This window comes from Ureibacillus chungkukjangi (assembly GCF_044795995.1).
Taxonomy (GTDB): domain Bacteria; phylum Bacillota; class Bacilli; order Bacillales_A; family Planococcaceae; genus Ureibacillus; species Ureibacillus chungkukjangi.
The window spans coordinates 303014-418356 of the sequence record NZ_CP085009.1 but is presented as its reverse complement, the minus strand read 5'-3'; the positions used below and the strand labels follow the sequence as shown (position 1 = coordinate 418356).

Sequence of the window (115343 nt, the reverse complement as noted above, 5' to 3'; positions counted from 1 at the left end):
TTTTTTTCATTTAGTCCTCCCTGTTTTAAATGTTTTAAATTTCCAATTATCTAATATACGAATGGAATCCTTATTAGATACAAAAAAGCTGGTGTTGTATTAAAGAAAATAAAGTTGTTGCACTAACGGGGGCGATAGTTCAACAAAGGAACTTAAAGCAGTATAATTCAAATAAATGGTAATTATAACTGGAGGTAGATTATGAGGAAGAATGGATTTTTCGTTTACCATATTGTTACACGGCAGGAAATGAATCTCGGACAAGTACTTCACTTTGACAAGAAGCAACACAACACCCTCTATCATTTCTTTTTCGAGGGAGAACAATTGAATACTAAAGAAGAAGATTTCTTTCAAATTTTAAAGACTCATTATACAAACGAGGGGCTAAACTTGAATAAAGAAGATGCCGATTTAGCTATGAATTACTCCGGCAAAACAATTCGAGCGATAAGAGAATTAATCTTGGAAATGGTAAGACTCGAAGAATATCCTGAGTATCCTTCAAGACTCTCTTGCTTATATGCAGCTAAAACGTACGAAGATGCACTGCAATGGAAAGAGATATTCACCTCTTATAATCGTAAGGTCTTACAAATTGTTAAACTACAAGTTTTTGGAGATCCTTTTGAAGGCGACGGAAACCTTTTACCAAAGGAAGATGGTGCGCCATTCGCAAAAAAATTTGAACAAGCTAGAGCTTATTGGAATGGAAATATTCAAAATGAACTCCCCGAACTATTGATTAACGGAAAAATTGAAGTGGTAGAAATTATTGATCAATTCAATTAAGGAATTTCAGAGGGAAATGGGGTTAATATTCTACTGAAGGCTGATACTTTCTTATTAAAATATATTTTCTTAAGCAATTTTCAAGTCACACCTTTTCAGCCTCGATATTATAACTCCATCCCTCGAAATCTTTGTCAACCTGGTTCACGAAATTGGTATCTTTCTATAACTTATGCCGATCCTTCCCCCTAGTTGCAACTCCATATTCATAGATACTTTCTTACTAAACTATATTTTCATATACGATTTCCAAACCACACCTTTTCAGCCTTGATATTATCACTCCACCCTGCGAAATTTTTGTCAACCTAGTTCACGAAATCGGTATCTTTCTATAGCTTTTCCCGGCCTTTACCACCTAAATTACTCTCTCCTAGGGGCTGGCATTAAACCACTTGACTCTAATTCCTATTTCTTCACCCTTTTAAAACCGATTGACATTTAATATCAATTTATATAAAAATTAATCCTAGTGAAGTAATCCTCCTAGATTAGTAATTTCATAGAAAACTTTCACATTCTAAATAGGACGGTACTCTAAATGACAAACACTATAGTGGTTGCACTTAAAGGTTTCATTCTCAATAACGGTAGGGCTTTGTTTGTTCAGCGGGCTGCAGACGATGAAATTGGGGCTGGAAGCTGGGAATGTGTTGGGGGACAAATCGAATTTGGGGAAGATTTAGAAACTGCACTTTTACGTGAGATTCATGAAGAGGTTGGTCTTCTTGTTACAATAGAGCAGCTTTTATACGCAACGACTTTCCAAACTACTCCAACAAGACAGGTTGTAATTATCACTTATCTTTGCAGTAGCAGCAATCAAAATGTTGTTTTATCAAATGAGCACTCAAATTATATTTGGGCTAATAAGGACCAAGCGAGATTCTTATTGCCTCAAGACATTATTCGAGATTTCGAGAAAAATAATGTTTTTGCTTTAGAAGCTTTAAAATAACCCAAAGAAACACCTGGATTTAATATTATCCAAGTGTTTCAATTCTCTTTATATTAATTCCTTTGCTAACAAACGATAGACGTTCAATCGTGCATCCTGTGAATGCGGAATTGAACAAATCATCGCTTCATCAAATCCATATTCTTCTTGTTCAGCTAGTAGTAAATCTGCTACTTCTTTAGGAGTCCCAACGAAATGCTGGCTTCTATTTTCTTCAATCCATATGCGATCCATTTCTGTTAATGGGTAATCCTTTGCTTCCTCTGGTGTCATTCGAAGCAAATCTACCTGTCCTCTATTAAATAAAAGACGTGCGATATCAGCTGGTTTTGCTTGATATTCAGCCTCTTCCTTACTTTCGGCAACCGTTACAAAATAGGAAATCATTATCTCAGGCTTCTCCATAAATGGCGAAGGAATAAAGTTCGACCGATAAGCATCAAAGACCTTTTTATTCATATAGCCATTGAAGAATTGAGCATAGGAATAACCCATTCCCATCTTACCTGCCTGTACAGCACTATTGCCACTCGAGCCAAGCAGCCAGCTTTGTGGAAGAGCTATATCATATGGTGAGGCAATTACTCTTTGGTAGTACGGATTTTGAGGTGCTTGCTCATTCATGAAATCCAGTGTCCATTGCAGCTTCTCATACAAATTATTCACTTGGGGTTGCCGTCCCTCAGATAAAGCATACATGGCATAATTATCACCACCAGGAGCTCTTCCAGCACCAAAATCTATTCTTCCAGGCGCTAATGCACTTAAAGTTTTAAACACCTCAGCTATTTTGTAGGGTGAATAGTGCATAATCATCGTCCCGCCCGTTCCTACACGGATTCGATTTGTTTTTGCCGCAATATAGGAAGCTGTTATTTCAGGGGCTGAGCTTGCAAACCCCTTTGTGTTATGATGTTCAGCCATCCAAATTCGTTCATATCCCAGCTCTTCAGCCAAAACTGCTAATTCAACAGCTTTTCGCAAAGCATCTGGAGCAGTATTTCCCTCTGTAATCGGCGCTTGATCTAATACACTTAACTTCATTTTTGAAGACTCCCTTCTTCTCTATAAGCATCCCCAATTATGATTGATTCATAAAACATATCAAGGTTATCGGAATTAGTTATATTTTATAGAACGAAGACCAATAAATCTAATTTCATGCCTAAGCTATACAATCAATTTAAATGTCGAATTGTTCTTAATAACTTGATTTCCAATAGAAATAACCATTTCAAATGACACTGAACGACACACTACTATGACCTATATACTTTTTTCGTGAACCAGGTTGACAAAAATTTCGGTACCTCAGGTTATATTACCAATCCCAAATGAGACTGTTTTGAATTTCACATTTCAATTTTTATTATGCTAATAAATTAATAAATCCATTTCCTTTTCTCGACAATTTCATTTTCTAATATAGCCGAAACGTCAACCAAGGTTGACAAAGATTTCGGCACCTCCCCTGATTAGAAAAACGCTAATTAGCCTTGATTTGAAAAAGGACTATTTCAAATAGCTATAGTAGGAGACTTTTTACACCTCCTCCTTAAATCGACATCTATATTTTTATGAAATAGCTATATCGTCAACCATGGTTGACATAAATTCCAGACCCTCGTGCTTTAATAAATATACTTGAGGATAGCTCATTTGAATTTTCTTTATTTCAAATTACTTTCTCAATAAAATATCAAATTCCATTAATCTTCTCGACAAATAACGATCTGCTTACTCGCCTAATCGTCAACCTAGGTTGACAAAGATTTGGGTACCTCGGGTTATAGCACCAACCTCTATTCGTCCTCAAAAATTCAGCAAGGTAAATTACTAGCCTTTATTTGCAGCATTTTAAATACCTATCATATATCAACTAAAATCGACAATTACATAAGCTTAACCACTTTATAGCAGTCCGAATTAGTTTATTTATTGGTATTAAATATATAAAATTAAACTTGTAATCTCTCACTCTACTTCCATGACCTACTTGATGATAAAAACTTTTAGAAAGAAGGATGCCATCTTGTTAAACAAAGTTCAGCTTGGAAAATCAGAGCTCCATGTTAACCCTATTGGTTTAGGAGCAAATGCTGTTGGAGGACATAATTTATATCCTAATTTAAATGAAGAGGTAGGCAAGGATTTGGTTCGTACAGCCATTGATAATGGAATGAACTTTATCGATACAGCTTTTAGTTATGGTCCTGAACGTTCAGAGGAATTGATTGCCGAGGTTTTGAAGGAAAATGGAAGAAGAAATGACGTTATTATAGGAACTAAGATTGCACAAAAGTTTGTGGATGGAAAAACAATTATCGATAACTCTCCCTCCTTTTTACGTAGCGAGGTCGAGAAAAGCTTAAAACGGCTTCAAACTGATTATATCGATTTATTGTATATTCATTACCCTGACAAAGCTACACCTAAGGATGAAGCAATTGGAGCTCTTAAACAATTGAAGGATGAGGGGAAAATCCGTGCTATAGGGGTTTCGAATTTCACGCCTGAGCAGTTAAAAGAAGCAAATAGGGATGGATATGTGGATGTAGTACAAGGAGAATATAATTTATTTAGTCGAGCAGCTGAATCAACGTACTTCCCTTATACAACACAAAATAATATTTCTTTCATTCCCTACTTCCCATTAGCTTCAGGTCTGCTAACCGGAAAGTATACTAAGGAATCTACCTTCAATGATTTCCGTACAAGACTTCCCTATTTCCAGGAAGAAGTTTTTGCAGCTAATTTAGAAAAGGTAGAACAGCTGCGAGCTATTGCCAATGCAAAGGACGTTGACGTTGCTCATGTTGTTTTAGCATGGTACCTGACACACGAAGCTGTAACGGCTGTCATTCCAGGTGCTAAAAACGGCGAGCAGGTGCTAAACAATTTAAAAACTCTTGATGTACAACTTACAAATGATGAAATTCTAGCAATTGATCAGCTATTTAAGGCTTAAATTAAAAAGGGTGACCCTAACTTTTTGTTAAGGTTACCCTTTATCTATTAATCTAATGGCTCTAATCTATTTTCGATTTCCTGTCTTCGCTCCTCTAAAAATGGAGGTAAATCCAGCTTTTCACCTAACGTTTTTACATCTGCATCAACCGTAAATCCTGGACCATCTGTGGCAATTTCAAATAGAATGCCATTTGATTCTCTGAAATATAAACTCTTAAAGTAAAAGCGATCGACAACTCCAGAAGAATGGAATCCACGCTGTTTCACTTGTTCATCCCAATAGGCTAATTCCTCGTCGTCTTTTGCGCGTAACGCTAGATGGTGTATGCTTCCACGACCTGGCTTTTCACTTGGTCCATCTAATTCCTTTACTAAGATCTCACCAAACCCTTGCCCTTCGATTGATTGTAGAAGAATTTGTTCCTCATTGCGTTCCCTCACAACAAAACCAAAAATCTCCGTTAATGTTTTCACAAGCTTCCCAGCATTTTTCACCGTTATTTCAATGGTACCCATCCCTAAAATCTGATGTTCAATAGGTACATTGGAGTTATCCCAAGTCGTCCAAAAGTTTGGAACCTCTTCCCCATCGCTGTTTAATAGAATCATTCGCAGCCCCTCTGGATCCTCGAAGGCAAGTGCCTCTCTACCTGCGTAACGCGAGATTTCATTATGCTTTACGTTCAATTCTTCAAAACGATTTTTCCAGTAAACTAAACTATCAACCGATGGCACAAAAAGTCCGATAAGAGTTATTGCATTCGTTCCTCTATGAGTTCTTCCCACCATTGGGATTTCAAAGAATGTTAACCCTGTTCCAGGACTTCCGACTAAGTCTCCAAAGAACAGATGGTACATCGAAGGATCATCCTGATTGACCGACTTCTTAACTCTGCGTAACCCTAGTGTTTCTCTATAAAACTCATCATTTTTCTTGGCGTTTTTTGAAATCATAGAAATATGATGATGACCTAAAATAGTTGCCATTTCCCTTCCCCCGTTTCTGATTATCTTGCTATCATTTTATCTCGAATTCGAGATAAAATCAATCTATTGATAAATGTGATGCTGTTATTGTGAGCATTTCCCTTTCTTCTATACTTAAAAACGCCTCCCCACATTCGTAGAGAGACGTTTGTTTTAAAACAAATAGCTTATTAACAACCCAATTGATAATAAAAATGAGAAAAGTGTATTGGTGATTGCCGTTGATTTCATAGCAATTCGCATAAATTGCGGCTCTTTTTCACCCTTTTTAAATCCTTGAATTGCGGAAATCGGTTTTTTCACACTTAGTAATACAACTAATGCCCAAGGACTAACAATGCCAGCGAACACTAGAACAATTATCCATAGATATGAGATAACAAAGGCAATTGCTAGAGAAAGTACAGCTTTATCTCGCCCAAGAAGAATCGCTAATGTTTTGCGTCCACCCTTCGTATCCTCTTCAATATCACGGATATTATTGGCCATATTGATGCCGCCAACTAAAATCCCCACTGGAATAGAAATTAACAATGCAGTTAGTGATACATCGCCAGCTTGAATAAAGTAAGCAATTAACACAAAGCCTGTCCCCATTAACGCTCCAGCAAATAATTCTCCAAATGGTGTATAAGCAATCGGCATCGGTCCGCCTGTGTAGAAATAACCTACTGCCATACCGAATAATCCAATCACCACTAACCACCAGCTACTACTTGAGCAAATATATACACCGATAATAGCAGCTAAAATGTACAGGAGAATCGCTACACTTAGTACATTTTTAGGCTTTAAGCCATGACGCACGATTCCTCCACCAATTCCAACTGAATCAGCAGTGTCTAAGCCGCGCTTGAAATCGTAATATTCATTAAATAAATTTGTCGCAATTTGTAGCGCTAAACATGCTACCATCATAGCGATAAATAATAGCCAATGAATTTGAGTATCGAATAAAGCGATTACTGTTCCTAAAATTACAGGAGCAAACGTCGCCGTTAATGTATGTGGTCGAGTCATTTTCCACATTAATTTTGCGGGACTCATATTTTTTTCATTTTCCATGAATCTATTCAACTAACCTCTCTGTTATAGTTTTTCACATTCCTTCATTATATCAAATTCACGAGAATGCTCAATGACGACTTGTTGGGAGAGTGGCTTCGAATTAAATGTAGATTGATAATTTTGATGATTTATGGTGCACATTAAATTTTACCAGACAATTTTTCTAATTTACCAGACACATTCACGCAAATACCGGACACTCTACCTTACTCCCCCAACTCTAACAAAAAAAAACACCCACAAATCACTTAAGATTTATGGGTATCCCCTATTTACTGACCTGTATAAATAAAGTAATCTACTTGCATTGATTTGATAAATCCAGCTTTTTCATAAACTGCTAGTGCTCGCTCGTTTTCTAGCTCGACGTCTAGCATGACATTTGTATCGCCATTTCGCATAGCAAAATCTTTTATCCACTTTAACAGAGCCGTTCCAATACCTAGACCTTGTTTATCTGGATGAACGGCTAATGCCGAAATAGATTGGGCGTTTCCATCCTTAGAGGAGGTTACTGTCCCAACGATTTCTCCATCCAATTCAGCAACCCATAATACTCTACCTTCTGACATCGTATTATAGTGAATTAGCTCAATAGATTCTTCACGTAAATCACCAAATGCGTTGCTGAAAATTTCAATCAACGCCTCCTGATCTGTACCCTCTAAATAAGGACGAATGTGAATAGACTCAAGTGATTCCATTTCTTCTGGCTGAGCTTCTAATGTTGCTTCTGAAAAACTATAGGAATAACCATACTTCTCTACAAATTTGCGGCGAGATGTATCATTTTCGATTACTAATGCCAGTTCTCCCTCAGCGCCTCTTTGATGCAAGCCATCACCAATCACCTTCAATAATGCTTCATCTAAGCCAATATCGCGGTACATTGGAGATACTAAAATGGCCCATTCATACGTATTTAACGCTATTTGGTCAGTAGCACTCGCTACGCCTACCAACTCATCCTGCTCATTATCATAGGCAAGGACGAAAAAGCCTTTAACATTAAAATTAAGAGAATCCTGTAAATTTAAAACAGAACTATAATTGTAATTATCTGATAGCAATGCAGCTTCACATAATGATTTGATCTCACTATAAGTTTCCGGATCAATCGGAAACGACTGTGTAATAATTGAAAGGTTCATTTATAAAACTCTCCGATTCTTAAAACTTATGCTTTTCATTTTAGATGAACCCTCATACAGTCGCAAGGTCATTTCAGGAATTACATGTAATTACCTAGTACAATCATTTAATACCAGATTGACTAAGCATATTAGCATAAATACCATTGTGCTCCATTAATTCCTTTTGAGTTCCCGATTCCATTACTTCCCCTTGCTGCATAACAAATACAACATTGGCATTGCGAATCGTATTTAGACGATGGGCGATTACGAAGCTCGTTCTTCCCTTCATCAATTCCTCAAGAGCTTGTTGGATCTTCACCTCTGTAACTGTATCGATACTACTTGTAGCCTCATCTAGTAATAAAATGACCGGATCTGCTACAAAGGCTCTCGCAATGGAAAGCAGCTGCTTTTGTCCTTGAGAGATCTCACTTCCGTCAGCAGTTAAAATCGTTTCATAGCCATTCGGTAGCTTCATAATAAAGTCATGGGCATTGGCCTTCTTACAAGCCTCTATAATCTCTCCATTTGTGGCATCTAGTCTGCCATATCGAATATTTTCATAGACACTTGCCTCGAACAGGAACGAATCCTGTAAAACAAAAGCCATTTGGTTTCTTAATGTTTGCCTTTTAATGTCCTTTATATTTACACCATCAAAAAGCACTTCGCCACTTTCCACATCGTAAAATCGAGAAATCAGTTGCATAATCGTTGTTTTCCCAGCACCCGTAGCTCCTATTAAAGCTGCCGTTTGACCTGGCTTTACACTAAAGCTTACATTTTTTAAAGTGTAAGCTTCTTCGGCAGATTCATATTTGAATGAAACATCACAGAATTCAACTTCACCCGAAAGCTTATGCTCACCAGCTACTTTCCCTTCGTCCTCTTCCTTCGTTTCATCCATGATTGAAAATACACGCTCTGCCCCTGCAATAGCTGATAAAACGGTATTCATCTGGTTTGCTAAATCATTTAATGGACGCGTAAATTGGCGAGAGTACTCCGTAAAAATAACGATGGTTCCTATCGATACATGACCGTTAAAGGCTAGAATTCCACCGATACCTGCAATAATCGCAAAGCTGATATTATTTAATAGGTTCATAACTTTAGGGATGAACCCTGAATAAGTAAATGCCCAAAATCCAGTTCTGCGATATCTCGCACTTTTTTCACGGAATTCGTCCTTTACTCGTTCCTCCTGAGAAAAGGCTTTTACAACCCGTTGACCAGAAATTGTTTCCTCAATCATTCCATTTAAAGCACCAATCGCAGCCTGCTGTTCCTTAAATAGCTTTCCTGTTCGTTTTGTAATCCAACGAGTTGCCATAAGCATTAAAGGAATAATCAGCATCGTCAGCAATGTTAATAACGGGCTTAATGTTAGCATTACAATGACTGTACCTGTTAACGTCAATATGCTTGAAAACACTTGAATAAAGGAAGTATTTAAAGTAGCACTAACCGTTTCGATATCATTTGTTGCCCGACTCATTAATTCACCGTGTTGTCGCTTATCGAAAAAGGTAACTGGAAGGTGTAACAAATGATGAAACACTCCCGTACGCATATGATAGATAGTTTCTTGAGCAATCCCGATCATCCAGAAGTTTTGGAAGAAGAGCGATAGAGCCAATGCAACATAGATAAATACTAACCCAATAATCATCGGAAGCATGCCATCAAACTGCTGCTTTAATACATATTCATCAATCATATGACCAATTAGATATGGACCTAAAAGTGCCATTGCCGAACTTACAACAACCAAAAGTAAAACAGCAATTAGTAAAGCTCTTCTTTCATCAACAATTTTCCAAATTCGCAGCAATGTATTTTTCCAATTGCTCGCTCGAGGTCCCTTCTCCTTTTTAATAGCAGGACCCTTCAGATCTTCCTTTGTTAAAACTGGTTCATAGCCAAACGGTTTTCGTATGAATTTCATCACGCTTCACCCTCTTGCTCTTGTTGTGACATAACAATCTGATTATAACGAGCATTTGTCTCAAGAAGTTCTTCGTGTGTTCCATAACCAATCATCTGTCCTTCATCTAGCAGTAGAATTCGATCAGCACCCTTTGCCGTTCGAATCTTTTGAGTTACCACAAGCATTGTCGCGCGCTCCTGCTCAATTGCATCCCAGAAGGCAGTTTCTGTTTTTACATCCAATGCACTTGTACTATCATCTAATATAAGGATGGAGGCGTTTCTTATTAAAGCTCTCGCTATACTTAAACGCTGCTTCTGCCCACCCGAAAGATTAACTCCTTTTTGGCCAACTCTTGTTTCATAGCTGTTTGGGAAGCTCTCTACTGTTTGGTGAATTTGAGCGTTTGTGGTTGCTAGCACAACTTCATTCATTGATGCATCCTGTTTACCCCAGCTTACATTTTCATAGATAGTGCCTGTAAATAACATGGAGCTTTGAGGAACATAACCCATAATTGCTCTTAGCTCTTCTAAGGACCAATCCTGAATAGCGCGTCCATTGACATAGATAGTACCCTTAGTCGTGTCATAAAGTCTCGGCAGTAAGTTTAGAAGTGACGACTTACCTGCTCCCGTTGCTCCCATAATCGCTAGTTTTTCACCTGGTTCAACCGAGAAGGAAATATCCTGGAGAACACTCTTTTTCGTATTTGGATATTGGAAACTTACATTTTCAAAGCGAATTGCTTCATTATTAACTGAATTTAAGTTAAACGGACGAGAAGAAGGCTCATACGTCTCTGTCCCCTTTTCAATAAGTAAGATTTCCTCCATTCGTTCTGAGGAAGCCTTTGCACGTGAAAGAGCAATGATGATAAAGGCAAACATTGAGAAGGAGCCAGTCATTCTTAAGGCATAGTTGACAACTGCTACTAGTTCTCCAACCTGTGCATCCCCGTTTCGAACATCCATTGAGCCATACCATAGTGCCGCTAATAAACTAAGATTCATGACAAATAATAGTACCGGTTGAATAAGCTCCATAATTCGAAGGGCCTTCACCGTATCAAGCTGCAAATTGGTTGACACCTTTTCAAAACGCTCTGTTTCATATTTTCCACGCATATAGGCTTTTACTAAACGAATCGCTTGTAAATTTTCCTGAAGTACACGGTTTACACGATCGAGTCTACTTTGAACCTCACTAAATAGATGGACACCTTTTTTCGCTATGAACACTAAAAAGACAATTAAAATTGGTGTACCAATTAGTAAAAACATCGCCATTTTAGGATTAACGATAAATGCCATCACCAAGCTCCCAAGTGCAGATAGTGGAGCACGCAGCATTATTCGCAAGCTCATAAATAAGACTGATTGTACCTGCTGTACATCACTAGTAAGTCTAGTAATCAGACCCGATGTAGGGAAGCGCAAATAAGTTGCCATTGTAAAGGATTGAATTTTACTAAACAAAGCATTTCGCAAATCAAAGGCAAAGCTTTGTGCAACATGTGCCGCAAAATAGGAATTTATAATACCACTAGCAAAAGCAGCGAAGGCTAATACTAGCAGGATAATTCCCCAATAGCCAATTATCCCGATATCCCTTGTTACAATCCCATTATCAATAATTTTGGCAATGATTAGTGGCTGAATAAGCTCCACAACTAACTCGGTTAACATTAAAAATAATGCAAATAATGCCGGCCATTTGTACGGCTTTACATAGGAAAAAACTGTTTTCAAAACCTACACCCCTAACCCGCATTCCATTATGAACAAAACCAAAATCTAGATGCCATTCTTGTTTGTTAAAGCGATCACAATGTCAATTCTCACTTTTATTTCGTAATCCGTAATATATATAAGAATAACTCAAACCCTAAATTTTGCCAACCTCCTAAAGTCGTAAGTGAATCAAACAAATTAGAAAAACAGCATTTATAAGCCTTAAGTCTCAACGGTTTTTAATTAAACATATATAAACCATTTATATCATCTAAAAACAATACGATTCGTCCACAAATTTCATTACATTACATATTTTATCTTTTTAACATTACTTTTTACCCTCATATTTTATAAACAAAAACTTCCCAATACTTTAATAGTGACTATTTGCCATAAAATCTTTATAATAAATAGTATGAATTTACGGCTATTTAGGAGTGAGAAATAAATGAACCAAGAGAAAACAAACATGGTTGTCGATGAGACACTGGTGAATTTGTCTCCTTTCCCTTCTTTTGTACTAAATCGAGATGGACAAGTAATTATATGGAACGATTTAAGCAAGAGATATTTTGGTTATGAGATGGAGGACTTTTTGATTACGCCCTCAGCTATTAAGACTGGGTTACTATCTTCACTATCAACAGAGGCATACCAAAACATCCTACTAGGAAAAGAGTCTTTGCTTTTTGAAAAAGCACAACTTTTAACAAAAGTAGATACAATGATTGATTCAACAATTATCACATCTAATGTCACTATAAATAATGAACCCGCTACTTTAGTTACCTGCATCTTAGAGAATTCCTATACTCGAATGGATGATTCCATGCAGGGATTAAAGGATTTAATGAACGGCCTATACTCTTCATATATGGTAGTAACAGTGGATGCAGAGGGACTAATTATCAATTGTAACCCGAACTTCTTAGCAATTAGTCACTGGACTCCTAAACGCGTTTTAGGAAAAACATTCTGGCAGCTGTTCCCTGATAATGAAAGCAACATGAAAGTAACGGATACTATCTGGAAAACCATCAACTCAGGTCAAATTTGGGAAGGTGAGGTAGAAAAGATTACAAAGGATGGCTCTCCATATTGGGTGTATTTAACTGCTATTCCGACGTACTCACCAGCTACGAAAAACTATGAATTCGTTCTTTTTGAAAAAGATATTACAAACGAAAGAAAAATGAAGCATCAGCTTGAGAAAATTGCTTACATCGACCCTGAAACCGGCCTTATGAACGCTCACCGTCTAGAGCAGGTAGTGAATGATATGATCGAAGAAAAGCGTCACTTCTCTTTCGTATATATTAGTATCGATAAATATTACACAATCAAAGAACTGCACAATAGTCAAAGAGAAGATAATTTAATTACCGAATTTACAAAGCGTATGAAGATTTACTTCCAGGACAGTGAAATGGCCCGCATCAACGAGCATGAATTTGTGGTTATTACACCTCTTGGGGAATGGTTTACTCAAGGCTTCTTAACTTATCTAAAACAAAATCCAATTTACTCCGGCAATGTGGCAGTACCAATTTCCATTAGTGGAGGCATTACCCGCTCTCCTCAGGATCAATCCACATTCCCTCACCTTATGAAGGCATCCCTTGCTACAATTGCCAACGTTCGTGAAGCCGGTGGAGATAATATTGTGTCGTTATCAAATGCAACTCATAAAGCGATTAATCGTAAATCGATTATCGAAAAACGCTTATTGCTTGCCCTTGACCAACAGAATCTAAAAGTATTTTACCAACCACAAGTGGATATTCACACAGGAAAGTTTTTAGCAGTTGAAGCATTAGTACGTTGGGAAGACGATGAAATCGGCGTAGTAAAGCCGGAAGAATTGATTCCTATCGCTGAGGAAACTGGGCTAATCAATAACATCGGTTCCTTCGTGATTGAAGAAGCCTGTAAGCAAGCTGTGAAATGGCATAAAGCAGGTCTTGATTTAAAGGTTACGATTAACTTATCTGTTCGCGAGTTCCGTGACAAAAATATGGCCAAATCCATATTATCGACTTTAGAAAGCACAAACTGTCCAGCTAACTTAATACAAATTGAAATTACAGAGAAATTTGCATTAGAGGCAGAAGCAGAAACGTCGATTATTAAACAAATGCGCCAGCTAGAGGAAGAAGGAATTGTCTTTATCCTTGATGACTTCGGTACAGGCTATGCATCCTTCCGTTACATGCAGCTTTTACCTATTGAAACTTTAAAAATTGACCAAACGTTTATTCACTCTCTTCTTCAGTCTGAAAAAACACAACGATTGATTCACGGTATGGTTCAATTCGGTAAATCCATGAACTTAAATGTACTTGCTGAGGGTGTAGAAACGAAGGAGCAGCAAAAGCTTCTACAGGAATATGGCTGCGATGCTATTCAAGGCTATTTAATCAGCAAGCCAGTATCCGAAAAAATAATAACTCAGCTAGCATTAAATTCAATTAAATAAACCTATATAAAAAGGCTACTCGGCGAAGAGTAGCCTTTCTTTTGTATATCGAGAGATCTATTTCAATCTCCTCTTTGCACGGGCAAAGGATTGCATCGAGGTTAAACCGGTTTTAAAAAACTTCATCATTAATTGAATAATAACCTCGGCAAACACGAGTCCCATCGCGATGGCACCAGAAATCATGAAGGCTCTCATCCCATTTTGAATGCCCATAGTATAGTCTAGCTCCACAATATTGCGCATAGTATTATAAGCGATTCCACCTGGAACCAACGGAATAATCCCCGACACATTAAATATAATCATCGGCATTTTAAAACGGCGGGCAAAAATTTGTGCGACAATCGCTACAACAAAGGCCCCTATAAAGGATGCCTGCACTTCTGTTACATTGATTTGTATAAGCATATAATAGATAATCCATCCAATAGCACCTACAAAACCACAATAAGGTATTGCTTTTGTCGGTGCATTGAAAATTATGCCAAAGCAAGCTGTAAATATAAAACTAAAGATTAATTGTATGATTAACTCCATATCCACTCTCCTAAAAGGCGACAATAACTGCAATGCCAGCACCAATTGCAAAGGCTGTTAAAAATGCTTCAGCCCCTTTTGCAATGCCGGCTGTAAAGTGTCCCGCCATTAAATCTCGAACTGCATTTGTAATGATTAACCCAGGAACAAGTGGCATTACTGCACCAACAATTATTTTATCCATTTCAATCCCTAAACCAAAATGAACTGCAAGAGAAGCAATTAGCCCTACTACTAACGCAGCAAGAAATTCTGAGAAAAATTTTACCCTCGTCATTTCTTGTGTAATTGTTACCACAGCAAACCCCACTCCCCCTGCTACAAAGGCAGCAGGCATATCGGACCAATACCCATTAAACAAAACTAAAAAGCAACTACTAGCAACAGAGGCGGCTAACAATTGTATGTGAATAGGTAAGAAATAATTTGTCTTTTGTATTCTCTTTAACTCTTCATAGGCTTCTTCTAATGTAATCATTTGTCCTGAAAGCTTACGAGAGACGCTATTGACTTTAGCAATCTTATGCAAATCAGTAATCCTTGCTGGAATTGAAGATATTTTAGTAATTTGTCTTTTACCTAGTGAAAGGATAATCCCCGTTGGTGTCACATAGCTTTGTGCATCTTCAATATTTTGTGACCTAGCCATACGAAGCATCGTATCCTCTACACGATAGGTTTCGGCTCCACTTTCCATCATGAGCTGACCAGCTAATAATAAGCAATCAAGAGCTAATTCATATTGTTGTTCATTATTCATAAATTTTTCGTTATTCTCCTTTTTTCTCCATGCTCATATTATCGAACAGTTTCATTAATCTCAATACATATTTTTGTTTATTTTTAATTAACTAGGATAATTTTGTAAACTATTTCGTTTGAAACAACCCTAAAACGAAAAATAGCGATGAAAAATAACCCTTTTTCATCGCCTTAGTTTTATTTTATTTTATTTTTACACTACTTATTTCTTTAAAGCTATGCAAATCATAGCTCTTCACTTCTTCTCTGGACACCGTGTAAAGGGTATCATCGATATAAAGTAAACGTGAAATTAGCGCATCCCAATCCTCGTATTGCTCACCTTCTTTAGCAGGGACTACTAAATCACTTTTTAATTTAATGCCATTTTCTGCTGTAATTTCATATACAACTGCACCTGAGCCTTTGTATTCTACGTCATACTCACCCTTCCCTTCATAAACAATGATAGGGAAACCAAAATAGCTATTTTGTTCATTTCTGAATAAGGCTTTATGGTTATATTCAACCTCTGAATGAGTACCGCGTCCCCCAATGACAACCGTATCTTGTTCCTTTGGATTAGCGTAGTCTGTTATATCAAACAAGGAAATTTTAATGCCCGTAGTTGTTGTAAACGGCTCTTTTGTGATATCATCTACTCGATTTTCTGTATCATATCCAATCCCTATTAAATGATTTTCATCTAAAGGATGCAGATAATTACTAAAGCCAGGAATTTTCAATTCGCCTAGTACTACCGGCTTTTCTGGATTTTTTAGGTCGATTACAAATAAAGGATCGACCTGTTTAAAGGTTACGATATAGGCTTTATCCCCCATAAACCTTGCAGAATAGATTTTTTCTCCCTTCGCAAGATCTGTTACCTCGCCTACTTTTTCCAGGTTTTCATTATAGATAAACAAATGGTTTTTAGTCGGTTCATCTCCTTCTAAAAAAGCATTTCCCTCTGTTGTGGCTACACGGAAATAACCATTATGCTCATCCATCGAAAATTGGTTCAGTATGGAGCCCTTAATGGAGGTAGTCGCTTTAAATTCTACATCGGTACCATCTATAGCAAATTTATAAATGTCAGTATCAGTTGCACTTATAGGCATTATCGCCATGTCTGCAGCGATTTTCGTTGAAGCATTCCCTTCAAATGTTGTGATTGGCAAATAATTCACAGCTGTTAAATATAATGCCTCTTGTGACATATAAAGAGCCGTACTCCCACCTAAGAACCCCTTCGTTTCTACTTTAGAGCTTTCAAAATTAGCTAAATCAATAGCTGTAATAATTGTATAGTTTGGTTCGCTTGAGCCCGGCAGAATCGTCAGCTTATCAATTTCCATCGGCTCAAGCTCCTCGCCCTCTTCACTATCATAAGTGAATGGTCGAAGCTCTACATCTGTCTGCTCTGCTAGTAACCAGTAATCCGGCGTTTTGTTTGTCACGATTATATCCCCAATTCCATGCGAATAAATGGATAATTATAAAATCAGAGTAAAAAAGGCTCTATATAAACATTTATAACCTTCCCCATTTTGACAAACTTTACAAAAGTTGTGTGGAAATAATTCCCTACACAGTTTATAATTAGATGTATATTTGTTGTATAATTTTTACTTTAAACTTTTATTAGATCTCTAATACAACATCTAAATATTGTTTGTTGTTTTAGACCAAAGGTGGAATGTATAATGGATTACTTTCTCTTTGTTAAAGAGGTAGCAGAAAACTACAAAAAGTGATGAAACTATCGGACGATGGCTTCCAACGGGAAAATTACTAACGCTCTCAAAAAGAATGACAACAAGGATGGAAAATTCCTCATCAAGACCTTCAAAATTTATCTTTACACACTCAACCTCAAAACCGATTCACCAAATACTTCACTCCATGATGATAACATCAAAAAATTATTGACTTTGCTGATCTGGCAGTCACATTGACTTCACTTACAAATAAAATTCTTAATTTATTGAGTTATGTTGGCATTAATCGGGATTTGATTAAATTTTCCTTATTATATAACAATTAACAAAGTGGTTAAAAAAACAGAAGGATTTTTAAAAACAGCAATTTCTGGGGATTGGATCCCTACTACATTACCAATCAAAAAGAATGGAATGTCAGAATTTTCAAACCCCATATCGACATATCAACAACGAACAACGAACTGTACCCTTCTACAATATGCCTGAGGAGGATTAAAATGAATTTCCAATTTATAGTAAGACAGTTGAAAATACAGGAAGTAAAATCGGGAGAACCTTATGAATCAATTAAAACCTTTCTATGCATTCAAGATAAAATAACTGGCATTATATACCCTCACCCACTAACTAACTTTATAAAAGGGAATTTTATAAATAAACCTACTGCCCTCACTACACAAAATAGATATACCGGGGATATTTGTAAGTTTCTTAATTTCATATTGGATAATATCAATGAAGAAGATGAAGAGTTTTTACCGTTAGAGAAGAATGGATTAAAAGAATTAAAATTAATTCACGGTGCTAAATATCTAAACTTTCTTAAAGATAGAGTAGATTTAGGAGAATTAAAACCTAACTACATATATGATATAGAACGTTTACTGACAAAGTTTTATGTGTGGCTAATTGAAAGTAATATCATACATGAAAAGACAAACGTTATTTATGATAAAAAGAAAATTAAAGGTAAAGAAATATACGTTGCTCGTTCCCTTTTTAAACAAATAGATCTTGGTGTTGAATTTCCTGCTTCAGAAAGTGAGGAAGCCATTAAAGCAAGAAAACTCCATGATTTCGGTAACGGAAGATTAGACTTAGTTAACAACTTCCTTAGAGTGGCAGAACTTATAGCCCCAGAAATAGCATTAGGAATAGCCTTTCAATTCTATGGAGGATTAAGAAGAGGCGATGTTGTCAATTTGACGAAAAGCAGTATAAAGAGACCTAAAAAAGATGGTTCTGGTGCGCTTATCCTTGATATAACAGATAACTGGAGGAGACTCTTCCCTAACAAGTTAATTTCACTCTCGGAACAAGTTAAAAAGCCAAGAACACAAGCAGTTTTCAAAACTGATATAGTTATGGAACTTTTAAAAAATCACGATGAAAGGCTTCATCGCTTAGAGAAACTAGGAAAACTAAAGAATGAACAGGCCTATTTCGTATCAAACAATGGGAACCCCATTTCAGGTAAAGAATATTGGAAACGATTTACAAAGGTACGAGAGAAATTTTTAGAAATAATAAGTGTCCATAATGATGATGATTATCTGTTTATCACCTCAAAACCTTGGTCTACCCATATAGGAAGAGGTGTTTACACCAATATGCTTACGTTTTTGCTTGGATGGAGTGCCGAAGAAGTCGCTATTGCAAGAGGAGATAATCAAATCGAATCAGCAAAAAGATATATCGAACAAATAAATGTAATAAAAAAGACAGAAGAATCATTGGAATTACTTGGACAAGCCGCCTTTGAAGCTGAAAGAAAAAGCAAAATAACGATTGAAGATTTGAGGGGGATAAATTGATAGGCTACGTAACATATCATGAACTAAACCAACTCTATGATTTAAAAAAATATGGATTATTTAGAAATAATGACAAACTCCGTAAACTTCTAGACGTTGGTGAGTTTGATGGAATCATTCAAGACAATGTAATACTAATTTCAATCGACTCATTTGAGAAATATATTAATAAAATAGATATAATCTATAAGGATTATATCGCTATTCACGATTTCCTTAAAGATCTTGCTGGAATTGATTATAAATCGGCTAGGCTATATCTTAAACACACCAAACAATTGGTCAATAATACTTGTTTAGAGTTAATAGAATTAAAAGTTCCCATTAATGTAGATAAAAAATATTTTATCAATAAAGAAAGTTACAATAAATTTAAGAAGGATTACATATCCATTTCAGAAGCATACAAAAAAACCCACTATAAATCAGCACCAGTCTTTCTAAAAGTGTTAAGACAAAGGAAAGAGGAAATTATAACATTCATACAAAAACATGAGTTTATGTATATCGAAAAAGAAAAATTAAAGCTTTTTGATGAAATAAACAATGGTATTAATGTAAATGACGCTATGGTTCAGTTAGAACTTAAAAATGATTTGTTTTATAAAGTCCTAGAAGAATACAATATTAAATCTTGGACTGGTGACGCTTATTTTCGTTTTTTGTTAAGAGAAGATTTCGAAACTCTCATCTCTAAACAAAGGGAAATCTATGAAGAACTTGATAGAGATTATTACACATTACAAGAAATACAAGATATAAATAACAGAATTGGGAATATTAGTTTAAATACTCAATTAAAATCTCGAAGGTGGAAAAAGCACAAGGGTATTCCTACTATTGTACGAAAAGGTAAATTTAAAGGAAAGCAAACGCTATATTTAAAATCCGAAGTGGATTCTTATTACTCTAGCTTCGAATTGGATAAAGAAAGAATTTTACTATACGATAGGACTACTTCTAATTATTACGGTTTATACGAACAAGTCCTGCAAATTGAAAATATCCATTTTTCACAAAATGCTAAAAAAACAAAAGAGTTATGGTTTCAGTTTGTAAAAATAAAATTGGCAAAGCAATATGGGTCACATGTTACCCGAACCTCAAGAATCACACAATACAAAAAAGTTACCTGTTTATTAGTAAATACAACGATGGAAAAGGAGATTTTTGAATTTAAGGAGAAAGAATTAAATCTCATTTTTTTTAACAATTCCGTCCCCAAGATACACCAAAGAGAGATTTATTCTTTTCTCTATAACATAAATCAGTCCTTTGAAACCTATGGAAAAAAAATATTTGATTTTAAAAAACTGGACTGTAATCCTTATGAACAGGGTCAACCTAAAGAGAAGGAAATATACTCAATTGATGAATATTTATCATTACACAACTTTGTTGGCGACTTTGAAAAACATAAAAGATTGGCAATTGAAGATGTAAAAATAGCACTTAAAAATAAATCTAAATCTAAGAAATACGACTCAATGTGGTTATATGTTCTATTTCATATGAATAACGGATGGAGGAAGTCAGATATAATTGCATTTCCAAGATATCTTTCTAATATATTTGACAAGTACAATTTAAACAGTATTGATTCACTAATTAATCTACAACTAACCTATAATGAAGCTAATAAAATTGTGAATCATTATAAACTCCAATGGTTTAAACACAATAAAAATAATGAAAAAGCCTTTTTTTATTGTTCAAGCCATTTAACTCTACCAATGGCATATGCCTTACTAATCTGTGAGTTTAGATGCCGAATGCTACATCCGCACGATGAAGGCAATTTAATTCATTTTTACACAAAACGAAATACCATAGGTATGTCTACACACGATACTTTCTTTAATTGCTTTATGGATGGGTTTAAATTTGAATCAAGGAAAATGAATCGTACGGTTCTCTCCCTTACCTCTTCAGTTACTAATCAAGATATTGGCGATCCTATTGAAATTGCTCGCCATTTAAGAGGACATGCATCAAGTGAGACCTCAAACATATACATTCATATACCACAAGAGCATTTAGATTTTATAACAAGGAACTTATTTGACACAGGATTTTTCGGCTACATTTATGACCAATTAGGAAAATCTTTATTAGGAGAGCCTCCTGAAGTTCGATTAGTTCGAACGGATAGATCAATCAAAATCAGAGAGCTATTGGGAGATATTGTGAAGTTAGAGGATACTGCTATCTACCTGAAACAATTGTCACAAGAACGCGAAGATTTAGGGAAATTATTGGAGGATATTCCAAAGGAAGAGTTACAGAGAAAAATGAATTTAATTCAATTGGGGCTTTCCCCTGGTAAAGAAGAAAATTATCAATGTTTCTTTTCAGATTGCATCGCAAAAACTATGGGTTGTGAAAATTGTCCGTTCTCAATACCTCACTTTTACGCTTTATCTTCTATTTGTAATCGCATATTACGAACATTATCAAAGTATCAAGTGGCAATAAAAAATAAAAATGTACCCGAAGGATATATATCTAAACTTATCCAACTATTTTTATATGATTATGACAAAATCCTCGGGGCAATCAACACCTTTGGAGAAGATATAGTGGAAATGTTCATGGAAATGGAATATCAAGAGTTCGATGTCATGATAAATCTATTAACCGAACCACAAACAGTAGGAATTGGAGGGGAATTATAGTGTTTGATAATTTAGCTGAAGAATTTTTAATTGATTTGGAAGAGTTCAGTGAATCAATGTTTGATTTAGAGAATTCAGTTGAAGAAGCTAAAAATATCCTCCAAGAAAAAATGAACGAGTCACCTATAAATCAATGTAATTTTGAAGATAATATATGGTATTTGCATTATAAAACTACAAGTAATCGAAGAATTATTAACTTTGATCAAATAAAAGAACTGTCTGTATTTAATACTGAATTAAGAGATATGGAGTTTCTTACTATTATAAAATGTTGGGTATCAAACTTGCTCAATTCCTATTCAGTTCCTTTAGTCTCGACCTATACACTGGGAATAATGAAGTTCTTAAAAATCACAAAGGGATTAACAAATATAAATATAGAAGATATTTCAGATGACTTCTCAACGTTAAATGAAGGAACTAAGGCGGTCATTGTTCTTTCATCATTAAATCTATTAGACTATTTTTCCGATTTGGAAAAATATGAAGAGATTTTGTCACTGCTATATGAACTAAAAAAACAATATAACATTGAAAAAAAGGTTCGTATTTTACCATCTTCAAGAGATATATTAGTTTTCTCTCGAATAGTGGAAGATTTCTTTTCTAAAGAACTGACAGAGAAACAATATTTAAGATGGTTTCCTATTTGGTTCTGGTGGAAAGTAACCAATCTAATACCAATGAGACCAAGTGAGTTTTGTAACATCTCACGGGACTCTCTTAAAGAATTAAACGGAAACTACTACATTCAGTTACCAAGAATAAAACAAAAAAAGGTAAATTCCAATAGAATTCAAATTGTTGATAAAGTTTATATTCCCCACGATTTTTATCAAAAATTAGAAGAATACAAACAGATTACGGAAAAATTCGGATTCACAGATACGTTTATCACTTACGAATCCATACCTCTAAACAGTAATAATAAATACAATAAAATAGATAGAACAAAGTTTAGCTACGCTATACTTAATTATACTTTAGCTTCCTTTTATGAACATATAGTTTTCGGAGAATATCATATTCAATTTAATCCAAATAACTCAGAGGAAACAGAATTTCAGTATATCACTCGTAAATTGCGATTAAATGATACCCGCCATCTTGCCTTCATCAATATGAAAAGACAAGGGTATCATCCTGTTGAAATTGCACGTATGGGCGGTCATACATCAATACGTTCACAAGAACATTACTTTAACCATATCCAAAATTACGTTGATTTAGAAATACTAGAGCTTATTACAAATACAGATTTGGACAGTTACTCAAACCTTATAAAGGATAAATCAATTTCACTGGGAATGGACTTTATTAATAAATACGTTCTTAGACCCACTAACACAGGTTTCCAAAGAATCATGACTGAAGGGTATTGTACAGACAAAGAACAAAGATGTATGGATGAAGACTGTTGGGGGTGTGATCATTGGAGAATTTCAATGGAGGAATTCATCCAAAAGCAACATATCTTAGAGCAAAAAATGAAAGAAAGGAAATCCTACCTCAATGAAACCATTGATAATTTAAAAAAACTATACAAGGCTATTTATGAGAATATAGGTAAGGATGAATATTATACCTCTGAGAATGTAGAAATTAAAAAACAACTAATTAATCATTCTAAGTATATTGAAAAAGCAGTTCATAAGTATATCAATCTATACAAGGTAAAAGAGAGGATAGATAACAGTGGAGACAAGGGGTCGAAAACCAAAAATCTTCCCACAGGAAGAAATTAATAAAATTATTTATCAGTTTACTCAAGAAGAAAAAGTGTCAGGATGGCTAAAATATTCAGAAGTCTATCGTTATTCTAAAAAGCTTTATGAGAACGAGACAATTCCCTACCAATTAAGTGAAGACTATTGGAGAAGAGATGGAAGACAAGGAAAAGAAACAATTGATAAGATAAATAAGGCTTATGAAGCTGCCCTCGTCAACAAAAAGACCACTGAATCTGATGTTTACATAGATACCCAAGAATGTGTAGATAAATTTTTTACAGGCAAACCTTCCGACAAAAGAAGGCTTATTGAAGCACTAAAATTAAACGAAAAGAAAGCAAAAAACTACAATGAACTCTTAGGAAAGATGAATACCTTAAAAGGTACAATGAAGGCTTTAAAACAAGAAAATAAGGAATTGGAAGAATTACTTCAACAATATCAAACAGTTTTGTTTTCATGGTTCAATGCCAGTATCAAGTCAGATGTTCCATTAATTAATTTAATGGCAACAGGAAAAACCAGGCACCCAATTGTGGATTTCTTTTTTGATACAAGCTTTTCTAACCCAACAGAAGGATACGAAAAATTTGAGGAGTTTAGAAAGAGACTCAAAGGGGTACATGAGGAACCAACAATAAACAACAATGTTTTGCCACTATCACAAGGTATTGAATCCCTTAGGCAAAAGCATAAAAAAGAATAATTTAATTGGCATTAACGGGGTCCCTTTGAGGTGGAAAATATACGTTTTGTACATATATTTCAAAATGGAACCCGTTATATTTTCTATAATGAATTGAGTTAAGTAAAGAAAATGAACTCCTACTATCCTTAGTTACATTGTTCAGTTAAATTGCAAAATGTTACAACTTCTTTTACGTTACATACATTCATTACAAGCTCTAAATACAAAACAGAATATTCCTTCGGTAAGTTTCCACCTTTATTAACAATAATCGTTATTCTCCACAACATTTAGCGGTACACGAATGCGCCTTTTAATAGAATTCTAAATTTCAAAGTGATCAAAAATATTTATTCTATCTGTTTATTTTCATGACAATGAGTTCTTAAATTTAGAATAATCTATTCAATCGCTCCTTTTGTCTAATTTTCATACGGTTTATTTAATTTATTTTTAATATAGACGGTAAATAGACAAAAATAAAACGTTGGATTAGAAGTTAGGACTATGCTTATACTTCGATTAAATCTACTGCTAGTAGTCTAGCGGCTTCTTTGAACCATTTTTCTATTTCATTATAGCAATCACTATTTTTTAATTGTTTTTCAGAAACCTCAAAAATTAATTCATTGTTAATTCTATTCTTAGCATTTCCCTTTTTATTCTTTTTCTTTTCATCTTTTAATTCTTCCCAGCTTTTACTACTACTAGGATCCGATTCGTGAGTTATTTTAGCAATCAACTCTGGAATATCTAATGTCGTCCAATCTGTGGTACTTTTATCAAAGCATTTTGGATATTTTTCTAATACGTATTCCGGTGTTAAGTAATTTTCAAATTCCCTCATTGACGTTTCAAATCCAATGCTATTTGCCCGAGTATTAATAATATCAATATACTTTTTATATTTATGAGGAACATTAGATCCAACATCACTATCATAGATATGCAATTGAGCTAATTTAAGTTTTTCAAGGTAATTATCATTTACCCAAAATTGTAAAGTACTACCACCCATAGGTATTATTATTATTTGTGGGTCATTTAAATCAATAATTTTTTTAAATGAAAGAATATTATTATTTATGTTTCTTAAAAAATTAATATCATTTTTTCCTTCTACACAAATGGCGAGTTTAACTCGATTGACATTATCCAACTCAATATTTGGTAAAATACCTAAGTTATCAGCGATATCTGATAACATATCATCACTAGTTTCTCTGATTATTGTATCTCCTGCATAATTTTTAGTAATCAGTCTTAACGATTCAATTGGTAACATCTTTGCTATAGCTGGGCTATGTGTAGTTAAAATAACTTGGTTAACATCCGAATTGGCTAAGTCCTTAAATGCTTCAATTAACATTTTTGGATGATTAGGATGCTGTGAAGTTTCAGGCTCTTCAAATGCATAGATAACATTTGGAACATTACGTTCATTTCGCCTTCTTTCTGCCTCTGCTCTAAAAAAGTTAAGTAAAATTAATCTTCTAACCCCACTCCCCCTTTTATTAACAGCTATACCTTGATCAGTTTCTAAGGTAAATTTGAATACTTTTTCCCAGGCAGGATCTTCAAAATTGGCAGATAACTCTTTTGCGATGTCAGGGTTCATTTCAGAAAGTTTTTCAATAGTTTGTTCAGCTAATTTCTTGGACTCCTTTACAATTTTTTCATAAACTTGCTGTAAAGGTTCTAATATAGTTTCATCTCTCATTAATTCTTTAATAAGTAATTTCATGGGGTTTTGTATTTCACTATCTTGATCCTGATTTTTCCTATCTGATTGAAAAAGTTCATAAAGTGGTATGTAGTCTTTTAAACCATTCCAAATTTGCTTTGCTCCTTCTTGGTCAACCGGTATTCGTATCTCTTCTAAAACCGGGTTCTTAATTGAATTTAAAATTGCTTTCCTAAACAAAGATGATTTTCTTTTATCATCTATTGTTAGTCCTAATTTTTCCGCCGTTATTTTTAATTCGGGTGTTTTTCTGATATGTAAATCTTTACATATTTCTGAATTGGGGAAATTAGCGATTAAAAATGTTTCTTTAAGAGAGCCATTTTTATAAACTTTATGTATTTCTAATTCAAGATTTTGATTTAACAAATACTCATCTTTTAAGGAAGTAGGAACACTACTATCAACAATTATTTCCTCAGGATAACCTATGAAACTTACACCGATTACAGTTTCTATTGAATCAGAGTCAACATTTATATCTGACTTTTCCATTTTAACGATGTTCTTCCCATCATTAAAAAATATGTCTAGAGCTTCAAGTAATGTTGATTTTCCAGCATCATTTTGTCCTACAAAAGCTGTTAAATTGTTTAAGGTAGTTTTTGTTTCTTGTTTATAGCCACGGAAATTTTTAATATAAATACTACTAATTTGCAATTCAATCACTCCTTTATTATAAAATAATTATACATTATTGGGCATAACTTACATTATACTATCAACATTTTACTATTATGGGTTTCGTCGGCATTTTGACAATTCACATGTTAATGGTACAAACATTGTTATATCAAGGTTTAGGAGGGTCTTATCAATAGAGCCTCAATCTATAGATATTGGAGTTAATAATTGTAGCTTTGAAATAAAGTTTGTTCAAAATATCCAACAAATCAGCATTTAACGGTAAATAAAAAGAATCCATTTTGAAAAAAAGATTGATCAAAATGGATTCCTTTTCAGCAGATTTAAGTTTTGTTTTTATAAAATGTTTGATTATCTTCTAACTACTATGATCTTCAATAATAGCGCCCGATAGTGGAAAATCGGAATAATTAAAGATAGTCAATATATCTTCCAGTTTCAACATAGCCATAAACTCTAATTACATTATCAAAAACCTCTCCAGGAACGTGAATTTTATTAAGTATTTTTAATACATCATTCCTTATCTCATCGGTTTCTGCTTTAATCTCCAACCATTCAATTGTTTCAAATTCGCCCAACTTAAAATGATAATACCATTCCCCATCCCATGGGCAAATGTAGCCTGTTTCAATGTCTTTTGTTCTCCATAGTTGATCGATTGGATAATTAAACATAGCTTCCCTAATTTCTTCCCACTTTGTATTAGTCATTACTTGCAGGTATTGATTATATTGCATTCATTTAACCTCACTACTTTAAACAATTTTATAATTTATTATAGGTATTCTTCTTCCAATAAACCGCTTTGATTGTATTATTTCATTAAATGAACCTTTAAAAAAAGAAGGAGCACAATTCTTGCTGCAGAATTGCGCCCGATTACTGAATAACGATCAATTCTGTTCCCATCTTAAATAGGCCCAAAACTGTAACATTTCCATTTTTAAAGGGTGTCTATAATTTAAATATTCCTCTTTAACGTCCTTAATTATGGGAAAATCAGCTATTACTTCAGTACAGGCAACGTTTAATATTTCTTTTTCTTCCTCAGTTGGTTCACCATCAAAATAGCATTTCCAATACAACGTTTCGTTTTCTAATTTTACTGTTAATCCTCTTAATTTGTTTGGTATAGAACCTAAAAGGGAGTAATGAGAACTAATAATCAATTCATTCAAAGTTGGAACCATATTAACACCTCTATTTATCCATTCATGAAGAAAAAGTACCAATTCTGCTGCGGAAATGCGCCCAATTGTTGAAGACTATTAATTTAACCTTATTAGAAAAGCACATAATAGTACAATTAAAAATCTATTTAAAAACCAAATAATCTCCATTATCTTGTTTGGCTAAAACAATATCTGGATTCCCTTCTACTGAATAAATTTCAGTTCCATAATCTAAAAAATTTGAAGTAAGTTCAACAGTTGGTCGCTTTTCTACATCTGTTTTCTCTTTGACTGTACCAATGAGTTCTCCAACTTCAAGCCCCAATTCATTAGCTATTTCAAAACCAGTGTTCAACACCTCACCGCTAACAAATATTTTTGCAACATATGAACTGTTTGAACTCGTTTTTACGGCCGTTGTATGATTATTACTATTCGTTTCTGTTGAACAACCAGTTATTAAAAGTAGAATAAAAAACACTAAAGTAGCTTTTATCATTTTTATTTAAAACCCTCCTTTTAGTTGAATTTATCTTGAATTTTTTAGTAATACTACTTTTAAATTAGTCTGATAAAATGTAAAAATGTTACAGTTTTTCTTAAACATCTGACCCTTTCAAGTAAAAAAGCGCAAATCCATCTTCATTGCTATCAGATTAATAAATTCAAAGTGTAATAGACAAGTCCTTTTTTAGAGTTTAGCCAAAGTTTTCTACTAGAACAAAGCATTTCTCTTAAATATCTAATGCCTTTAAGTTGTTGATTAGAGAACATCCCAAGTGAAAATTTAATTACACCAAACATTTATATATTGATCTACAACTCTTGCGTTTACGATACGGTAACGATTTTTGATGTGAATTTTTTTATATTTCCGTTTAGTTAAATGTTGTTAATTCCTCTGAAACTGAATTTAAAAAATCTTTTTCAAACTTAATAAAGTAAGCCCCATTTATACTTATGTCTTTCCCTCCATCGATTAATGATACCGATTGGATCAATTGAATTTCCATTTTATTTTCTAACAAATTTTCAATTGGAAGATTTCCTTCTATTTTAGTAGTAAATTGTTTTAATTGTTTTTGTGGTAATACGTTTATTGCTTGGTCTATAACTGCATTAATGAGGTTTACTTGATCTTCTCCATCCAAGCTTCTTCCATATGTAGCATCCATCATTAATGCCAGAACCTCTTCTCCATTCAAACGATTCTTCCCCTTTTTGAATTCAAATGCCACTTGAGATATAGCCCTTACTTGAATATCTTCTTCCAAGTCGTATTCTATACCATTCACTGAATCAATCATTGTTGAAAAGGTATCTAAATCAATGGCTGCATAATAATCAATTGGTAAATCAAATAGCTTAGAAACTGTTGCTCTTACACTTTCACCTCCAGCTCCTCCCGAACCGTAAACATAAGCATGTGTCAACTTATCATATGAAGTAGTTCCATCATTAACCAATATCGGTGCATACGTATCACGAGGAATCGATAGAACTTTCATCATCTTTTTATCTTTACTATAAGTAAGTAAAAGGTTAATAGGTATTCTATTATTCTCATCTTTCACCGTAAATAGAGTGGTAAAATATTCGTCTTCTTGAGATACTACTTCACTAGCATTACTTTCGTTGTTTCCGTTATTAGAATTACCATGAAGAATCGAGGGAATAAACAAAAATATACACAAGCCAACCACTGCTAAAGAAGCTGTAAGAATGGAGAATTGTTTTGAAATAGAAAAAGGAGATTTCTTTTGTGCATGATGATTATTCTCCAAATTATTAATTTGTTCAAACACTTCATTACGGTCTTCTTTCGTAAATCTTAATTCTTGTTTAGACATGTTATTAAATTGATCTTTTATCCGTTTATCTTCCATTAAACTCCGCCTCCTTTATCATCGACTCCAATCTTTGTTTTGCTCTTCTTAATCGAGTTTTCACTGTATTAACTGGAATATCTAAAACGTTAGCAATTTCCTCAGTATTTAATGAATCATAGTAGTATAGATAAATCACTTCCCGATACACTTTCGGAAGAGAAAAGATATTCTCTTTCATTTCTTCGTTAGTATATTTATCGATAACTGTTTTTTCTGTTGATGGTAATATTGACCTTGCTGTTTCACTTATAAAACTTCTAACTTGTACCTTTTTATAATTCCAACTTTTCAAATAATCTTTACATTCGTTAATGGTTATACGGTAGAGCCATGTTTTTATTTGTGCATCAAATCGAAACGTATCCAGGTTTTTATAGCATTTGATAAACGTATTTTGAACCATATCCTTAGCAATTCCTGCATCTTTCACATAAGTAAATGCCAATCGTACTAACTCATTACCATATTCGATCATTATTTTTTCTAATATAAAATCTTTTTCTTCTCTGTCCAATCTACTACCCTCCCTTTCAATCAACTTCAAATTCTGCTATTAGACGATTATCAGTTCATACTAGGTTCAATTTTAAAAAATTTTATTTTAATAAAGATTCTCTTCTAATCGGCACTTAACATTTAATTGATTTTTATTAATAGCTCGTATAAATGCATCCATACAATTATAATTGAAATACAAAACCTGTATCTTAGATTATTAATTAATCATAGATACAGGTTATTGTTTAATAATTATTCCTTTTTCCGCTAAAATGACCCTACTATACAGTATTGACTTTCTACCATAACCAACAGTTAGCAAAGATACTAAAAGTTCCAGTTTTATTCTTAGTAGAAGTATTAAATACAGGTAATCGTTATCTACCGTTACATAGAACAATGATAAAAGGTTAAATACATCAATGTTTTATTGCTGATACTGTACACAAGCCCCGTTACTCAATCTTTTTTCAAAGTGGAGGGATGTCACTTAATAAAATCTGCTTTTAATAGATATACAACGTCATATTTCTCTAATTCATTAATATGACCATCAACATCTTGATAAAAATCGGCGGTAAGCGAATTCATAATTCCATCTTTCGAATAACAAATACTTCCTAATACTACTTCTCCTTCAATAAAAGTGTTCTCTCTTTGAAAGGGAGCCCACACACTTGACATATCATCTAAATCTAAACCATTTAAGTTTGGATCAAAGGCACTTTCCGAACTAACGCCCCCCTTACTGCTAATTGCAATATTAAATGTAGGTTGCTTTTGGATATAGTTTGTTTTGGAAGTGGTAAAGATAATAGAGCCATCTCCCTCTACCTGCATCGTTAAATCGCTTATTTTATCCTCAACCAAATTTCCTAATTCATATTTTTCTATCCATACAGTTACTTCTTCGTATTCTTTGTCTATATTGAAATCAAATACAAATGATCCGCCTGAACTACTCGAAAGAATTGCATTTTCTCTGTCTGTTAATTCAGCAACAGAAATTGTATTTGAATTATTACCTTCACAAGCACTTAAAATAAATAACAACAGAGCAGATATTAGTATTGTAAGTGTTCTTTTCATTTATATTCCCCCCTAGTTGCTTTTTAACATTCCTTATTAATCTTTTTATATTTTAACATAAATATCCAATTCCCTTTATAGGTTGCTCCACAATATGACCCGATTGCGAAATATTATCACTTTTGTTTGTCCTAAAGGTCTGCTAACAAGCACATCGATGCTGAAGCATCGTGTCATTGTTGCATCTCGCTTCCCTCTAAATTCCAAGCGAACGATAGTATTCTATTAAACCTATTAAAATATAAAAATATCTACATATTGTATATGCAAAAAATCTACCCACAATATGTTGTGTTATTTATTTATAGGCTTTATAATGAAATCAGGGGAATTTTTACTAGAAAAATATAATAGAAAGGAGAGCTGTGTATGGTGAAAGGTTTTAGTAAAGCAAAATTAAATAGTGAAATTCGTCGTGCCGAGAATAAAATGAAAACAGAATTAAATAAGGCACAACGTGAAATCAATAGAGAAATTAATAAGTTCGAAAGACAAATAAAAAAGGGATTCTAATGTGCAGCAACACATAGAACCCCAAGAAATTATTGTATGACTTTATCATAACCGTATTCAATTTGAAATAATAGAGTATATATGTTCTAATTTCCCCTAATAGTGAAATGGAGTGAGGTTAAATGGCTAAATCTAGTTCTCGTAAAACTTCAAGTGCAAAACTAGCTACAAAAGCTTCTAAAGTACTTCAAAGTAAAAGCTCCAGTAAAGTAGCAAGATCTTTAGCTGGTAGTGTATTAGCACAAGCAAAATCCAAATAAGAAGTTTAGTATTTAACAAAAAAGTATGTTTTGATATTCAAAACATACTTTTTTACCGCATCCTCTGATATCAAACTTGCACTTTCTGAAGTTCTTGTACTCTGTTTACCATTTCCAGAGTTATAGTAATAGACAACATATTTCTCTTGATTGTGTTTAAAAGTTTCTTTTTCTTTAACTACTACATAGTAAGAATACTGTGTACGTGTAGAATCATAATACCCATTTAAAGAAGTTGTTAATAATGCATTATAAACACCTACACCTAGAGAAGTTAATAATACTCCAACTGCTACGATAGGCGCTCCCCATACCATAGTCAAAAGTATTTACTATAAAAATCCTGTCTTAGTTTTCCGCTTAGTTGAGCATATATTTTTGTCGTCTCACTCTTTTCATGACCCAGTAAACTTTGGATCACATCAATAGGCGCACCGTTATTAATCATTTGAGTTGCATAACTATGTCGTAATTGATGGGGATGTATACTCTTTTTTATCCCTGCTCGATTTGAAATGCGTTTTATAATGTATCTTAGATTATCAATACTCATACGCCTTTTCGGCCTTCTGTCCGTAATAAATAAGTAAGGATCTTTATCATCTCGTTCGTCTAAATACCTTTTTAACCAAATTGAACAACGAGTATTAAAGTAAACTTCTCTTTCTTTATCACCTTTTCCATGTACAATAACTGAATTCGTTCGAAAATCAATATCATCGCGATTTAATTTTGCAACTTCCCCAATACGGCAGCCAGTCGAATACATAAACTCAAATAGCGCATTCTCCATTGTTGTTTGACAAGCTTCCCTTAGATGTTCTATCTCTAATTCTGAGAGAAACTTTGGAATCCTTTTACCTAATTTTGGCTCTTTCAATTTAGCTGCAGGATTTTTTAGAATATAACCCTCTTCATGTGACCATCTAAATAGTGATTTTACACAACGGATCCTGTGGCCTAAACTGGAAGGCTTTAAATGAACTCCTGACTGTATTAAATATTCTTTTAATTTCTCCGTAGTAAATGCGTTCATATCAATATCCCCAAAAAAGCGCAATAAGAGATTATATTGAAAACGATATGTTTTTAATGTAAGTGATGAATATCCCTCGATTTTTTTATCTAGTTGATATTTTTTCCACGCTTCAGATAATAACATACGACTATCACTCTCCTATTATTTAAATCTATTAATCTAAATTCTATTATGTTCAAGGATAGTCTTTTTCATACGAAGTTATATTCAATAATCTAAGATATTAATAAGTTTCTGAACTCTAAGTAACCCTAAAACATTAGAAAAAAAGCCCTTTCCTTGTTTCCTGAAAAGCGCCCTTTTGTTGAGTAATGGTAATAATTCTTATGAAGATAAATGTTTGTAATCTAAAATTTTAATTTCAAATTGATGATTACATTTCTGCTTATTAATCTTCTCACTATCACAGGATGGCGATATTCTTACCTTAACTAAATCTTCTTTGACATCATCATTAAGGTTTTTCGGAGGGATCTCAATTCTTACAATCACATCATAGGAATGATTGTCATTGTAAGTAATACCAATAATCCTTTTCCATTGCCAGTCAAAAAGATTCTCTCCGCCATACTCTTTGATTACTCTTTTATCAATAGTTGGGAATATGATGTCTAAGATAATGTCCTCTGCTGTGACATACATATCTTCTGCTTCTGGATTAGTTTCTGATTTAACAATTTGCGTAGGAATAAGAATAATAAATACAAATCCTAGTAAGACTAAGTATTGCTTAATCATCGAGTTTCACCTCAGAATTTTGTTTAATTCTTATTCTTTGCATATTGTAATTTTTTATTAATTTAACTTTGTCCTTTAATGAAACCAGACGTATTTCTTAGAGAAACGCGCCCGATTGTAGTTTAACTAAAATAGTGTCTCAGTCTTTAAAATTAATTTATTCTTCTTTCACTAAAGCACCAGTGGAAACAACTATAAGTGGCAGTCTGTTGATTTATACAAAATTAAAAATAGAATTTGTTCTATGAGGTAGAACAAATTTGGGCTTCAACTATTTCAACTTTCCCTTCTTTATTAACGCTATCTTTCCCACGTTCACAGTTATCTTTTATTTCCCATTCTATGTAGTATTTATTATTCTTCAATTCAACTGAAAGTATTTCGGTTTTACCATTATGGCTATAATGATTATCTAACACAATTTGTTTTGCTTCATCTTCTGAAATTACATTTCGAATATTAGTACAGGCTCCTAATAATATGACCGAGATTATGACAAATACTCTAAAATACACTCCAACACCTCTACGATTCTGCCTCATTACTTCAACTCTTGATTCCATATTCCATTAGGCTTTGAACACCCGAATACTTTCTGTTTCAGTTTCCACATAAACTCACTTAAATTTTAACAAAAATATCCCGATTCCTTTATTGATCGTTATTCAAGATAATGATCCTTAAAAGCCAAAAGAACGCTGATTCCTCAAGAATCGCGCCCGATCGTATTATAAGGTCAGCCAGAAAATATTTCTGGTTGACCATTTTTTATATCGATATATGATAACTGTAGCCGGGGTAGAACGTTTGCGCCCGTGGGGCTACGACCCCGTCCGCAAAACAGTTCGCCCCCTACTTGTAGAAACATGTTTGAGGCTGGTTGGGACATTGATCTCGTATAACAAGCGAAGCTATGACACTACAAAGAGGATTTAGGGGTTACCGGCAAGTTCATTTTGAAGGAGGAATTATAATGAATCCAGTCATTGGTCTGGATGTAGCGAAAGGTGAAAGTCAGGTTCAAGCATACTTGGAAAGAAAGAAGCCCTACAAGAAAAGTTTCAAAGTAAAACATGATCTTGATGGGTTAGCTAGTTTATTAGATTTCATTAAAGAATTAGAAGATATTTCAGGAGAACGTCCCCCTCTTGTTCTGGAATCAACGGGGCATTATCACACACCAGTTGTTCAATATTTTGAGGACAAAGGCTATTTAATCATTATCGTAAACCCACTCATCTCTTATAAAGCAAAAAGTTCTAGTTTGCGAAAGGTAAAAACAGATATTATTGATGCCAATCACCTCTGCGAGCTGTATTATAAGGAGGATTTAGAGCCTTATAAAAAGCGTGGTATCCAACTAACGAACTTACGTCATCTTACGAGACAGCACGATAATGTTACAGGCATGTTTGTACAAACTAAACTACAATTCCAGGCGGTTTTAGATCAAGTTTTCCCTGAATATACTAATGTTTTTGGAGACCTATATTCGGATGTTTCTTTGAAAATACTACATGCATTTCCTACTTCAGAGGATATATTAAAAGCCAATATCGAAGTATTAGCAACTAAAATAAAAGAATTCTGTAATTCTCGATCTTTAGAATGGGCAAACAAACAGGCTGAAAAGCTAATGACTGCAGCAGCTCAAAACCCTTTTCAGAAGGCCCTGTATTCTAGTCTTTCCCTAAGCTTAGATATGTATATTAATATGCTCTTTGAATATAAAAAACATCTATCCATGCTTGAAAATGAGATAGATGCTTTAGCAAATAGTATTGAGGAATCAAAGATTATCCGATCAATTCCCGGTATCGGCGAAAAAATCGCTGCCACAATAGTTTCTGAAATTGGGGAAATTGAAAGGTTTAATCATCCTAAGAAACTAGTCGCATTTGCCGGTATTGATCCAAGTGTCTTTGAATCTGGTACATTCAAAGGTACTTATAATCGAATAACCAAAAGAGGCTCTAGCAGACTACGGCAAGCTTTGTATATGGCCGTTAAATGTGCTATTCGTGACTGTCGAAAGCAGAAAACAACGGATGAAATCCTTCCTCGTAATAAGAAATTAAGGGCTTTTTATGATAAAAAGCGGGAAGAAGGAAAACCATTTAGAGTAGCTGTAATAGCTTGTGCAAACAAACTCTTACATTGGATATATGCACTATTAAAAAGCAAAACTGCTTTCCAAGACTTAGCTTGATTTAACAGATTAACCAAGTGACCCTGAACTTTCCAAATCTAATTTGGACGGTTATTTGGTATGCACAAATTTAGTATAACATGATAATTTTATTATTTTTAATGAAAATTATTGACAACTATTAGCTGGTTTAATGAAATTGGGCGCATTCCTTATTATAGAAATGCGCCCTATCCTGGAATAACGGCCAGCTTCTATTAGCTGGTTTAATTGAATAACACTATTTATCTAATTAGATTTTCAAATCAATATATGGCTTGGTAGTTAAAAATGTTTCCAGCACATTGCTGCAGACACTTGTTACTTTGGAATTGAATTATTTATTCATAAAAGCTGTGATTTCTTCTTCTGGCACGGATGAATCGCATTTCACGTTTACTGTGTCACCATTAGTATAGATAAAACCAGGAACCGTTGGAATGTCGTATTCATTACGAAAGGCAGCAATACCTTCCATATCAGATTCTTCCACACTATTAACGTAATAGATATGAGTATCAGTTTCTTCAGCAACTTTTTTTAGTTTTTTAACAAATTTTTGACAATAAGGGCATACAGACTTGCCAATATAGATAACGGCTTCTCCTTCCCCTTTTATCAATTCCTGTGCTTTTGCGGAATCAATTTTTTCAAAACTAGCTACAATTTCTTCATAAGTAGAAATCATCTCTCAATCTCCTTTCTCAAATGTCATTATTATGCAACGGTGTGTAATTCCTCAAATAAATTACGCTTACATGTTTGAATGTTGAACCTTATCATAAATAGATGTAAAACACAAAATTAAATCTTAATCAAATTATTAAGAGACTGAAAACGTAAAAATATAAATTCTTTCGCTTATTGTGGAGAAATATATAGATTCAAACGATTTTATATCTATATTTTAAGCGTCAGAAAATATATACATAATATTTTAACAATATTATTTTAACCACGTCCTTACTCAACGGGGTTATGCATGTTTAAGATTTGAACAGTAAATAACTTTATTGTCATTCAATAGCTTACTGTTGTAAATCAAAGTTTTGGAAGGGGTACCCCTAATTTATTGACTCCTAACTTTGTAATAGTTCAGGGAATAAATAATGTATGATATGCATAGTTAAACGTCGAGATTTTCCTTTATATGGATAAATATGCATATACATTGATGGATTAAAGTTCGCTTCAATAATTCCATAAGCGTTTTTATTCGTCGCAGGAACATTTGTATCTTCAATAATCAAATCGATCCCACAAATTTTAGCTCCAAGTGCAGCTACTGCATCCACTGCGATTTTTTTATAATCATCCGGAATTTGATCGGTCACATCAATCGAGTCTCCACCTGTACTAATATTGGAGTTTTCACGCAGAAAGATGATTTCATCCTTTTTAGGAATCGAATCGATTTGATATCCTTGACCTTTAAGCATAAGTTTCTCCAATTCACCTAACTGGATCCTTTCTAAAGGTGTCCGATGGTCGCTTCCTCTTAATGAATCGTTATTTTTTTGATTGACTAACTCTTGGATTGTATGTTTACCGTCACCTTTAACATTCGCAGGAATTCGTAATAAAACAGCATAAACTTGATCATTTATCACAAAAAATCGATATTCTGTTCCTTTAATAAATTCTTCTATTAATATAGTATTGTCTTCTTTAAATGCTAAGGTGATTGCTTTATGATAATCTTCTTCATTTGCGCCTTCTTTGAAGATCGATATTCCTAACCCATAGTTTGTTGTTTTCGGCTTCACAACAAAAGGTTTAGTGGAAAAGAAATCATAGGAACGTAAAGCTTGTTCGATTGTTTGAAACTCCTCACCCTTAGGCACTCGGAATGCATGTTGGTGAAGAATTTTCTTTGTTACTGTTTTATTCTCCATAATTAAAGTGGATACATAATTATCTACACTTGTCATATTTCCATTTTTTACATATTCAACATGATCTTTTAATTTCAGCTTCAAAAATTGATCCTGTCGATCCAAAATTTCCACTTGGATTCCTTGTTGAATCGCATCAAACATTAAAATCTGAGTCGACAACTCCATATCAGTAAATCCTGTTAATTGATAGGGCTTATCCCATGATTTTTTATAATTTTCTTTAGCAATTGACGTAGCCACTTGACATTGACTGCTTTTTCCACTTTCTTTATAAAGTCTTCCCGCTAAAGTCTTACTTGGGTCCATTAGCATTTCTCTCAGATGAATAAATAACGTATCTGAAATTGGCAAATCTAAGATTTGTACTAAATGTTCCATCTCATCAATCATATTTTCAGCATCTTTTTTAAACTTTGTATGCTCTAATGGGTGTTCAAGAGCCACTACATCATTGTAGTAATCGCCCATTTTTACCCACTCATCACAATTTTCTCCTTCATCTTTCCATAGTAAATAAATTAAGAAAAGATGTAGAAATTCTGCTTGTTCATAGCTAACTCCATACGTTTCAAAAGGATTTAAATCTATATTTCGCAATTCAATATAATTAATACCGTGAACCGCTAAATCTGAAACCTGTTGTCCGCCTCTTAAACGGACAGGTGAATAAAATTCTTTTTCTTTTGATAGAAGCCCTCTTTTAACCATTAATGAAAGATCGGATAGATAGTTCTGTATACTGCTATATGAGACTTCAACACCAGCAGAATTTGTATAACCATACTTACTGTTTCTAATGCTTCTTACTGGTCCATTCAAAGAATCTTCTTCAAAAAAATTTTTTTCACTACTAGGAGAAGCTCCATAAAAATATGTGACTAACCATCGATAGTGTATGTAGTTTCTTGTGGCTTTTAGATAAATCTCTGTTTTAAAATGGTGAAAATCTTTAATCTCTGATTGAGCGTTAAATAATGCTCGAATGAGCTCATCGCCAAATTCAAAGTTAAAATGAACACCACAAATCATTTGTTTACGACGGCCATAAGTATCGGATAAAGTTTGGCGATATAAAACATTTTCAACATTTTTCAATTTTGCAATCACTATATTTTCTTCTTTTTCTGGTAACTGTGGCGGCATGCTTAATGGCCAAAGCATTTCATTTTTACCCATAGATCGATAAGCAACATCATGGATCGCTGCTAAGTAATTAAACAGTTCCTCTAATGTGTTAGAAACAGGTGTGATGATTTCCATCTGTAATTCTGAAAAATCCCGCTGAATATACGGATGTTCATCTCGCAGCGAAATACTTTTAGGATGATCCGTTTTAGCTAAATTTCCGGATAAGTCAACCCTATTACTTTCTTTTTCAATCCCATATCGGGCATTTAATAAGTATGGTTTAACATGGTCATTGACTAACATTTTTTTAATATCCATAGTAATTATCCCTCCCAACCTAATTATTTTTATAACTATTTCTTAATTTTTGTTAATAAATTACCTTAAGTACTTCATATGGAAAGCGAAATGTTCATTTAGAAAAATAGCAATAAAGAAATAGCTATGATTATAACCTTCCATTTTCTGATAATTTATTGTTTGATTATTTTCCCCTAAATAAGAGGTAAAAGCTTTTATTCCCCATAGGACTTGGCAGGGACTTTAAATAGGAGAAAAGGCAGAAATTGCTTTGAATCGCGACGTATTTTTCATGCCACTCACTAAAGCAACATGGACCGCTCATTGAGTGGTCCATGTTGCTTTCTTCTCCTAAAAATTTAGTACTAAAGTTGACGCAATGGCATCTACTAAATACGTATACATTTTATAATACTTTGCCCATGGGTCTTGTGTAGCATTTAAATAAAAACCTGCGCCTTTTCCAAGATTCCATGCTTCATCTTCTTGAAGGCATCTTCCGAATGTTTTCTTATATTAATATAGGACTATGGAAGAATGCAAAAAAATAAGCTTGTTTTTATTTGAGATCAATTTCCGAATAGGGTTTTCTTGAAATTTATTACATATAGCTTAATCTCTATAAGTCCCTTTTAATTTAGCTACTTGGATTGAAATTAAATCCATTAACTCAGGTGACAAAACATCATAAGTAGGCAGGCCTAGATCATCGTGTAAAGTGTTTCTAATTTCACTCATTTTTGAAGCTGGTGTTCCTGTTTCAATTATTGAAGAAACAAACGCTGCAAATTTAGGTGCTGACCAACCTTTTTTGTCAGATAATTCTGTGTGTACAAAATCTAATCCATTAAATGCGTGGTCCTTATTTTCGACTCTTCCAAATAAGTGAACCCCACAATCTTTACATTCATGACGTTGGATTAGCGTTGATTCATCGACAATTTGTAATTTATCTTCATTTTTTAAAACTTTAACATTTTCACTACCGACAACGGCTACAAGAGAAAAAATCGCACCTTCTGGTTTCCAACATTTAGAACAGCCGCACGCATGGTTGTGCATAGTTTGTGCCTCAACGGCTACTTCTACAGGATTATTTTCACATAAACATTTTAATGTTCCACCAGAAAAATTGGAGTCTTCTTCATAACGATATCCATTATCTAATCTTGGGTGAAGGGAAATTTTTGACATAAAATACATCTACCTTTCTTGTTAGTACTTATTTAAATAGTTTTTATGAAATTTAATATGATCTTCAATAAATGATGCAATCGTAAAGTAGCTATGATCATAACCTTCAACTTTTTGATAATTCACTTCTTGATTATTTTCTTTAGCATTATTTAAGAAAATAGTTTCTTTCAATTGTTCTGGATAAAACTCGTCTTGAGTTCCTTGCATAATGAGAATAGGTGGAACGCTAGTTTCTTTGACCAGTTCTGAAGCATCCCATTCTTTCCAGGAATTTTTGTCTTCACCTAAATAAGAGGAGAAAGCTTTTATCCCCCATGGAACTTGACTAGGGCTTAAAATAGGAGAAAAGGCAGAAATTGCTTTGAATCTCGTCGGATTTTTCATGCCTATCACTAAAGCACCGTGGCCACCCATTGAGTGGCCCATTATGCTTTCTTCTCCTGAAAAATTTGGTACTAAAGTTGTCGCAATGGCTGTTAATTCATCTACTAAATACGTATACATTTTATAATGCTTTGCCCATGGTTCTTGTGTAGCATTTAAATAAAAACCCGCACCTTGTCCAAGATCCCATGCTTTATCATCAGCAACATTTTCTCCACGCGGTGAAGTATCTGGAATAACGACTGCCACTTGATATTTTTCAGCATATCTTTGAAATCCACTTTTTTGACTAAAATTATCGTCTGTACAAGTTAAGCCAGATAACCACCAAATAAGAGGGATTTTTTTCATTTCTTTATTTGATGGCAAATAGATACTAAATATCATATCACATTGTAAGACTTCCGAGTAATGGCTGTACTTACAATGTTCTCCGCCGAAAGAGCGATGTTTTTCAATAAGTTTAAGACTCACTTTCTCACTCTCCATATGTTAAAATCGTACGAATCGACTCGCCCTTATGAAGTAAATCAAACGCTTCATTTATGTCCTTAAAGCCTAAGTGGTGTGTGATATAAGGATCTAAATCAATTTTACCATCCATAAACTCTTCAACCATTCCAGGTAGTTGAGTTCTTCCTTTCACTCCACCAAAGGCAGATCCACGCCATACTCGACCTGTTACTAATTGGAATGGACGAGTGTGAATCTCTTTTCCTGCGCCAGCTACACCGATAATCGTACTTTCGCCCCAGCCTTTATGACAGCATTCAAGAGCAGATCTCATTACTTCAACATTTCCAATACACTCGAAGCTATAATCGACTCCTCCATCCGTCATTTCAACGATGACTTCTTGGACTGGTTTATCAAACTTAGCAGGATTTACAAAGTCAGTTGCTCCCATTTGTTTAGCTAATTCAAACTTATCCTCATTTAAGTCCACAGCAATAATTCGGCTTGCTTTTGCTTGAACCAACCCTTGAATTACAGCTAATCCAATAGCACCTAAACCAAATACGGCTGCCACAGCTCCTTCTTCAACTTTTGCTGTGTTGTGTACAGCACCAATGCCTGTAGTAACACCACAACCAAATAGGGCAACTTTATCAAGTGGGGCTTCTTGGTTAATTTTTGCTAAAGAGATTTCAGGAACAACAGTATATTCACTAAATGTACTTGTTCCCATGTAATGATAAATAGGCTCTCCATTGTAGGAGAAACGTGTTGTTCCATCAGGCATTAAACCTTTACCTTGAGTTTCTCTTACGGCACTACATAAGTTTGTTTTACCGGAACGACAGAATTTACATTCTCCACATTCAGCCGTGTATAGCGGAATAACATGATCACCTGGTTTTACTGAAGTCACTTCATCGCCTACAGCAACGACAACACCCGCACCTTCATGACCTAGTACAGCAGGAAATACGCCTTCTGGATCATCACCTGATAATGTGAAAGCATCTGTATGACAGACTGATGTATACAGTATTTTTACTAATACCTCTTTTGCTTTTGGTTCTTCTACATCGATTTCAACGATTTGAAGTGGTTCTCCTGGTTTAAATGCAACAGCAGCTTTACTTTTCAATTGAATACCTTCTTTCTTTTGTTTTCTAATTTACTTTAACCATAATTACATATTATAATTCACTGAACAATACTGACGTTTTTGTCACTATAAACAAAATAACAACAGAGAAGGGATCATAATATATGGAAACCCAATATAAAGAAAAAACTTTTTTTACTAGCAAAGATTTGGCTTTATCAGTGATAGGTGGACGATGGAAAATAGCGATCATATGGTGTCTGCTCCAACAATCCCCATTAAGGTTAAGCGAAATACAAAAATACCTTCCAGATGTCAATCAACGTATGTTAATTAGACAATTAAGGGAATTAGAAGAGGATAAAATAATTACTAGATATGTTTACCCGGTTGTCCCTCCTAAAGTGGAATATGAACTAGGTGAAATTGGTTTACTTCTCGAACCCGTGGTAACTTCCATTTGTGATTGGGGAGATAATTTTAGAGAATATTTAGAAAAAGACGTGAATAAAAATCAATTGAATAAAATTTAAGTCGATTTTGATTAGTTATGACTAGTAAAAACTCCGCATTCAGTTTATTCAGCACTTTACTATTATATTTTAAGCAAATATGCAAAAGTCTATACAAAGACTGCTATCAATCCATCTCCTTGAAAATCGATAAAATTGTTAGGATAACGGAAGGAATCGAATAATAATACGCTAATTTCTTATGTATACGCTATACTGTTTATGGCATCATAAAAATGTAAGCTATGGCATTTAATTTGTGCAGAAGGGCCGTAGGCCCTGCACAAATTAAAAAACCACTTGTCAACATTCCAAAATACACATACACTTCCTGTTGGGACAAACAAGCGCAGGAGGTATTAAGGAGATGTTGGCAGTGGCCGAAATTAATTATATCAGACATGAGGTAAACAAAAAAGACAGTAACTATTCGGAGATTGGAAAGAGACTTGGAAGAGATCCTAGAACAGTTAAGAAGTATGCAGAACAGGATGATTTTAGTCCTGTAGAAAAAATCAAACAAGACAGACCATCTCCAGTGATGGATCCTATTAAACATATAGTAGATGAATGGTTACTAGAAGATTTTAAACAAAAGAAAAAATTCCGTAGAACTGCAAAGAGAATTTGGGAGCAATTAAAAGAGGAATTTGATTTTAAGGGTTCTGATCGAACAGTAAGAAACTACATATCCCAACGAAAAAAAGAATTGTTAAATGAAGCGAGTCAAGCAGCATTATCGCTAGAGAGCAAACCTGGGTCAGCCCAAGTGGATTTTGGAGAAGCTCCGTTTAAATATCAAGGGGAACAGATAACTCTACCCTATCTGGTTCTTTCTTATCCATATAGTAATTCATTTTATTTTCAGGTATTCCCTGCTCAAAACAAAGAGTGTTTTTTAGAAGGATTAAAGCGGATTTTTCACCATATGGGTGGTGTTCCAAAAACAATTAGATTCGATAATCTTTCAGCTGCCGTAAAGAAGATATTGCCAAATGGCGAACGGCAGTTAACAGAGGAATTTCAGAACTTCGTTCTACACTATGGGTTCGAAAGTGAGTTTTGTAATCCTAATAGTGGGAATGAAAAAGGTCATGTGGAAGCAATGGTGAAGTATGTGAGAAACAATTATTTATTGCCTGGTCTACACGTACTGAACTTAGACGAACTTAATAAGACATTGTGGGAAAAAGCTGAGAAGGATCGTGAGAGAAACCATTATGAAAAGGAATCTTTCATCTCCCAGCTGTTTGAAGAGGATCGGAAAGCCTTTTTGGTTTTACCAAGTAAGGAATACCAATGCATCAGATACGAAACAGTAAAAGCCGATAAGTACGGCTATATTAAAGTGGAAAAAAATCTATATTCTACTTCACCAAGATATGCTTTAAATAAGGTTCTAATTCGTATTTCATATAATTCGATTGATATTCTTACAGATGATTATCAACTAGTCGTTAGCCATGCGCGACTCTATGGTCAATATAGAAAATCGATTAATTGGCAGCCATACTTAAATCTAATGGCCAAACGTCCAATGGCACTTAAATATACTAGTTTCTATGAGCAGTTACCACAAGAGTGGCAAACGTATTTTAATTCATGTACTTCTTCTGAAAAATCAGAGGCCCTGAAGTTATTAGGTACAGTGATGAAAGATTATGATTTTAGTAAAATTACTGAAGCGCTGAAGATTGCATTAGAGCATGGTCATCCTTCGGTTGAATCAATTAAACAAGTATTCTACCAACTAATTAATGGTCGAGGGATACGCGAAGAAGTACATCTCCAAAAGTCATTGCCTATTATGCCGGAGGCTACTAGAGGTCTACAGCATTATAATCAGCTTCTAAAAGGAGCTGAAATAAATTGAGTACGCAGATTCAAGAATTCGCTAAACGATTGAAATTAAGTTGGATTAGAGAGCATTATCAAGAGATAGAAGCCACATCAAATGAAGAGTATTTACTGAAGCTTTTTGAAAAAGAAATTGAGCAACGAGAAGAACGAAAAACAAATCTTTTACTTACACAAGCAAGCTTACCTAAAGTCAATGGGAAACCTTTTGATTGGAAGGACATTGTCCTAACAGCAGGACTAAGTAGTGAAGACCTATTAAATGGAGTATTCATGGAGCAGCAAGAAAATCTAATTTTCTATGGGGGTGTAGGTGCAGGTAAAACCTATTTAGCTACGCTAATTGGATTGAATGCCATACAAAGGTATGGCAAAGCTGTTAAATTCTATACAGCGGCATCATTAGTTAATCGATTATTAGAAGCAAATGAAAAAGGTAATCTCAATAAGCTTTTTAAGCAAATAGAGAAATTGGATCTTTTGATTTTGGATGAGTTAGGTTACATTCCTCTTCACAAACAAGGGGCTGAATTATTGTTTCAGGTTATTTCGATGTGTTATGAAACGAAAAGCATCATAATCACGACAAACCTTCAATTCGGTCAATGGAATCACGTTTTTGGGGATCCAATATTAACGGAGGCAGTAATTGATCGACTCATCCATCATTCGCATTTGATTGTATTTAAAGGCGATAGTTATCGTTATAAGGAGTCAATTATTCAGAATTAAATTTCGTTGGCAAGTGGTTACATTTTTGATTGCCGTTTAATGCATTTTTTGCTTGCCAAATACACTATACACAAAAAAGGGGAAACGATTCTCAAATGATGGGTTGGAAACATTCAAAAAGCCACGAAACGCATTCATATCAACGTGCTTCGTGGCTTTTATATATTATTACTCAAACCTTTCTTTTCCCCCTTTTTCGTGTAAGGAATTTTTCCCGTGAGTTCAAATTTTCTGATAGTTATTCTTAATATAGCAATTTTCCTAAAGAAAAAGCTCAATCTATATTGCCCTGATAGTAATTCCAATAATAAATATTATAGCTAATACAATAACTCGTTTCTCATTTACTTATCTCTTTATTGACAATGGCTTGTTCTAACCTGACCGATAGTTAAGTCTTTAAAAACGCACCTAAATTTTAACTAAACTCCTATTCTATAAAGAAATTCACCGATTGAATACATTATAGATGTAAAGGGTAGTACAACAAAATAAAAAACCAAACCGCAACTTGAATGCAGGATTAACAGCTGGATTGACTCCAGTAGCAAAACTTTTAAGCTTTAGAAAGAGTTAAGGTTAAAAAATTCACTGTAAAAGACCTTGTTCCAGAATCGGGAGCTTATATATAGTATCGTGGAAAAAAATGAGGTTCTATCGAACCTCATTCAATGTTTACATGTAATTAAAGATATGGATAACTTTAATTTATTTCATTATAAATTGCTGCCCAATCGACCTTTAATTGTTCTTTCAATTTCTTATTTTCCTCTTCGAGATGCTTCACTTTCTTTCGAAGTGATTCAATCACCACATCTTTAGAGGAATCTGTCATATTTCGTTTAACTTGATTTGGTGTATCCAATTTTTCTTCCTGTTTTCTTAATGTTTCAATTCTAGATCTAATCTCGCTGTATTTATATAAAAAAGGCTTTGAAACTCCTGATTTTACTGATACAGAATTAAAATTTATCTTCTCTTTCTGCTTAATCATCTCTCTAATGGTGCTTTCAACCTTTTGCTTTGTTTTTTGCTTCTTTTCTTCAATACTTCGAAGCAGTGGTTCTGTTTTTGGATTTTGATTTGCCATTATATTTCATCCTTTTCTATGTTCAGTTTCTCGCTTCTCTTTTTGTTTTAGGAAGTCCATAAACCCCACCATTATTTATAATTCCATCTCTAATTTCTTTATACTTTTTCAACTTTGGCTGAATAATTTCAATTGACCTGTTTCTACCTGACTTTTGATATATCTCAATATCCGATTCAATTTTAAGAATTTGATCGTTATAAAAATCCAGGAACGTATGATCGACATGGAAACTGCGACAGTTGTTTTTTATACAAGGTGGTTCTAAAGTTTGTTCCAAAAAGTCGCAATTATTTTTGGGACTTTTAATACAAAAACCGTGATCTAACCGAACGGAATCCAAATTATGGCGTAACCATTCTAACTCTAATCCATTTTGATCTGCTTGTTCTTCCATACTAGTAGCGGTAATTGTGCCTCCTGGATTCAATCTTACAGCACCGTTACTTGTTGCTTTCTCCCATTCTTTCCGAAGCGTTTTATCATGAATCTTGGCGTACACTAGTGTCATTTCCGGGCTCGCATGAGCCATTAGCTTTTGTACATGCAAAATATTCATACCGTTGTTAATAAGGTTAACTCCATAACGATGTCTAAATGCATGAGCTTTACATCGATAAACGTTACCTTTGTCGTCAACTATATTATTCTCAAAAGCTAGTTTGTTTAAATTATTTACTACATTGTCCCTAGAAATCGGTTGACCTTTTCTTGTGCCATGATAAGTAGGAAATAAATAATTTAAAGGATTTGTTTCTGTAGTAGATTTTTCTCTCGTTAATTTTTGTTGAGAAAGTACTACACTGGCTATTTCCTCCGAAATTGGAACACGATGATTTTTCTCTTTTACTTTACGCTGATCACCGATAATCCACCAACCATCTTCTTTTTGAATCAAGCAATCTATTTTCAAAGTACAGATATCTGAAATTCTAAAACCCGTTGCTTCTAATAAGATTACAAGTGGAATAATATCTTGTGGAAGTTTATCTATATGAAACATTAATTGATCCCAAACAAAATCAGATATGTACTTGATTGGGCCGGATGCCTTTGGGGGTAATCGTGGTTTATCATCAGGTACAATTAGAAAGCCTGCGGGCTTTTTAGGAGCTTCATCCCATTCATATCTTTGGATATATACAATAAATGTTTCTAATACAGATATTGAGCGATGAATGTGATTATCAGATGGAGTTTGACCTTTATGAACACTATCTCCACCCATAGGGGAAGTTCGCAAGAAATATATATAACCCTCTATATCGCTTCTGCTTAGTTCAATCAATTCTTTCCAATTTGGATATTGCTTATATGTATTTTGCAAGAGAAAAGTGCAGAGATTTGCAACGAGAAATGCAGAGTGTTGCCACCCAATATATTTACAATTTTTTTGAAAGTGCGTTCGCTAATCGAAAACTTGATCCTGTGTATGAGATAATATGTGCATGATGAATCAAGCGATCTACTAACGCAGCTGTCAGTCGCGAATCGGAGAAAACACGATTCCACTGGCTAAATTCAAGATTTGATGTGATAATCAAACTTTTTTGTTCATAACACTCTGAGATTATTTGAAAAAGTAGCTCTGCACCATCTTTTCCAAATGGGAGATAACCCATTTCATCTAAAATGATTAAATCAACTTTCTCTAGTTTTTTTCGAAAGCTTGTTAATCGGCCATTGGCCAGTGCAGATTCTAGTTCCTCTACTAGATGAGACACACGATAAAAACGTACTTCAAATCCTCTTTCACATGCCCGTCTTCCTAAAGCTGAGGCTAAATGTGTTTTCCCTGTACCAGGAGATCCAACCAAAATTACATTTTCTTTTCGTTTAATAAAATCTAAATTCATCAATTCTTCTTTACTCAGATGGTGCGGTAAACTGATATCCTTATGCCATTCATAATTCTCTAAAACTTTATAATCTAGAAAGCGTGCTTTTTTAATATTTCTTGCTGCTCTGGCTTGCTCTCGTCCATCACGTTCCTTTAATAATAATTGGTGGACGAATTCATTTGGCGTTGTAAATGGAACATCTTCAAATCCTTCTGCTATATGAGCTAGACGTAGTTGCTTACATAATTGATCAATGGTTTCCTTCATGATTCTCACCTCCAATGGGTTGTAATGCATCATACTGTGACCACTCGACATCGTAAGGATTTGATACAACTTCATCATTCTTTGAAATCAGTTCGTAGAACTGTTCATTGATTCCTTTCATATCATACTGTACTAATAACGTAATAATTTCATTGATACGTTGTTTTCTTAGAGACAGAGAGGGTGTTAGTAAGTATTCACGTACTCTTGCAGGTAAATACTCACGATAGCGTGAATGTCCGACCACTCGTGGTTTATATACCCAATCTTTTAAGATATCTTTCCAGGGAATTAATCTACGTTTTCTCATATAGGGTCTTGCATCGCTTAATAGTACTTCACCTTCGTTGGTAATAACCTTAAATTCATTCCAAAATGTGATGCAATACAGCTGACTATAGTTCTTTGCTTTCGGTACATGAATAAGATGTTGATCTAATTTGAACTCATTGTATTTATTAAATTTGATTGTCGTTTGTTTAAATACTGAATAATCATTATCTGGTAATTTAAGCAATTGCTTTTGTTCGCATGCCCAAAGGTCTTCGATTATCGCTTCTTTTCGGTAGTGCATTCTCTTTCTATCTATTAAAAACTTTTGATAGAGTTGTTCCGTCAGGTCATCAAAATCCTTGATAACAGGTGGTACACTAAAAAAGTTATACCTTACATAGCCGACTTTTCTTTCGACATTTCCTTTTTCATGGCCACTTCGTGGATTACATACCTGTACTTTAAATCCATAATGATTTTTAAATGCCATGAATTCATCTGTTAATTGTGCCTCGCCTTCAGATCCACGTACCTTTTTAACCGCAGGTGTTAAGTTATCAATTCGAATGCTTAACGGAATACCTCCAGCTTGTTTAAATAGTAGCTTTAGACCACTTAGAAAGCACTCTTGATTTTCAGAGGGAAGAGGTACTACAAAACCGGTATTACTTGCTGGGAATGACATAATTAATGCATGTACATCAACGATTTCACCTTCATGTACAGCCTCCATTACACCAAAATCCACTTGAGCTTCACCTTCTGGATGAGCTAATCGTTCGTATCCTTTCGATTGTTCGTCATCCCTTGCAGCTTTACAATTTACAATAAAGTCGCAGACTGTTCGATAAGACCCTGGAAACCCTAATGCTACTAGTTCCTCATGCATTTGCTTATTTGTTCGCCTTAGTTTTTTCTTCACCTTCGAATCCTCTTCTAACCAATCTAGAACTATTTCTCCCCAACGTTCTTCATACATCATTCTTTTTTTTAGAAATGTTTTCTCTTGAGGAAGTTGATCCCCATCCCCATATTTCTTTGCTGTTCTCCAATTTATATCTAATGTATCCGCAATTTGGCTAATAGATAGTCCTTTTTCGTTTCTTAAAGTTTTGATACAATTAACTTCAGACATTGCTAGCATCCTTTCATTCCTCCACTGATGAGATTCGACACCTTTACAGTAGAGTGACTTGGGGTGGCTGGCAAGTCTTTTTTTGTGGCACTAAAAAAGTGCTAGACTCTGTACAAATACGTTGCAATAGTCTGCACTTTTATTTTGCAATAAACAGCTTATAAATATACTTAAAGAATTCTTGTAGCTTTGCCATAGTTTGTATGGCTGAACCCCAACTTAAACTCTCTTGTATAAGAACTCGCTTTTGGATATATCTTTTTGCCAAATTTCGAAAGGGCATTGGTATGGAAGTGAAATTTATAACATAACTATAACTACTATTATTGTAATCAATATCTAGTTTCCGAACATCCCAAATATCTTTCTCTGTTTCCTGTCGCTGATCATACCAGTCTAGAAAAAATGAATAAATTCGATTGTATAACTGGAGGTAGCCCTTTACTGTGAAGTTGCTTTTTCCATGTTCAAGGAGATAGGTTTTATAGTGAATTGAAAATTTCTCGTAAGGGATGTCTAGAATAGAGCCAATATCAGAATAAAATCGCAAGATAAAATCTTGTAATCTATTGATTGCACTAGAATTACTCCAGACTGTCACCATATTTATTTCTGAATTAGTTAACCGTTTGAAGAAATAATATTTTAACTCATTTTTAATTCTTGGATTTAATGTGTCCTTGAATTTTATTGATTGTTTTTTTATTTTTGCTCCTTTTTTGTAGAGTGGGCAATCTAATGGATCCCATTGATCATTTTTCCAATATCCACTTAACTCTTGCATAACTTTCTCATAACTTAGAGCTAACGCCTGTTGTTCAGAAGTTTTATTTAAAATCATTTTCTTTATTGTCACCTTTCATCTTGTCATGTGCTTTCTTCCACTCTTTTCGTATAGTGTCATCTGTAGGGTGAACATACGTATTTATTGTCGTTTGAACGTTCGAATGACCCAATAACTTTTGTATTATTGATATTTCAACCCCTTGTTCGTGAAGCTCAGTGGCATAAGTATGCCTTAACATATGGGGAGTAATATCAATCTGAGTTTTTTTCCTGATGCGTTTTATTACATCGTAAGCTGCTTGATAATTTAATGGTTCGCCCTTATTAGGGCCAGTTAAATTTATAAATACATAGTTGGTATCTGCATCATGATAATCAATCAGGTAATCTTGAAAAACATTCATTGTATCGCCAGATACATATATTCTTCTTCCTTTACCACTTACAGTTTTAGATTCTCTTACTTGAATGGAGGTAGAGCCGATATCAAAGTCCTCAATCCATAAAGATAACGCCTCACCAATTCTAAGGCCACCTTCATACAAAATCCGAACCAATAAGGCGTCTCGAATATTGCTACACGAATCATGAATAGATTGAATCTGATCTTTTGTGAGCGTTAAAACTTCTCTTCGTGGTTCTTTGATTTTTAATATGTTTTTATCATGTGGCTTACCCCTTGAAATATGATGTAGAAAGGGTTTGAATGATCGATGATTACCAATCACTTGTTTCTTTGTTTTTTCGGATAGGTCTTTTTCATAGTCTTCAATTCTCATCAGGTAATCGTAGAAACTCTGAACACAGGTCATCATCGTATTAACTGTTCGCTCGGATCTTCTTGCTTTTGTTTGTTGAAATTGAACTACTTTAGTAGATTGATAAGGGCTTCTAAGCCAAGAAATATACTCCGCCAGGAGGTCAAGATCTACTTCCTTGTACTCTTTTTCTTTTTCGTTTAAAAATTGAAAGTAAAACTTTAAATAATGACAATATGACTTTAATGTATTTTCCGCTTTTCCAATGTTATCTAGATATTTAAGAAACTTTAAAACAGGAACAACAGGTTTGTTATCCCCATCAATTAGCAAATATCTCTTTCTGTCATCAATTAAAACCTCTTGCACTTTCATCAACATCACCTCCAGATACAATAGTGCTATAATTTTTTTATTCTATCTATGAAAACTATGTTTACTATATTTTTCTACTCAATATATGTTGTAAATAAAGAAACAAAAAAAGCGTAGTATTTAACGTTATTAACGATAAATACTACGTACTGGTATACTACATATAATGGCCCGATTGTTTCTGTAATGCTTTAACATTTATAACGGTAATTTTAATAGACTACATGCTAGTAGGTAGCTTTTTTAATTAGGTTAATTAAGATATAATTTAATCATCAATGTACCCTTGTGTTCAACGTGAGATCTCTTTAAGAGAAACTCTGCCGATTGTTTGGGGACATTGTTTTTTTATTCAAAAAAATCATGTAAAATATAGGTGTGCAGTGACCTTTATGGTGATTCCGACCTTTACTGGATTGGGGCTAGTTTCCTAGACCTCTAATATTGACGTGAGGCACTCCATGTTATTTACGGCACTGCACATACTAATTATATATAGCTGCTTAAATCCTGTTAATTTCGACAGGATTTTTTATTTTTTAGGAGGGAAATTAAAATACATGTCGTATTTTTTAATAGACTATATAGAAATCAAAATAAATCTAATATTATTTTAACAGTTGAAACTCTACCGTTGTTTGGAGCTTTGAATAAAGACTCTTTAGTTCAATATGAGATTTAATATCTGGCGAAATAATCCTGACATGCTACATTGGGCTTAAAGCTCTAACAGAAACTTGGATAGTCAGATATGTCATACTGTTAGTTTATTGGAGGGAAATTAATGAAAAGCACCAGTAGTCCATTTAGCTATGGAAATGAAACTGAAGTTAATAATGAACAAGAATCACGGAAGTTTTACCAGTTCTATGTTGGAATTGATATAGGAGCGAGTTTCCATGTTGCTTCTTGTATAAGATATGAAGCTTTTTTAGACCCTAAAGGAGTAGCTTGGAAGCGCACTAAGACACTGAAGTTCAACTCTGATAGTGTGGGAATCGCAGAATTTTTAAGCGCCCTTAAACAAATAGAGGAACAGTTCAATTTAAATAAAGACGACTTCTTAATCCTCTTAGAACCAACGGGTGGACATTATTCTTATTTAGCCCAACAAGTGTTACTAATTGAAGGTTATGATTTGTTTCAAATAGAAAATAAAGCAGTTGGGGAATTCCGTAAAAGTTTAGGAATAAGCGAGAAATCAGATTCAATGGATGCAAAGGTAATGTCATATATGGGATGGCATAAGCAACTTCACCCCAATATGCAAGGTGTAACTTTTATACGACCACAAACAGTACTACAATCCTTATTTAGAACAGTTATGAGAGATCGTTGGTATCTCAATGTTCAACTTACTCGCAGAAAAAATCAAGTACAACAATTACTAAAAGTCACACACCCTGATTTAAACAAAGCTTTTAAAAAATTAAGTTCAATCTCAGTAATGAAATTGGTTCTACAATACCCTACCGGACTACATATGAAAGAAACTAGCGAAGATGAATTATACAATGCTATTTCAAAAGCTGGTGCTAAAAATGTTGCCAAAAAGGCTGCTAAAATTTTAGCGGAAGTGATGCCTAATACTGTCGCTGTGCCTGTTGAGCATCTTGTAGGACGCCAAAAGTGGGTTATTGAAGAAGCCTTACGGCTTGAAGAAAGTTTAAAACTGATAGATCAGGAAATTCATGATCTTCTATGGGGAGTACCCGATAAAGGAATTCAACCCCACCCATATACTGAAATTCTACTATCCCTCCCCTTCGTTAGTGAAAATATAGCTTGTACATTAATAGGCGTTATTGGTGATATTGAAAGATTCAATACATATAAAGAATTTAAGAAATACTTAGGGGTTTCGGCTGAAAATACACAATCTGGTACATCAGTAAAAGGGACTAAACAAACCAACAGCGGGGTTCGGGATGCTCGTCGAGTACTTTATCAGATTGCCTTAATAATATTGGCTAATGGTAAACCTCATCCTACCGTGTTTAAAGCCTATTATGACCGTAAGGTTGAAGAAGGAATGAGTAAGAAAAAAGCAATTGGTCATTTGTGTGGTAAATTGGCTAATTTAATTTATTCGCTTCTGAAAAATAACGGTAAATACGATCCAGTTGTCCATGCAGCTGCTTGCGGCATTAACTTGGCTGACTTAACTAAATCTAAAGAAGAAAAAGAACCTTTATTATTAAGCTAACGAAGCGGATTTGTTTAATAAAAAATTCAAAATGAGGATGGAATACTAAATGAAGAAACTTTGGATATCATTTTTAGTATTAGCAATAACCATCGGTGGTGTTTATTTCTTTATAAAATTTAATCCACCATTGGAAATTGGTACACTTGCATCAAGTGAAGATGATAAATTAGTTATTGTTAGTGTTGGTAATAAAGGCTTTAGTGAAATAAATATATTAGATATATCTGTGAATAACAGTGAAAAGCCTATGGAAACAAAGATACAAGTGAGTAATGCGTTGCAAGGTTTTACCTTAACGAATGATGATACCAGTGTGGAAGCGAAAAAATATGGTTTTACAGATATAGATAAGGTAGCCTTGAAAACAGGAACTTCACCATCTTCTAACTTTGAAAAATTAGATAATGGAGCTGCAACAAAAAATGATGAAATCTATGGAATTAGTGTAATTCACAACGAGGAAGTAAATAAGGTTCATATAAAATATAAATATCTTGGAATTCCATTTAATGATACTGTGATATTTAACTAACGAAGGTTTTCACATATCCTAAGTCTATTAAAACGCCAAAAATCCCTACTTTTATATTGAAAGCAGGGATTTTACTCTGTATCCAATTAAAAATTTTTAAATTAAAGCACTACACTACATTGAACAGAGTTAAACAACACTATTCATCTAAACTTACCGTTTGTTTAATTTGACTTCTTCACAATCTCATTATCTCCGTTTAGTCTTTTCATAATGAGTCTTCGCTTTTTTGCTTCTTTATACAAGTAATCGAGAAAAATATCATTATCTTTTGGAAATCTATACGAACAGCTTAATTCATTGTAGATAGATTGCTTTTCTTCTTCCAAAATAACTTGTTCTTCTAAGTTATTAAAAAACCATTCATGAAGATAATTTGATGAAAGACCTCGTTTTTTTCTAATTTCTAAATACTCACTATGGAAAATCATATACTCTACATTGTCCCAAAAGATTTCATCCGCAATAAATATTTTTGTAGTTTTATTCTTTAAACTAATTAATTTAGTTTTCACCTAACTTTTCCTCTCTTTATTATAATAACTATAAATTTAAACATTCTGCGCTTAAAAATTAGAGTAAGTTTCACCTCTACACATTATCGCTATATTTCTCTACTATTCTCTTTAAAATAAAAGACCAGAACGAACAAGTCCTGGTCCTACTTACATTTTATACGCTGTTAAATACCTAACCTTTAACACAATTTAATATATCCCCCGATAACATATAAGCGCCAGGCAAACCTTTTAAATATCTTAGATCCCCACTTCCAGACCAATCAATATCTTTCAAATTGGCTAACAAACTTGCTATTTTAGCTGAATCTGGTTGATTAGATTTAGGTAAATAATTTTCATTAATTATCTTGTTCCCAGCGATAGCCAATGCGTATAAACAAGTAATATGGGTTAATCTATATAATTTGTTGTCTTCCCATTCTTCAGGAAATAGTTGTTTAATTAAATTGAAATAAAATAGCGCTAAATTAAGTTTCTTTTCTTTAGATAGGTTCTCTAACTCTGAATTTTTAGTTAAATATTTTATAATGTTATATAAGTTTAGAAGAGTAATATTTTTCTCTTTAGTTCTTTTTCCAATTAAAGTACCCTTACTAAAGAATGGACTCTCTGGCTTAAGAATTAAATTAGTTGCAACCCAACTAATTTCATCACTATCTCTATTTAAATAACGACTTAATGAAGTACCTATCCCCTTCGCTTTTGTATTAATAACGTCAAACAATTTAATTTCTTCGTCTTCATCTAAATAGTGAAAAGCTAAAAATGGGACGTTTAATGTTGTATCTGTTTCTTTTATATATTCCTTTATTCCCCCTAGTCTATGTTGACCATCCATAAGCGTCGCTTTCTTCTTACAAATTAATCTTCCATAATTAGGACGATGATTATCATAGGCATGAAATTCCCAATTCCCAGCAGCATTTAGCAAGATAGGCGTATAAAGAGCATCTTCTCCTTGTGAAAGGTAATTTGCAAAGTCTTTACAACGTTTATTATCTATAGGACGTTGATATCCTTTTCCAGAAGAATCATTATAAAGTTTTGAATATGAAAAATTAACCGCTACCTGAGAGGATACAAAGCCTTGATAAGAAACACGACCCCTCATTTTGGATTGGATTACATTTTCTATTGCTATATTTGAAGGTAAACTATTACTCATAATAAATAGATCTCCTTATTAAAAATTTGATACTACGAAATTATAGTACTTATAAGTACAAAAATCAATAAAAGTTATATTATATGTATCTTTAACCCTTTTAAACCCTCACTTAGTCTTAAGATGAGGTGATTTTATGGATAGTTTAGTGAAGTTAGTTGGTATGAGGATTAAGGAAATAAGAAAATCAAAAAAAATGACGCAAGATGAACTTGCAGAGAAAAGTGGCCTTCAAACATCATATTTAGCCGGTGTAGAACGAGGAGACAGAAACATTACCTTACAAACGCTTGAAAAAATAATAGTAGGCCTAAATGAAGTACCTGCGAATATTTTTAGTTTTGAAAGTTTAGACATCAATGAAGGACACTTCGAGAAAAAAGAGTTGATTACGTTGCTACTTAATCTAATTCAAAATAAAAATGAGACAGAAATTCGTTTAATTTTAAATATTGCTACAGATGTTTTTAATACCTATAAAGGAAATTAACAAACAGCTAAAATCACAAGCTGTTTGTTTCGGACAAATACGATAAACCTCATATTTTGCCATCCAAATCTTCAAACGTAACATTGAATACAAATACATATATACGAATAATTATGTAAACGATGATAAAAATCAAACATATCTTTTTTATTTCACACAAATGCCCTTTGGTGGAAATTAATATAACAATGAGTTTTACTCACTCGGTTGAATTTCACCCAACTATTTTGGGAATATAAGACCTCTGTAAAGGGTATTGCCATATTTACGAACCCCATTCATATATCCATCTTGGCCAATTTCTCTAATTAGCTTAGGATTTTCTGCATTCTTCACATTATAAAAGGCTGCCTTTGTGATCGTCATTCCACTAACATAGTCATCCTTTTTCGTTTCGATATATTGATCTATAATGACAATCAGCATGTCGTTATGAATCATTAGCTGAGTTGGATAGCTATTTGCATCTAATGTGATTTTACTAGCGACCTTTAATTTAGGATTTGTTGCATCTGTTATAACAATCTGATTATCTAGGATTGTATAAATATATCGACCATCTGTTGCTACAATATCTCCTTCTTCAATATCTTCAACCTGGTTATTAGTTGAAGAATGGGAAGGACCAGCTTCCCCATCTGCACTTGCCTTATCGGACGCCTCGGAAAAAGTCTCTAACTCTCTACTTTCCTCGACCGCTAAGCTTCGATTTTTTGATTCTCTATTTAAAATTGTTTGGAAGTAGTCTTGTAAGTCTTGAACTGATGAAATCTTCTCTATTTCCTCGATAACCTTAAACTCGATTACTTGTTTTTTCGTATTAAAAGATTTCTTTTCAAATGCTGGTTCTTCAACATGGAGAATATATTGACCTGGCATTAAATTTTCAACTGTTAAAGATTGTTTAGCAGCATCTAATGTAAGTGTTGCATCCACGGGATTACCATCAGAATTTGTTACAAAAATCTCTCGATCCTTAATGCTACTCTCATCAATAGCTTTAGAAAAATGAACATGATAAGGCTGATTTAACATAACCGTTGATGCACTCATCACTTCAAGCTTGTGCCCAAAAAAGAATAAAACAAGACTAGTAATCATCGCAATTGCCACTACTAATATTCCACCTGCAAATATCCTTCGTTTCAAGTAATTGCCTCCTTTGATTCTTCTGTTTGATTGATTAGACCTTTATAATTTGATTTCGTTTCACCATTTGTTAAAAAATTCTAAAATAAATTCTTCTACAAATAAAAAACCCAAAAGCGAGGTTAACCGACTTTTGGGTAATCATTATAAATTTTCACCACTTCACTATCGTAGAACGGTGAGAGGTTTCTTTTATCATCACACCGCGCTTAGCCATTTCTTCAATATAATCCTTCCCTGGTACAACCAATTCAGGCGGGAAAACGCCTCGTTCTTGGATTACGCCACTTCCAACCATAACAGCCACCGCCGCGATGGTACACGCCGTAGCCCTTGCCATTGCAGTCATCGTTGTCTTTTGATCCCTTTTAATGTTCAATTCGTATTCATAGGTAACTTGCTCGCCCGATTTTTCACCTGAAACAATCACCCGTAATAATACGGCATCTTCCTTATCTCCTAAATCCAGCTTTTTCTTTAAGGCTTCTCGTACAACATCCCGAACCAATACTTGCTGGCCATCGACTTCTACGATATTTTCCTTACTTAGAAACCCTAATTCATTTAGAAGCTTGAACTGATCAGCATGCCCTTTATAACGAATTGTTTTATACTCTAACGTTTTGATATGCGGGAATGTATTAATAAGTGTTGAAGTTCCACCAGAAGTATAAAAGGCTTCCAATACACCATAGTTATCAAAATAGATTGGCTCAACGCCAGATAGAGACGGCACCTCTGTTAATTTCCCACCTTGGATTACCTTCGCAGGCTCTGTATAATGATCAAAAACTCCTTCTAGGGAGAATACCAATGTGTAGTTTAACGGTGGCTCCGGTTTAGTTGGAATTCCCCCAACAAATAGCTTTATGGATTCCACCGTATCTAATTTTGAAACGCCATAGCCAGCTAAAATGTTAATCATACCTGGCGCTACCCCTAAATCCGGTATTAAAGTGACATTCTTTGCTTTTGCTTCTTCAGTGAGCGTTAGCAAATACTCCGTTACTTCCCCAATATGTCCACCTAAATCAACGGAGTGAACACCTACTTCAATAGCTGTTTTAGCTACCGCTTTATTAAATTCATAAAAGAGTGCATTAACGCAAACGTCTCCTTTAGACATGACCGATCTTAGGTCGTCTTCATTTCTTGCGTTAAGTGCAACTACTTCAATTTTTTCTGTTTGAAGGGAGTCTACAAATTTTTGAGCAACAGCCGTATCTATATCTGCTAAATATATTTTCTCTACCTTTTCACTAGAATTTAAATCTCGTGCAACCTCTTTCCCCATCAAGCCGGCGCCTAAAACTACAACTTTCATAACACACATCCCCTTTTCGTCGTTTAGTTTTCCGTATCAATTTGCGCTCTTTGAAGCTTTCCACTGTAGTCAATGTAAATGCTTTTCCATTCTGTATAAACGTCCAAAGCTGCTTGACCTGAATCACGGTGTCCATTTCCAGTACCTTTTGTCCCCCCAAAAGGCAAATGAATTTCCGCTCCTGTCGTTCCTGCGTTAACATATACAATGCCCGTATCTAGATCTCTTTGGGCTTTAAATATTTTATTAACATCCTGTGAGAAGATAGAACTCGACAAACCAAATTTCACACTGTTATTTACTTCGATGGCTTCTTCTAAACTAGTAACCTCAATAATACTTAGTACTGGACCAAATATTTCTTCCTGTGCGATGACCATATCATTTTGGACATCTGTAAAGACTGTTGGCTCATAATAGTAGCCTCTGTCAAATGGTGGTGCTGTTAGCGCTTTACCGCCAACCAATAATTTAGCACCTTCTTGCTTTCCAATTTGAACATAATGATTGATTTTCTCTAATGCAGCACCGTTAATAACAGGACCAATTTTATTATTCTCATCAAGGCCATCTCCAATTGTTAGCCTGCTAATATGCTCAACAAGCATTTGTTCTAGCTCATTTTTCACATCTTTATGCACAATCACACGGCTACAGGCAGTGCAACGTTGTCCTGCTGTACCAAAAGCACTCCAAATAATGCCCTCTGCAGCTAATTGTAAATCAGCATCCTCCATTACAATGACTGCATTTTTACCGCCCATTTCAAGAGACACCTTTTTTAAATGCCTACCGCCTAATTCAGCTATTTTACTTCCCGTTTCAGTAGATCCAGTAAAGGAGATTACTTTTACATCAGGATGTTCGATTATCTCTGTACCTACAGTAGAGCCTGCACCAAAAACAACATTTGCTACACCAGATGGTAAGCCTACTTCTTGAAAAATTTTAGCCATTTCGTAGGCCATCATCGGTGTTTCTGTTGCCGGCTTCCAAACAAATGTATTTCCTGCAACCAGGGCAGGGAAGGACTTCCATGTAGCAATAGCAATCGGGAAATTCCAAGGCGTAATGAGCCCCACTACTCCAATCGGCGCTCGAACGCTCATAGCAAATTTGTCAGCAAGCTCTGAAGGGGTTGTTTCACCAAATAGGCGTCTACCCTCACCAGCCATATAAAATGCCATATCTATGCCTTCTTGAACCTCACCTCTTGCTTCCTCAATTACCTTTCCCATTTCTTTTGTTAGAATTTGAGCAAGGTATTCCTTCTTTTCTTTTAATCTATGTCCAATCTCATATAAAAAGTCAGCGCGTTTAGGTGCTGGTGTTAGTGCCCAAGACTTTTGAGCTTTTCTTGCAGCTGCAACAGCTTCTGCAACTTGAGACTTTGTTGATAGTGGAACAATTGCAAGCTGTTCACCATTTGCTGGATTCACAACAGGAATAGTTTGAAGTTCTTCATTAGACATCCATTTACCGCCGATAAAATTTTGAAGTTCCATATACATCCTCCTCATTTTTACGTTCGAGTTATCATATAGAATCGCTCTATGTTCTCTATCCTTTCAAAACCCTCTTTATAGTTTATTAATACAAAGTTAAATTTATTAGATGAAACTTTTAAAGAGGGAAAACGTAACCTTTAATGGTATATATTTATTAATGACTTTAGGAGGTTATGAATAATGAACAATCATGAAATAGATTTCAAACTGTATGGGGACGATATGCAATTTGTAGAAGTTGAGTTAGATCCAAACGAAACGGCAGTGGCGGAAGCAGGAAGCTTAATGATGATGGATGAAGCCATTAAAATGGAAACTATTTTCGGTGACGGTTCTAAAGGCAACGGCGGTATTATGGGTAGATTAATGGGTGCCGGGAAACGTATGCTTACTGGCGAAAGTTTATTTATGACTACCTTCACCAATGTTGGTCAGGGTAAAAAACATGTTTATTTTGCATCTCCATATCCAGGAAAAATCATCCCAATGGACTTAAGTGTTTATAATGGGAAAATCATATGTCAAAAGGATGCGTTTTTAGCTGCGGCAAAGGGTGTGTCAGTCGGCATTGAATTCCAACGTAAGCTTGGGGTTGGTTTCTTCGGTGGTGAAGGCTTCATTATGCAAAAGCTTGAAGGTGATGGTATGGCCTTTATTCATGCTGGTGGTGCTATCAAAAGAATTGGTCTACAGCCAGGGCAAAAAATCCTTGTAGATACAGGCTGTCTGGTGGCTATGACTTCTGATGTCCAATATAATATTGAACCTGTTAGCGGCGTTAAAACTGCCCTGTTTGGTGGGGAAGGAATCTTCCTTGCTTCTTTAAAGGGTCCGGGAACTGTTTGGGTGCAATCTCTACCATTTAGCCGATTAGCGAGTAAAGTATTTGCTGCTGCTCCTGTTAGCCAAGGTGGAGGCGGCCAAAATGCTGGTGAAGGCGGTATTGGTGGCTTGTTTAATCTCTTCAATAAATAATATTAATATAAGGTTGAGAGTCTCTTTAAAAGAGACTCTCCATTTTAAAATTGGCTAATCGTGTCCTTTAAGGTTGTGGAGGCAAGCTCAAGCTGATGGACTGAATCACCTATATGCTCAACAATGTTTGATAATTCTCCGACCTGCTTTCCGACATTTTCAAAATCTAAAATCGTTGCATCAACAGAGGCAGAGATTTTTTCAAAGGATTGCAGGGATTTATCGTTTTGCAAAATCCCATCCTCTACTAGATTTTGAATTTGATGAATGGACTCAATAACTTGAGTGGTAGCAACACTCGACATTCCAATTAATGTAGCAATTTTCTCAACGGATTGCTTCGTTTGGTCAGCTAGCTTTCGTACTTCATCTGCAACAACAGCAAAGCCCTTCCCATGCTCACCTGCGCGTGCCGCTTCAATAGCAGAGTTTAAAGCTAATAGATTCGTTTGACCTGCTATATTTTTTACAATCTCAACAACTGCCTGAATTTCTGAGGAAGAATGATTTAAGTCCTCAACCAATTTAGTCATTACTATTGTATTTTTATTAATTTCCTTCGTTTGCTTACTTAAATGCTGTAGCTGTTTATAGCCTTCCCCTGACGCTTCCTTCGTCCCTTGTGCATCCTGAATACTATTTTGCAATACTTCTATTACCTTTTTTGTATTGGCAACTAAGTCTGAAACTGTCGTATTTGTTAATATCGATTGATCTTCAAGTGTAACAGAAATGCTCCCAATTACTTCCTTCACCTGTGCTTTAACATTTTGTTGCTGGTCCATCAATGCATTTGAAGCTACTCGATCATACTCATCCAAAACAATTTGCTGCTCAAAGCTAAAAATCTTTCTTACTGCTTGAATCGCTTTTCGTGCCTCTATGTAATCTAAATTTAAAGCGAAGATAATTTCTTGAATTTTAGCCTCTAAATTATAAAAGGATGCTAAATACCATTTTGTTTTTAACCCTATTAACACATGCATATTTGCAACCTTTCTTCTTACCTCAATGAAATGATCATCGATACGACCATCAAACATTTCAATCATATGGTGTTTTAATGTTTGGTGAAGTCTACCAGATGTATCATAGGTTGCTATCAAACTCTCGAATTCTCCCCCCGTTCCAATTACATCATAAAAGATTTCTACAATTTCTTTAATTTCTAATTCGACATAGGGCTTTATAAATCGAATAATATGTAAATCTTCTTCCGTAAGTCCAATAATTTTTAGCTGAAGTAAAAGATCTGCGTCTCCAATAAAAATTCCTACATTTGGGTAATTTTCTTTGTATATTGAATTTTTGACCTCTTTTTTCTTTAAAGCGAACAAATGGTTCACCCCTCAATCATTATTTGATATTAAAATTCACTCAATAGAAACGATGTATCAAATGTAATAAAAAGGAACTATTCTAATATTTTTAATATAAGGTCTCTTTTAAAAACATTCAATATTTTTATGACACTTATCAAAAACTTAATATTTCAGCTGTTGAAAGACAAAAATTTGTTGTGACTTTTCTCACACTCCCAACTCATCGATAAGCCTTTCAAAAATTAAAAAAGGAACTCCTTTTCACTAGGAAGTTCCCTTTAACATGTTAAATACTCAAATCATATTCAAGCTTTATTTAACACTTAGATATAAACCCCTTCACACGTTCCAGCTGCCGGTTCATAATAGCAGTGATTTTTAAATTGTCCTGCAAACGGCTGATCATACCAAGTTGGAGGGCACGGTGCATACGGATTAAAATACCAAAGAGCGTATTTGCCCGGATGTTCTCTCCAATAATCCAACACCTGTTTTGCTAACCTTTGTTCGTTTGCTCGCGCAGGATTATAAAATAGATTCCCCTTCTGAACTGCTTCAAAGGAATAGTTGCCTCCCTGTACATGATAAATAACGTCCTCAATCGATCGTAAATCCCTAAAGTCCAAGCAATTCGACACAAGTCGATTCACAATTACATTCCCAACGTAAAGCATTCCTTGATTGCCTTCACCTTCTGCTTCCGCTCTCATCATTCTTGCGATTAAGTCAATATCAGCATCACGGTATTTTACTCTCGCCATTTTCTCACCCCAAATCTATAGTATGAAGAAAAGTGTAAGATGATGTCATAATTTGAGAGATGTCTCCCCTTTATCGAAAAATCGATTGAAATCTGAGTGATATATAGCATTTCCTAACAAAATAAAAACGCCTCAAAAGATTAAACTTTTGAGACGTTGGTCTTTTAAAGATATAAAACTACGATTAGAACAATAGCTAAAACAATTCGATAAATTGCAAATGGTACTAGCTTTACTTTTGAAATCAGTTTTAAGAAGAACTTAATGGAAATCAAAGCAAATACAAATGCACTGACAAAACCTATGATATAAAACCCTAAATGATTAGGCTCTAAGTCACTCCAATTTTTGATTAATGACAAGCCACTAGCCCCTGCCATGATTGGAACCGCCATGATAAAGGTAAAGTCAGCAGCCGTTTTATGGTCAAGCCCTAAGATTACCCCACCAGAAATTGTGGCACCCGAACGAGAGAAGCCAGGCCATAAAGATAAGCATTGAATTAACCCTACTTTAAACGCCTTACCATATGAAAGGTCGTCTAAGGATGTAATCGTTGTTTTTCTTTGCCCACTTACTCGATCGGCAATAATCATCCAAATCGCCCCGATGATTAAACCAATAATTACTGTATTGGTAGAGAAAAGATTTTCATCGATAAAATCTTCAAATAATACGCCGAAAACTCCTGCAGGAATAATCCCTACAAATACATGTCCTAAATTAAATTTACGAGAGGCTGTTTGTCCCTCAATTTTATACAAACCTACTAAGCTAAGCATTCGCTTCCACATAACAACCACAACAGCTAAAATTGACCCCAGCTGAATCACAATTTTAAATGTATTCGCTGATCCGCTGCCTAAAAAGTCCTTTGTGTTCAGCCATAAATCATCGACGATAATCATATGCCCTGTTGATGAAACCGGAGCAAATTCCGTCATCCCCTCAACAAAACCAAGGATTATCGCCTTAATCAAATCGAAAAATTCCATAAGTTCTTTTTGTCTCCTCACATTTTTTTACTTATTACCAATAACAATTAAATCACTTCTAAATAAAGTCCTAATTTACAATACATGAAGCATTTTTTATTGTCTATACGTCTCGAGCTGTATTCGGGACTAATTCCCTTTAAATTTAATATCCACTATCCATAGCTCCGAACGACTGCCGATACGCATCGGCGGTCCCCAAAAACCAAATCCAGAGGAAACAAGTGCATGCATGTCCCCTTTTTTCATATGACCATAATCCAACTCAAAGATTCGATCAGTGATAAAATTATTCGGCCAAAGCTGCCCTAGATGCGTATGACCTGACATATGCAGATCCACTCCAGCATCCTGAGGCTCATGTAAGTCATTTGGCGTATGGTTCATGACAATCCAAGGCATCTCAACATTTTCTGGCTTTAATTCTTGAATTGCTTTTCTCTCATGATTTGTAACATCTTCCTGGCCTGTTAAATAAAAACGATTTCCAACTAAAATAGTTTCATCCATTAAAATTTGAACATTCGATTCCTTCATTTCTTCTATAAATTCCGGAATTTTTCCTCCATAGTATTCATGGTTTCCAAGTACTCCATAAACACCATATGTTGCATTTAACTGCTTCATCACTTCGTTCATGCCCTCATCTACAAACCAAACAGGGTCATCATCCACAATATCCCCTACTAATAAAACAGCATCAGGATTCGCTTCGTTTGATAGCTTAACAAATTTCTGTAGGTGATTCTTATGAGAAAGAACCCCTAGATGAAAATCAGAAGCCACTACAAGTCTCATTGGTTCACCAGACTTATCTACGGAAATCTCTAAATTCCGAACCACCGGCGAATACGCATTATATGTACCCCAGGCAAATAGAACAACTAAAAGACCTACAACAACAGACCCGACAACCGCAACATTTTTGTACGGTGTAAACGTAATAAAGAGGTTCGCAATGATACATAATATGAGCCCGTACTCAAAAAAGAACATCCAATAATTACCGACAATCGACATAGGGCTAAGAAAAGGATGCACTCGCCCAATCAGAAAACCAAAAGCAATTACAAAGAAAATAATCCAATAAATAATCGGCCAACGAAATACATGAATAGCCTCAAGCCACTTTTTCAAATTCATCCCTAAATAAGCCGTAATCGTACTATATAAAATGAGCGCAAACGTTATGCCCAATATCCTTCCCATCTGTATAATCCTCCCAAAATTTTAATATTTAAAAGTATACCATGTCGGGATAAGATGTATCATATTTGGAGTTCTCGGGATGGTGAGGGGGTAGAGGGGGGAACTGTAGGCGTGATTGCTACCTTTTGTTTGTGGATGCTTTTCACTTCGGTGCAGTTCGGGTGGGATTGCTACCTTTCGTTAGTGGATTCGTTTCCTTTCGTCTTAATACCGGCGCGTTTGCTACCTTTCATTAGTGGATTCGTTTCCTTTCGTCGCAATTCTGGCCGGTTTGCTCCCTTTCGTTAGTGGATTCGTCTCCTATCGTCTTAATTCTGGCCGGTTTGCTCCCTTTCATTAGTGGATTCGTCTCCTATCGTCTTAATACTGGCCGGTTTGCTCCCTTTCATTAGTGGATTCGTTTCCTTTCGTCTTAATACTGGCACGTTTGCTACCTTTCATTAGTGGATTCGTTTCCTTTCGTCTTAATACTGGCGCGTTTGCTACCTTCCATTAGTGGATTCGTTTCCTTTCGTCTTAATACTGGCGCGTTTGCTACCTTCTAATAGTAGATTTGCTTCATATCGTCGCAATACTGACCGGTTTGCTCCCTTTCATTAGTGGATTCGTTTCCTTTCGTCTTAATACCGGCGCGTTTGCTACCTTTCATTAGTGGATTTGCTTCATATCGTCTCAATCCCAGCTTTATCACTTCTTTACAAGCCCCTCGTAACACGCTTCACACTGACTTCCTTTGTCGCTGCCAAACTATCACAAAAAAGGAGAAAAACATGGATTGTTTTTCTCCTCTCTATTATCTTTTGCAAGGTTATTTAATATTCGGCTGGTACTGATACTGTAACTTTAAACAAATCGCCATCCACATCTATGCTTAGTCGTCCGTTGTGTAAATCAGCTATGGATTGTGCAATGGCTAAACCTAAGCCGGAGCCATCTGTGTGGCGAGACGCATCGGCACGTTTAAAGCGTTCCGTTAGTTCATCTACATTTTCATCCAACTCATATTTTGAGATATTTTTCACTGTGAATTCTGCTGATGAACCACTTTGCTTCAATGTAATGTAAATTCTTGTCCCCTCTAATGAGTACTTTAATGCATTTACAATCAGGTTATCGATTACACGCCACATTTTTTGCCCATCAACATAGGCAAATAGAGGTTGTTCTGGCATCAAAACGCGCAAATCAAAATTAGACTTTGCGAACTCTTCCTCATGTTCACCAATTGATTGCTTTAAAAGCTGAGTTAAATCCAATCGTTGCTTCGTTATCTCAATATTGCCGCTCGCCATTTTGGAAACTTCGAATAAATCCTCTATTAACGTTTTCAAGCGCGCTGATTTTTTATCTAACACGTCGATGTATTGTTTACGTTCTTCTTCTGTCAAATTAGGATTTTTCAACAGGTCGGTATACGTAATAATTGATGTTAATGGCGTTCTTAAATCATGACTAACATTGGTAATGAGCTCTGTTTTCATACGCTCACTTTTCGCCTGCTCAGTCATCGAGTTTCTAACACCTTCACGTAAATCATTTAAATTGGCTGCATGCTTGGCAAAAACTGATTTTCCCTTAACTTTAATTTCAGTAGTTAAACGCCCTGCTGCCATTTCCTCCGTCTGTTTCATAATACGGTTAAGGTAGCCCATTCGACGAAGGAATACTAAAGTGGCAGGTAATGCAATAAAGAATAATAATAGGATATAAATTACTACTAATTCTCCTCCACCTACGCCTGCTCCAACAAATCCTACACCACTTAGGAACGCAACAATCATAATTCCGACTGCCTGCATCCCTATAGAACGATTTAAAAATAAATCCCTCATCCCATCAGCTAAACGATACAGCATCGCTTGTTTAACCTGTTTTTTCATTTTTTCTTCTGTATTAGCAGAATTCCAAGTCCAAATTGATCCCATAATTACTACGAATAGTGATAAGAAGGAAACTAATAAAAATACTAGAAAATCAAATGAAATCGATAGTGTATCAGCTGAGTAATAAAATAAATTTCTAATTGTATATCCAAGACTATCTAGTGCAGCAAATAAAACAGTAATCGCTACAATCATTAATACTACTTGAACATCTATAGGAGCTCTTAAGTAAATATTTTGTAGATTGTCATATTCCCCTTTAAATATGTCTCTTGAAGGTCTCGCAAATGTAAACAACCCAACAATTGCTAACACCCCTGTAATCCACACTATATAGAAAATAATTTGTGCAACTTTATAGGACTCATATTCATTCGCAAAGTTTGTATTTTTCAACATCGATTTTGTAATATAGATTGTTCCTATAAACTTCCCAGTTCCTACATCTATTTGAATTTCATCATTCATATAGTTATTACCGAAATTATTAATATGGAACGTATTATTTACGCTTAATGCTGAAATTGAATTAAATTCTTCTTGGTACAAATTTGAACTTTGTTGTGAGCCAGATTCAAAAATTTCACCTGTGTCTATATTTTCAAATCGATAACCAAAATAACTATATTCATTTATAAAATCTTGACGCTCTCTTTTTTGTTCAGCTGCATATTTATTCACAGCTTCTTCTTTTAATTTTCTAATTTTTTCTTCAACATATTCATTACTTTCAAAATTCTTTTTTATATCTGCAATTTTAGTATCCCGCTCAGCAACAAGTACCTCTTTAAGTTCAGTGTCCTTTGCCTCTTCTGCCTGAGTTATTTGATCAATATATTGATAACGAATATTCTCGATTTGTTCCGTTAATGAACCGTAATAATTACGATAATTTTCAATTTCTTCTACCGATACATTTAGCTGCCCTTTAGCTTTGTCGGCATCAAATGGAACTAACACGTAATCCTCTAATTTCTCGATAAAGGCATCTTTAGTACTCTGAAATTCACCCGCTTCAAAATACGATTTAAATAGATAATTATGCGAATGATTGATAAATGTTACGACTGCTAACGCTGACCACGTTATAAGAAAAAGTATGAGGAGTAATTTGCTTTTTGCTTTCATAACCTTTTGTTCCTCCTCTAAAATAATTTCACAAGCATTTTTACCGTTTCATCGATATGTTCATCTATAAACTGCCACGTCTTTGTGATGATAAAGAACATACCGACGACACTTGCGATAAGACTTAGCACCGTTAGGCTTGTCTCAATTTTGCTTTTCAATTTTGTATCCAATGCCCCACACAACCTTTAAGTATCTTGGATTTTTTGGGTCTGTCTCGATTTTTTCACGGATTTTCCTGATGTGTACGGCCACGACGTTTTCCGCATTATAAGCCTCTTCCTTCCACACAAGCTCATAAATTTCGTTAATCGAAAAAACACGCCCTGCATTTCTTAATAACAGCTCGGTAATCTTGTACTCAATCGGTGTTAGCTTCACCAATTCACCATCTAAGCGTACCTCTTTCGCATCCATATCAATTGCTAATCCATTTACCTCAATTTTAGAGCTTTGCTTTGTGTTACCGTTAAACGTTCCCAATTGAACGTAACGTCTAAGTTGCGACTTAACACGAGCAAGTAACTCTAAAGGGTGAAATGGCTTCGTAATGTAATCGTCTGCTCCTACAGAAAGCCCATGGATTTTGTCTGTCTCTTCGGCCTTCGCACTTAACATGATGATGGGAATATTGCGATCTGTGCGAATTTTAAATGTAGCTGTAATTCCATCCATATTTGGCATCATAATATCCAGGATGATTAAATGGACTTCATTATCTTCTAGTAGCTTTAAGGCTTCAGCTCCATCTGCAGCTTTTAATACGTTATAGCCTTCATTTTTTAAATAAATTTCGATCCCATCACGAATGTCTTTGTCATCATCTGTGACGAGCACTGTTAACTTCTCCACTGCCCTCACCTCATCTTTTTCTTATGTTTCTATCATAAAGTTTGAATCTTAATTTATAGTCGCTATAATTCTGAAGAAATTCTTAAGATTATGTTATATTTATGTGTATTTCTAATTAACAAACCCTTATAAACATTAGGTTTTTTAACTATACATTTAATTTTACATTATTTTCAATACGATACTAGTATTTATTCAAGGTGGGTGAGCTGGGGTTCGTGAATTTTTTAGTTGGGGTTCTGTGGGGTACGGTTATTTGGTCCCTTCATCACTAACTATTTTAATAAAATATAATGCATTTCCAATCGATTTCCATTATAGTAAGATTGAAGGGAGACGATTTACTTATGAAAAAACCATTTTATAAACGTTGGTGGTTCATTGTACTTGCTATCATCGTAATTTTAGGAGCTATCGGCTCAATGAGTGATGATACAGAACAAGTAGATACCGATACTACGACACCTACTAACGAACAAGCTACAGAAAAAGAGACTGAAAAGCCGAAAGAAGAGACTGCTCAAGAAGCTAAAGAAGAAGTTAATGAAGAAACAGTTGGAAAAGGTACACCTTTAGAGGTTGGAGATGTTACATTTACTTTAAATGACGCACAATTAGCAGATCAAGTAGGCCCGTCTGTTTTACCAACAACTGCAAGCGGAAAATACTTAGTGTTAGACGTAACTCTTAAAAATAACGGAAATGAAGCAATTACTGTTGATTCAAGTTTCTTTAAATTAACAAGAGGTGAGAAGACTTATGAATCGGATTCTGCCGCAAGTATGTCTGCTAACCAAGGTGAAGATGGAACAATTCAAAATAGTTTCTTCCTACAAGAAGTAAATCCTGATATGGAAATAACAGGTAAAGTTGTATTTGATGTTGCACCAGATGTAGCTGAAGCTACAGACTTACAATTACAAGTACAAACAGGTTTCTGGGGAACTGAAACTGGAACGATTAATTTAAAATAATTTTAAAAAAGTCACTCATTAGAGTGGCTTTTTATTTACTCCCTTTACAAAAGCGAACATATATTCTATATTTAATAAGAACGTATATTCGTATTTATAAATTGAAAGGAGATCCTATAATGACTATTAATGCCGTTCCTAAACCAAAAGCATTTAAAAAAACTAAAGAACCAAAACATCTTCCACGTGATGAATTTGAAATAGAAGAACTTGCATATGCATTAAAAGAGGCTCAAGAATACAATCAAATGAAATTGTTCACTATTTATAAACAAGAGACCCCTTTAAAAGGTACTATTACTAAAATGGATGGTAATACAAAATTGATTCATATTAAGGATCAAAAGCATGATATTCATAAAATACACATTTTAGATATACTATCAATTTCAGAAGTTGAATAGGTAGATGATTATGAAAGTCTATCTATGGGGGCATAAAGATGGTATCTATTTAATTAATGAAGACTTTACTATGGCAGCTAAACCCTATTTCATTACTCATCCCCAAAGAACATTGCTATTAAAAGAAAGAATTGAACCAGGTATGGATAATATAAAATTATTATCCACCATCACGGATGAGGATTTGCAGTTACTAGTTAAAGATTCTGTTATTCGTTGGAAAACAATTATCCCTTTATTAAATGGATTTAAAGAAAATTTTATAGCGATTGCAGATATTTTAAAACCGGGAGCTTAATTGCTACCCGGTTACTTTCGTTTTATTGTACTGCTGTACCAATCGTTCTTAAAATATCATTGAATAGAGGTAACATCTGCACCAGTACATATCCAATGCCTGCATTCATTATCATGGTTAACGCTTTTTCTTTCATTCCGAACATCATAATGAAAAATCCGATTGCCATTACTAATGAAGCTACTGGAAAGCTTATACCTACGATTATTTGAATAAACGGGTCAAATATTGTAGCTAAGGTTTCTAAAGTTTTATCAGCAATGTAACCCGTAGGCACTAGTTGTGGAGGTTGAGCTTGAATTGCCCATTCCCCAGTAGTAGCACTCGCACTCTTCAAGCTGTTAAATAGGGTATTTAACGTAATTACACTCGTACCTATCATCAATGGAGCAATGTTACTAGGTGATTTTAGTTCTTTCACAGACCTACTGCCGTAATATTCCATTACCTCTGCATTTGAATAATCCCTTGCAGCAACAACCTCAATTTTGTTTCTTTTAAACATTTAAGTTCCCTCCTAATTGATGTCGTTAATCGTGTAAACCTTTACCTTCAAACCCTCACAAGCCTTCTCTAATTGCTTTCTACGGTGTTCTGTAGTTGTTACCCAAATAAGGGTTGGGTAATAGCCCAATTTCATGACAATGCTTTGCATTAATTCTTTGTATCTTTTAATCTTTTCACGATTTTCTTTCATGCTTTGTAGATTATCCACCTCTAAAAAACATTGGAATCCATTTCTTGAAAACATTGCATCCGCAACAATAAATATTTTGCCATTCGATATTTTAACTTCATTTTTCCAGTCTCTCGGGCATACATAAAATAACCAAAATTGATTGCGCATAATTACGTGCTGCACATGCCCACCTTTTTTTCTAACTTTTTCACAATCCACGTATTCACGTCCCTCTTTTGAGAGATAATAAATTGTCTGGTATCCTTCACGGATAGTCATAAGATAATCAGACAACCGCCTAAAAATTCTGTTAGCGTTACCTACTTTTCCTAACTTAAAATAAGTTCTTAATTGATCACGCGTAAGGAAGTCAAATTTCTTCAAAAGTAACAGCAGCTGTTCGTCCCTCGATGTTAGTTTTTTCATTGTGGCCATTATTTACCTCCTTCTCGGAGATGTGTGGAAGGATTGTTTCGCTAATTATATTAGAAGTGATTAGTGGTGTTTGAAGGATTTCGCGTTTTTCAGCAGTTTGATAGATAGCTCTACCTTTAATCTGTGGAAGGAGTTCGGCGCCTGTTTCGTCTAATACGACACGGCTTGCTATTGCGGATTGCACTCGGAAAGATAGTTTTGCATCTGAATTTTGTTTGCATTGTCTAGGGATTACATCACCAGTCGGATATTGGGTAGCTAGGATTAGACGGAATCCAAGCCCAGCTCCTAATCTTGCAATCTGTGACATAATTGTTTGGCACTCTTGTTTTAATTTCCTTTCTTCTGGTGTAACTACCTCTTGTGGATTTAATTCCCCTACTTCATCCACAATGACGAAATAACGCTCTTTTATATTCGCATCTTGTGCGTTTTTCTTGCCTATATTACGCACTTTAACCTGCAACCTTCTCATTTGTTCATAAGCCAATTTGAGCGTTTCTAAGGCTTCCTCTGGTTCGTAAGCAATCGATACACATTGTTTAATATTTTCATAGTCGCAAAGCTCGACTCCGCCTTTTAAATCAATCAAGAAAAAACGGACGTGCTCAGGTTCGCTTTGTAGCAAACTATTAATCATGGAATTAATGAAATTACTTTTGCCATAGCGAGTAGCCCCTCCTAAAACTAAATGAGGTATCTTTTCAAAATCATGATATCTGAATGAATTTCTATCCCTTGTTAACCCAACTGGCACAGACCATTTAAAACCACTTTGAAAAGGTACTTGTATTGGTAAAGGTTTGTCATAAACTCGAATGATTAATAATCCATCAAAATCAAGTTCGATTTCTTTCCGTTCCGTTAGTCTGTTCTTCCATAATTCTTGAAGTTGTTGAATGATAGTAGAATCAAATTTCAATGCCTTTAAATCAGCAAACCTAATTCGTTTCCTACGATTATTAATGCCATCTTGTAATACGTCTAATTTGCTCATGTAATCATTGAAACTACGACCTAATGGTATTCGATACTTATATTCCCATCCCCAGTCATATTGCTTTTTCTTAATCAGTTGAGTAGTTAAAGTGTCATTGCCATCTTTTACATTCAAACCACTCAAAGACATTATTCGTTGAATCTTACCACTTTCGTTAGTCGATAATCCTTGTTTTTTGATAAAAGCAGTAGCAGCAATACCACCAAAAAATGAGGTTGTTAAAATTTCGAAAATCAATTTTTACCGTCCTTTCCATCCAACAATTTTAATATCCCCTCAAGACTTTTAATTAGCTTAACCATTTGTTCTTAAGTTAGATTATTTTGATAAGACTCTAAAGAAAATATTTTCTCTAGATCGTTTTCAATTACTTCAAATTTGTTCATCTTTTTTCTATCCATTTCAAATTCCTCCATTCAAATTTTGGATGCGTCACTGTTCTCTTACGTAGTAAGAGTTACAGCCATCTGTCACATTAAAAAACGAACATGAAGCATTTAAAATAAAGGATTTATAGACTAACAAGTAGAAATAGTAGGGTGTCATTCAATCTGTTCTTAGATGTGCTATTCAATCTGTTACGTTTTTCTAATTTAATCTTACGTTTAACGGAAGATAAATATTCCGTTAAACAGATATTTTTTTATTTGGAGTGAACAGTTATGGAAATAGAAGTGAAATTAAAACAATTATTGAAAGATAGAGGAATGAAACAAGTTGAGCTCTCTAATTTAACTGGATTAACTCAACGGTCCATTTCTGAGCTATCCAATAACCAAGTTGAACGGATTCCAAGGAATTCGCTGTGTAAAATTGCAGAAGTATTAGGAATTGAGGATATCCGGGAGATTATTGACTTTAAAAAATAAAAGAGCCGGTAAATTCGGCTCTCTAAATCACATGAAACTTTCTAAATGCCTCTCGTTTACGACCTTCTGAAACAGGCGCATACACTTGAGTAGTGGTTGCAGGATTTTCGTGACCTAATAAATGCTGCAGATCTGCAATCTCCATTCCAGACTCCATGCCCAACATAGCAAACGTATGTCTCAAAACGTGAGGTGTAAGCTTTTTATTTATATCAGCACGTTGTTCAATCTTGTCTACCTGGTACTGAATACCTCGATTGGTTAAACGACGGAACGGCCTTCTAACAGTCGCAAATAATGCTGGGCAATCATCGTCTCGAGTTTTTAAGTATTTCTTCAAGAAGAACAAAGCTTTGTAGCTCAGGTATACCTTTCTTTCCTTATTACCTTTCCCGATAACGCGTGTGCTCATGTCCTGCCAGTTAATGTCCTCTAAATTCAAATTCCGTATTTCGGACAATCTACAACCTGTGCTGTAAAAGAATTCTATTAATGCTCTTTCACGTGCGTTTTCACAGGATTCTCTAACGATTTCTAACTCTTCTATGGATAGTCCTTCTCTAAGTCGCTTTGGTTGCTTTGGCATTTTAATCTTAAGTGTGGGATTCCTCAACAGAAAATCTTCCACTACAAGCCATTTAAAAAAGGAGCGCAATATAATCAGCTTTGTATTTACCGTACTTGCTTTCAATTCACTAAAGGTACCTAAAAACTTACGAATATCAGCTGTAGTTACTTGAATGATAGGTTTCTCTACAAAATCAATAAAAGCCCGTAATACATATTTGTAACTAGTGATTGTCTCATTTGAGTAATTTTCTAAACGGATCGAATTAAGGTATAGCTTTAAGTAATCCTCCGAATCCTCTTGATGCATTTCATTTGTTTTTTCTTCAATGTAATAGTTGGAAAGCAAATCATCTAGATATGTTTGCAATTTCACTTCATCAATATCGACAGATGACATTTTTACAATGGTTGCTATCTCGTTTAATAAATGCAGTCTAGACATTTATTCCCTCCCGTTATTCATAAGAGCATAAAAAAAGACCGCCTCCCGAATTGAATCGGAAAGGCGGTTAAATCAATTTTATAACCTGCTGAAATAAAATTGATATCCTGTAAACAAGTCTATTTTTACTCATTTTTAACAGGAAATCAATGCTTTATTCCAAAATAAAATTTTGGGCTATTTTTTAGTAGCTTTTCTGTATTCGATCGTTGCAAATTGTTCTCGTGTTAATGGTCTGTTAGGATTTTTACCGTTTACAAGCCCTTGAGACTGTGCCCATTCCCACGCCACTTTGTGATCTGGTGCTACTGCACGTTCTTTAACGCCGGCAAAAGCTTCTAGAACTTCAATTCGCTTTGCTTGAGCTTCAATAATTTTCTTTAATTCTTCGTATTGTGCCACAGTTAATTCCTCCTTTGTGTATGACGCTCCTTTTACTTCCTGCTCTTCAATAAACTTAACGCCAAAGGATTCACAAATACCTTTGGCAATTTCCAATGCGCACTCTCTACGGAATGAGTCTGATAACAATAACCTTGCTTCGCGCTCATTATCCATAAATGCACACTCTACCAATATCGCTGGAGCAATTGTATTACGGATTACGTAAAGATGAGTACCATCTTTTACACCACGATTTTTTTGAGATGTACCTTTAATCAACTGATTATGGACATTGTTCGCTAACTTTTTAGAAAATGATGAAGCTCCAACAAAAGTTTCTACGCCTTCAGGACTTCCCCAGCTTCCACTAGCGGCATTTGCGTGAATAGAAATATAAGCATCTACTTTAGCCTTATTAGCAGTGTTTACACGAGTAACTAGAGGGGTGTCGGCATCGGTAGGAGCAACTAAAATAGTATCAAACCCACAACGATTCAAATGTTTATCAAGGTATTTTACAACCACTTTGTTAAAAGCATTCTCGTACATAAAGGATCCATCGCTGAACTTAGGAGTACGTTTTCCTGGCGTTACTCCATTATCTCCGTGACCATCATCTAACGCTAGCTTAATTCTCGTCATTTGGAATCATCCTTCTTATTCGATGCTTTGAGCAAATCAAATGTACCGCTGGAAGCTAATCCTGAAACAATACCTGCCACAATCATTAGGTAAAGCGAGTACTCTGTGAGTGGCCAAATTAAAATGGCAATAAAAATTCCGACCACTATTGATGTAATCGGTAAGTAACGAGGACTAATATTTAATGTTTTTTTGAATACTTCAACTACTGCTGTAATAATCGCTAGTAAGGCAATCGCGATAATAAAAATTGCTGATAAATCCATCATTCATCATCCTTTTCTGTTTTAAATGAGTATTTTTCTATACGATCCACTCGACTTTCTAAAGAAGTTAAACTTCTATTGATACCTTCAAGTGCGATAGCTGTTTTTTCTTGTGAATCATTTGATCGTTCAAGATGGGTCATTAATTTATCTTCTCGCTCTTCTGCTCTTTTCGATAACTGTTCATTTTTCTCATACATTTTTTTAAGCACAAAGGCTGCTAATAAGATACATAAGATTGCCCATACCGCCTGAGATGTCGCTATTTCACTAAATGCTGCTACTAATTCCATGCCCTCACCTGCCCATAAAAATAGCACTGCTCGGTACAGTGCGTTTCTGGATCTTGTTGCAATATAAAAAGCACCCTCATTAAGTAAAATGTACCCTATAAGATGGACACTTTAAAAAAAGTCCTTCTTGTAGGGTACTTTTGTTTATAATGAGAAAAAAGATGTTGGAGCGGAATTAGAATGACGAAAAGATTATTAACGAAAAAAGAACAAGAACTGCTAAAAAGAAACCCTTATGTAAAGTCAGTCAGCGAGAAAGCGATTACCTATACCGACGAATTCAAACGTCATTTTATTGCAGAAAATGAACAGGGGAAGCTACCTAGAGATATCTTCGAGGAAGCTGGCTTAAGTGTGGACTTAATTGGAATGGATCGTATTAAAACAGCGGGGAAACGCTGGCGTGCAGCCTATCGTAATTCTGGCATTGTAGGTTTACAAGATACTCGTAAAATGAATTCCGGCCGACCTTCTGAACGGAAATTAACCCCAGAAGAAAAAATCGCCCGTTTAGAAGCGAAAAACCAGTTATTACGTGCAGAAAATGAACTACTAAAAAAGCTCGATCTACTCGAAAGGCAGATGTTGAAGAAGAAATTACAATCGAAACGAAACTAAAATTTGAATTAATCCACCAGACGCTTCAAAAGTATAAACTAAAGCGTATGGTGAGCTATCTATGTAAGGTAATGGGTGTGTCTCGTTCAGGGTTCTATCATCATTTTGATGAAAAATCAGCGCAAAATCGCGCCAAACAAGATGAAGCAGATGAAGTGGTGAAAGACATCATTTTAAAGGCGTATCATTTCCGAGGACGTAAAAAGGGAGCACGCCAAATTAAAATGACGCTTCAAAGCCAATATAGCATCACCTATAACTTAAAGCGGATTCGCCGCATTATGAAGAAATTTAACATCATCTGTCCAATTCGCAAGGCAAATCCTTATCGAAGAATGGTCAAAGCGACGAAAGAACACCGCATTTATGCGAACGAATTAAAACGCAAATTTAAACAAGGTATAGTGGGTAAAGTGTTATTGACAGACATCACATATTTGCCATATCGAAACGGCAAACGTGCATATTTATCAACGATTAAGGACGCTGAAACGAACGAAATTCTAGCTTATGAAGTGTCATCTTCTTTACACTTGGACATCGCTCTGAATACGTTGAAGAAATTAAAAAAACATTCGCATTTAGCAGAAGATGCCTTTATCCATTCCGATCAGGGTTTCCATTATACAAGCCCGATTTACCAGGCATTGGTGAAGAAAATGGGTTTAGGTCAGTCTATGTCACGGCGAGGAAACTGTTGGGATAATGCGCCTCAAGAATCATTCTTTGGGCATTTAAAAGATGAAACAAACTTTAGCAATTGTGAAACGCTTGAAGAAGTAAAACGTGAAATCAAAAGTTACATGACCTATTACAATCATTATCGTGGGCAATGGAATTTAAAAAAGCTGCCGCCTGCAAAATACAGACAGCAGCTTCAACAAGTTGCCTAGGCTCTTTTTCAAAATGTCCTTTACAAAGGGTACACTTTATAAGAGTGCTTAGTCATTTTTTAATCCTAGCTTTTCTTCAATTAGTTTTATGAAATATTCATCTGTATTACTAACATCTGAGTTAATAATGTTTTCAAAATACCTAAATACTTCAAATGATCTTTTTGTTAATAATTCTTCATAAATATCCGGATCAATCAATTCATTAGAAATAAGATTCTCTAGCAAAGTATCGTATTTTATTTTGTTAGCAATTTTCTCAGCTTCTAAATTTGCTATTGCCTTAGATATATCTTCTAAGCTTAGTGTCGTGAATTTGTCATTACTCAAAATACACCCTCCCTTCATTCACTAAATTCGACAAAAAGGGAATATATCCTTTTCAGGCATAAAAAATAACGCTAGCTTATGCTGCGTCTTCGTTAAGTAAAATGGAAGTTACCGTTTCACGTAAATTGCCTACGTTTGGAACATTTTCGATTGTCATTTCTCCATTACTTGCAAGAATAAGGATTACGTAAGATCGAGCGATACTTGAATTTTTAGTGAATGTCATTTTAAAAAGCTCCTTCATTATTTGGATTTGTAGTTTGAATATATTAATTGCTGTTTTTAAGAACATCGGCAACTACCTCTTTTAGGTTGCTGTAATCTGGTACATCCTCAACTTCTTTTATTCCGCATTGAATTAGTAAAACATAATCTTTCACGAGTTTACTAGATGTATTAAACATCAGCCAAGCCCTCCATTCATTGCCACCATCATTTCAAATAACTCAGTGTTAGATTGCGCCATTTCTAAACGTAAGTTTGCGTTTTCTGTTTTTAATTGTTGAACCACTTCTTCTATTGAAAGTGGTCTGTCGATGTATTCGTAATAAAATGTTTTGTCCTGTAGAGCAATCTTTAGTACCGCGTCTTTTGTTGAGTCTGTTGTATCAGGAGTCGGTATGTTGTCTACTAATATCCCTTTTTGTTCTAATTCCTCTTTTGTCTGCCCTAATCCGTAAACCTTGTCGAATGGTTTGTAATGCCTTGTTGTTACTACGCCATCGCTATCATATTGAATATAGATCATGCGCTTACCTCCTTATAATAAATAGTACTTTGTATACCGCTGTACTTTAATTATCCCGTTTTGCTCACTACTGCTGAATCTGGAGACGTATATATATTCGGGCGATATGGCAATCGCTCTTACATGCACCGAGATTGGCGTAGACCACTTTAGCACGCCATCCTCTGTATACCGTCCCACATTACTACTAATCGACGTGAAAATCTCGCCTGTAGCAAAGTCTAGTTGGGCCTCCTGTAACTGACTGTCTATAGCGAAGGCGTATGTTGCCACCAGATTCCCCTCGGTATCGTATAATTTCGTGTTAGTTGTATTTAATACATATATTAGATTGTTCACAGGATTATATAAGACGCATTTCGCACCTGCTTGTTCTGCGTATGTTTTGGACCATCGAAGGACCCCATCCTTCGTATATGACATAAGGGTTTTCGTTTCAGAATTGCCGGAGTTTCCATAACCCACATAATAAACGTTACCTATACTATCTGTCGTAACTGCTGCCCCGTTAACCATGACACTATTTACAGTCCAAATTATACTCCCGGCTTTGTTGATTTTATAAAGATTGATTCCCGCTAGATTTCCACTACATGAGATCAGTAAATTTCCATCCACGTCCTCATGAATATGATTCGCAGGGTATGTCGTGCTCGTACCCATCGACTTTGACCACACCAATTCTTTTGTTCTCATATTAACAACTGTTATTAGACCGTAATCCTTTACCATATATAAATTTAAGTCATGGTCGATTATCATGTGCTTAAGGTCATTCAAGGACCCGTCCTTTAGTGGAACAGTATCTAATAGATTGAGGTCTAGGTCGAATACCCTTATATTGTTGGTGGAATCATCGTAATATGCATATAGCCTGTCGTCGGGACCTAGCACGACCCCTTGACAATTCAAACCGGTTAATGGCTGTGCAATAATTTGCCCACCTGTAGTCACAGGTGCACTCAAACTACCGTCTGTAATGAGTTTTCCTTTTCGATACTTTCCTGCGCCATAACTTCCACCATGATCTCTAATATCAAACATGCACTACACCTCACTAACTAAAACACCATCTGAATCATAGGACAGTGTACGAATTGTAGTTTTTTCAACGCTTGTGCCATTTGCTCCATAGTAGGTAATGGTTCGCGTTGTATAATTTGGAGCAGTTCCACCGCTGAGAATGGATTTGACAGCAAGTGTCCCGTCAGTTCTTTTGTACTCAACAGTGGTGAAAGTTCCTTCTGAATCTTTATTGCTTTTATATATTTGGAAATCTGTTTGTTCAATTTGTTTTCTTGCACCTTCAGGTGTTTCTTTGCCATTCCAAGTAGTACGTTCTACTGGAGTGATGTGTCTGTCACCATCTAGAACATGTTCATCAACTTCTCGTATTACTGTTTCGAGATTTTTACCAGACGATAAGTCAATCACTTGATCACTGGATGTCTCTGGATAAAGAGTGTCATAGCCTTCCTCTGTTTTAATATTCATTCTTGCTTTTTGTAGCACATTTATCACTCCTTCCTAATAAAAAAACTAATAAAAAAACACCCTCGTTAGAAGGTGTCTTACTGCATAATATGGGACAATTGCCTATAACCATTTATTCTTGTTGTTATGCAAGTGCTTTGTAGCGTAAGCAAGCAAATGACCGAAAGCATGAGTATGGTAATCATTAAAACTACTATCAGAAGAAATTTCAAGTATCGTACCGGGTATTCCTTTTTCGATAAAACTAAACGCCATCCAACCTTGCCCTCCAAGTGTATAACTTTCTTGAACTGCTACATCCGGTTCGCTTTCTGTAACTACCTCTGGATGAGTTTCTTTGAAGTCAACATCCATTTGTCTTGCCCATCCAGCTAAATATTTGTTCATACGTAAATTCTTAGTTCCAACCCACATAGTATACTTATCTTGCGAATATGGATTGTATCTATGGAAATCCAACGCAAATATTATGTCTTTTTCAGTTTCTAATAGATTGTGAATATATTGCGACTCTGGTTCTGATAGCGCTACCGAACCGGAATCTGTACCAGCACTCCAACCTACTGGGAAATTTCTATTCAAGTTCACCCCGTTATAATTCGGGCGAGAATGGTTATTTACACCCCATACGTTCAAACAGGGGATGACTATAAAATGAATATTTCTTCTAAGAGTCTTTAACAATTCATTCCCTTGCCAGTTTTCAGTTAAATCCTCGAAAAATCTCATTGCACTTGCAATTGATTGTTTTTCATCACCATGAGTCCCGGTTATTACTAATATTTTAGGGAATGTTTCATTGTAATTTTTTAATGAACCCGGAATGTAATCATAGCGATAAACAGGTAATCCTGTCGTTTCGTTTGTTCCTATTGATCGTGACCAACGTGAAGGATGATTGGCTACAAATTCATCAAATTTAGCATACGCTATGTCGGATGTTAAAGTAGTATTCATAACTGGTGCTGTTGCAGTCGGCTTGTACTCTGCGTCCAAATTACCGGACAAGATAAAATTAGCTTTCTCTGTAACGCTAGGGAAAGATGCTGAATCAAGTTCGATGACTACAGCTTCATAGGGAGTGTATTCTGTAACTTCTTGTCCTTTCTCAATCTGGACTTTTTCAGCGTTAAAACCACTTGCCGAATAATGAACATACATATATTTAGCATTAGTAGGAGCTTGTGCAGTAGGCGCATTAACATAAGAGATGTATTGTGCGTTTGTATCTTCAAATCGAAATACGTTTACATTTCCACCCGACACGCTATAATACTCATTCGGTTCTACTTCTAAACGTTTAGATGTTCTCGAAGTAGCACTATTATAAAACTGCCCAGCTAATGAATCAGTTCTAACTAACCTGTTATCAAACTCCCCATTAAAAAGGTTTCTGCCTTTTTTAACGAAGGAAGTCATTTCAGGTTCGATATTTGGTAATGACTCTCTCCCTAGGTTAATTATTAAATTTGTATTTGGTGGTTCGTATGTTGTTGATAGTGAACCCTTTTCTACTTGCAATTCAAGAGGTTCTGCTCCATTTGTAGAAACGTAAACTACTAAGTACATTTGCTCTGCTGTGGTTGTGATGGTTCTAGTTGTTGCTAAATCGTACTGTGTACCATTAGTTGTAGTCATACCAACTACAGGGTAAGATGTGAAGGCTGCTACACGAAAACGGTCTGTATCATTAGATTTAGTAATAGTGTACTGTGTGTTAGGTTCAACCTCGACAATTGAACATTTAGCGTTTGGATCGGCATTAAATGTATAAGTAGTTGAACCGTTCAACACTGCATTAACAAAAGTGCCATCAAACTTATTTTTCCCTAATTTTACAAAAGCAGTTTTACTAGGTGTTACAGTCCCTTTTGCAATACCCGTACTTTGATAAACTCCTCCAGCAGTCCACGCTGTACCATTCCAGTAGTACCAATTCCCATCGGCAGAAATGACATAAATATTTGAATTACCTGTTGGAAAGGCTGATTGTAAAGCTGATAATGTTGCGTAAGTTCCTTTAGGCGATCCACTTGCTTGAGCAGTAATTTTCGTATTTAATGTTGATAAATTAGTATCTACATAATCTTTATCTGCTTTAGGAGTGACTAGAGTAGTGACTTCTGTTTTATCAGCTTTTTTATTCTCAAGTTCAGTTTTAGTTTCTGCCAATTGTTCAGCAAGACCTTCTACATTTTCCATCTTTGTTTTTGGGTATAAAGCGTCCCATTGTTTTGTGCCGTTATTGTAATTTTTTAAAGTAATATTCTTTTCAGCCATTTACTTTACACCTCTTCTTCTGCCCAGATTGATGTGGTATCTGACGGTGCTGTAGTGGATACATTCATATTTCCTAATACTAATCCTGAGTTATTGTTGTCAATAGTGGTTCCTAATTCGAACCAGATGCCTCCTACCGCTTGATTAGTTGGCATTTCCGCACCAACTTTAACATGGCCATTGCTTGTTTCGTGACTATTCAATTGTTGCGATACGGAATCTATATCAGACTTCGATGCATAGACAAGTGAAGAATCAATAGTAGCAGTAATATTCGTTGCATTACCGACCAATGTTTGAATATCTAAATTTCTTTCAATTAAATCTGAACCGCCACCAGGTGGGATATATTCAGCTAGTGCACCTGCATTCCCATAACAGTATAGAATTTCACCTAAATCAGGATCTTGTGCAAAAACGCCAATTTCACGAAAATAAAAGCCCTCAGTTAAATCGCTATTTGACCACACCGAACCAACCGTAGCTTTTCCGCCTGGTTGGACCTTTAACTTAGTAATGTTTAACGATTTCTTTTGGCTTATTAATCCATTTAAAGCTAGTATTGAGTTAGATCCTAATGTTCCGTCACCCATTGCAATTCGCGTATAGTTTAAAGGAATTCCTGTTTGTGCTTTCGATTGAAGGTTTTTACCACGATTTGTTAATACTAAGCCACCAAATGCTCCCATCTTATCTCACCTGCCTATATTCTTCTTTAATTCCTTGATGGACGATTCCGCCCCAATAAAGGTCCATGTTTTCACTTCTTAAAATAACCACACCATCTAATGTTGAACGGGTATTTTTCACTGTATTTAAAGCTCTTACAAACTCTTCGGCCCTTTCTTGTGTAACAGATTTATTGCTTGTCACCACTCGGAAACGATAGGGGGTACCCCCGTATTTAAACCATTCTTCAACTGTGCCTTCATCAAAGAGGGTTTCTATCAATATTTCAACAGCTCTTGGAGTCCCTTTAATCTGATGAATATACACGCTATCTTTGATTAGTTTTCTTTTTGTCTCGATATCTAGTGACCTATCATAAAAATCTACATGAAAATAATAAGCAACGTGATCTAACACGTCGCTTTCTAAGTGATCTATTCTTGGTAGTATGAGGGTTTTATTAATATCGTTTACTAGTACTGAGAAACCCGAATCTACAGCTTTTGAAGCAGCTATAATGTCTGGGTCTCTTTTTAAATTTTCGGGTAAGAGATCTGTTAGTTGTACTTCAAAAATACTCTTACTCATCCTCAAACCCTCCAAACGAAACTGATTTAATGTTTACAACAGCAACTTGAATATCGCTTAGCACCGTATGATTAGGAGAGGAAATTTCAATTCTTTTAGCTCCAGCAAGAATTGTTTTCGCTGTTAATTCTGATGGATTTATATCTCTACCGATTTTTGAGCGTTGCCACATTGTGTACTCATCAACCGAATGTTCTACTCTAGCTCTCATATCTTGTTCTACACTAATATCTGAACTTCTTAGGTAGTAAACCACATCTAAATCATATTGAATAATTTCTGGTGCCCCAACTTGTACCTTATCGGTTAAAGGTCTTCTAGACTTATCACTCATGTAAGAAAGCAATCCATCTAACAATGTTTGATTTGGAATTTCTCCATTTTGCAAAAGTACTCGAATATCAACAACTCCATCGCTTGGAGAAAATATCTTTACATCAGAGATAAGTGGACTGAACTGACGAACAAAATATTCATATGCCCCTTCTGGACCAGCAGTTGAGAAACCTTCAGGCGCTAAATGAATACGATTGCGATAATTATCATCATTCTCTGCTTCTATTCCACCGCTGCTTGTTTCAATATTCTCAACAGTAGCATTATAAGGTAAAGGATCTACGAGAATATTGATTTGGCCAGGTGTGAAATCATTGCCTATCGTCCCCGTTTGTACGCATTGTGTTAAGACCTCAACAAACGTTACTCCGGCCGGTATAACGGTATCTTCGATAACAGTAAAATAAATTTCGTTCCCCGGGCTAACTCTTGTACCAGATGGTATTATTTCGTTGGTAGGTCTGGCAGCACTTAAATTAAATTTCATCAACACTCTAGCTGATTCTGCAGCTAGTTTATCGGTTCTGAAAAATGCTCCTAAATTTTGTAGAACTTCGCCTCTAGCATATTTCAATAGGTTTTGTTTGGCTGTGTCATTCAATATGACTCTTAACTGTAATTCTCTTAATGCTTGAGAATATAAAAATATTCTGATAGGATCACCAGGATACAATTTTTTTATTTTTCCGGTTTGTTGAAAGTATGCTGCTTCATAACCAGAAATCATATCATTTAATATTTTATTGGCATCCGTTTCAACAAACGTTACTTCTGGTAAATCTTTAAGATTCAGAGACAACCTCAATCACCACCTTTGGAATAAGTTTACCGTTTACAGTATCCACTTCAAAATCAACCTCTTTTACACTTGCTCTCGGTTCGTAAATGCTAGTTTTTTCAGCGTATTCTACAATTAACCTACCTTGAGCTAATGGGATTGGCATATCTAAAAAATCAATATTAATACCAAACTCTCTATCAAAAGGAACGGTGCCTGCAATTGTTGTATAAAGCGTCTTAAGATTTTGAAAGATTTCTGAGTTTCCTTCTGCAGCAAAGTCTATATCGCTTATCAGGACTGAAGAATAATCAATTATCATACTCGTTCCACATACTCCTCTAATTCAATATCTAAATTTCCACTTAATACTTGCCCTTTGTTTAAGATGGTTCCCCACATTTGAGATACCGATTTAACAACCCATTTATCAACACCTAAAAATTTGTTTCCGATAACCAACTTTGCAGCTGAACCAGCTCTTGCTTTAACTAACCAACGGTCCATTTCCTTCAGAGGATGAACCCCATACTGTCCGTTTAGCTGAATTGTAAAAGAAATAGTGTCTAAATCCGGTCCAATGAACTCGGATGTTGGTTTCTTTCCTATCACTTCATGTTTTGCCCATCTACTTGCTGTGTTCCTTTGAAAGTCCGAAAAGGTTAATATACGAGAATCGTTTGTTTCAAAATGAATATCTCCGTAATATCCAATCATAAAATCACCTAACTTCCAATGTTGCTTGATCTGATGGTACCTGTAGCCACGATATCACCTTGTACATTCAAATTCCCAAATATAGTGATAGGTTCACTTGAATGTATGCTTAGTTTTCTTGAGTCTTTTTTATATTCAATAAATGTGCCATCACTAAATTGCTTTCGGTATATATTTTCATTTGCAACTGGAGGTAAATTTATATCTGAATAAAATGTTCTTAAGCAAAATCCTTGGCCGATATCATTTCCTAAGAATAAACATAGGGCTTGTTGTCCAATTTCAGGAATATCATATTCAAATGCCATTAAAGGTAAATCACTTATGATTTGATTGTCTCTGTCTTCAAAGAGCACATCTACAGTTCCTGTGACTGCGTTAATGGAATTAACCTTTCCTACTCTTATTAAATTTCTCGCTAACACTAGGGCATCATTGGTCATTAATAGCCCTCCAATACTTTTCTTATTTCTAAATCTGTTGTGGAGCCTCCGCCAACGTTATGGGTTGCTTTGGTGATGAAGTACTTACCATCGAAAGCGCCGAATCCCTTTAAATTTATACAGGAAGAGCCTAGCAACTCGAGATTAAGAGTTACTGACAACGAACCCGTATATTCGGTTTTATTTAATTTTCGAAGCGTTTTCTGTGCTAAGCGCCTTGCTTCTTCACCAGTACTTACTTTTGCATTTAATTGATAAATCTTGTCTTTTTCTTTATCGATATCTCGAATACTAAAGAGGAACTCGATGTTTTTACCGATTTTTGAATCATAGTATTTTACATTCACACCAGCATAGGCAGTGTTAGAAAGAGAAGTTTTAAACGAATAATCTAATACTATTGAATCGGACTCATTATACGTAGCAATTGCTTTCCTTTTTTCAAATTCTTCTTCATCAAAAATAACAATTTTGCTGTCTGTTAGCTTCATAGATAAGCCTTCTTTCTCACACAGCTCAGATAAAAATGAAGAATCGGATTTTTCGGTCTGCTGAATGTTTTTGTATACTGGATTAGTAGTCCCGATAAATTGAAGTGTCAAACCTGCACGTTTGGCAATATCGGTAGCTATCGCTTTAATAGTGACATTTCTCCAGGATTTACTGCGCTCTGTATTAGAAAAGTTAGTATTCAAAGGAGATGAAATAGCATTAATCGTCATTACTCTTGGACGACCGGAAAACTCTGGTTCATCTACAAAAAAACGACCACATGACAATTTCTGTCTGTCGCCGTCTTTTCTCCAGTTTGTTGTATGCAGGGTTGAATCTATTACATCTCCTTTAGAAGGAAACCACGGACCACTCCATTTTTTCTTTTCATCTTTGAGTGACACGCTAACGCTATCAGCTTCGCCCGAAGCATTATCGGTGTATGTAAAGCTTATGAGATCAGCTGAAACTTCTTTTGTTATATCTACACCTGAGTAATTTAATTTTATAAAGGCTCTTCTTGCTTCCATTATCCAGAACCTCGCTTCCAAGGAGGTAGATTATCAGAAATTGATTCTTCTATTACTGGAATGTTTAACGTAATACCTGCAGGGAATATTACGTTAAATACTTGTTCTATATTTTCTTCCATCAAGTCATTTGCAAGCAACGTATTTCCCATTTGTTTATGAGCAATGGAGTCCCACGTATCACCAGAAACAGTTGTGTAAGTTATCAAATCATCCACCTCCTTAATTAAGCCCTAGCCTTTTCTTCTCCGCTTCATATTGTTTCATTAATTTCTTAAATTCTTTAAATGAAATACCTAACGCTTTTTGAATTGTAGATTCATCTGCATTACCTTGAATTGTAAATTGGGGATTAAAGATAATAGTTGGCTCGGGATTTCCTCCTCCGCCATTGCCTTTCTTGCCACTACCACCATTTAATAAAGATTCTAATTTTGATAGTGGAAGGACCGCTTCTTGTTCTGCTCCCTCTCCAATCATTGCTAAGGTTGGTCCAGTTGTAATACCACCTTTTGCAAGCATAGGGATTTTCGGAATTTTAAGTCCGAATGATTTTCCCCCGACTCCTGGTACCCAATCTGGTATATCAACATTCAGCTTATTCATACCGCCGATTACTGCGTTGGCAGCCATGATTAGCCCATTTATTGCACCTTTACCTACTGAAAGTACACCATTAAACATCCCACGGATCAGCCCGGATATAAAGCTTACAACTGTACTCACAATTGATTTCAGAGAAGAAAAAGGACTTGCCATTACTGTTCTTAGTTGAGTAAATATTAAAACAATATTGGACCATAATAGCTTTAAAGTTCCCCAAATTTGACTGAAGAATCCACCGACAGTGGAAACTAGTCCTCCGAAGGCTGTTCTTATTACTCCAAAAGCTGAAGCGAAAACATTCCGCACTGCCGATACAATGGACATGAAAATATTAACCCCGAATGTTCGCGCTAGATTAAATACTTGGATAAACATACTGACTCCATTTTTGACTATACCCACCATTTTACCGATGGCTTTAAAAATGGTTTGAATGATATTACCGGCAATTCTGTAGAAACCTGAAACAAATTGATGGTAATAATATTGGACATTGGTTGCTATTTTTTGACCTATACCTTTTAAGAACCCGAAAAAAGTTGTCGCAATGGCTTTGATTGAGCCTACCAATTTACCAATCATAAGCAAATTCCATAGATTCCAGAGGAATTGAACTGCTCCACCTAACAATTGCTTTACTCCATCCCACAATCCCGACCAATCCCCTGTAAATAACGTAGCAAATACTTTTACCAGGCCGAGGATAATGTTTAACGCGCCTTGAATGACGCCTTTTACATTGGTCCAAACAGTTTTAAGGATGAAGAAGACTATTGGAGCTAACACTTGGACTACTTTAGCTATAAAACCAAAAATGTTTTGTGCAGCTTTAACTATTTGGGCTCCATTTTCTTCGAAAAATGTTTTTATTTGCCCCCAAATTTCTGTGAAAAAATTAACAGCATCTAATACAATTGGACCTATAATGTTTTTTATTGATTTAATGATTGGTGATAGCTTACTAATAGCACTTATAAATGCATCTTTTATTTTTGAAAGAGTACCCTTTACCTCACTCACTTTAGGTAAAGCCTTAAACATTGGTCCGATTAAACTAGATACTTTTGAAAATGCCTTCCCTGCCTTGTCTAATGAACCTTCTACAAATTTTTCAATTTTTGGCATGTGAGTTGCGAATCCTTTTGAAAGATCCGTAAGTACAGGAAGGAGCCTCTCACCAATTGGTATTAACATACCTGTTTCAATTTGTCTTTTTATCCCTTGGAACGCTAAACCAAGTGAATCATATTTGATATTTTTAATCTGCTCCATCGTCATCTTCGTCATATCAAACTGACTTCTAACATTTGCCATTGAGGCAATTACGTTCATTTCCAAATCCTCTGCTTGGGTACCGAATAAACCAACAGCAATGGCATTTTGTTCTGCTGGATTTTTCACTTTTTTAATCGCTTCTACGACTTGATTAAATGCTTTTTGAGCCGCAGGACCTCCAGCAGCAAACGTTTGAGTCATTTTTTCTCCACTCATTCCAAGCATGTTAAAGGCTTCCATACTTGTCTTGGAACCATCTTTTGAACGGATTCCAAACTCTTTTACTGCATCCCCTACTTTGTCGAGGTTAAAAGCTCCATTTTCTAAGCCTGTAGAGAAAATATCGAACATTTGATTTGCATTAAAGCCTAATGTCGCAAAATATGGCGCATATTCGTTTGCAGAATCGATTAACTCATCTGATTTATTAAGGCCATTCTTCGCACCTTGAGCGAGTAAGTTGTAAGCTTGTTGACTAGTAATTCCAAAGTTCCTCATCATTGTGTCGGATGCTTTGATTGATTGACTGACTTCTTCGCCAAAGACATCACGATAAATAATTGCGTTTGCCGTAGCAGTTTCTAACTCTTTACCAGCTAGTTTTGTTACACTTTCAGCCGTAGAAATAGCTTGCGCAATATCTTCCCAATTTTCTCCGAGATTTTGATTATATATATTTTTAGACATTTCCCTCATTTCAGCCATTTTAGCTGCCGAAACATCCGTTGAAGATTCAACTTGTCTCATAGCCTTCTCGTATTCGCTAGTAGCCGATATCACACCGGTTGTGAAACTTACGAAAGCAGCACCTGCAGCAATAACACCTGCACTTAAACCGCCTATCGTTCTAGTAAGATTTCCAGAACCTTCATTCAATTTTGCCACGCGATTTTGAGTATCCGATAGGTTTCGGTTCGCATTGGCAAAAGCTGTTCTCATGGATGAGTTCATCGAGGCGCCTAATTGAAAGGCAATTTGATAAGATCTTGTATTACTCATTTCGCCTTCATCACCTCTTCCGCATCTTCGATGGTTTCGCTAAGCTCAAAGAAGTTCATTTTCACAAAATAGTCTATACTTGTTTTTAGGGAAATAGAAAGACGAATGCAAAGTTTCCTTAGCATTCGTCCGTCAATTTGTTTTATATATTTTTGTCCGTCTCTTTTAATAATTCCTAAGCGTTCAAAAAACCCATCACCATATTTTTCACTTTAACGCCCTCACTAGCAGGGAGCTTTTCAAAGAATTCTACTGGCTTTTTCGATGCTTTAGCAGCAACAATAATTGCATAACCAATTGTCACTTCATTCATAACAGAAAACTGTCCAGATGTACTGAATTGTTTATCCGCTTCAATCAAATCTGTTGTAGTTAAATCATCAAGACCGTTTAAATCAACTTCTTTATACTCTTCACCTTCAAAATTAAATGGCTTTTTAAATACTACTTTCTTTTCTTCTTGGACTGCATTCATAGTTAATCATTCTCCCTCTTAAATTAAATTTCTAACATCAGCAAGCATATCTTCGCCATCGACAATATAAATAGAGTTGAGCTTGTCCAGTTCTAATAGAACTCGTCCATTCTCTTCAATTTTCATGTAAAGAACTTCGATAGTGTTCTTTGTTTCTGTTTGGGTACCAGCAGCTAATTTCCCTAATTCCAAAGCTTTTGGAAGACCTCTAAGAGTGATTTTTAAACCTCTTTGTTGGATACCTCCACCAGATACATCGTAGCTTTGTTGTGCTGCTCTAAGTACAATAGATCTTCCTTTATGTTTAAGTAAACTAAAGGATTTATCTGTTAAAGTTCTAAATGGAATTTCAATCGTGATACTACCGAAATGTCCTGGTGTTGAGCTTTCATACTCTCCAAGCATACCTGCACCGGATACTGTTTCCGACATTGCCTCTAAAGTTGGTAGAGTAACTTCTGCAGCTACCCCAACTAATTTTTCTGTATCATCATATACGTTATAACTATGGACTTTTTCTGGAATTGGATTACTCATCCTTATTCACCTCCGAAAATTGCTGAACTCAGCATGTTAGGGTCAAATTCTAAGTTGTTTTCAATAAACTCTGCCGGCGTGAAGAAAGCCATTTTTTGAGAAAATTGAATTTTCCCATTTAAAACGTTTGAGATTGGATTATCCTGTTGGTTAAATTCAATTTTAGCTCCAGCAATCTGACCTTTAGCCTTAAATCCATTCGCTCTAATGTTTTCGCTATCCACTACACTTTCAATCAAGCGTGTGTTAGTAGGGTTATCTACTTTTTCAAAGTAGGTTTGGATGAATGAATTACCCCACCAGTCAAACATGCGTCTTAGTGCGATAAAACGGTCTTTAGGATCGTTATTATCTCCGAGTTCAGGGTCGTATGCAGCAGTATTGTTCCCCCAAAGCTTCCAACCACCCATGTTAATAGCTGTAACAATAGCCGTTCCGTTTAAGACGTTACCTTCAACTTGATCTAAGAACACTTCATCATTTTCGTCATTTACCATAGCAGTTACTGGAATGTTTGAATTTGAAGGAGATTTATATGGAACACCTTCGTTTTCTGAATCTTTTTTGGCAATGGCAGACGCTACGATTGAGCTATAATGGTATGTTTTTTTTCCAATTTTTGCTTTTGGCCAACATACGATAGACGATTTATCATTGTATCCATTAGCATCCTTGTTTTGACCTGCAGCCTCTTTTGTTTTCCCGCTAACATCTAAAACGTTAATAGCATTGAATGCGCCATTTATCTTTGTAGATTTAGCTACTAGTACATTCCCTACTTCCGCATGATGGGAAAAACCAGGAGCCAAAAGAGTATTTGGAAGAACCCCTAATGTTGGATATACGGTTTGGATAAGCTCTAATCCTTTATATTTATTCTCAGTAACATCATAACCACCGATGATATCGGCATTAGTTACCTTTGTTGGGTCCAATTCATCGAAAGTGACTTGAATTTCAGAAACACTTGTCATTTGACCAGAAGTTAATACAGAAATTAAAGGTTTGCCGTTTTGGTTGAAAGAAACAAAATAATCTTGGTCCTTTACGTAAGTAGTGGCTCCATCAGAGCTATTAACTACTAAAGTAGACAATAGCACACCTTCTTTATCAACTAATCCTTCTTTGTTAGAGATTTGTATTGTTTGAGGTGCAGAACTTTTCTTATGAATTGTTGGATCTAATACATTAATAAAAACTACAGGACCAACTTTAAACTCTCTGAAACTTGCATCCATAACTTCACAAAGAGTAAAAGCATCCCAATCATCCGAATAGCCCAATTTCTCTTTTCCTTCATCGAAACTGTGAATTAATAATGGTTTGTTTACTACAGCAGCAGGATCTTCTACAAGATTAATTGGTGCTGTACCCGTTACTACTTGAATGGCTGAATATGCTACTTCTGGACTGGAGATTGAGGTTGGCTTTTCGTTAAGACCGATACCATGTTGATAGCTCATTATTTATTTCCTCCTTTAGCGTATTTAAGGGCTCTTTCGAACAATAAATGTTCTCTAGTACCCTTTTGCTGAATTTTACTTTTTACTACAGCTAAGTCTTTCACCGGAATTAATAGCTCTCCTACGGCTAATTCAGCTTTAATATGTTTGTTGACACGTTGGGGTAACTCTCCTTGGAAAACAGCGTACTGTGAAAGCTCCCCATTATTTAAAGTGGGACCGCAATAAATAACTGTCTCAACTTTGTTAGATATAGCTTTTCCGACTTGTTCTGCAGTCGCTTTCGAACGCTCTCGAATTGTTTCATTTTTACTCATATAAGGTGTTCGACATCCTCTCTTAATGGTGTAGGTACCTCCCAATTCGTTTCAAGACCAGCAAAATAATAAGGGGCTGAATCTTCCTCTTGATAGGTAGCTCGAATTGGATACACCAATTGAAATTGCTTATTTATCATTGGATTTCTAATTAAACTTTCATAAACTTTTTGAATAACAACTAAGGCATCTCTATATCCCTGATTGTCTTCTGTTCGGTCAAATACTCCTGCAATAAAAAGAACTCTACTCTGACCTGGTTCTCCCTCTGATACACCCTCTACATCTGTTAAACGGATACAAAGGTACGGATACAATGATAAATCGGTACTCTTATTTTTCTGAGGGAGGTGTTGTGGAAAAATATTAATAGGTTTATATATTTCGGGATTGTTAGGATCTTTAAGTGCTAAACTATCTAATTCTCCCTTGAATCTTTCAACGAGACCATCTAATAAATGAATAGGTATCATCTATTTCCACTTCCTAAAATTCGATTTATTTCATGATCGAGACGAGTTTCAAATGTTTGATGTCCTTGTTGCTCGATTGTTGTACGAACTTCGTCGTTATCAAGCATTTGTGGAACAGATGGGCCAAACAATCTTTTGATTGGAAGTCTAGCTCTACCTTCACGTTCAAAAACTTTATTGCCATGGATATCTGCGATGAAAGCACCTAGTACTTTCTTTATGTTTCCTTTTTTAACCCCAGCTTTTATAGGCGTTTTTCTACGTGGGTTTACAGTTTTAGGTGAAACCCTGAATTTATCTAAGCCTATTGGAGAACCGCTTGATTTAACTTCCCCTCGTAAACTTGCTTTTGTTGCCTTGGTTATTTTTAATGTTGGCTGGATATCGCTAGCTTTGATGTTATACTCTTTTCTAACTTCCTTTTTCACATTAGAATTTACATTGGTTACAGCTCTATTGATTGCATTCGATAAAGCATTAGGTGCTTTTTTTGAAAACGTACCTAATCTACGCTCCAATTCCTCTAACATTTGCCGGTCTAAATCAACAACAAGCCTCATGAATCCCTAACCTCCAGTGAAATTGAGTACATACCCAAAGGCTTTTTCACATCGGAAATATAATAAAATTCACCATTGAACATTAAATTTTGTCCTGGTTGAGGTTCAAATGGTAGATCATTTACCTTTACATGAAAAAGAAGCCCATCAGTAATGAGCCCCTCTCCGTTTTTAGAATTATAATTTGTAAGCGATTCTTCATCGATAATAACCGTGATGTTTTCTCCGTCAATATCAACTTTTTCAGCAAATCCGCTATCTGTATTAAAAAAAACATTAGCAAGATCACGTTCTAATGCATCCTTGAAGCCCATATTGTTCACATCCTAGTCTTCTAATTGATCTAAGAAGTGATTTGCATGACCAGCTTCAACAATAATTTTAATTAACGCTTTTTTACTAATATTGTGTTTAAATTCAAGCTCTAATTCAGTTGCTCCTTCTTTCAATTCGTTTGTATCAAAATTGAGATCAAGAGTTTCTTCTACTGGTTCATCTTCTCCGCCTAGAGTTTTCAAATCTCCAACTACTTTGACAGGTGCTTCAGATTCTCCAATTTTTACAGCTGGTTCGATTACTTTTAATTTCAATAGACGTAATGCCTGTGTTTCTTTAATTTTTTCACTATTAATAAAAGCCCCTACGTCATACTTTTCATCGTCATGACGTAACGGCTGTAAGACATTGTAACCATTCATTTTACCGCTCTCCTATTCTATTAGACTACTGTTGCAACAAACCAAGAATCTACATTGTTTGGATGAGGTACTGGACGCGACGTTAAACGTGCCATCTTTGCATCATTGCCTAATTCATTCCAGAATTTTGGCACTCGTGCTGCTTCGTAAGTTACGTAGCTTCCACCCTGTTCTAGTTGTGTTACAGCACCGAATACATAACCACCTAGGTTTGTGTGACCCATCACGATTTTATCAGCAGGAACAAACGGTAATTCGTTTCCATTCTCGTCGATATACCAATCATTATATAAATAGATTTCAATATTCAGTTCAGGAAGTTTCCCAACAAATGTCACTTGATCACTTTTTACAGACGGTTGAATTTGACCAAGTGTAATATTTAATTTATCAAATAGTGCCACTACCTTTGGATTTTGCATCCAAGCCTTATAAGCATCTTCACCGAAGATAGCGATGTTAGGAGCAATACCGCTCTTCTTCAAAACATCTAATCTACGGTTTCGTAGGTATTCATACGGATTAGATCCTTCATCTGTCCACATATCTAAACCGCTTAATGTTTCAAAACCATCAAATCCGTAATCGATTTCTTCCTCGATAACTGTTGTTAATGTATTATCTGCATAACCTTTTGCGATAACTTTACCAGTGAAAAGGATTTGTGCTGCCATCCACTCTTCACGACGATCAATTTCTCCGCCTAATTCAACCATATCATCAGCTAATAAATCTAACGCGCGTTGAGCTGGTGTTTTTTGACTATAAAGGTTTTCACCAAGCCCGCGTGATGAAATGTCATCGATTGTTAAAATACGTTGTGGAGCAATGCGTAATGGTTTTAATGACTTAGTTTGGAAACCTTCACGGCTAACTGTTACACCGCCAACTCGTGGAGCTACGAATGGGGCCATTTTGCGACGGCCTTTTTTGTAATCGAACTCCACGCTTTCAGTAACAAACGTTTTATCATTTACTCGAGGGAAAAATGTATCACGTAAAAATGATGGTACGTGAGGCATTACCTGTACTGCTGGTAGCATTGTTTTTGTGTTATATCCTGCCATAATAATTAATTCCTCCTATTAGTGAAATGCTTTCAAGTAAATTCCGAATGATTTTAGTGACTCTTCATGTTCATCAATAGAACCTTCACCATCGATAATTAATGCCGAGCGATTAAAAGCCCCTGACACGTAAACTACAACAGAGATAGTGCCACCTAATTCTTCTGTTGTGTCAACTGGCTCAGCCACAACAAATTGTGCCTTGGCTTCCACAGCTCCTCCAACTAAAATTACAGATCCCTCAGTATTTGTTCCTAATACAGATCCGCGTGATAAAATTCCTTGACCACTTGCAACTTCTATAATTCCTGTTTGAACTGGGAATGAATTTGCAATTAAATTTTCGTACTCAAAAGTTCCTACTGTTTCCATAATTATTTTCCTCCCCATAAGTTAACAAGTGCTTGTGCTGCTTTTTCTTCATCTGTTACATTATCTGTTTCAGGAGTAGCTGATGGTTTGATATTATTTAAAGCTGCTGCATCGTCTTTTGCATTATGCAAATAGTTCTGACCAGCTTCTTTTTGTGCCTTGATCATGTTTACTGCTAATTTCTCAGAGGATACTGGCTCAGTAAATTTCGCATCATACACCATTTTGTCATTCCCTGCAGGTGCCATATCTTCAATCGATTTAATGCGAGTATTTTCGGCTTGTACACCTTCAGTAAAGCCCATGTTTTTTATTTGTTTAAATAACTCTGGATGTTCGTTTTGTAATTGTTGTAAATCCATCTTGTTATTCGCTCCTTCATTCTCATTATTTTTAGGTGGTTCGTTATTAATTGGTGTATTTATTTGTCCTGCATTATTTAAAATGTTTGCTCCAGCCTCATTAGCAAGTTGGTTGCGCATTTTGTCAATAACGGCTTTAGGTAACATCCCATTTACTAATTCTGGGCGTTCTACACTATTAACTGCTTCAACTTCGTTTTCAAACATTATAGAATCGATAAAACCATGTTCTTTGGCTTCTTGTGCTGTCATCCAAGTCGTTTTATCCATCATTTGTTTAAGTTCATCATCACTCTTATTTGTTTTTGCTTTATAAGCATTAATAATTGTCTGATTTACTTTTTTCAGGAAGTCACTGGTATCATCCATTTCTTGATAATCCCCTTCTGCTCTTGTCAAAGCGTTATGAATCATGATTTGAGCAACAGGAGACATTTCAGTTTCACCAGCCATTGAAATAACACTAGCAGCACTAGCAGCTAAACCAACAATCTTACTTTTCACTTTTCCTGAGAAGGATCTTAAAGCAGTATAAATTTCAGCTGCATCATAAACTGAGCCACCACCAGAATTAATCCACATAACCAATTCGTTATCTTGATTTCGAATAGCTCGCTCAATCATCATGTTAACTTTGCTTGGACTTGTTGCTGGGATTCCAAACCAATCGTAAACCCATTGGTCTGCATCACTAATAATTGGACCTTTAATGTCAATCTTCATCTTCTTTTTCACCTCCCTTCTCTACTACTACAGGAGCAATAAGCCTATCACGTCTTCTCACACTTTCCTCACGGATGCGTAAAGCATGATTTTCAAAATAACTTGTACCCGTCATTTCCATTGCTTCTCTTGTTCGTGTACTGAATCCAGATTGCACACGGAGCTCGGCAGCTTGAGCTTCTTTTAAAGGATCTAATTGACCTTGAGTCGGTCCATTCCATTCAGCGCTACAATATGCTTTCCGGATAATCGGATCACTAAAAAAACCAGGCGCATAAATGCGACCAGTTGCAATAGCTTCTGCTAAAAACTCCTCGTAAATTGGCTGACAAAAATTTCTGGCCATAAATTTACGATAGGTTTTAAACATCTTCCACGCTTCAAGTAAAGCTCCGCGAGAAGCAGAATAAGAACTTGTAAAGTGTTTCATCAAAACTTCGTAGGGTATTTCTAACGCGACACCAATTTGCCTAAACATGCTTGTTACAAATCCATCAAAGGCTGTATTAGGACGACCCGGATTTGATTCTTGAATTTTCTCACCTTCCCGCAAGAAATTTACTGCGCCATTCCCGACTTGAATATCTGAATCGTCATCATCCTCAAAATCTATCTCATCATTGGGTGATAATGGACTTCCCATTTCAGATGCTTCAGGCGATTCACTTGTAACAAACAATGTGTACATTCCACTTATAACAGCAGCCATTAATTCAGCATCCGAATATCTTGTTATTTGTTTAAGCGTATCTACTACTGGTGCTAATATCGGAATTCCTCGACGTTGTTCAGGTCGTTCCAGTCGGACAAGATGCAAGATGTTAGGGCGCCCAGACTTATTCCCAAACTTTTCAATTCTTTGCCAACTATTATTGAACGAATGCAATGATTTTGGATGTTTATCCGCAACATGGTAAGCAGTTACTTCTCCTGTTGAATCTACTTCAACACCATTGACGATTTTTGTATCAAACATTGCATTTAAGTTGGGGTTACAAACCCTATCAGCTTCAAGGATTTGTACGGTTAACTGGTACGGTGTTCCAGCTCTTTTCTTATACGGGAGCAATGCAAAAGCATCACCACTCATAAGCATAGATAAAAACGCGAGAAATTGTAGTTCATCGAAATCAGCCATGCGAGAAGCGTCACAGTTCTTTGATTCGGACCATAACGCAAATTCACGTTCGATTGTTGTTTCCCAGACATCCGCTTGTTCGATTGTCATATTTAAAAACTCGTAATCAATAGTTGAGTTAAGCTTTAAACCAGAGCCGATAACATTTGTTGTCATTGTTTTAAGTGCACCACTTGCAATTGGTGCACCCATGTACAAATCACGTGATCTCTCACGTAATTTTTCAATGTTTCTTTCAATATCTTCAAGCGGTGACGCTAAACTGGTAATCCAACCTTTTAAACTAGTTTTTTGAGAGCTTGCAGCATGTCGACCATACCCTTGTCCATCAAAACTGTTCAAAACTCTATTCTGGGTCATGTTTTTAGCAACATTTGGTCTAAAAACATTAACAGCACGCTCTAAAACATTCATTTTTACCTTCATTTCTGCTCACCACCAATCATAAATCACGTGGAATAAAGCGTTTTGCTCGCCTAATTTGTCTTCCAGATGCTAGTATTTTTAATTTTTTCACCTTGTTTTCCCAATACGTAATACGTTCTGTGATCTCTTTTAAATCCAAATAGGTTAAATTTCGACTACCAACTGCATAACTTTTGACCCTTCCAGATGCTAAATTCTTTTCAGCATCTCGCCATAATTTCAACATTTCTTGTGCATCAACTAATTCGTTTTTGATATTAGACATTATTTCCTCACTCTTCTCCGTCGTTTTCTGGTAGGTCTTGCAATCATGGTGTATTCTTTATCAAGATTTGGGTCTAACATTTCCAAAGCAGCAGTGTTATACACTCGTAAATCGAAAGCTTCATTTCGTGCTCGTTTTTTTACCCAAACTTGATAAGCTACATTTCTTTCAAAACGAGTTTCTAATTTTTCAGCAGTTAACGCTTTAAAATAATCAATGTTATAACCTCTACCTTTAGGGAAATGGCAATAATTTGGACCGAAATCAGTTACTTGCAAAGAACTCATTACTTTAGATTTTCCATCGTTTACACCGAGTCGAATCAATATGGCTTTGATAGGCTTTGGTCTCGAATGTCCTCCAATTAACGGAGTGTATTCACCTTTTTTATCAGATGCACCTTTTATTGCATAAATTCTACGGGCTTCCCTCAATCTCGTAAATTTATAAACTTCTTGGGTAAAGTGACCCCCTGAATCTATAAAAGTACTAGCAATTTCAAATGTCCGTCCATCAGCTTTTTTCCATGTTCTTGATAAGTACTCGTCCAAATCCATCCATACTTGAGGTTGATTTAAGTCACCTCGTATAATGTGATAACCGATACCCCACGATTCCTTTCCTGGACCCCATCCAACTACTTCAATTTCAAAACGATCATCTTGCACGTCGACTGCTGCTGTTAAAATGCTGACCTTTTCCGGCACATCACAACCATAATCTTCTCGTCGTTCGTACAACGTTAACTCATCTACTTGCACTCCTTGCTCTTCCCAGACTTCACCAAGAGAAGTATTTTTAAATACTTTTAAAGCTTCCTTCCCTTTTTTCTGTGCATCTTTGAAAGCTGCAATAATTTCTTCCCATTTGCGCCAAGGCGAAAGTAATTCGTTAAGATGAAAGCCACGTTTAGTCGCATCGGGTACTTCTGCAACCCAACGCCCCTCTTGATTTTTCCATTCAAATTGATTATGCATGGATCCACATTCAATGCAGGCGTGTGTTACTGTATCAAAATGAACTTGTTCCCAACGTAAAGGCTGTTCATGGCCACAAGATGGGCAAGGTAGGTGGTAACGCTCTTTTGTACTCAACTCAAATTCTTTTTCAATCCGAGAAGTGCCTGCATCAGTAGGAGTTGATACCTTTACCTTTTTTCGATTGTAAAAAGTTGTTGTTCGTTTCTCTGCTAAATCTAACGGATCACCCTCGCTACCTGCACTTACCGGAAATCGGTCTATTTCATCCGCTAATAACACTCGAATCGATCTTGATGCAAGACCTGCTGGTGCATTAGCTCCAGCTAAAGCAATAAATCCTCCAGGAAAACTTTTTTGAAGAATTGTGTTTTCTCCATCTCTAGATTTTGAATTAGATACTTTGTTACGTAACGTAGGACAAACTCTAAACATTGGAGCAAGCCGTTCTTTCGAAAAATTTTTAGCTGCTGCTTCTGTAGGTTGAAGCATCATAATTGGATATGGCTCCATATCTATAAAATAGCCAAGTGCATTTAATAGAATTTCAGACTTCCCTACTTGAGCTGAAGACATGATGACAACATCCTCATGGGTTGGATCTGTAATTGCATTCATAATTTCTCGTTGGTAAGGTGCTCTCGATGTATCCCATTGTCCAGGTTCAGCTGATGTCTCGGATGGTAATACTCGAAATTTATCTGCCCATTCCGATACTGTAAGATCAGGTGGTGGTGAGAGATTCTCTTTAATACATGTTTGAATTAACTTTAAAGTTGATTTGAAGGATTTATCCATCTAGATCATCTTCATCATCTTCGACCACATCGTCCGAATAAAAATCTTTGGGATTATACTCAGCTAATTCAGTCATCGCTTCATTGATTCCCGACTTTAAAAGGTTACGGATTTCAGTTAAGTCTGATTTCCCAGCAACTTTTGCTGCCATTTTTGGTGGAAAGGCCAACAACTTCCCTCTAAAATTGCCAAGCATACTATTCATAACTCGCTCAACATCTTCAGAACGATGTAATTCCCCTTTCATCACCTGCACTTGCAATTCAGTTTTTTCTCTACGTGCCCTCGTCCAGTAAGCTTCTTCAATAGACTTGTCCAATACTTCTTCACGTTTTGATTCCAAGTAATTTATATACGCCTTAAACGATTTTGGTAGGTCATATTTTCCATGCCCTACTCTCACCACAGCATTTTCTTTCGCTAATTGGCGTATTCGACTCTCGGATACATCAAAGATTAACGAAATTTCTTTGCTACTAACGATAACCTCAAAGTTCTCTGAATCCTTTTGGGTCAATGCTCGAACACCCCTTTCGCGAATTATTTCCCAACATTTAAAACGAAAACGTTAACAACCTTTTTAATTTTGTAACTAGACGAACTGTGGGCTCGATAGCACCCGTATGAACTTCAAAAGTCCAGAAGAACCTAAAATTTTCTGACAACTTTGAAAAATTGGCTTGAAGCTTAGAGCCATAAGGGATTGACCTGTTTTTCGTTACGTTCTCTAAATTGCTCTCTTCACTCTTAGTAGGCAATCGTATGACTATACCCTCTCTAACGCAACATATCTTCAAATTCTGTTGAACTCGAAAAAGAAGGGCGAAGCCTTGATAATTCTAATATCTTTATTTTTTTTAAAAATGAATTCAACGAAAATCTTTTTATGTTTAATACAAAATAAATAAGGTAGATTAAAGCTGATAGATTGTTATATTTAGACATAAAAAAACAGACCTTAATCATAGAGGTCTGTCATTTTATTATCTAAATCATGTTGTGTTGCTCCAATATAACGCAGTGTTACTGATTGTTCCTCGTGCCCAAAGTATTCCTGTAGTGCTGCTACATCTTTGTGCTTGGTATAAAACGTATAACCGAATGTCTTACGTAAAGTATGTGTACCAATAGGGATGTCATAATCTAAAGCTTTAGCTGCATCCTTCAGTATTTTGTAAGCTGTTGTTCTATCGATTGGTTTAATTTTCCCTGTCTTCTTATCCTTATTTCGTGAAGGGAATAAAAGGTCGGTACGACTCATATTCTCCATATACTCATCTAGTATTTCTCTTAACTTAGGTTCGATTATTGCTCGTTTATAGTTTCCTGTTTTCTGCTCTTCGATCATTAGGTAAGTCCCCATTAAGTCTCGTTTGCGTAATAACAATATATCGGATATGCGTAAACCTAAGTAAATACCAACCATAAACATCACATAGTTTCGTTTATTCCCTTGGTCAATGAAATATTGAATAAACTCTTTCAGCATTCTTTTATCTCTAATAGGTTCTACATATTTCATGGCATAAACCATCCTTCCTCACGAATCTTTTCTTTCACTCTGTTAAGAGTCTGAGAAACCGTACCTTTGTGTACATTCAATATCTTTGCTATCTCATCGTGTGAAAATCCATTGCTTGCCAAATCTAATACTTCCTTTTGGCGTTCAGTCAATGATTCAGTAAGGGAGGCTACAGTGCGCTCTTTTTGTTCTTGATTAATTGAGACCATAGCTTCATCTTCACTATTAAAGGATTCGTAATGGCTGAAATCTCCTGTATCCTTTTGAAGTTGTATCCAATAAGGTTCAAAAGGGACTTCCTTGACATAAGCTGACTGCCTTTCAATACCTCTTCGTAGTCCTGGTTGTTTCCCTTTTCTTATCCATTCGATTGTGTAATTTATATTAGATAACCAACTTCGAACAATTGTCATATCTTCTTCATATTGGTGTAGTAGCGCTAGTTCTTCTGTGCTTAATACATTTATCAAATCTCTGCTATTTTCCGTATATCTTAACTTGTCATATTTCCCTTGAATCTCGTTTAATATTTTAGTAGTTTCGCGTCTAGTATCTCTATACTCTTTAAGCAGTTCTTTCAATGCTACTACACCCCTTATTTCGTATTATCGTGATCGGTAAGAGCCTTTAACTTTGTGGTAGATAGGTCTTTTCGTTCCCATCAGTTCCTCTAAATCTCTACGACTTAGTTTTGTTGTCTTGTGCTGCTTCATCGGCTTCTGCTCTTTTGGCTGTTTACTTTGTTGTTTTTTGGGTACTTTGTTTACTAAACCTTTTTCAATTAACTGACTTTGTAATGTACGTGTCATATTCAATCGCCCCTTTGCACAAAATAAAAGAGGACATCAAACAATGAGAGATTGCCCTTCTCTCAAAGCTCGATGTCCTCGGGTGTTCCGATAGACTTATAATTTTTCGTTACTTTCGTGCGTTGCTCTTGTTGGTTTATTAGCTTCCCAACTGATTGTCGTTTTTCCAAAACCAGTTGTTGGCGCTTGAACCATTTTTAATTGCCCATTTTTCATAATATAAAGCCCGTCTTGTAATTCTTGTAATTCCTGTAATTCTTGTAGTTGTTTGCCCATTTCAACCACTCCTTGCTATAATAGTAGTATTCATGTAAATAGCAGGAGTGGTTGAGTCGTAGTTGTCGCTACGACTTTTTTTATTGTGGTATTGTGGTAAAAATATTTTAGCAACTGAATCCTTTCTTTTATAATTTATAAATTAGCACAAACAAAGGTGTAGCATCTTTCTTTAGTTGGAAATCCTTCGTGGTATTCATCACTTTCCACTTCGTATAATTTCCCATTATTTCTAATACAAAATGAATCAATTTGTATTTTATCGCCTTCTCGTAACTTCTCGATTAGATTGAACACAGGGTCATTCTTTAACCCTAAGAATTCAAACAAATTTGTTTGTTCAACCAATCCATTTCAACTCCTTATTTCTGACGTCTATTATGCAATTCTATTAGTTTGCGTATCTCTACTTGCGCCTTTTCTAAATCGCGTACATTAAATCCCTCTTTCGCTCCATAACGAGTTAAATATTTAATTGCATTCAATCTGTGAAAACCAACATTTTCATCTAAGGAAAAGTTCTCTTCCCCGAACTTCCAAACATCAACTTTTCCCTTTTGATAATGAGGAGAAAGCTGCATTCTTTGCTGATTAAGGTGTGCTGTTTGAAATTCATCTTCGTTTTGTTTAATCATTCCCATGTTAGTCCTCTCTTTCGTACATATTCATTTACCAATTATTAAAACCTACGACTAAGACACCTCTGTTTCTTTCTCTGCAAGTTTTATAATCAAACCAATGTGATTCGCATAACACTTCTTGACCGTTATAATTTCTTTCCTGTTCTTTTTGATAGACATACTCTGAAAGAATAACTTTGTACCCGTTTTTAAATTCTATAAGCCAACAAGATTCCATTTATCTAACTCACTTTCTACGAGCTGTGTATTAAAGAATGTTCATTACACGCTCTCCGAAATCCATTAAATCAATTTCTTCGTTGTACACATCTTCTGCTTCGTTTGAGATTCTCTCTAACGTTTTTGCTTTTCGGATTAACTCTTCTAAATCAACTGGCTCTACCTTCAATGAATTCGGATTGCCAGTCCCACCCCAAAACATTTCACCAGAACCAACTATAAAACACTCGCAAATACCTTTATCTGTACGATATTCACTTTTTACAGCGTAAGTATCACCCTTTTTGAAGATTGTACCTGGCTCTAATTCGCCTAGTTTGACTTGTACCACCATCTACATTTTCACCTCTTTCATGCACACCGTTTCTTCGAATTGTTCATTTGTGTTTATTGAGTTGTATAAAAAAATCTATGAAAACAAGTATTATAAAAACAATCATGCAAATGGCATAAAACCAAGTTGGTGGAAATTCCATAAAATCATACCTCCTATTTATTTCGTAATATAGTTCAACTATGACTTTTTCTCTGTTACTTCAACTTCTACAAAATCAAAATGCTTCATCATGTTTGTATATCCATAACTACACATAGCGTCTGGACCATATAAATCTGTCATAAATTTCTCGTAAGCTTTCATTTCAGCGATTGCAGTTTCTTTGCTGTCATACAATGTAGCTTCACTTAAGTCTTGCGTGAGCCACATCCATTCAGCTGCTTCGCCTCGCTCCGAACTATCGTGATAATACTCACCGACCATACCATTTTCTTTGTGCTCGTCTTTTAAACGTAGCACCCACATATCTCTCATATAATGCCTCCTTCTTGTACTCCTATTGGTTCAATAACTCATCGTCCAAAGCGATAACTCGTAATGCATTTTCACTCGTTCGCTTTAACCAAGATGGCGTCATATAAAATTGAATCGTTTTTCTTTTTACACCTAAATATTGAGCTAGTTCCTTTTGTGTACCATCTGTTAAATACTCCTCACCACGATACAAAGCATAGATACGATTGTTGAAATGTCTTTTCGGCTCATAAGCCAAAGTTATCCCTCCAACTTCTTCAATCAGTATCACTCGCGATACCATTTCTCTTTACATTTTACTTTCACGTGAACACGCCCGTTTTTAATTTCAACTTTTTGAATAGAGCCAATTACATGTTCGACTCCGTTTATTTCAAAGCTATCTCCTTTTTGAAAAAGTTTTACATCCTTCAAAGTTTGGTCAAAAGTAAATGATTTTGATTTTGGTACACTATCTCCACGAACATAACTATGTGGCATTAGATCACTCCTCCTCAAAACATTGGCAATTGATTTTATTCAACCCACTCTAAGCACTCGCATGTTTCTTTCTTTTATCGTACTTATATATTCCTTTGGAGCGTAGTGATTTACGTTTGGATTTAATGTCCACAACTTCTCTACCTAGCTGCTCAGCAATTTCCTTGTCACGAATGCCTTGTTGATCCATTCGTATTAATAAATCGATTTCTTTTTGTGTCCATTTGATATAGGCTCTAGTTTTCATTATTCGTGCCATTCTTGTTTGCAGAGATTTAATAGAACGCCCTAATTCGTTAGAAATGACCTCTAAAGAATCCCCTCGCTTTGTGCCGGCTAATAGATGCTTATCTTCTAACGCTGTCCATTTGATGCCCTTTCTTTTCGGGGTATTCAATACGTAATTTTTATAAGCACGATCTAGCCATTCCGGTTCTGGCGCTAGCATGCCTCTTTCAATTTTTGAAAAGTTTATTAGATTTTGATTATCTTTTGCCCATTTCCAAAAATTCGAGATATCGATAAAAATGTATTTTTGTTTGTATACTGTTAGTTCTCTGTATTTCAAACCTTTTGTGTGCCATAGTTTAATAGTTTTGATGTCAACGTGGAGATGTTTTGCTAATTCAGAAAGTGTTAAATAGCCACCTGCCGTTAACATGCTTAAACCTAAGCGACGGGCCTTAGCAACAACTGCAATTTCAGTTCGATTTAAATACTTTGCAATTTTCGAAACTTCACGGGTTCCGTAATTTGATTCCAGGTATTCAAGTTCTTCTGCCTTCCATCTTGCCATTTTTGGTTCACCTCTTTAATTAGCATTCATACTGTTGTTATATACAGCTACCAATTCTTCATCAGAAAGTCGTTCTAAATACTCTTCGCTGTAATGAGTTCTCATGCTGCAGGCGAAAATTAGTTCGTCACGTTCTTCTTCCGACATAGTTTCAATCCTTTCTCTCCAGGAGATCAATAACCAGTATTTTGTCGCTCATGATTAGTTTTATTTTTCTCGAAATAGGCTTGTTCAACTTCTTCCCAGCTAAATCCTAACTTCTCGCCTAGCATCACAAACTCTCTAAACACCATTGAGTAAAAGTGGATACCCTGGCACTCTACGTCTCGTAATAAGTGAATGTGATGGAACAAGTAATTAAATAGATCAAGCACCTCTTCGTCTGGTAGTGCACTTGGCAATACTTTTTTTATGTTTAACATGTTTCCGATTGATAAGAGAAAATGTAGGCAGTCGACGTATTCTTCAAGAACCAAATTTCGTATTACCCATGGTTTATTTTTGTCTGTTTTATCTGGATTGTTCGTTATTACTTGTATCCTCGGTTTCTGGTCATTACTCCAAAACTTAAACCCACGCCATTCATTAGCAAGTTCACCAAGTTCGACTAATAAGGCTAAAATACGTTTATTCAGTCGATTTTCATTTGGTAGTGTTGGATGCTCGCTTTCAATATGTGCATCCAGTGTTCGTTGTGCTTCAAATAATTTTATTAAATCCATTCATAATCCCTCCTAAAATGGCAAGTCATCTTCCGAAACTTCAATTGGTCCTTTGTTTGATGCAAAAGGATCTTCTTCAACCCGACTATAATTTTGTTGATTGTTATACTGTGGGTTTTGTCCATAATTTTGTTGAGTATTACCACCAAATGGTTCATTTTGATACTGTGGTTGGGGCTGATAATTTGGAGTTGGATTTGAAGAACCGTTCGAGCGTGGTTCTAAATATTGAATTCCTTCTGCAATGACATCTGTTGTATAAACTCGTTTGCCATCCTGCCCTTCAAAACTACCAGTCTGTATTCGCCCCTCTACACCAATCAAGCTACCTTTCTTCATGAAGTTTGCTAGATTCTCAGCTTGTTTTCTCCAAGCGATACACTGGATGAAATCGGCTTCTCTATCCCCTTGTTGATTTGAAAATGTACGATTGACTGCAACAGTAAATCTAGTCATCGGTACTCCACTTGGTGTGTAGCGTAGCTCAGGATCCTTTGTCAATCTTCCGACGATTACAACGCAATTTATCAATTTTGAACTACCTCCTCACCCTCTTGTCCTAGAGCTTCTAAAATTCTTTTTCTTCTGGCTTCTAAGTACTCAGCTTTCTCTTGTTCTATTGCCTCTGCTTCCTGTTTTTTCGGTTCGTTTCGCTTATGGAACCAATCCGGCACTACTTCGGATTTAGGAGCAAAATTTTTCTTTTGCTGCTTTTGATTCCGACTAGCTTCAAAGCGTTTTTGTTCAGCCTCAACATCTGAAAGTGATTTTAATTTTTTGTTTGACCAATTTCGCAAAATAGTTTCAACGTATTTCCAATTCAGAGCGTTATTTTCAAGTGCTAGTTTCATAGCATGAGTTACCATCTCTTCGTTTAGGTCATCAATCCATGCCCCGATTTTTTCTGCAGTAAATGGTGCCAGTACCCCAAATCCGTTTTGTTCGTAAAATTCAAAAACCGATTTCTGAGCATCTGCATCACGTACCTGCTTATTATCATCATCATAATTTTTCTTTGTAGTAATCTCTGTAGTAATCTCTGTATTTGTCTGACGTTTAACCGTGATAGGTACCTCGTTCTGACGTGGTAGGTGTGACGTTTGGATGTTATAGGTGTCACGTTGAAACGTCATAGCTATTACGTTGTCATGTTTTAATTCGATAAATAAAACATTACTCAGCTTTGTATTATTTGCTGTGATTGTACGGAAATGTCTTTGAATTAAACCTATTTTTTCTAAGCGAATAATCGCATCACTTGCTTGTCTTTTTGTTATGCCGAACTGCTCAGAAAAACTCTCATATGATCTCTGCAAGAGATCTGCTTTGAATCTTTTTTTCACACCTGTAAACTGACCTGTAGGCTCGTCCTTCGTGTAAACTGGGCGATACCAATAAATAATTTCTGAAAGAATAATTATCCCTACTAAATCGGGTTTACCACTGTCGAATTTAATATTTTCAAACCAAGTATGTGGAATAATATTCCCTTCTAAATGCATTTGCCCTATAGCGTCAACTGATGTATTCCCTGTTGTAAAACTCATGAGTTTAGCCCCTCCATTTCTCTACAAAGCGTAGTGCTTCCTGTAGCTGATATTGCTTGATATCGCGATATGATCCCACGCCGTAACGCTCATAAAGTGCAGCGTAAAGAGAGCTATACAATTTTTTCTGAGCCCCTTTATCAGCAGTCAGTTCATTAACTCGTGCTCCAACAGCCTTACGTAATCTGGCTTGTTCTCCAGTATGCAAGGTTGCATTTTTTGCTAGTTGTTCCAAAGCGTCCACCCTCCTTCCCAACTGCTCAAATTGCTCAAAGGAGATTGCTAGAGTTTGAGGCTCTTTAGTTTTATTAGTAATGCTAAAATAGCTCTCGATAAGCGCTTGTATCGCCTGGTGAGCTTGATTCGTGTTAATCGATTTAGTGTGCAACCAGACGCCTTGCTCTGTCCATAAATACAAGACTGCTGCATGTTTTATACTTGCGTCATTTTGACGTTCAGTTTTAAATTTCCTTAGTTCTTCACCTGTAAGTGCGAAATAATGGATACCTTGTTGGTAACGGTTTTTGTTTCTTTGAAAATTACGAGTGATAACTTTACCGTTTGTATCAAGTGATGCTGCTAATTGAGCTGTTGTTAATACTCTAAGATTTTTATGCTCAATCACCTGTAACTCTTGAAGTTGCACCATAACAAATCTCCTTTCTGTGAAGTAAACGTCATTTTGACGTTTACTTCAATTTGATTAACCTTTTAGCACCATATTTATTGTGTCTTGGATGCCAGTAATACGAGCCTGCTGCGTAGCATATACTGCTTTAGCTTTAGATTCATCGTTGTCTGATTTTGCGTTTGCAACATCAAGAGCAAGATCCTTTAAAAGCTCCTTTTCATCTGCTAAAAATTGTTGTAGTTTATCTGCTTGTTTCATAGAGTTTCTCCTTGTAATTAGTTAGATTTTGTTTAATAATAGAAGTACAAATTTAGTTTAGTGATCTCGGGAAAGACACTATTGCAGGTGCATTGAGCACTTGCTTTTTTTATGCACTTTTTAGAATGAATTTTTTATATTCTTCATGATCTAATAGCGTGAAAAATTTAATCCCGTCTATTTCAACGGATGCTTCATAGTCACACTTTCTTTTCTCTTCAAGCTTTATCACGTCGTACTGACGGAACAGTTGAAAAAATACATACTGTTTGATTACGTGTACTGAATTTCTCCCATCGTAACTAATGTTAATGTGAAGACGGTTTTCTTCGGCGTCTGAAAAGAGCTGACTGATTAAATCGACCATTCCTCCAAGTGTAGCTTCGACTTGAGCTGTATCCATCACTGGAACCTTTCTAGCTTCCCCGTCTTGAATTTGTAATTGTGTTTTACAATTTGTACAAAAACAAAAATTACGTGAAAACCAAACAATTTCATCAGGTCTAAAATCTTGAAAACACTCAGAACAATGAGTACAAGTAGTTTCTTTCATAGTTTTTCCTCCATTCATATTGATGGCTTATCCCATCAAGCAGCTCATAATCATGGCTAACCAACCAAAATCGATTAGGGGAAATCGATTGATTATGAACTGCTTGACGAGAGCGAATATATATTCGCTTTTGTCGTAATTTGTGTTATAATAGATTCATAAATAGTCTTTCGAGATTGCTGTTTAATCGTTGCACCGATTAAGCAGTTTTTTTATTTGCCTTAAATTGAAGTAATACTAATTTTTGCTCTAACGTTAAATGATTCCACGCTTTAACTTTGATTCGCATACCGTTTCACCACCTCTGCCGTTACACCAATCTCTTGCAAATAACGAGGCATTGTATATAGTTGTTTGCGTTTCTCCAGTACTCGTAAAGCATTAAGTGATTTAATAGCATCCATTAAAAGCTCTTGCGCCATTTCCCACTCATCACGTGATCTATACACGTCTGCTCTTACAAGTAAGTCCACAAAACAAGCATTTTCCTTCGTAATTTGTTGATTGATTTGTTTTAAATCCATATTTTTAATCCTCCAAATATAAACGTTGGTACTAATTGTGCTGCTTGCATGATTGCATCCATGCTGAATAATGAAGAGATAATAACATCCTCTGAGTTCGTTACTTTCCCGACCTTTATTAAGAAACGAGCCTCAACGGCAATTAAATTTTTTTCGATTCTACTAATTGTTGATTGAGTCGTATGTAACATGTCAGCAAACGCTTCTTGTGATAAGCCAGCTTTTTTACGACAAACTTTTACCAATTTTCCAAAGTCAAATTCCACCATGACCACCTCCCTTTTATGCACAGATTGCATATATGCATAGATTGCATGGAAATCATTACCAAAGATTAATAGAATTAATCTATAGAGTTGATGCCCATTACTCTAAAAAAAGTAGTGTTTGCTATAATTCCCACTCGTTCATGATGATTTCTTGGATAGCCCTAATTGTTGGTTCATATAACCAAACTCTTTTACTACGTGGTCCACGACGTCGCTGAAATTTTCTAACCCGTGGATCGTTTAGGATATGTTTTTCTAAAAAGTCACGTTCAAATGAAGTTAGCTGTTTTAACTTTTCTAAATCAACAAAAAGCGTTTTCGTTTTGATTGCCTCCTGCATTAACTCCTCAGCGTGATGCTCCAGTTTTTCTTTAGTGATTCCTGACATCTGGAATAGAGTTTGTATAACTGCACTTTCACTTGGTTGTTGTTGAATCATAATGTCCCTCCTATATAAGGCTGTTTGCCCGACAGCCTTTCTTCTGTTGTCCGCTATAAAGTTTCCGTTTTGGTAACTTCGTTTTCAAAAAAAAGTTCATTTATTGGAACCTCCAAAATTACTGAAATCTTTGCAATATCATCAGCACTCATTTTTCTAGTTCCATTTTCTTTATAGTAGTAACCTTGATAACCTTGATAACCCATCATCTTTGACATTTCTTCAACTGAGATGTTTTTATCGATTCTCAAACATTTTATTAAGGCGAGGTTAACTACTGAATGCTTAACCATCTTTTCACCTCCAATTACCTTATTGGTAACTCTAAATATAATATACATTACCATTTTGGCAAAGTCAACACTCCAATTACCTTTTTGGCAATTTTTTTATTTACCATTGTGGTAAATGATTAAATCCATATAAAATAATACATACGAGGTGAAATGAATTGGTCTCTATAGGTTCTAAAATTAAATATTTACGAGAAAGGAACAATATCTCTCAGAAAGATTTTGCTAAAAAAATTGGAGTATCGAATACAGTATTGTCGCGCTACGAGTCTGGGGATAGAAAACCTGATTATGACACATTACAATTAATTGCTGATTACTTTGAAGTTAGTACGGACTATCTTCTAGGCCGTACACAGAATTTAGAAATTATTTCACAAGATGATGAGGCAGATTTTCAAGCTTTTGCCAACAATCCAGAACTTAACACTTTTTATAAAGAGTTGCCTGAATCTGATGAAGAAGCAGTTAAGAGACTTAGGGAAATTTGGGAAATAATAAAAGCAGACTATAATAAATGAAATTTGGCATTTTGCTCCACTTCCAAAAGGTGGAGTTTTATTTTATAATAAAAAGGGAACAAACGTTCTATTATTTATTTTGTTGGAGATGATCTTATGTACACCACGAGTCATACCGAAGATTTAATTAAAGTTTTTTATACAAAGTTGGGCATTTTAAAACCAGATCAACTAAAGTGCGAAATTATTGCTACGAAATTAGGTATTGATATCTTTTATTGGGATAAGCCTAGCCAAGCTCTTTTTATGGAAGACCGTGCATGGATATTCTTAAATGAACACCTAACTCCTTCACAAATGTGGCAAGATTTTTGCCATGAACTTTGCCATGTTCTTTTTCACTGTGGAAACCAAATTTATATTAAAGACAGTTTTAGGCAATACCAGGAAGCTAAAGCGAATCAATTTATGTATCACGCTTGCGTACCATCCTTCATGTTAAGGGAGTTGAATATAACAGATTCGAGTTATAAATCTATAAAAACAGTTAGTCAATTATTCAATGTTGATTACAGTTTTGCATCTAAAAGGTTAGCTCAATACGTAAGTAATAAATATTATGCTCTATTTGCATAGTTAATAGATTGAAATTTTTTTATATTTAGATTGAGGCTATTAATAATTTAATAGGAATGAGGTGGAAATATGGCTAGACAAAAACTAAATCCAACTAAAAAAGATAATATTTATTGGTATAAAGATGGAAGAATAAAAAAATATGCTTACAGATATCGCTTTTATGACTTTAACGGAAAACGTAGAGAAAAGACAAAACAAAATTTCGATACCGAGCGTGATGCTGAACTAGCATTGACTGAAATGAAAGCAGAAATTTTAAAAGGCAATATTCAACAAGTTGATAATAGTAATGTTACTGTTCAACAATGGATCACCACCTTTTATCAACGAAATGAGTCTAAATGGAAAATTAGTACAAAGAAACAATATCAAAATTCAATCGAGGGTCAAATTATTCCTAATTTAGGCCAAGTGAAGTTAAGCAGATTAACTAAACCTCAATATCAGGAGTTTATTGATATGTTAACTTTGAAGTATGCTGTTTCTACTGTACGAACGATTCATTCTGTATTTAACAGTGCGATGAATGCAGCTGTAGAAGAAGAAATTATTATAAGAAATAAAATATCCAGAGTAAACTTGCCTAAATTCAAAGTGAGGCAGTATGAAGTAAGTGAGGAGGATATTTTGAATGAAAGTGAAGTAGAACGTCTTATAAAATACGTAAAAGAAAATGAAACCGAAACACACTATACCTTAATATTACTTCTAGCAACCACTGGAATGCGAAAAGGAGAGGCATTGGCCTTAAGATGGAGTGATGTTGATTTTGAAAAAGAAGTAATTTCTATATCAAGAACTCGAGATCACCTAGGTGAACGGTCAACGAAGACGGATAATAGTCAAAGAACTATTGATGTAAGTAAGGCATTATTAAAACATCTTAGAAAGTATAAGTTATGGTCTGTCCAGAAAAAGATGATAAATGGCATGAAGTTAAATGCTGACGATCTTATACTTATAAACACCTCAAATTCAGAACCAGTTGCAAAGATGTATCCAAATCAGTTGATGGAGAGAGTTTTTGAAAAGGGTATTATAAAACGAGTTACCCCACACACTCTACGACACACCTATGCCTCTTTATTAATTTCAAAAGGAATTCCAGTCACAACAGTTGCAAAAATGATTGGCGATGCTGTAGAGATGGTCTTAAGGGTATATGCTCATTCTTTCCGTCAAAAAGAACATGAAGCAGTCAAAGTTATTAACGATATGATTAAAATTAATTAAAAATAAAAAGTGGACATATTCTAAGATAGCTAGAATGTTGTCCACCTTTATGTCGTTAGGTCTTATGTATATGTTTAAAAAAGCTAAAATAAAATTACTATTATGAGAAGTTATCAGCAGACTTTGTTCTCTTTATTAGAAATCATTTTTAACTTCTTTAAACTCATTTTCTTCAATCATTTTCACAATATTCATTGTGGGTAAAATAATAGGGGTCTCGCTACCCTTACTAGTAATATCAGAAATAATACTTCTTAGATAAGGAAATAGTATAGCTACAGCGTTATATTTATAAAAGCTCAATATTTCTTCCTCTGACATTTCTTCATTTGGGTGCATTAAAAAAAATCCAGATACTTTCGCTTTAGCATAAAAATTAAAATCCCTTAAGTCTTCATCGCCAATTTCAATACCTAAATAAATAATTGCTTCTTCGAATGTTTGAGGGTTAGTTTCTAATTTATATGATATTTGGGGTGTTAATTTAACTTCCTCATCAAATTCCTGAAAATAAGGGTTAAACTTATAATGAGACTCTAATATATGATAATCTCTAAATTGTAACACAGCACTCATATTTATCTCCTATGCACTCATTGCTAATTGATTTTTAAATCTATTTGTAACTTGTTGTTCTTCCACTTTAATTACGGAATGTTT

The 115343-nt window shown here is 35.3% G+C and carries 132 protein-coding genes and 1 pseudogene (2 of these 133 running past the window's edge); 26 read left to right on the top strand and 107 right to left on the bottom strand.

Annotated features, from left to right (window positions below):
- Nucleotides 1–10, bottom strand: the 5' portion of a protein-coding gene (locus tag LG296_RS02135) for a hypothetical protein (RefSeq protein WP_107931559.1). 401 nt of this gene lie to the left of the window's left edge; 10 of the gene's 411 nt are visible here — the first part of the coding sequence; it begins with the start codon at nucleotides 8–10; its stop codon lies beyond the left edge, outside the window.
- A 191-nt stretch (nucleotides 11–201) separates the two neighbouring features.
- Here LG296_RS02135 and LG296_RS02130 point away from each other — a divergent pair, with 191 nt between their 5' ends.
- Nucleotides 202–792 (top strand): DUF2441 domain-containing protein, encoded by a 591-nt coding sequence (locus LG296_RS02130; RefSeq protein ID WP_107931557.1) that lies wholly within the window; start codon nucleotides 202–204, stop codon nucleotides 790–792.
- Between the two features lie 541 nt (nucleotides 793–1333).
- Nucleotides 1334–1750: an NUDIX domain-containing protein gene (locus tag LG296_RS02125; protein ID WP_107931555.1), complete on the top strand. Its 417-nt coding sequence runs from the start codon at nucleotides 1334–1336 to the stop codon at nucleotides 1748–1750.
- Nucleotides 1751–1798: 48 nt separating this feature from the next.
- Here LG296_RS02125 and LG296_RS02120 read toward each other — a convergent pair whose 3' ends face one another.
- On the bottom strand, nucleotides 1799–2794 hold the full coding sequence (locus LG296_RS02120) for an LLM class flavin-dependent oxidoreductase (RefSeq protein WP_107931553.1): 996 nt from the start codon (nucleotides 2792–2794) through the stop codon (nucleotides 1799–1801).
- Nucleotides 2795–3782: 988 nt separating this feature from the next.
- Between LG296_RS02120 and LG296_RS02115 the strand changes: the two genes are divergently transcribed.
- On the top strand, nucleotides 3783–4718 hold the full coding sequence (locus LG296_RS02115; RefSeq protein WP_107931552.1) for an aldo/keto reductase: 936 nt from the start codon (nucleotides 3783–3785) through the stop codon (nucleotides 4716–4718).
- A gap of 47 nt (nucleotides 4719–4765) precedes the next feature.
- Here the strand turns inward: LG296_RS02115 and LG296_RS02110 are convergent, their stop codons facing one another.
- The 5 genes from LG296_RS02110 to LG296_RS02090 form a co-directional block, all read right to left on the bottom strand.
- Nucleotides 4766–5707: a ring-cleaving dioxygenase gene (locus LG296_RS02110; RefSeq protein WP_107931550.1), complete on the bottom strand. Its 942-nt coding sequence runs from the start codon at nucleotides 5705–5707 to the stop codon at nucleotides 4766–4768.
- Nucleotides 5708–5860: 153 nt separating this feature from the next.
- A complete protein-coding gene (locus LG296_RS02105) occupies nucleotides 5861–6772 on the bottom strand; it encodes a 1,4-dihydroxy-2-naphthoate polyprenyltransferase (protein ID WP_107931548.1) in 912 nt (303 codons plus the stop codon).
- A gap of 275 nt (nucleotides 6773–7047) precedes the next feature.
- A complete protein-coding gene (locus tag LG296_RS02100; protein ID WP_107931546.1) occupies nucleotides 7048–7926 on the bottom strand; it encodes a GNAT family N-acetyltransferase in 879 nt (292 codons plus the stop codon).
- Between the two features lie 103 nt (nucleotides 7927–8029).
- The gene (locus tag LG296_RS02095) at nucleotides 8030–9859 is read right to left on the bottom strand and encodes an ABC transporter ATP-binding protein (protein ID WP_107931544.1); all 1830 of its coding nucleotides are present in this window, start codon (nucleotides 9857–9859) and stop codon (nucleotides 8030–8032) included.
- The gene (locus LG296_RS02090; protein WP_107931542.1) at nucleotides 9859–11592 is read right to left on the bottom strand and encodes an ABC transporter ATP-binding protein; all 1734 of its coding nucleotides are present in this window, start codon (nucleotides 11590–11592) and stop codon (nucleotides 9859–9861) included. Before LG296_RS02090 ends, LG296_RS02095 begins: the two co-directional genes overlap by 1 nt.
- A gap of 433 nt (nucleotides 11593–12025) precedes the next feature.
- Here LG296_RS02090 and LG296_RS02085 point away from each other — a divergent pair, with 433 nt between their 5' ends.
- Nucleotides 12026–14053, top strand: coding sequence for a GGDEF domain-containing phosphodiesterase (locus LG296_RS02085; RefSeq protein ID WP_107931540.1), 2028 nt, complete (start codon nucleotides 12026–12028; stop codon nucleotides 14051–14053).
- Nucleotides 14054–14110: 57 nt separating this feature from the next.
- Here the strand turns inward: LG296_RS02085 and LG296_RS02080 are convergent, their stop codons facing one another.
- From LG296_RS02080 to LG296_RS02070, 3 genes are all read right to left on the bottom strand, one after another.
- Nucleotides 14111–14593: a threonine/serine exporter family protein gene (locus LG296_RS02080; RefSeq protein ID WP_107931538.1), complete on the bottom strand. Its 483-nt coding sequence runs from the start codon at nucleotides 14591–14593 to the stop codon at nucleotides 14111–14113.
- 10 nt (nucleotides 14594–14603) lie between these two features.
- Nucleotides 14604–15353 (bottom strand): threonine/serine exporter family protein, encoded by a 750-nt coding sequence (locus LG296_RS02075; protein ID WP_107931536.1) that lies wholly within the window; start codon nucleotides 15351–15353, stop codon nucleotides 14604–14606.
- 184 nt (nucleotides 15354–15537) lie between these two features.
- Nucleotides 15538–16794 carry a beta-propeller domain-containing protein gene (locus LG296_RS02070; protein WP_181417946.1) on the bottom strand — a complete coding sequence of 419 codons (1257 nt, stop codon included), beginning with the start codon at nucleotides 16792–16794 and terminating at the stop codon, nucleotides 15538–15540.
- 761 nt (nucleotides 16795–17555) lie between these two features.
- Between LG296_RS02070 and LG296_RS02065 the strand changes: the two genes are divergently transcribed.
- Genes LG296_RS02065 through LG296_RS02050 form a run of 4 tightly spaced genes read left to right on the top strand, consistent with a single transcriptional unit; the run spans nucleotide 17556 to nucleotide 23986 of the window.
- Complete coding sequence (locus LG296_RS02065; protein WP_052126317.1) at nucleotides 17556–18872, top strand: hypothetical protein; 1317 nt, start codon at nucleotides 17556–17558, stop codon at nucleotides 18870–18872.
- A complete protein-coding gene (locus tag LG296_RS02060) occupies nucleotides 18869–21547 on the top strand; it encodes a hypothetical protein (protein WP_036180258.1) in 2679 nt (892 codons plus the stop codon). The genes LG296_RS02065 and LG296_RS02060 overlap by 4 nt, the downstream gene beginning before the upstream one ends.
- On the top strand, nucleotides 21547–23295 hold the full coding sequence (locus tag LG296_RS02055) for a site-specific integrase (RefSeq protein ID WP_036180261.1): 1749 nt from the start codon (nucleotides 21547–21549) through the stop codon (nucleotides 23293–23295). The genes LG296_RS02060 and LG296_RS02055 overlap by 1 nt, the downstream gene beginning before the upstream one ends.
- Nucleotides 23246–23986 (top strand): hypothetical protein, encoded by a 741-nt coding sequence (locus LG296_RS02050; RefSeq protein ID WP_052126318.1) that lies wholly within the window; start codon nucleotides 23246–23248, stop codon nucleotides 23984–23986. Before LG296_RS02055 ends, LG296_RS02050 begins: the two co-directional genes overlap by 50 nt.
- A gap of 128 nt (nucleotides 23987–24114) precedes the next feature.
- On the opposite strand, the gene LG296_RS02045 is transcribed toward LG296_RS02050, so the two are convergent.
- From LG296_RS02045 to LG296_RS02010, 8 genes are all read right to left on the bottom strand, one after another.
- Nucleotides 24115–24258 (bottom strand): hypothetical protein, encoded by a 144-nt coding sequence (locus tag LG296_RS02045; protein WP_156962317.1) that lies wholly within the window; start codon nucleotides 24256–24258, stop codon nucleotides 24115–24117.
- 221 nt (nucleotides 24259–24479) lie between these two features.
- Nucleotides 24480–26372, bottom strand: coding sequence for an ATP-binding protein (locus tag LG296_RS02040; protein WP_181417947.1), 1893 nt, complete (start codon nucleotides 26370–26372; stop codon nucleotides 24480–24482).
- Between the two features lie 395 nt (nucleotides 26373–26767).
- The gene (locus LG296_RS02035) at nucleotides 26768–27097 is read right to left on the bottom strand and encodes a DUF6678 family protein (RefSeq protein WP_036179376.1); all 330 of its coding nucleotides are present in this window, start codon (nucleotides 27095–27097) and stop codon (nucleotides 26768–26770) included.
- A 156-nt stretch (nucleotides 27098–27253) separates the two neighbouring features.
- Nucleotides 27254–27550, bottom strand: coding sequence for a hypothetical protein (locus LG296_RS02030; protein WP_036179374.1), 297 nt, complete (start codon nucleotides 27548–27550; stop codon nucleotides 27254–27256).
- Between the two features lie 124 nt (nucleotides 27551–27674).
- On the bottom strand, nucleotides 27675–28031 hold the full coding sequence (locus LG296_RS02025; RefSeq protein WP_036179372.1) for a hypothetical protein: 357 nt from the start codon (nucleotides 28029–28031) through the stop codon (nucleotides 27675–27677).
- A gap of 379 nt (nucleotides 28032–28410) precedes the next feature.
- Complete coding sequence (locus LG296_RS02020; protein ID WP_036179369.1) at nucleotides 28411–29418, bottom strand: LCP family protein; 1008 nt, start codon at nucleotides 29416–29418, stop codon at nucleotides 28411–28413.
- A complete protein-coding gene (locus tag LG296_RS02015; protein ID WP_036179365.1) occupies nucleotides 29408–29935 on the bottom strand; it encodes a sigma-70 family RNA polymerase sigma factor in 528 nt (175 codons plus the stop codon). The genes LG296_RS02020 and LG296_RS02015 overlap by 11 nt, the downstream gene beginning before the upstream one ends.
- Before the next feature lie 470 nt (nucleotides 29936–30405).
- Nucleotides 30406–31008 (bottom strand): hypothetical protein, encoded by a 603-nt coding sequence (locus LG296_RS02010; RefSeq protein ID WP_036179362.1) that lies wholly within the window; start codon nucleotides 31006–31008, stop codon nucleotides 30406–30408.
- A 369-nt stretch (nucleotides 31009–31377) separates the two neighbouring features.
- Here LG296_RS02010 and LG296_RS02005 point away from each other — a divergent pair, with 369 nt between their 5' ends.
- Nucleotides 31378–31521 carry a hypothetical protein gene (locus LG296_RS02005; protein ID WP_156962315.1) on the top strand — a complete coding sequence of 48 codons (144 nt, stop codon included), beginning with the start codon at nucleotides 31378–31380 and terminating at the stop codon, nucleotides 31519–31521.
- A gap of 122 nt (nucleotides 31522–31643) precedes the next feature.
- Nucleotides 31644–31781 carry a hypothetical protein gene (locus LG296_RS02000; protein ID WP_170215869.1) on the top strand — a complete coding sequence of 46 codons (138 nt, stop codon included), beginning with the start codon at nucleotides 31644–31646 and terminating at the stop codon, nucleotides 31779–31781.
- A 5-nt stretch (nucleotides 31782–31786) separates the two neighbouring features.
- Here LG296_RS02000 and LG296_RS01995 read toward each other — a convergent pair whose 3' ends face one another.
- The 4 genes from LG296_RS01995 to LG296_RS01980 all read right to left on the bottom strand — a co-directional run bounded on the left by LG296_RS01995 (nucleotide 31787) and on the right by LG296_RS01980 (nucleotide 34121).
- Nucleotides 31787–32104 (bottom strand): hypothetical protein, encoded by a 318-nt coding sequence (locus tag LG296_RS01995; protein ID WP_141096071.1) that lies wholly within the window; start codon nucleotides 32102–32104, stop codon nucleotides 31787–31789.
- On the bottom strand, nucleotides 32101–32943 hold the full coding sequence (gene xerA, locus LG296_RS01990; protein WP_036179355.1) for a site-specific tyrosine recombinase/integron integrase: 843 nt from the start codon (nucleotides 32941–32943) through the stop codon (nucleotides 32101–32103). The genes LG296_RS01995 and xerA overlap by 4 nt, the downstream gene beginning before the upstream one ends.
- A gap of 201 nt (nucleotides 32944–33144) precedes the next feature.
- Nucleotides 33145–33558: a hypothetical protein gene (locus LG296_RS01985; RefSeq protein ID WP_036179352.1), complete on the bottom strand. Its 414-nt coding sequence runs from the start codon at nucleotides 33556–33558 to the stop codon at nucleotides 33145–33147.
- A 242-nt stretch (nucleotides 33559–33800) separates the two neighbouring features.
- Nucleotides 33801–34121, bottom strand: a complete 321-nt coding sequence (locus tag LG296_RS01980; protein WP_036179349.1) for a hypothetical protein — start codon at nucleotides 34119–34121, stop codon at nucleotides 33801–33803.
- A gap of 410 nt (nucleotides 34122–34531) precedes the next feature.
- Between LG296_RS01980 and LG296_RS01975 the strand changes: the two genes are divergently transcribed.
- Nucleotides 34532–35767 carry an IS110 family transposase gene (locus LG296_RS01975; RefSeq protein WP_036179346.1) on the top strand — a complete coding sequence of 412 codons (1236 nt, stop codon included), beginning with the start codon at nucleotides 34532–34534 and terminating at the stop codon, nucleotides 35765–35767.
- A gap of 316 nt (nucleotides 35768–36083) precedes the next feature.
- Here LG296_RS01975 and LG296_RS01970 read toward each other — a convergent pair whose 3' ends face one another.
- From LG296_RS01970 to LG296_RS01945, 6 genes and pseudogenes are all read right to left on the bottom strand, one after another.
- Nucleotides 36084–36434: a thiol reductase thioredoxin gene (locus tag LG296_RS01970; RefSeq protein WP_036179343.1), complete on the bottom strand. Its 351-nt coding sequence runs from the start codon at nucleotides 36432–36434 to the stop codon at nucleotides 36084–36086.
- A gap of 391 nt (nucleotides 36435–36825) precedes the next feature.
- A complete protein-coding gene (gene gshAB, locus LG296_RS01965) occupies nucleotides 36826–39090 on the bottom strand; it encodes a bifunctional glutamate--cysteine ligase GshA/glutathione synthetase GshB (RefSeq protein ID WP_036179340.1) in 2265 nt (754 codons plus the stop codon).
- Nucleotides 39091–39150: 60 nt separating this feature from the next.
- Nucleotides 39151–39573: pseudogene (locus tag LG296_RS01960) on the bottom strand (alpha/beta hydrolase-fold protein); the annotation flags it as partial.
- A 111-nt stretch (nucleotides 39574–39684) separates the two neighbouring features.
- On the bottom strand, nucleotides 39685–40266 hold the full coding sequence (gene gfa, locus LG296_RS01955; RefSeq protein WP_036179337.1) for an S-(hydroxymethyl)glutathione synthase: 582 nt from the start codon (nucleotides 40264–40266) through the stop codon (nucleotides 39685–39687).
- Nucleotides 40267–40287: 21 nt separating this feature from the next.
- Nucleotides 40288–41127, bottom strand: a complete 840-nt coding sequence (gene fghA, locus LG296_RS01950) for an S-formylglutathione hydrolase (protein ID WP_036179334.1) — start codon at nucleotides 41125–41127, stop codon at nucleotides 40288–40290.
- Nucleotides 41128–41131: 4 nt separating this feature from the next.
- Nucleotides 41132–42247: an S-(hydroxymethyl)glutathione dehydrogenase/class III alcohol dehydrogenase gene (locus tag LG296_RS01945; RefSeq protein WP_036179331.1), complete on the bottom strand. Its 1116-nt coding sequence runs from the start codon at nucleotides 42245–42247 to the stop codon at nucleotides 41132–41134.
- Between the two features lie 125 nt (nucleotides 42248–42372).
- On the opposite strand from LG296_RS01945, the gene LG296_RS01940 reads away from it, so the two are divergent.
- The 3 genes from LG296_RS01940 (at nucleotide 42373) to istB (LG296_RS01930) (ending at nucleotide 45309) form a co-directional block, all read left to right on the top strand.
- Nucleotides 42373–42741, top strand: coding sequence for a helix-turn-helix domain-containing protein (locus LG296_RS01940; RefSeq protein ID WP_036179328.1), 369 nt, complete (start codon nucleotides 42373–42375; stop codon nucleotides 42739–42741).
- A gap of 346 nt (nucleotides 42742–43087) precedes the next feature.
- Complete coding sequence (gene istA, locus LG296_RS01935; protein WP_036179326.1) at nucleotides 43088–44593, top strand: IS21 family transposase; 1506 nt, start codon at nucleotides 43088–43090, stop codon at nucleotides 44591–44593.
- A complete protein-coding gene (gene istB, locus LG296_RS01930) occupies nucleotides 44590–45309 on the top strand; it encodes an IS21-like element helper ATPase IstB (RefSeq protein ID WP_036179323.1) in 720 nt (239 codons plus the stop codon). The genes istA (LG296_RS01935) and istB (LG296_RS01930) overlap by 4 nt, the downstream gene beginning before the upstream one ends.
- A gap of 703 nt (nucleotides 45310–46012) precedes the next feature.
- On the opposite strand, the gene LG296_RS01925 is transcribed toward istB (LG296_RS01930), so the two are convergent.
- The 6 genes from LG296_RS01925 to LG296_RS01900 all read right to left on the bottom strand — a co-directional run bounded on the left by LG296_RS01925 (nucleotide 46013) and on the right by LG296_RS01900 (nucleotide 51834).
- Nucleotides 46013–46399: a DUF6262 family protein gene (locus LG296_RS01925; RefSeq protein WP_036179320.1), complete on the bottom strand. Its 387-nt coding sequence runs from the start codon at nucleotides 46397–46399 to the stop codon at nucleotides 46013–46015.
- Between the two features lie 22 nt (nucleotides 46400–46421).
- Entirely contained in the window at nucleotides 46422–47726 is a 1305-nt protein-coding gene (locus LG296_RS01920; RefSeq protein WP_235867713.1) for a tyrosine-type recombinase/integrase, read from the bottom strand.
- A gap of 55 nt (nucleotides 47727–47781) precedes the next feature.
- Complete coding sequence (gene istB, locus LG296_RS01915) at nucleotides 47782–48507, bottom strand: IS21-like element helper ATPase IstB (protein WP_036180369.1); 726 nt, start codon at nucleotides 48505–48507, stop codon at nucleotides 47782–47784.
- Entirely contained in the window at nucleotides 48491–49924 is a 1434-nt protein-coding gene (gene istA / locus LG296_RS01910; RefSeq protein ID WP_404427335.1) for an IS21 family transposase, read from the bottom strand. The genes istB (LG296_RS01915) and istA (LG296_RS01910) overlap by 17 nt, the downstream gene beginning before the upstream one ends.
- A gap of 130 nt (nucleotides 49925–50054) precedes the next feature.
- Nucleotides 50055–50771, bottom strand: coding sequence for a hypothetical protein (locus LG296_RS01905; RefSeq protein WP_404427334.1), 717 nt, complete (start codon nucleotides 50769–50771; stop codon nucleotides 50055–50057).
- Nucleotides 50743–51834: a tyrosine-type recombinase/integrase gene (locus tag LG296_RS01900; protein WP_036180362.1), complete on the bottom strand. Its 1092-nt coding sequence runs from the start codon at nucleotides 51832–51834 to the stop codon at nucleotides 50743–50745. Before LG296_RS01900 ends, LG296_RS01905 begins: the two co-directional genes overlap by 29 nt.
- Nucleotides 51835–52618: 784 nt before the next feature.
- Here LG296_RS01900 and LG296_RS01895 point away from each other — a divergent pair.
- Together LG296_RS01895 and LG296_RS01890 are read left to right on the top strand one after the other, a co-directional pair.
- On the top strand, nucleotides 52619–54040 hold the full coding sequence (locus LG296_RS01895; RefSeq protein WP_036180360.1) for an IS110 family transposase: 1422 nt from the start codon (nucleotides 52619–52621) through the stop codon (nucleotides 54038–54040).
- A 49-nt stretch (nucleotides 54041–54089) separates the two neighbouring features.
- Complete coding sequence (locus LG296_RS01890; RefSeq protein ID WP_084078063.1) at nucleotides 54090–54575, top strand: hypothetical protein; 486 nt, start codon at nucleotides 54090–54092, stop codon at nucleotides 54573–54575.
- A gap of 164 nt (nucleotides 54576–54739) precedes the next feature.
- Here LG296_RS01890 and LG296_RS01885 read toward each other — a convergent pair whose 3' ends face one another.
- Complete coding sequence (locus tag LG296_RS01885) at nucleotides 54740–55090, bottom strand: hypothetical protein (RefSeq protein WP_107936898.1); 351 nt, start codon at nucleotides 55088–55090, stop codon at nucleotides 54740–54742.
- Between the two features lie 175 nt (nucleotides 55091–55265).
- Nucleotides 55266–56261, bottom strand: a complete 996-nt coding sequence (locus LG296_RS01880) for a DGQHR domain-containing protein (protein WP_036178749.1) — start codon at nucleotides 56259–56261, stop codon at nucleotides 55266–55268.
- 136 nt (nucleotides 56262–56397) lie between these two features.
- Here LG296_RS01880 and LG296_RS01875 point away from each other — a divergent pair, with 136 nt between their 5' ends.
- Nucleotides 56398–56751, top strand: coding sequence for a helix-turn-helix domain-containing protein (locus tag LG296_RS01875; RefSeq protein WP_036178752.1), 354 nt, complete (start codon nucleotides 56398–56400; stop codon nucleotides 56749–56751).
- A gap of 222 nt (nucleotides 56752–56973) precedes the next feature.
- Here the strand turns inward: LG296_RS01875 and LG296_RS01870 are convergent, their stop codons facing one another.
- The 3 genes from LG296_RS01870 to LG296_RS01860 form a co-directional block, all read right to left on the bottom strand.
- Nucleotides 56974–57900, bottom strand: coding sequence for a beta-propeller domain-containing protein (locus LG296_RS01870; RefSeq protein WP_251401957.1), 927 nt, complete (start codon nucleotides 57898–57900; stop codon nucleotides 56974–56976).
- A gap of 154 nt (nucleotides 57901–58054) precedes the next feature.
- Nucleotides 58055–59224, bottom strand: coding sequence for a saccharopine dehydrogenase family protein (locus LG296_RS01865; protein WP_107936902.1), 1170 nt, complete (start codon nucleotides 59222–59224; stop codon nucleotides 58055–58057).
- Nucleotides 59225–59247: 23 nt separating this feature from the next.
- Nucleotides 59248–60729, bottom strand: coding sequence for an aldehyde dehydrogenase family protein (locus LG296_RS01860; protein ID WP_107936904.1), 1482 nt, complete (start codon nucleotides 60727–60729; stop codon nucleotides 59248–59250).
- A gap of 183 nt (nucleotides 60730–60912) precedes the next feature.
- On the opposite strand from LG296_RS01860, the gene LG296_RS01855 reads away from it, so the two are divergent.
- Nucleotides 60913–61707 (top strand): TIGR00266 family protein, encoded by a 795-nt coding sequence (locus LG296_RS01855; protein ID WP_107936906.1) that lies wholly within the window; start codon nucleotides 60913–60915, stop codon nucleotides 61705–61707.
- Between the two features lie 44 nt (nucleotides 61708–61751).
- On the opposite strand, the gene LG296_RS01850 is transcribed toward LG296_RS01855, so the two are convergent.
- The 7 genes from LG296_RS01850 to LG296_RS01820 all read right to left on the bottom strand — a co-directional run bounded on the left by LG296_RS01850 (nucleotide 61752) and on the right by LG296_RS01820 (nucleotide 69857).
- Complete coding sequence (locus tag LG296_RS01850) at nucleotides 61752–63053, bottom strand: globin-coupled sensor protein (protein WP_235867686.1); 1302 nt, start codon at nucleotides 63051–63053, stop codon at nucleotides 61752–61754.
- A gap of 299 nt (nucleotides 63054–63352) precedes the next feature.
- Nucleotides 63353–63790, bottom strand: coding sequence for a cell wall hydrolase (locus tag LG296_RS01845; RefSeq protein ID WP_107936910.1), 438 nt, complete (start codon nucleotides 63788–63790; stop codon nucleotides 63353–63355).
- A 164-nt stretch (nucleotides 63791–63954) separates the two neighbouring features.
- Nucleotides 63955–64785 (bottom strand): undecaprenyl-diphosphate phosphatase, encoded by an 831-nt coding sequence (locus LG296_RS01840; RefSeq protein ID WP_107936911.1) that lies wholly within the window; start codon nucleotides 64783–64785, stop codon nucleotides 63955–63957.
- A gap of 129 nt (nucleotides 64786–64914) precedes the next feature.
- Nucleotides 64915–65994 (bottom strand): metallophosphoesterase, encoded by a 1080-nt coding sequence (locus LG296_RS01835; RefSeq protein WP_107936912.1) that lies wholly within the window; start codon nucleotides 65992–65994, stop codon nucleotides 64915–64917.
- 812 nt (nucleotides 65995–66806) lie between these two features.
- Nucleotides 66807–69005, bottom strand: coding sequence for a HAMP domain-containing sensor histidine kinase (locus tag LG296_RS01830; RefSeq protein ID WP_107936913.1), 2199 nt, complete (start codon nucleotides 69003–69005; stop codon nucleotides 66807–66809).
- A gap of 17 nt (nucleotides 69006–69022) precedes the next feature.
- Complete coding sequence (locus LG296_RS01825; RefSeq protein ID WP_181418096.1) at nucleotides 69023–69166, bottom strand: hypothetical protein; 144 nt, start codon at nucleotides 69164–69166, stop codon at nucleotides 69023–69025.
- Nucleotides 69150–69857: a response regulator transcription factor gene (locus tag LG296_RS01820; protein WP_107936917.1), complete on the bottom strand. Its 708-nt coding sequence runs from the start codon at nucleotides 69855–69857 to the stop codon at nucleotides 69150–69152. Before LG296_RS01820 ends, LG296_RS01825 begins: the two co-directional genes overlap by 17 nt.
- A 347-nt stretch (nucleotides 69858–70204) precedes the next feature.
- On the opposite strand from LG296_RS01820, the gene LG296_RS01815 reads away from it, so the two are divergent.
- The 3 genes from LG296_RS01815 (at nucleotide 70205) to LG296_RS01805 (ending at nucleotide 71533) form a co-directional block, all read left to right on the top strand.
- On the top strand, nucleotides 70205–70831 hold the full coding sequence (locus tag LG296_RS01815; protein ID WP_404427333.1) for a DUF4352 domain-containing protein: 627 nt from the start codon (nucleotides 70205–70207) through the stop codon (nucleotides 70829–70831).
- 119 nt (nucleotides 70832–70950) lie between these two features.
- Nucleotides 70951–71235 (top strand): YolD-like family protein, encoded by a 285-nt coding sequence (locus LG296_RS01810; protein WP_404427332.1) that lies wholly within the window; start codon nucleotides 70951–70953, stop codon nucleotides 71233–71235.
- 10 nt (nucleotides 71236–71245) lie between these two features.
- Complete coding sequence (locus LG296_RS01805) at nucleotides 71246–71533, top strand: hypothetical protein (protein ID WP_404427331.1); 288 nt, start codon at nucleotides 71246–71248, stop codon at nucleotides 71531–71533.
- A gap of 22 nt (nucleotides 71534–71555) precedes the next feature.
- On the opposite strand, the gene LG296_RS01800 is transcribed toward LG296_RS01805, so the two are convergent.
- From LG296_RS01800 to LG296_RS01790, 3 genes are read right to left on the bottom strand one after another with little or no spacing between them, the layout of a single operon-like run.
- A complete protein-coding gene (locus LG296_RS01800; RefSeq protein WP_404427330.1) occupies nucleotides 71556–72038 on the bottom strand; it encodes a hypothetical protein in 483 nt (160 codons plus the stop codon).
- 12 nt (nucleotides 72039–72050) lie between these two features.
- Nucleotides 72051–72638: a replication-relaxation family protein gene (locus LG296_RS01795; protein WP_404427329.1), complete on the bottom strand. Its 588-nt coding sequence runs from the start codon at nucleotides 72636–72638 to the stop codon at nucleotides 72051–72053.
- A complete protein-coding gene (locus tag LG296_RS01790) occupies nucleotides 72583–73884 on the bottom strand; it encodes an FtsK/SpoIIIE domain-containing protein (protein ID WP_404427328.1) in 1302 nt (433 codons plus the stop codon). The genes LG296_RS01795 and LG296_RS01790 overlap by 56 nt, the downstream gene beginning before the upstream one ends.
- 425 nt (nucleotides 73885–74309) lie before the next feature.
- Between LG296_RS01790 and LG296_RS01785 the strand changes: the two genes are divergently transcribed.
- Nucleotides 74310–74516: a helix-turn-helix domain-containing protein gene (locus tag LG296_RS01785; protein ID WP_404427327.1), complete on the top strand. Its 207-nt coding sequence runs from the start codon at nucleotides 74310–74312 to the stop codon at nucleotides 74514–74516.
- A 22-nt stretch (nucleotides 74517–74538) separates the two neighbouring features.
- On the opposite strand, the gene LG296_RS01780 is transcribed toward LG296_RS01785, so the two are convergent.
- The 4 genes from LG296_RS01780 to LG296_RS01765 all read right to left on the bottom strand — a co-directional run bounded on the left by LG296_RS01780 (nucleotide 74539) and on the right by LG296_RS01765 (nucleotide 77140).
- Nucleotides 74539–75528 carry a tyrosine-type recombinase/integrase gene (locus LG296_RS01780; RefSeq protein WP_404427326.1) on the bottom strand — a complete coding sequence of 330 codons (990 nt, stop codon included), beginning with the start codon at nucleotides 75526–75528 and terminating at the stop codon, nucleotides 74539–74541.
- A 177-nt stretch (nucleotides 75529–75705) separates the two neighbouring features.
- Complete coding sequence (locus LG296_RS01775) at nucleotides 75706–76554, bottom strand: N-acetylmuramoyl-L-alanine amidase (protein ID WP_404427325.1); 849 nt, start codon at nucleotides 76552–76554, stop codon at nucleotides 75706–75708.
- Nucleotides 76551–76820 (bottom strand): holin, encoded by a 270-nt coding sequence (locus LG296_RS01770; protein ID WP_404427324.1) that lies wholly within the window; start codon nucleotides 76818–76820, stop codon nucleotides 76551–76553. Before LG296_RS01770 ends, LG296_RS01775 begins: the two co-directional genes overlap by 4 nt.
- The gene (locus tag LG296_RS01765) at nucleotides 76820–77140 is read right to left on the bottom strand and encodes a BhlA/UviB family holin-like peptide (RefSeq protein WP_404427323.1); all 321 of its coding nucleotides are present in this window, start codon (nucleotides 77138–77140) and stop codon (nucleotides 76820–76822) included. Before LG296_RS01765 ends, LG296_RS01770 begins: the two co-directional genes overlap by 1 nt.
- Nucleotides 77141–77293: 153 nt before the next feature.
- Between LG296_RS01765 and LG296_RS01760 the strand changes: the two genes are divergently transcribed.
- A protein-coding gene (locus LG296_RS01760; protein WP_235867716.1) for an IS3 family transposase occupies nucleotides 77294–78624 on the top strand; the annotation gives its coding sequence in 2 pieces (ribosomal slippage) (nucleotides 77294–77675 and nucleotides 77675–78624; 1332 coding nt in all).
- A 48-nt stretch (nucleotides 78625–78672) separates the two neighbouring features.
- Here LG296_RS01760 and LG296_RS01755 read toward each other — a convergent pair.
- From LG296_RS01755 to LG296_RS01500, 52 genes are all read right to left on the bottom strand, one after another.
- Entirely contained in the window at nucleotides 78673–78954 is a 282-nt protein-coding gene (locus tag LG296_RS01755; RefSeq protein WP_404427322.1) for a hypothetical protein, read from the bottom strand.
- Between the two features lie 76 nt (nucleotides 78955–79030).
- The gene (locus tag LG296_RS01750; protein WP_404427321.1) at nucleotides 79031–79180 is read right to left on the bottom strand and encodes a hypothetical protein; all 150 of its coding nucleotides are present in this window, start codon (nucleotides 79178–79180) and stop codon (nucleotides 79031–79033) included.
- Nucleotides 79181–79223: 43 nt separating this feature from the next.
- Nucleotides 79224–79358 (bottom strand): hypothetical protein, encoded by a 135-nt coding sequence (locus LG296_RS01745; protein WP_404427320.1) that lies wholly within the window; start codon nucleotides 79356–79358, stop codon nucleotides 79224–79226.
- Nucleotides 79358–79702 (bottom strand): hypothetical protein, encoded by a 345-nt coding sequence (locus LG296_RS01740; RefSeq protein WP_404427319.1) that lies wholly within the window; start codon nucleotides 79700–79702, stop codon nucleotides 79358–79360. The genes LG296_RS01745 and LG296_RS01740 overlap by 1 nt, the downstream gene beginning before the upstream one ends.
- 12 nt (nucleotides 79703–79714) lie before the next feature.
- The gene (locus LG296_RS01735; protein WP_404427318.1) at nucleotides 79715–80464 is read right to left on the bottom strand and encodes a hypothetical protein; all 750 of its coding nucleotides are present in this window, start codon (nucleotides 80462–80464) and stop codon (nucleotides 79715–79717) included.
- Nucleotides 80465–80749: 285 nt separating this feature from the next.
- Nucleotides 80750–81214, bottom strand: a complete 465-nt coding sequence (locus tag LG296_RS01730; protein WP_404427317.1) for a hypothetical protein — start codon at nucleotides 81212–81214, stop codon at nucleotides 80750–80752.
- Between the two features lie 84 nt (nucleotides 81215–81298).
- Nucleotides 81299–83476 (bottom strand): M14 family zinc carboxypeptidase, encoded by a 2178-nt coding sequence (locus tag LG296_RS01725; protein ID WP_404427316.1) that lies wholly within the window; start codon nucleotides 83474–83476, stop codon nucleotides 81299–81301.
- Between the two features lie 5 nt (nucleotides 83477–83481).
- Nucleotides 83482–84165 (bottom strand): phage tail protein, encoded by a 684-nt coding sequence (locus LG296_RS01720; protein ID WP_404427315.1) that lies wholly within the window; start codon nucleotides 84163–84165, stop codon nucleotides 83482–83484.
- Between the two features lies 1 nt (nucleotide 84166).
- A complete protein-coding gene (locus LG296_RS01715; protein WP_404427314.1) occupies nucleotides 84167–84733 on the bottom strand; it encodes a phage tail protein I in 567 nt (188 codons plus the stop codon).
- Complete coding sequence (locus LG296_RS01710; protein WP_404427313.1) at nucleotides 84726–85868, bottom strand: baseplate J/gp47 family protein; 1143 nt, start codon at nucleotides 85866–85868, stop codon at nucleotides 84726–84728. The genes LG296_RS01715 and LG296_RS01710 overlap by 8 nt, the downstream gene beginning before the upstream one ends.
- Nucleotides 85852–86169 (bottom strand): hypothetical protein, encoded by a 318-nt coding sequence (locus LG296_RS01705; RefSeq protein ID WP_404427312.1) that lies wholly within the window; start codon nucleotides 86167–86169, stop codon nucleotides 85852–85854. The genes LG296_RS01710 and LG296_RS01705 overlap by 17 nt, the downstream gene beginning before the upstream one ends.
- The gene (locus LG296_RS01700) at nucleotides 86166–86564 is read right to left on the bottom strand and encodes a phage tail protein (protein ID WP_404427311.1); all 399 of its coding nucleotides are present in this window, start codon (nucleotides 86562–86564) and stop codon (nucleotides 86166–86168) included. Before LG296_RS01700 ends, LG296_RS01705 begins: the two co-directional genes overlap by 4 nt.
- A gap of 8 nt (nucleotides 86565–86572) precedes the next feature.
- Nucleotides 86573–87007 carry a hypothetical protein gene (locus tag LG296_RS01695; protein WP_404427310.1) on the bottom strand — a complete coding sequence of 145 codons (435 nt, stop codon included), beginning with the start codon at nucleotides 87005–87007 and terminating at the stop codon, nucleotides 86573–86575.
- On the bottom strand, nucleotides 87007–88029 hold the full coding sequence (locus tag LG296_RS01690; RefSeq protein WP_404427309.1) for a phage late control D family protein: 1023 nt from the start codon (nucleotides 88027–88029) through the stop codon (nucleotides 87007–87009). Before LG296_RS01690 ends, LG296_RS01695 begins: the two co-directional genes overlap by 1 nt.
- Nucleotides 88029–88238 carry a phage tail protein gene (locus LG296_RS01685; RefSeq protein ID WP_404427308.1) on the bottom strand — a complete coding sequence of 70 codons (210 nt, stop codon included), beginning with the start codon at nucleotides 88236–88238 and terminating at the stop codon, nucleotides 88029–88031. The genes LG296_RS01690 and LG296_RS01685 overlap by 1 nt, the downstream gene beginning before the upstream one ends.
- A gap of 13 nt (nucleotides 88239–88251) precedes the next feature.
- Nucleotides 88252–90909 (bottom strand): phage tail tape measure protein, encoded by a 2658-nt coding sequence (locus tag LG296_RS01680; protein ID WP_404427307.1) that lies wholly within the window; start codon nucleotides 90907–90909, stop codon nucleotides 88252–88254.
- A gap of 175 nt (nucleotides 90910–91084) precedes the next feature.
- Complete coding sequence (locus LG296_RS01675; RefSeq protein ID WP_404427306.1) at nucleotides 91085–91384, bottom strand: phage tail assembly protein; 300 nt, start codon at nucleotides 91382–91384, stop codon at nucleotides 91085–91087.
- 18 nt (nucleotides 91385–91402) lie between these two features.
- Nucleotides 91403–91921, bottom strand: coding sequence for a phage major tail tube protein (locus LG296_RS01670; RefSeq protein WP_404427305.1), 519 nt, complete (start codon nucleotides 91919–91921; stop codon nucleotides 91403–91405).
- A gap of 2 nt (nucleotides 91922–91923) precedes the next feature.
- The gene (locus LG296_RS01665) at nucleotides 91924–93384 is read right to left on the bottom strand and encodes a phage tail sheath family protein (RefSeq protein WP_404427304.1); all 1461 of its coding nucleotides are present in this window, start codon (nucleotides 93382–93384) and stop codon (nucleotides 91924–91926) included.
- Nucleotides 93384–93701: a hypothetical protein gene (locus LG296_RS01660; protein ID WP_404427303.1), complete on the bottom strand. Its 318-nt coding sequence runs from the start codon at nucleotides 93699–93701 to the stop codon at nucleotides 93384–93386. The genes LG296_RS01665 and LG296_RS01660 overlap by 1 nt, the downstream gene beginning before the upstream one ends.
- Nucleotides 93698–94174, bottom strand: coding sequence for a hypothetical protein (locus tag LG296_RS01655; RefSeq protein WP_404427302.1), 477 nt, complete (start codon nucleotides 94172–94174; stop codon nucleotides 93698–93700). The genes LG296_RS01660 and LG296_RS01655 overlap by 4 nt, the downstream gene beginning before the upstream one ends.
- Nucleotides 94171–94734, bottom strand: a complete 564-nt coding sequence (locus tag LG296_RS01650) for a phage tail protein (RefSeq protein WP_404427301.1) — start codon at nucleotides 94732–94734, stop codon at nucleotides 94171–94173. The genes LG296_RS01655 and LG296_RS01650 overlap by 4 nt, the downstream gene beginning before the upstream one ends.
- On the bottom strand, nucleotides 94731–95048 hold the full coding sequence (locus LG296_RS01645; RefSeq protein WP_404427300.1) for a hypothetical protein: 318 nt from the start codon (nucleotides 95046–95048) through the stop codon (nucleotides 94731–94733). The genes LG296_RS01650 and LG296_RS01645 overlap by 4 nt, the downstream gene beginning before the upstream one ends.
- Before the next feature lie 12 nt (nucleotides 95049–95060).
- Nucleotides 95061–95432, bottom strand: coding sequence for a hypothetical protein (locus tag LG296_RS01640; RefSeq protein ID WP_404427299.1), 372 nt, complete (start codon nucleotides 95430–95432; stop codon nucleotides 95061–95063).
- A gap of 20 nt (nucleotides 95433–95452) precedes the next feature.
- The gene (locus LG296_RS01635) at nucleotides 95453–96499 is read right to left on the bottom strand and encodes a major capsid protein (RefSeq protein ID WP_404427298.1); all 1047 of its coding nucleotides are present in this window, start codon (nucleotides 96497–96499) and stop codon (nucleotides 95453–95455) included.
- Between the two features lie 18 nt (nucleotides 96500–96517).
- Complete coding sequence (locus tag LG296_RS01630) at nucleotides 96518–96871, bottom strand: head decoration protein (RefSeq protein ID WP_404427297.1); 354 nt, start codon at nucleotides 96869–96871, stop codon at nucleotides 96518–96520.
- Nucleotides 96872–96873: 2 nt separating this feature from the next.
- Nucleotides 96874–97956 carry a head maturation protease, ClpP-related gene (locus LG296_RS01625; protein ID WP_404427296.1) on the bottom strand — a complete coding sequence of 361 codons (1083 nt, stop codon included), beginning with the start codon at nucleotides 97954–97956 and terminating at the stop codon, nucleotides 96874–96876.
- The gene (locus LG296_RS01620; RefSeq protein ID WP_404427295.1) at nucleotides 97946–99520 is read right to left on the bottom strand and encodes a phage portal protein; all 1575 of its coding nucleotides are present in this window, start codon (nucleotides 99518–99520) and stop codon (nucleotides 97946–97948) included. Before LG296_RS01620 ends, LG296_RS01625 begins: the two co-directional genes overlap by 11 nt.
- 16 nt (nucleotides 99521–99536) lie before the next feature.
- Entirely contained in the window at nucleotides 99537–99785 is a 249-nt protein-coding gene (locus tag LG296_RS01615) for a DUF6148 family protein (RefSeq protein ID WP_404427294.1), read from the bottom strand.
- A complete protein-coding gene (locus tag LG296_RS01610; RefSeq protein WP_404427293.1) occupies nucleotides 99785–101560 on the bottom strand; it encodes a phage terminase large subunit family protein in 1776 nt (591 codons plus the stop codon). The genes LG296_RS01615 and LG296_RS01610 overlap by 1 nt, the downstream gene beginning before the upstream one ends.
- Complete coding sequence (locus LG296_RS01605; protein ID WP_404427292.1) at nucleotides 101553–102077, bottom strand: hypothetical protein; 525 nt, start codon at nucleotides 102075–102077, stop codon at nucleotides 101553–101555. The genes LG296_RS01610 and LG296_RS01605 overlap by 8 nt, the downstream gene beginning before the upstream one ends.
- Before the next feature lie 441 nt (nucleotides 102078–102518).
- A complete protein-coding gene (locus LG296_RS01600; RefSeq protein ID WP_404427291.1) occupies nucleotides 102519–103082 on the bottom strand; it encodes a tyrosine-type recombinase/integrase in 564 nt (187 codons plus the stop codon).
- Nucleotides 103079–103663 (bottom strand): sigma-70 family RNA polymerase sigma factor, encoded by a 585-nt coding sequence (locus tag LG296_RS01595; protein WP_404427290.1) that lies wholly within the window; start codon nucleotides 103661–103663, stop codon nucleotides 103079–103081. The genes LG296_RS01600 and LG296_RS01595 overlap by 4 nt, the downstream gene beginning before the upstream one ends.
- Before the next feature lie 24 nt (nucleotides 103664–103687).
- Complete coding sequence (locus LG296_RS01590) at nucleotides 103688–103891, bottom strand: hypothetical protein (protein ID WP_404427289.1); 204 nt, start codon at nucleotides 103889–103891, stop codon at nucleotides 103688–103690.
- A gap of 96 nt (nucleotides 103892–103987) precedes the next feature.
- Nucleotides 103988–104167 (bottom strand): DUF3954 domain-containing protein, encoded by a 180-nt coding sequence (locus tag LG296_RS01585; RefSeq protein ID WP_404427288.1) that lies wholly within the window; start codon nucleotides 104165–104167, stop codon nucleotides 103988–103990.
- Between the two features lie 135 nt (nucleotides 104168–104302).
- Nucleotides 104303–104515 carry a hypothetical protein gene (locus LG296_RS01580; protein WP_404427287.1) on the bottom strand — a complete coding sequence of 71 codons (213 nt, stop codon included), beginning with the start codon at nucleotides 104513–104515 and terminating at the stop codon, nucleotides 104303–104305.
- 14 nt (nucleotides 104516–104529) lie between these two features.
- Nucleotides 104530–104808 carry a DUF3310 domain-containing protein gene (locus LG296_RS01575; protein WP_404427286.1) on the bottom strand — a complete coding sequence of 93 codons (279 nt, stop codon included), beginning with the start codon at nucleotides 104806–104808 and terminating at the stop codon, nucleotides 104530–104532.
- 247 nt (nucleotides 104809–105055) lie between these two features.
- Complete coding sequence (locus LG296_RS01570; protein ID WP_404427285.1) at nucleotides 105056–105361, bottom strand: hypothetical protein; 306 nt, start codon at nucleotides 105359–105361, stop codon at nucleotides 105056–105058.
- A 180-nt stretch (nucleotides 105362–105541) separates the two neighbouring features.
- On the bottom strand, nucleotides 105542–105838 hold the full coding sequence (locus LG296_RS01565) for a hypothetical protein (RefSeq protein ID WP_404427284.1): 297 nt from the start codon (nucleotides 105836–105838) through the stop codon (nucleotides 105542–105544).
- A gap of 22 nt (nucleotides 105839–105860) precedes the next feature.
- Nucleotides 105861–106076 (bottom strand): hypothetical protein, encoded by a 216-nt coding sequence (locus LG296_RS01560; RefSeq protein WP_404427283.1) that lies wholly within the window; start codon nucleotides 106074–106076, stop codon nucleotides 105861–105863.
- 29 nt (nucleotides 106077–106105) lie between these two features.
- Nucleotides 106106–106318: a hypothetical protein gene (locus LG296_RS01555; protein ID WP_404427282.1), complete on the bottom strand. Its 213-nt coding sequence runs from the start codon at nucleotides 106316–106318 to the stop codon at nucleotides 106106–106108.
- Between the two features lie 49 nt (nucleotides 106319–106367).
- Complete coding sequence (locus LG296_RS01550) at nucleotides 106368–107114, bottom strand: hypothetical protein (RefSeq protein ID WP_404427281.1); 747 nt, start codon at nucleotides 107112–107114, stop codon at nucleotides 106368–106370.
- Nucleotides 107115–107287: 173 nt separating this feature from the next.
- Entirely contained in the window at nucleotides 107288–107836 is a 549-nt protein-coding gene (locus LG296_RS01545; RefSeq protein ID WP_404427280.1) for a dUTP diphosphatase, read from the bottom strand.
- Nucleotides 107837–107848: 12 nt separating this feature from the next.
- The gene (ssb, locus tag LG296_RS01540) at nucleotides 107849–108367 is read right to left on the bottom strand and encodes a single-stranded DNA-binding protein (RefSeq protein WP_404427279.1); all 519 of its coding nucleotides are present in this window, start codon (nucleotides 108365–108367) and stop codon (nucleotides 107849–107851) included.
- Nucleotides 108364–109383 (bottom strand): DnaD domain-containing protein, encoded by a 1020-nt coding sequence (locus LG296_RS01535; protein ID WP_404427278.1) that lies wholly within the window; start codon nucleotides 109381–109383, stop codon nucleotides 108364–108366. The genes ssb and LG296_RS01535 overlap by 4 nt, the downstream gene beginning before the upstream one ends.
- A 4-nt stretch (nucleotides 109384–109387) precedes the next feature.
- Complete coding sequence (locus tag LG296_RS01530) at nucleotides 109388–110032, bottom strand: ORF6N domain-containing protein (protein ID WP_404427277.1); 645 nt, start codon at nucleotides 110030–110032, stop codon at nucleotides 109388–109390.
- Between the two features lie 54 nt (nucleotides 110033–110086).
- On the bottom strand, nucleotides 110087–110272 hold the full coding sequence (locus LG296_RS01525) for a hypothetical protein (RefSeq protein WP_404427276.1): 186 nt from the start codon (nucleotides 110270–110272) through the stop codon (nucleotides 110087–110089).
- A gap of 109 nt (nucleotides 110273–110381) precedes the next feature.
- A complete protein-coding gene (locus tag LG296_RS01520; RefSeq protein ID WP_404427275.1) occupies nucleotides 110382–110825 on the bottom strand; it encodes a hypothetical protein in 444 nt (147 codons plus the stop codon).
- Nucleotides 110826–111097: 272 nt separating this feature from the next.
- Nucleotides 111098–111349, bottom strand: coding sequence for a hypothetical protein (locus LG296_RS01515; RefSeq protein WP_404427274.1), 252 nt, complete (start codon nucleotides 111347–111349; stop codon nucleotides 111098–111100).
- On the bottom strand, nucleotides 111340–111618 hold the full coding sequence (locus tag LG296_RS01510) for a helix-turn-helix domain-containing protein (protein WP_404427273.1): 279 nt from the start codon (nucleotides 111616–111618) through the stop codon (nucleotides 111340–111342). Before LG296_RS01510 ends, LG296_RS01515 begins: the two co-directional genes overlap by 10 nt.
- A gap of 121 nt (nucleotides 111619–111739) precedes the next feature.
- Entirely contained in the window at nucleotides 111740–112057 is a 318-nt protein-coding gene (locus LG296_RS01505) for a hypothetical protein (protein WP_404427272.1), read from the bottom strand.
- A 53-nt stretch (nucleotides 112058–112110) separates the two neighbouring features.
- Nucleotides 112111–112350 carry a helix-turn-helix domain-containing protein gene (locus LG296_RS01500; protein ID WP_404427271.1) on the bottom strand — a complete coding sequence of 80 codons (240 nt, stop codon included), beginning with the start codon at nucleotides 112348–112350 and terminating at the stop codon, nucleotides 112111–112113.
- A 158-nt stretch (nucleotides 112351–112508) separates the two neighbouring features.
- Between LG296_RS01500 and LG296_RS01495 the strand changes: the two genes are divergently transcribed.
- The 3 genes from LG296_RS01495 to LG296_RS01485 all read left to right on the top strand — a co-directional run bounded on the left by LG296_RS01495 (nucleotide 112509) and on the right by LG296_RS01485 (nucleotide 114683).
- Nucleotides 112509–112871 (top strand): helix-turn-helix domain-containing protein, encoded by a 363-nt coding sequence (locus LG296_RS01495; RefSeq protein WP_404427270.1) that lies wholly within the window; start codon nucleotides 112509–112511, stop codon nucleotides 112869–112871.
- A 96-nt stretch (nucleotides 112872–112967) separates the two neighbouring features.
- Nucleotides 112968–113447, top strand: a complete 480-nt coding sequence (locus LG296_RS01490; RefSeq protein WP_404427269.1) for an ImmA/IrrE family metallo-endopeptidase — start codon at nucleotides 112968–112970, stop codon at nucleotides 113445–113447.
- Nucleotides 113448–113516: 69 nt separating this feature from the next.
- Nucleotides 113517–114683 carry a tyrosine-type recombinase/integrase gene (locus LG296_RS01485; RefSeq protein ID WP_404427268.1) on the top strand — a complete coding sequence of 389 codons (1167 nt, stop codon included), beginning with the start codon at nucleotides 113517–113519 and terminating at the stop codon, nucleotides 114681–114683.
- A gap of 135 nt (nucleotides 114684–114818) precedes the next feature.
- Here the strand turns inward: LG296_RS01485 and LG296_RS01480 are convergent, their stop codons facing one another.
- On the bottom strand, nucleotides 114819–115259 hold the full coding sequence (locus tag LG296_RS01480; protein ID WP_404427267.1) for a protein-export chaperone SecB: 441 nt from the start codon (nucleotides 115257–115259) through the stop codon (nucleotides 114819–114821).
- Between the two features lie 9 nt (nucleotides 115260–115268).
- Nucleotides 115269–115343, bottom strand: partial view of a hypothetical protein gene (locus tag LG296_RS01475; protein WP_404427266.1) — the 3' portion only. Its footprint extends 195 nt past the window's final position; 75 of the gene's 270 nt are visible here — the last part of the coding sequence; the start codon falls outside the window, past its right edge; the stop codon is at nucleotides 115269–115271.

Coding starts and splice junctions, on each gene's coding strand:
- LG296_RS02130 (WP_107931557.1), top strand. CDS start 202: ATGAGGAAGAATGGATTTTTCGTTTACCATATTGTTACACGGCAGGAA.
- LG296_RS02125 (WP_107931555.1), top strand. CDS start 1,334: ATGACAAACACTATAGTGGTTGCACTTAAAGGTTTCATTCTCAATAAC.
- LG296_RS02120 (WP_107931553.1), bottom strand. CDS start 2,794: ATGAAGTTAAGTGTATTAGATCAAGCGCCGATTACAGAGGGAAATACT.
- LG296_RS02110 (WP_107931550.1), bottom strand. CDS start 5,707: ATGGCAACTATTTTAGGTCATCATCATATTTCTATGATTTCAAAAAAC.
- LG296_RS02105 (WP_107931548.1), bottom strand. CDS start 6,772: ATGGAAAATGAAAAAAATATGAGTCCCGCAAAATTAATGTGGAAAATG.
- LG296_RS02100 (WP_107931546.1), bottom strand. CDS start 7,926: ATGAACCTTTCAATTATTACACAGTCGTTTCCGATTGATCCGGAAACT.
- LG296_RS02095 (WP_107931544.1), bottom strand. CDS start 9,859: ATGAAATTCATACGAAAACCGTTTGGCTATGAACCAGTTTTAACAAAG.
- LG296_RS02085 (WP_107931540.1), top strand. CDS start 12,026: ATGAACCAAGAGAAAACAAACATGGTTGTCGATGAGACACTGGTGAAT.
- LG296_RS02080 (WP_107931538.1), bottom strand. CDS start 14,593: ATGGAGTTAATCATACAATTAATCTTTAGTTTTATATTTACAGCTTGC.
- LG296_RS02075 (WP_107931536.1), bottom strand. CDS start 15,353: ATGAATAATGAACAACAATATGAATTAGCTCTTGATTGCTTATTATTA.
- LG296_RS02065 (WP_052126317.1), top strand. CDS start 17,556: ATGAATTTCCAATTTATAGTAAGACAGTTGAAAATACAGGAAGTAAAA.
- LG296_RS02045 (WP_156962317.1), bottom strand. CDS start 24,258: ATGTTGTGGAGAATAACGATTATTGTTAATAAAGGTGGAAACTTACCG.
- LG296_RS02035 (WP_036179376.1), bottom strand. CDS start 27,097: ATGCAATATAATCAATACCTGCAAGTAATGACTAATACAAAGTGGGAA.
- LG296_RS02030 (WP_036179374.1), bottom strand. CDS start 27,550: ATGGTTCCAACTTTGAATGAATTGATTATTAGTTCTCATTACTCCCTT.
- LG296_RS02025 (WP_036179372.1), bottom strand. CDS start 28,031: ATGATAAAAGCTACTTTAGTGTTTTTTATTCTACTTTTAATAACTGGT.
- LG296_RS02020 (WP_036179369.1), bottom strand. CDS start 29,418: ATGGAAGATAAACGGATAAAAGATCAATTTAATAACATGTCTAAACAA.
- LG296_RS02010 (WP_036179362.1), bottom strand. CDS start 31,008: ATGAAAAGAACACTTACAATACTAATATCTGCTCTGTTGTTATTTATT.
- LG296_RS02005 (WP_156962315.1), top strand. CDS start 31,378: ATGGTGAAAGGTTTTAGTAAAGCAAAATTAAATAGTGAAATTCGTCGT.
- LG296_RS02000 (WP_170215869.1), top strand. CDS start 31,644: ATGGCTAAATCTAGTTCTCGTAAAACTTCAAGTGCAAAACTAGCTACA.
- xerA (WP_036179355.1), bottom strand. CDS start 32,943: ATGTTATTATCTGAAGCGTGGAAAAAATATCAACTAGATAAAAAAATC.
- LG296_RS01985 (WP_036179352.1), bottom strand. CDS start 33,558: ATGATTAAGCAATACTTAGTCTTACTAGGATTTGTATTTATTATTCTT.
- LG296_RS01980 (WP_036179349.1), bottom strand. CDS start 34,121: ATGGAATCAAGAGTTGAAGTAATGAGGCAGAATCGTAGAGGTGTTGGA.
- LG296_RS01975 (WP_036179346.1), top strand. CDS start 34,532: ATGAATCCAGTCATTGGTCTGGATGTAGCGAAAGGTGAAAGTCAGGTT.
- LG296_RS01970 (WP_036179343.1), bottom strand. CDS start 36,434: ATGATTTCTACTTATGAAGAAATTGTAGCTAGTTTTGAAAAAATTGAT.
- gshAB (WP_036179340.1), bottom strand. CDS start 39,090: ATGGATATTAAAAAAATGTTAGTCAATGACCATGTTAAACCATACTTA.
- gfa (WP_036179337.1), bottom strand. CDS start 40,266: ATGTCAAAAATTTCCCTTCACCCAAGATTAGATAATGGATATCGTTAT.
- LG296_RS01940 (WP_036179328.1), top strand. CDS start 42,373: ATGGAAACCCAATATAAAGAAAAAACTTTTTTTACTAGCAAAGATTTG.
- istA (WP_036179326.1), top strand. CDS start 43,088: ATGTTGGCAGTGGCCGAAATTAATTATATCAGACATGAGGTAAACAAA.
- LG296_RS01925 (WP_036179320.1), bottom strand. CDS start 46,399: ATGGCAAATCAAAATCCAAAAACAGAACCACTGCTTCGAAGTATTGAA.
- istB (WP_036180369.1), bottom strand. CDS start 48,507: ATGAAGGAAACCATTGATCAATTATGTAAGCAACTACGTCTAGCTCAT.
- istA (WP_404427335.1), bottom strand. CDS start 49,924: ATGCTAGCAATGTCTGAAGTTAATTGTATCAAAACTTTAAGAAACGAA.
- LG296_RS01900 (WP_036180362.1), bottom strand. CDS start 51,834: ATGAAAGTGCAAGAGGTTTTAATTGATGACAGAAAGAGATATTTGCTA.
- LG296_RS01895 (WP_036180360.1), top strand. CDS start 52,619: ATGAAAAGCACCAGTAGTCCATTTAGCTATGGAAATGAAACTGAAGTT.
- LG296_RS01890 (WP_084078063.1), top strand. CDS start 54,090: ATGAAGAAACTTTGGATATCATTTTTAGTATTAGCAATAACCATCGGT.
- LG296_RS01880 (WP_036178749.1), bottom strand. CDS start 56,261: ATGAGTAATAGTTTACCTTCAAATATAGCAATAGAAAATGTAATCCAA.
- LG296_RS01875 (WP_036178752.1), top strand. CDS start 56,398: ATGGATAGTTTAGTGAAGTTAGTTGGTATGAGGATTAAGGAAATAAGA.
- LG296_RS01865 (WP_107936902.1), bottom strand. CDS start 59,224: ATGAAAGTTGTAGTTTTAGGCGCCGGCTTGATGGGGAAAGAGGTTGCA.
- LG296_RS01860 (WP_107936904.1), bottom strand. CDS start 60,729: ATGGAACTTCAAAATTTTATCGGCGGTAAATGGATGTCTAATGAAGAA.
- LG296_RS01855 (WP_107936906.1), top strand. CDS start 60,913: ATGAACAATCATGAAATAGATTTCAAACTGTATGGGGACGATATGCAA.
- LG296_RS01845 (WP_107936910.1), bottom strand. CDS start 63,790: ATGGCGAGAGTAAAATACCGTGATGCTGATATTGACTTAATCGCAAGA.
- LG296_RS01840 (WP_107936911.1), bottom strand. CDS start 64,785: ATGGAATTTTTCGATTTGATTAAGGCGATAATCCTTGGTTTTGTTGAG.
- LG296_RS01835 (WP_107936912.1), bottom strand. CDS start 65,994: ATGGGAAGGATATTGGGCATAACGTTTGCGCTCATTTTATATAGTACG.
- LG296_RS01830 (WP_107936913.1), bottom strand. CDS start 69,005: ATGAAAGCAAAAAGCAAATTACTCCTCATACTTTTTCTTATAACGTGG.
- LG296_RS01815 (WP_404427333.1), top strand. CDS start 70,205: ATGAAAAAACCATTTTATAAACGTTGGTGGTTCATTGTACTTGCTATC.
- LG296_RS01810 (WP_404427332.1), top strand. CDS start 70,951: ATGACTATTAATGCCGTTCCTAAACCAAAAGCATTTAAAAAAACTAAA.
- LG296_RS01805 (WP_404427331.1), top strand. CDS start 71,246: ATGAAAGTCTATCTATGGGGGCATAAAGATGGTATCTATTTAATTAAT.
- LG296_RS01800 (WP_404427330.1), bottom strand. CDS start 72,038: ATGTTTAAAAGAAACAAAATTGAGGTTGTTGCTGCAAGGGATTATTCA.
- LG296_RS01795 (WP_404427329.1), bottom strand. CDS start 72,638: ATGAAAAAACTAACATCGAGGGACGAACAGCTGCTGTTACTTTTGAAG.
- LG296_RS01785 (WP_404427327.1), top strand. CDS start 74,310: ATGGAAATAGAAGTGAAATTAAAACAATTATTGAAAGATAGAGGAATG.
- LG296_RS01780 (WP_404427326.1), bottom strand. CDS start 75,528: ATGTCTAGACTGCATTTATTAAACGAGATAGCAACCATTGTAAAAATG.
- LG296_RS01775 (WP_404427325.1), bottom strand. CDS start 76,554: ATGACGAGAATTAAGCTAGCGTTAGATGATGGTCACGGAGATAATGGA.
- LG296_RS01770 (WP_404427324.1), bottom strand. CDS start 76,820: ATGGATTTATCAGCAATTTTTATTATCGCGATTGCCTTACTAGCGATT.
- LG296_RS01750 (WP_404427321.1), bottom strand. CDS start 79,180: ATGACATTCACTAAAAATTCAAGTATCGCTCGATCTTACGTAATCCTT.
- LG296_RS01745 (WP_404427320.1), bottom strand. CDS start 79,358: ATGTTTAATACATCTAGTAAACTCGTGAAAGATTATGTTTTACTAATT.
- LG296_RS01740 (WP_404427319.1), bottom strand. CDS start 79,702: ATGATCTATATTCAATATGATAGCGATGGCGTAGTAACAACAAGGCAT.
- LG296_RS01735 (WP_404427318.1), bottom strand. CDS start 80,464: ATGATAATCGACCATGACTTAAATTTATATATGGTAAAGGATTACGGT.
- LG296_RS01725 (WP_404427316.1), bottom strand. CDS start 83,476: ATGGCTGAAAAGAATATTACTTTAAAAAATTACAATAACGGCACAAAA.
- LG296_RS01720 (WP_404427315.1), bottom strand. CDS start 84,165: ATGGGAGCATTTGGTGGCTTAGTATTAACAAATCGTGGTAAAAACCTT.
- LG296_RS01715 (WP_404427314.1), bottom strand. CDS start 84,733: ATGAGTAAGAGTATTTTTGAAGTACAACTAACAGATCTCTTACCCGAA.
- LG296_RS01705 (WP_404427312.1), bottom strand. CDS start 86,169: ATGATAATTGATTATTCTTCAGTCCTGATAAGCGATATAGACTTTGCT.
- LG296_RS01700 (WP_404427311.1), bottom strand. CDS start 86,564: ATGATTGGATATTACGGAGATATTCATTTTGAAACAAACGATTCTCGT.
- LG296_RS01695 (WP_404427310.1), bottom strand. CDS start 87,007: ATGACCAATGATGCCCTAGTGTTAGCGAGAAATTTAATAAGAGTAGGA.
- LG296_RS01690 (WP_404427309.1), bottom strand. CDS start 88,029: ATGGAAGCAAGAAGAGCCTTTATAAAATTAAATTACTCAGGTGTAGAT.
- LG296_RS01680 (WP_404427307.1), bottom strand. CDS start 90,909: ATGAGTAATACAAGATCTTATCAAATTGCCTTTCAATTAGGCGCCTCG.
- LG296_RS01675 (WP_404427306.1), bottom strand. CDS start 91,384: ATGAATGCAGTCCAAGAAGAAAAGAAAGTAGTATTTAAAAAGCCATTT.
- LG296_RS01670 (WP_404427305.1), bottom strand. CDS start 91,921: ATGAGTAATCCAATTCCAGAAAAAGTCCATAGTTATAACGTATATGAT.
- LG296_RS01665 (WP_404427304.1), bottom strand. CDS start 93,384: ATGAGCTATCAACATGGTATCGGTCTTAACGAAAAGCCAACCTCAATC.
- LG296_RS01660 (WP_404427303.1), bottom strand. CDS start 93,701: ATGAGTAAAAATGAAACAATTCGAGAGCGTTCGAAAGCGACTGCAGAA.
- LG296_RS01655 (WP_404427302.1), bottom strand. CDS start 94,174: ATGATACCTATTCATTTATTAGATGGTCTCGTTGAAAGATTCAAGGGA.
- LG296_RS01650 (WP_404427301.1), bottom strand. CDS start 94,734: ATGAGGCTTGTTGTTGATTTAGACCGGCAAATGTTAGAGGAATTGGAG.
- LG296_RS01645 (WP_404427300.1), bottom strand. CDS start 95,048: ATGGGCTTCAAGGATGCATTAGAACGTGATCTTGCTAATGTTTTTTTT.
- LG296_RS01640 (WP_404427299.1), bottom strand. CDS start 95,432: ATGAATGGTTACAATGTCTTACAGCCGTTACGTCATGACGATGAAAAG.
- LG296_RS01635 (WP_404427298.1), bottom strand. CDS start 96,499: ATGGCAGGATATAACACAAAAACAATGCTACCAGCAGTACAGGTAATG.
- LG296_RS01630 (WP_404427297.1), bottom strand. CDS start 96,871: ATGGAAACAGTAGGAACTTTTGAGTACGAAAATTTAATTGCAAATTCA.
- LG296_RS01625 (WP_404427296.1), bottom strand. CDS start 97,956: ATGAAGATTGACATTAAAGGTCCAATTATTAGTGATGCAGACCAATGG.
- LG296_RS01620 (WP_404427295.1), bottom strand. CDS start 99,520: ATGAAGGTAAAAATGAATGTTTTAGAGCGTGCTGTTAATGTTTTTAGA.
- LG296_RS01615 (WP_404427294.1), bottom strand. CDS start 99,785: ATGTCTAATATCAAAAACGAATTAGTTGATGCACAAGAAATGTTGAAA.
- LG296_RS01610 (WP_404427293.1), bottom strand. CDS start 101,560: ATGGATAAATCCTTCAAATCAACTTTAAAGTTAATTCAAACATGTATT.
- LG296_RS01600 (WP_404427291.1), bottom strand. CDS start 103,082: ATGAAATATGTAGAACCTATTAGAGATAAAAGAATGCTGAAAGAGTTT.
- LG296_RS01590 (WP_404427289.1), bottom strand. CDS start 103,891: ATGACACGTACATTACAAAGTCAGTTAATTGAAAAAGGTTTAGTAAAC.
- LG296_RS01585 (WP_404427288.1), bottom strand. CDS start 104,167: ATGGGCAAACAACTACAAGAATTACAGGAATTACAAGAATTACAAGAC.
- LG296_RS01575 (WP_404427286.1), bottom strand. CDS start 104,808: ATGGGAATGATTAAACAAAACGAAGATGAATTTCAAACAGCACACCTT.
- LG296_RS01570 (WP_404427285.1), bottom strand. CDS start 105,361: ATGGTGGTACAAGTCAAACTAGGCGAATTAGAGCCAGGTACAATCTTC.
- LG296_RS01565 (WP_404427284.1), bottom strand. CDS start 105,838: ATGAGAGATATGTGGGTGCTACGTTTAAAAGACGAGCACAAAGAAAAT.
- LG296_RS01555 (WP_404427282.1), bottom strand. CDS start 106,318: ATGCCACATAGTTATGTTCGTGGAGATAGTGTACCAAAATCAAAATCA.
- LG296_RS01550 (WP_404427281.1), bottom strand. CDS start 107,114: ATGGCAAGATGGAAGGCAGAAGAACTTGAATACCTGGAATCAAATTAC.
- LG296_RS01545 (WP_404427280.1), bottom strand. CDS start 107,836: ATGGATTTAATAAAATTATTTGAAGCACAACGAACACTGGATGCACAT.
- LG296_RS01535 (WP_404427278.1), bottom strand. CDS start 109,383: ATGAGTTTTACAACAGGGAATACATCAGTTGACGCTATAGGGCAAATG.
- LG296_RS01530 (WP_404427277.1), bottom strand. CDS start 110,032: ATGGTGCAACTTCAAGAGTTACAGGTGATTGAGCATAAAAATCTTAGA.
- LG296_RS01525 (WP_404427276.1), bottom strand. CDS start 110,272: ATGAAACAAGCAGATAAACTACAACAATTTTTAGCAGATGAAAAGGAG.
- LG296_RS01520 (WP_404427275.1), bottom strand. CDS start 110,825: ATGAAAGAAACTACTTGTACTCATTGTTCTGAGTGTTTTCAAGATTTT.
- LG296_RS01515 (WP_404427274.1), bottom strand. CDS start 111,349: ATGGATTTAAAACAAATCAATCAACAAATTACGAAGGAAAATGCTTGT.
- LG296_RS01510 (WP_404427273.1), bottom strand. CDS start 111,618: ATGGTGGAATTTGACTTTGGAAAATTGGTAAAAGTTTGTCGTAAAAAA.
- LG296_RS01505 (WP_404427272.1), bottom strand. CDS start 112,057: ATGATTCAACAACAACCAAGTGAAAGTGCAGTTATACAAACTCTATTC.
- LG296_RS01500 (WP_404427271.1), bottom strand. CDS start 112,350: ATGGTTAAGCATTCAGTAGTTAACCTCGCCTTAATAAAATGTTTGAGA.
- LG296_RS01490 (WP_404427269.1), top strand. CDS start 112,968: ATGTACACCACGAGTCATACCGAAGATTTAATTAAAGTTTTTTATACA.
- LG296_RS01485 (WP_404427268.1), top strand. CDS start 113,517: ATGGCTAGACAAAAACTAAATCCAACTAAAAAAGATAATATTTATTGG.
- LG296_RS01480 (WP_404427267.1), bottom strand. CDS start 115,259: ATGAGTGCTGTGTTACAATTTAGAGATTATCATATATTAGAGTCTCAT.